Source organism: Lactobacillus agrestimuris (assembly GCF_943193025.1).
Lineage (GTDB): Bacteria > Bacillota > Bacilli > Lactobacillales > Lactobacillaceae > Lactobacillus > Lactobacillus agrestimuris.
On record NZ_CALPCQ010000003.1, the window covers coordinates 1 to 104322 of the forward strand.

Consider the following 104322-nt stretch of genomic DNA (forward strand, 5'->3'; position numbering starts at 1 on the left):
GGAACTCCTTTTTCTAATGTTTAAAGAAATAAATTTAAGGAATCATTCATCCTTACACAAACTATTTTACAGTCTCAAATTTACAATTCATCGTCTTTTTAATATGGTATTTATAGATTAAAAATAAAATACATCAAAATAATTATAAGAGAAATTTTAACTATTCAAGATAAATATCTTGATAAAATTTATTGTTAAATGGTTTAAATTTCCTTTTATCATTATCATAATATCCTCTAAAGTATACACAAGGTATATTTCCAGTATTAATATAATTATCTATATCTTTAGTTACAGCACGTTTTTTTAACTGATTATAATTAGCATATAAAGTAGATTGAGAAAAATCAAAAAAATTAAAACAGATTGGTCCATTATCACTATGAGTAACTCTTGCGTTGCCATAAAAAATATGTGGCAAATTTAGATTTACATTAATTGGTATCGTATCTAAATCAGCTACTTTGACAAATAATTCATTTAATTTCATTAAGTTTCCATCTATTTTAAGAAAAGCTCGATCATTAGGTATATCTTCATCTTTCCACAATTCAATTAATGAATAAAGAGCGCTACGATGTGAATTTTGCGTTTTTGAACCTTGTGTACTTTTTCCAATATTATTCGACTTAGTAGTTCTTTTGCTTTGATTCAATGATTTTTTTCCATTAACTAAATTTTGAGACTTAGCTTTACTAGGATATCTATCGACTATTATCATTCCACCCTTAATTACTGTGCTTTTACTTTCTTTAAAATCTTTTTTATTCTGATAATTTAATTCAGTAGAAGAAATCTGATTGCACCCATCAATATGTAATTCTGAATTACTTGATGGTTTAAAATAATATCTTTTGCCAGTCTTTTTCCAATTTGTACAAGTTAAAGGGATAGCACAATTTGGATCTAAACAGTGAAACTTATATTCAGAGTTTAAAGTTCCATTTTTTGATAATTTATTTGCTTCCTTTGCTTCAATTTCTTTCTTTAATTCTTCACTATAAGCTGATTCAACCATACATTTATCCCTTCACTTAAATATTTTTAGTTAAACTCTTCATATTAATTTTAACTTATTTAGTACTAATAAATTATATTATTAAAATTTATTTTACTTATTCAATATATAAAATATTAAGATTTTGTTTGCACACAAAAAAGCAGGTCTAAAGCCCGCTATTATAACCCTTATTCTACTTTATAAATTATTCTATGACACATATAGTGTTTAATGTGTCAAATTATGTTCCAAAAAATATTTTACACAAAAAAATTAACCTTTACTTATCTTCGTAAAACGTTGATAAATTAAGGTTAATCAATTTAAATGATTCTTATTAATGCTGACTAGAGGATTCGAACCTCCGACCTCATCATTACTAGTGACGTGCTCTGCCAACTGAGCTAAGTCAGCAACTTTTCAGTTGTCTCACCTGACAACGATATTAATAATACAGGATAAAAGGAATTAATGCAAGCTTTTTTTGAAAAAAGTTTGCAGAAAATAAAATTACCCTCTTTATCATTACTATATTGAGCTAAAGATATTATTGTAACTACAATAATTGGTATATATTTATTAAAATTTTAGACATTAGATGATCTATATGATTATCTTTTTTTATAGATTTATATTTTGATAATAAAAATTCCAGAACCTCAAGGGGTTCTTTTTTTCTGTCTTCGGAAAAATTGTTACAATAGCTATAGTTGATTTACATGAAGGAGTTGATTTTATGGCTGGACCACTAGACTATTTACGCTGGCGTGGGGACTTCAGTTTTAGTGAACAAGCTTTTAATAGTGTTGATGCATCCTTATTTGCTTCACTTGTCTACTTACCGGTTGATCCATCTGCAGAGGGACACACTTTGAAGGAAGTTGCCGAAAGGTTGCGTGATTTACCATCTTTTCAAAATCAAATGCATGATGAAACAGGTACTGAAATTTGGCTTCTGCCTGTCAGTCCTCGTCTTGGCAATGTTGAAATTCTTAATTGGACAACCAGAATGGAAAAAGAGCCCTACCCTCTTCAATTTTCTGCTGCAACTTTTAGGCTCGACGACCATACTATTTTAATTTCTTATCGCGGTACTGACAGTTCAATGATCGGTTGGAATGAAGACATGAATATGAACTATATGCCTGAAGTTTACGGTCAAAATGTTGCTGCACAATATCTAGAAAAAATAGCTCAGGAATATCCAGATGACAAGATTTTTATTGTTGGACATTCTAAGGGTGGTAATTTTGCCCAATATGCTTTAAGTGCTGTTGATGCCGATATTCAAGACAAAATTATTAAGGCGATTAGTTTTGATGGCCCTGGCTTTTATCACCAGGTTTACCACAGTCCTGGTTTCAAGCGTTCAATAAAGAAGATGAAAACATACCTACCTGAAGGATCTATTATTGGTACAATGCTAGATCACCCAGAACGTGTAGTTATTGTTAAAAGTGAAGTTCCAATGCAGCACCAACATGACCCTCGTAGATGGAGTGTAGCTCGAAACAGTTTTGTTTTGGCCGATGGTTTAACCGTCGGAGCTCGCATATTAAGACACTCATTGATTAACTTCAACCATTCAATTCCTGATGCTAAACGTGGTGAAACTTTTGCGGCATTATTTGATGCCTTTGAAAACTCTGACATTAATGATGTTAACCAACTATTCTCACATAAACTCGTTGGTACTTATCGCTTGGGCCGAATCTTAATGTCGCTTGATCCTGATCAAAGAAAAATTTTAACTAGTATGTTTACCGATATTTGGAATACTTACCGTAATAATCTTCCATTTGGTGATGGTGGAGAATTTAAACATTATCCTAAGAGTAATGATTCTAAACACTTCCCTATTTTCTTTGAATTTTATGATACTGACCAACCTGCTTCCAAGCTAGCAGCCGAATTATCACATCAACGTAAGCAAGAAAGGAAAAAACATAAGAAGAAGGATAAAAAGAGGCACAATCACAAGAAAAGACATTAATGTTTCATGTGTAACAAAAAGTAGTTTCTAAATAGAAACTACTTTTTTGTTGGATTTTATTTTTGATTAAATTTATAAATTTATTATTAATTAGTTTTTCTGTTCAACATTTCGAGAACAAATGAAACGATCAATACCAGGATAATCGCACCTAAGATCGATGGAACAATGGCCATTCCTGCCACTTGTGGTCCCCAAGCTCCAAGTAGAGCTTGTCCTAATGAGGATCCGATTAAACCTGCCAAAATATTTGCAATCCAGCCCATTGATTGACCGCGGCCAGTTATTGCACCTGCGATCAAACCAATAATACCACCGACAATTAATACCCATAACCAATGTAACATATTAGTCACCCTTTCTCTTTTTAGCATCGGTAAGATCTTTCTTTACCTTACCTTTTGTCCGTTGAGCTTTGCCTTGTGCTTCGCGCAACTTGTCGCCCGTAACTTTGCCCTCAACTTCCTTGAGCTTACCGACAACTTTGTCCTTAAGTCCTGTATCTTCTTTAACCATCTATATCACTCCTTTAGGTGAATTAATCTATATTCTTATATTACCAGTTAAATGACATTGTGTCACTCTAATTGCATAAAAAAAGATCCGGCTTAACAAAAAGTTAAGGAATTGGATCTTTTTATTTTTAATTCAATTCTGCTTTTGCAAGTTCAAAGTCACCTAAAGTTGCGGAACCATTATTTTCTACAGCTGGACGAACGATTAATTCATTCAAATCTGGAGTAGCAACATAATTATTATTAAATTCGTCGAAGAACTTACGAACCTTTACTAGATCATCTTCGTTTAAGACAGAACCACCAACAACCATTACATCTGGACGAGCAGCCATGTAAACATTGAATAAAAGTTGGGCAACATAGTATGAAACATAAGTGAATACTTTATTGTCGCGAGATAATTTTTCACCAGGGATTCCAGTTCTGCCTTCAAGCGAAGGACCAGCAGCCATCCCTTCCACACAATTATTACCGTGAAATGGACAATGACCTTCATAATCATCCCCAGGATATGGCTTAACAAGCATATGGCCCATTTCAGGGTGATTATTAAGCCCAAGCATTTGTCCTGCTTGAACAATTCCGGCACCAACACCAGTACCAATAGTTACATAGAAGTAGCTCTTAGTATCATCTTTACCGCGAGCAATATATTCACCGTAACAAGACGCATTAACATCAGTGGTCATCACTACAGGGATATTCAATTCTTTTTCAAAGAAGCCCTTAAAGTTAGTACCTGACCAACCTGGCTTTGGCGTATCTAAGATATAGCCGAAAGTACGAGAATTTGGATTAATATCAATTGGGCCAAAAGTACCAATTCCAAGTGCATCAACCGGATTTTCTTTGAAGAAGTCTACACTCTTTTGTAAAGTTTCATCAGCAGTGGTGGTTGGAATTCTACCAGTTGCAACTATTTCGCCAGTGTCAACATCTTGCACAGCAAGTACGAACTTAGTTCCACCAGCTTCAATACTACCTACATATTTCTTATCTGCCATTTTTTTCATCCTTTTCTTATTCTCATTTATATATATGCTGAAATAATTATAAGAAAAATCAAGCATTTCTGTAAAGGCTTTCAGCAAAGATATATATTTTTCCATCAAAAAAAGCCCAGATTTCTGAGCTTTTGGTTAACTTGGATCATGAGCATAATCTAAGTTTGAAAATCTATTATACGGTTTAGAAAACATCAATTTGACCGTTCCTCGGCTTCCTGAACGGTTTTTCTCAATGATGACTTCTACTTCCCCATTATCATTTTCTGCTTCAATTTCGCCGTTATCTGAGCCTTCCTCGCCATCTTCACTTTCGTCTCGATAATAATCATCACGATAAAGGAAAGATACGATATCGGCATCCTGTTCGATAGATCCAGATTCACGGATATCTGATAGAACTGGACGCTTATCTTGTCTTTGTTCAACAGAACGAGAAAGCTGGGAAAGAGCAATAACTGGAACATGAAGTTCCTTAGCTAATTTCTTTAATTGACGAGAAATAGCTGAAACTTCTTGTTGACGTGATTCACTACGTGGACCTTCAATTAGCTGCAAGTAGTCGATTACGATTAAACCAAGATTACCTTTTTCTTTGGCCAATCTTCTTGATTTCGCCCGAATTTCACTCATCTTAATACCAGGAGTATCGTCGATATAAATACTTGCACCAGCTAAAGAACCTGAAGCCATTACTAACTTCTTCCATTCTTCTTCATCAAGCTGACCAGTTCTCAGGTGCTGAGAGTTGATCAAGCCTTCTGAGGCAAGCATTCTCTGAACTAACTGTTCTCCACTCATTTCTAGAGAAAACATAGCAACGGTCTTATCTTCATGTAGACCAACATGTTGAGCCATGTTCAAGGCAAAGGAAGTTTTACCAACACCAGGACGAGCAGCAATAATAATCAATTCATCATCATGAAAACCAGTTGTCATCTTATCCAACTCTTGGAATCCAGTTGCAAGACCAGTAACCATATTTCCATCATCTGGAATATTGTTAATATCATTAACGGCATTATTAACGATCTCCTTAATGTCTCTGAAACCACCAGTATTATTTTCTGATGAAACATTCATGATCTCGCTTTCGGCATCATCAAGAATATCAGTCACATCATCGGAATCATCCATGGCATTATTAATGATCTTTTGACTAGCAGAGATCAGTCTTCTAAGTAACGCCTTACGGTGAACAATTTTTGCATAATAAGTAACGTGTTCAGCCGTTGGTGTAGCAAGAGCAAGCTGAGAAACATAGGCGATACCACCGATATCATCTATTTGATTTTTCTTAGTCAACTCATCTTGTAAAGTTAACGGATCAATTGCATCCCCGCGATCGGATAAATCAAGCATCGCCTGGAAAATCAATCGATTAGCCCGTTCATAGAAGTCGTCAGTCACTACAACTGCACTAATATCTGCAATTGCTTCTGGATCAATAAAAATAGCACCTAAAACCGCCTTTTCCGCTTCAGAATCATGCGGTATTTGTTGCGAAACAATATTATCCATTAATTAAAACCACTTTTGTAAATTAGTCTTGTTCAGTAACATGAACACGAATAGTACCTTCAACACCCTTGAATAATTTAACAGGAACGTTAGTGTAACCCAAAGACTTGATTGGTTCTGGAAGGTTTAACTTACGTTTGTCAATCTTGATGCCGTATTGCTTTTCCAAACCTTCAACAATCTTCTTACCAGAAATTGAACCAAATAATCTAGCATCAGTACCAGCCTTTGACTTGAAGTTAACAACAGTTTCATCCTTATCAAGAACTGCCTTAATCTTTTCTGCTTCTGCTTTTTCTGCTTCGTATGCAGCTTGTTCGTTAGCTTCAATACGCTTCAAGGTAGTCATATTTGCCTTATTTGCTGGCTTAGCCATATTGCGCTTGAATAAGAAGTTTTGAGCATAGCCATCTGGAACATTCTTAACTTCTCCACGCTTACCACGACCTCTAACATCTTGAGTAAAAATAACTTTCATTTCCTTATCTCCTATTCATTTTCTTCTTCATATTCATCAATAGCTTCAAGCAACTTTTGCTTGGCCTCATCAACAGTAACATCTTCTAATTGAGTTGCTGCATTTGATAAGTGACCACCGCCGCCCAATTTTTCCATAATTAATTGGACATTGATCTTACCCATTGAACGCGCTGAGATTCCAATTGTATTTTGATCTCTGCGCGTAATTGCAAAACTTGCACCAATATTTTCTAAATCTAGGGCCACATCTGCCGCCTGAGCCGTGATAATTGGATCAATTATCTTATCGTCAGGTCCACATAAAACCGCCATATGAGGTTTTACAAGCTTCAGAGTAGCTACCAAATGTGCCTTTTCAAGGAAACTATTGATATCTTCTTTAAGAAGCAAGCTTACGACTGTTGAATCTGCTCCGATAGACCGCAAGTAACTTGCCGCATCGAAAGTTCTTGTCCCTGTACGAAGGGAGAACTCTTTTGAATCGACAACAATTCCGGCCAGCATGGCAGTAGCTTCAAGATCAGTTAAAACTCTTTGGCCATTTGCTGGTTGTTGATATTCTATCATTTCTGTTACCAATTCACACGCTGATGATGCATATGGTTCAACATAAGTTAACATTGGGTTCTCTGGGAACTCTTCACCACGTCTATGGTGATCAATCACAATAATTCTATTTTTCAATCGATCATATAATTTCTTTGAGTAAGTGATTGAATACTTAGAGTGATCGACCATAACCAACAATGATTTATCAGTAACCTCATCTAGAGCCTTATCCGGATCAATGAAAATATCAGTGTCTTGTTTTTCTTCCTGCATTCTTGCAACAAGTCGGCCAACATCGTAGTTAGTATTTTTAACATCGAGGACAAAGTTAGCTTTTACTCCGTGGAGTCGAGCAATTTTCACTACTCCGATACCACTACCAACTGAGTCCATATCTGGACGCATATGACCAACTACAAGGACTCTATCAGCATCCTTGAATAATTCGCTAAGTGCTTGAGAAACCATTCTAGCTCTAACTCTAGTACGCTTCTCCATTGGATTAGACTTACCACCGTAAAAGCGGGCATCTTTACCAGGTTGACGTAAAACAACCTGATCTCCGCCTCGTCCAAGTGCAAGATCCAAGTTCGATTGGGCTTGATTAGCAATTTCAGTTAAAGAATCACTTCCGAAGGCAATCCCAATTGAAAGAGTCAATGGAGTATTATTTCGGCTGGTTTCTAACCTAATTTTATCTAAGACAGAGAACTTATCCTTTTCCATCTTATCAAGATCTTGCATATGAGCTAAAAGCAAAAAGTGATCTTCATCAATTCGCTTCAAGTATGAATTAAACTTCTTGGCATAATTACTTAAAGTATTTTGAACATATGAACTCATGCTGGTTAATTCTTGATCATGCATGACTTCGCTCAATTCATCGTAGTTATCGATAAATACTTGACCAATTGCCAATCGTTCTGCCTTATATTTTCTTTCAATCTTGGCGTATCTTGAAATATCAAGTAAATAAATTACTCCCAAGTTATCTTGAACAACCATTTCAAATTGATGGCCATCCCAATCGATAATATGATTTTCAACCGTTTTTGCTTCGATCGCTTCATCCAATAATCTATTCAAATCTGGATCAACCGACTTGATAGTATGCCCAATCAAATCATCACTTTTCAGATATAGTTGTAAATATGGATTTACCCACTGAATTTGATGGTCTGAATCATAGAGCAAAATTCCAAGTGGCATTTTAATCAAAGCTTCTTGCTCACTCCGCTTGATTCGATAAGATAAATTAACAGCAAAATTATTTGCATTATCTGCTAAAACATAGGTTCCATAAATGACGCAAGCAATAGTTAAAATAAAAATCAAAACTAAAGCTAGTCCAAGTAACGGACTCATAATCATCCCTATAATGGTACCTAATAATGACAACACTAAAATAATTGCCACGGAAGCCGTCAAGCGTGAATCTCTAATAAAAGATGGCAGCTCAAGCTTACGTAAAAAATCTTTCATAACAGAACCTTCCTATAGGTAATACTATTACTGTTTTTATTATACCTTATCAGACCTGCTAGATAAAAAATAGCGCAAAAAAATACCGTCACTCAATTTGAGTAACAGTATTTTTATTATCTCTTATTAACCAATTAGTCTTCAGCAACAAATGGTAACAAGCCCATAATACGAGCTCTCTTAATAGCATTTGCAACCTTACGTTGGTTCTTTGCGCTAGTGCCAGTGACACGACGTGGTAAAATCTTACCTCTTTCTGAGATAAAACGTTTCAACAGATCAACATCCTTGTAGTCAACGTATTCAATGTGGTTAGCTGCAATGTAGTCAACCTTGCGACGACGACGGCCGCCTCTTCTTTGTTGAGCCATATCCCTAGGTCCTTTCTTTATAATCTATTTTTAGAATGGTAAATCGTCATCTGAAATATCAATAGTATCTCCAGATCCAGCAAATGGATCTTGTGGAGCCTGTGATTGATCATTTGTGTTTGACGCACCATTATTTGGTTGGAAATTATTATTGGTATTATTTTGCATACCATTGTCATTTCCATAATTGTTATTTGGTGTGTAGCCACCATTTTGACCGCGGGCTTCACGATCTCTACGTGATTCGAGTAATGAGAAGTTATCTACAACAACTTCAGTTACATATACTCTTTTCCCGTCTTTATCATCGTAAGTTCTGGTTTGAATTCGGCCATCAATACCAACTAATGAACCCTTTGAAGTAAAGTTACTGAAGTTTTCAGCAGCCTTTCTCCAAATTACACAGCTGATGAAGTCTGCGCCTCTCTCACCTTGAGCATTTGTAAATTGACGGTCAACAGCAAGAGTAAACGTAGCAACCGAGATTCCACTCCCAGTAGTACGCAATTCAGGATCACGTGTTAATCGGCCAACAAGTACAACTCTATTAATCATACTTCGGTCCTTCCTTTCCTAAATTACATATCTCGACAATAAAAATTACTTGTCCAACTTAACAGTCATTGAACGCAAGATTGCGTTATCAATTCTGGACAAACGGCCAAATTCGTTAACTGCGTCAGCGTTTTCTGCAGTGAAAGTCATGATGTGGTAAGTACCTTCACGATACTTTTCGATTTCATATGCAAAATGACGCTTGCCCCAGTCTTTGGATTCAACCATAGTACCACCGTTGTCTGCGATAACCTTATCGTAGTTTTCAACGATTGCCTTCTTTGATTCTTCATCAATATCAGGCTTAATGATGTAAGTCAATTCGTACTTAGTGATTGCCATAAACTATTGCACCTCCTTCTGGACTATATGGTTCTTGCTAAAATCAAGAACAAGGAGTAATCAAATATTACTCACAGTTCACAATTTTAGCACATAAACAAAAAATTACCAAACAAAATTCACGTGATCCTCGAGGACTTTTACCCCTCATATATATATACGCAAAAAAGTTTGATAATTCTCTGAAAATTTTTATTTTTTTGATTATTCTTCTGAATCTGAACCATCATCTGAAGAACTATCAGTGATTTCTTGATCATCTTCAGTTGGTACAGTTGCAAGACTGGCTACTTTGCTATCGCCATCAACCTTGATTAAACGAACACCCAAAGTATTTCTACCGGTTTGAGAAACATCATCAATCTTGAAACGAATCATAATACCATCAGTAGTAATTACCATGATATCCTTCGTACCATCGACAACAGTAATTCCGGCAATTGGACCGTTCTTTTCTGTTACATTAGCGGTCTTGATACCTTTACCGCCACGACCCTTGATTGGATATTCACTAGCTGCGGTTCTCTTACCGTAACCCTTTTCTGAAATTACGAGAACTTCATCATCTGGTCTGATTACTTCTGAGCCAACAACATAATCATTGTCACGTAAGTTAATTCCGCGAACACCGGCTGCAGTTCTACCCATTGGACGAACATCACTTTCTTTGAAAGTTACTGCATAACCCAAGTGAGTACCGATTAAAATATTCTGATTACCATCGGTAGTTAAAACATTGTTAAGTTCGTCGCCATCTTTCAAGGTGAGAGCGATCAAACCACTATTTCTGATATTTTCGAATTCACTAACGTGCGTACGCTTAACAGTACCCATCTTAGTGATGAAGAATAAGTAGTTGTCATCTGCACCTTCAGGAATATTGATAACAGTTTGAATCTTTTCACCCTTATCAAGTTGGAGTAAGTTTACAATTGGAAGTCCCTTAGCAGTTCTACTGTATTCTGGAATCTCGTATGCCTTCTTAGAATATACCTTACCTAAGTTAGTGAAAAATAAAAGCATATCGTGAGTACTTGAGTAGATAAGATTTTCTGTGAAATCATCATCTTGAACTCCCATACCCTTAACACCTTTACCACCACGGTTTTGGGTCTTAAATTCAGTAATTGGCATTCTCTTGATGTACCCCCTATGAGTTAAGGTCAAAAGAACATTTTGCTTCTCAATTAAATCTTCATCTTCAATTGAAACAATTTCGCTGGCACCAATTTCTGTACGACGTTCATCCCCAAAGCGTTTTTGAATTTCAAGAAGTTCATCGTAGATAATTTGATCAATACGTTCATGCTTAGCAAGAATATCTCTGTAATCAGCAATCTTAACTTGAAGTTCTTGATATTCAGCCTCAACCTTATCACGTTCCAAACCAGTAAGACGAACTAAACGCATGTCCAAAATAGCTTGAGCCTGCTTATCGTCTAAACCAAAGCGGCTAATTAAAGATGCCTTAGCGATATCACTTGATTGACTAGAACGAATAATCTTAACGATTTCGTCAATATGATCAAGGGCAATTCTTAAACCTTCAAGAATATGAGCTCTGGCTTCAGCTTTTGCCAAATCAAACTTGGTACGACGAGTTACGACATCTTCTTGGTGATTTAAATAGTATTGAAGCATTTGCTTCAATGTTAAGAAGTGAGGCGCACCGTCAACAATAGCCACCATGTTCATACCAAAGTTAGCTTGCATTTGAGTTTCTTTGAATAAATTATTCAAAACCACACTCGCACTTGCATCTCGGCGAACATCAATGGTGATTCTCATACCAGTCTGGTCTGATTCATCACGAACACCGGTAATGCCGTCGATTACCTTTTCACGAGCTAGATCAGCAATCTTCTTAACAAGTTCAGCCTTGTTAACCATGTATGGAAGTTCAGTAACGATGATATGTTCACGACCGCTCTTTTCAGTTTCAATTTCGGTCTTAGCACGAACAACAATGTTACCCTTACCATTTTCATAAGCACGATAAATTCCACCACGTCCCATAATGATTCCGCCTGTTGGAAAATCTGGTCCTGGGATAGCCTTCATCAACTCTTTAGTTGTAACATCAGGATTCTTCATCAACATATGAAGACCGTTGATAACTTCACCTAAGTTATGTGGTGGAATATTGGTAGTCATACCAACAGCGATACCGTTTGTTCCGTTAACCAGCAAGTTAGGAATTCTAGCTGGTAAAACAGCCGGTTCATTTTCAGTATCATCATAGTTACGTTGCCAATCAACAGTATTTTTGTTGATATCACGTAACATTTCCATGGCAATTTTGCTCATTCTTGCCTCGGTATAACGCATTGCGGCTGGTTCATCCCCATCGACAGAACCAAAGTTACCGTGACCATCAACTAACATATAACGGTATGAGAAATCTTGAGCCATGTGAGCCATAGCAAGATAAATTGAGGAGTCACCGTGTGGGTGGAACTTACCCATAACCTCTCCAACAATTCTGGCTGATTTTTTATATGGCTTATCTGGAGAAACTCCCAACTCGCTCATTCCGTAAAGAATACGACGCTGTACTGGCTTTAAACCATCACGTACATCTGGAAGAGCACGTGCAACAATAACTGACATAGCATAGTCAAGGAATGAACTACGCATTGTGCTAGTTAAGTCAACGTTTCGGATTCTACGATCTTGTGTTTGATTATCGTTATCCATTTAATACCTCCTAGGCATCCAAGTTCTCTACGTATTTAGCGTTTTGTTCGATAAATTCACGTCTTGGGCTAACTTCATTACCCATCAATAATTCAAAGACTTCTTCTGCATCTTTAGCAAGTTCTGGACTTACTCGGTCAAGACGACGATTTTCTGGGTTCATAGTTGTTTCCCAAAGTTGTTCTGGGTCCATTTCACCAAGTCCCTTGTAACGTTGAACAACTGGCTTAGGGCTTGGTTGTAAACTACCTAAGTAATCATGAAGCTCTTCATCTGTATCAAGATACTTAACAACTTTACCTTGACGAACTTGATATAGAGGTGGCTTGGCAATATAAACATATCCCTTTTCAATCATTGGACGCATGTAGTTGTAGAAGAGCGTCAATAAAAGTGTACGGATGTGAGCACCATCGACATCGGCATCAGTCATGATAATAAGCTTGTGGTAACGTGCTTTTTCAACATCAAAGTCTGCACCAAATCCAGTACCCAAAGCAGTAAACAATGAACGGATTTCTTGGTTAGCCAAGATACGGTCCATTGAAGCCTTTTCAACGTTTAAGATCTTACCTCTGATTGGCAAAATAGCTTGGGTTAAACGAGAACGACCTTGCTTAGCAGAACCACCGGCTGAGTTACCTTCGACGATGAACAATTCAGAAATACTTGGATCATTACTGGTATTGTCGGCAAGCTTACCAGGTAAGTTGGCAATTTCAAGACCTGACTTCTTACGAGTTACTTCACGAGCACGCTTAGCAGCATTTCTTGCACGTTCAGCAAGTTGAGCCTTTTCAACAATCTTTCGACCAACACTTGGATTTTCAAGAAGGAAACGACTGAACGCTTCTGAGAAAGCACGGTCAACAGCAGTTCTAGCATCTGAGTTACCAAGCTTAGTCTTAGTCTGACCTTCAAATTGAGGGTTAGGGTGCTTAACAGAAACAACTGCGGTCATACCTTCACGAATATCTTCACCAGAAAGATTGTCATCTTTGTCTTTTAAGATCTTTTGCTTATGAGCATAATCATTAACTACACGGGTTAAAGCTGTCTTAAATCCAGATTCGTGCATCCCACCTTCATAAGTGTGAATGTTGTTAGCGAAAGTCATCATGGTTGTCTTATAACCATTTGTATATTGAAGAGCAACTTCAACGTTAATACCGTCGTAGTCACCTTCTACATAAATTGGAGTATCAAAGAGCACTTCTGTTCCGCGGTTTAAGAAAGATACATATTCTTTAATACCACCTTCGAAGTAGTAGACATCAGTTTCGGCAGTTTCTTTACGTTTATCAGTGAAAGTAAGCTTCAATCCCTTGTTTAAGAAAGCAAGTTCACGAATTCTATTCTTTAAAATTTTGTCATCAAAAACAATGGTATCAGTAAAGATATCTGGATCTGGATAGAAATGTACGGTTGTACCATGTTCAGTCAAAGGTACAGTTCCTACTTGGTGCATCTCTTCCGTTACTCGACCATGATCAAAGGAAATTGCATATTCTTTACCATCACGCATAACGGTAACATCAAGTTTAGTTGATAAAGCGTTAACTACTGAAGCACCAACACCGTGAAGACCTCCAGATACCTTGTATCCGCCACCGCCGAATTTACCACCAGCGTGAAGCACAGTGAAGACAGTCTCAAGAGCTGGACGACCAGTTTTTTCTTGGATATCAACTGGGATACCACGACCATCATCTTGAACCGTAACGCTACCATCTTCATTGACTGTAACTTCAATCTTAGTCGCAAAGCCAGCTAAACGTTCATCGATACTGTTATCAATAACTTCCCATACCAAGTGGTGTAATCCCTGGGAACTTGTTGATCCAATATACATACCTGGACGTTTACGAACGGCCTCTAATCCGCCTAATACTTGAATCTGACTGGCATTATATTTATCAGCTTCTTCTTCATATTTTTTTGCATTCTCAAGCTTTTCTTTATCAGCCATTTAATTCTCCTTTTTCAAACTAATCTCGCCGGATTGAATATGATAAATCTTCGGCTGTTTAATTATTTCCCAGGAAATTCCTTCCAAATCCGTGGTGGTAATAAAAGTTTGCGTCTTTCCATGAATATAATCTAAAAGCGCACTTTGACGATCATGATCTAATTCGCTCATCACGTCATCAAGTAAGAGTATCGGATATTCGTCCGTTAAATGATGTACTAATTGAATTTCTGCCAATTTTACACTCAAGGCAATTGAGCGTTGTTGCCCTTGAGAAGCAAACAAGTGAGCATTTTTTCCATCGAGCTTAAATTCAATATCATCTCGGTGAGGTCCAGACAGAGTAGTCGCTTTTCTTATTTCATTATCTTTAGTTTTCTGAAAATTGGCTCTCAGCTTTTCATAAATCTCTTCCCTGCTATCATCGGACTTTATTCCGGAAATCGATGGATGATAAGCTATTGTCAACTTTTCCCCAGCCAATGAAATGTGATCATACGCATCACTAGCTGCACTACTCAAAAATTTCAAAAATTCAAACCTACGAGAAATCACCTCAGCCGCAATTCCTGCTAACTGATCAGATAGCACATCTAAAAAGATATAGTCTTTAGTTTCCCCTTTAGCCAAGCGTTTCAAATATGTATTCCTTTGCAATAATACCTGTCGATATTTACTTGCATAAAATAAATATTCCTGACTAATTTGACCAAATTCTTGGTCCATGAAGCGTCGTCTTAAAGCCGGTGCTCCTTTTATAAGATCTAAATCTTCCGGTGAAAACAATATTGCATTTAATTGTCCCACATAAGTTGATAACTTTGATTGTTCAACTCGATTGATCCAAACTTTTTTACCCTTTTTAGTAATTAAAACCCGCAAATCTAAATCTAACTGACTTTTATGAATCTTACCCCACAAATTGGCATATTCTTGGTTAAAAGCAATTAATTCTCGATCGCTATTAGTTCTATGTGAACGAGTCAAAGCCAAAAAGTAGATCGATTCAAGTAAATTAGTTTTTCCTTGGGCATTTTTTCCAATAAAAATATTAATATTCGGATCAAACTGAGTATCAATCTCTTTCAAGTTACGGTAATTTTGTAAGACAAAGTGATCGAGATACATTAATATTAACGAAATTCATACCGCACGTTGTCGACTTCTAATTTGTCACCAACATGCAACTTCTTCCCACGACGATCTTCTTTTTGACCATTTAAGATCACCGGATTATCGCGTAAATACCATTTTGCTTGTCCACCAGACGAAATGATACTCTCTTCTTTCAAAAATTGACTTAGAGTTACATAGTCTCCATCGATTGTAAAAATCTTAATAATACTCACCTTCAATACTCTAACTATACCTAATAATTATATTCGTAATTCAGATAAAAAACAATCATATTTCGCATTCTAAGGCGTTTTGAGCGGATTTTGTTTAAATTAATCAGAACATAGCCATTAGGGTTTAAAATTATATGACGTCAATTTTAAGTACATAGAGAAAAATTGAATAAGAAAAAAGCCATCGACCGATGGCTTTTTGGTTCCTTTTAATTTTAAAATGTCCTAACTGGTGTAATTAATTGGACAAATTGAACATCATCCTTATTAGGAATAACAGTAAATGGACGAAGTGGCTGCGTGAACTTCATGATTACAGCATCCGTAATTGAAGCACGTAAAGCATCCCTCAAGTAATCTGGGTTAAATGAAATTGTCAAATTATCACCTTGAAGATTTTTAAAACTTACTTCTTCTTCAACGTTACCAATTTCTGCAGAGGTACCAGTTAAAGTTACAGTTTGTTTATCAGTATTTAAATCTAAGTTAACAACATTATTACGACCAGCGTGAGTTAATAAACTTGCACGATCAAGCGCACTTGAAAGTTCTGCTAAATCAATTTCAATTTCAGTTGTACTTTCAGTTGGAAGTAAACGATCAGTGTCTGGATAATTTCCATCTAAAAGTCGAGAGTAGAATGAAATATTGCCAATTTGGAATAAAGCTTGGTTATCTCCTGGACAAAGTTTAACTTCTGGATCAGCTTCACCAATAATTCTAGATAGTTCTTGCAAACTTTTACCTGGAATAATCAAGTCGGTTTCAGTTTGAGGTCCGTTTTCTAAAGATATAATTCTTTGAGATAAACGATGTGAGTCTGTGGCAACAGCCTTGATGCTTTCAGGACTAAAAGTAAAGTGAACCCCGCTCAACACGATTCTACTTTCTTGAGTTGAAACAGCGAATTGTGTTTCATTAATAATTTCACGCAAAACTTTACCAGCAATAACAAAAGAGGACTCGTCAGGAATTTCTGGTAAACGAGGATAATTATTTGCATCTAACCCATTAATTGTAAATTCACTATTTTCAGATGAAATTTTAGTTTGAAAACCTTCTTTTACTTCAAATGAAAAATCTTTACCTGGAAGTTTCTTTACAATTTCACTGAAAAAGCGGGCAGGTAAGACAATTGATCCAGTGGATTCAACTTGAAGATCTTCATTTACAGGTATCTTAATTTCAATAGAAATATCTGTATCACTACCTGTCATTACTAATTCATCATCTGAAAGTGTTAATTTGATTCCACTTAAAATAGGAATAGTGGCTCTTGAAGAAATTGCGCGCATTACATTATTTAGATTATCAATAAATAAATTGCGATTGATTGAAAATTTCATGTATACCCTCCTGATTTCATGTACGCTTTTTTATTATTTATTATATATTTATTTAGTTAGTAGTAGTAGACCCTGTGATTTATGTTGATAACTCAAGTAAATCTTAAAATAAAGGAATTTAGCAAGTTGAAAAGATGTGAATAAACTCAAAAGTTTTCCACAGTGGATAACTTTAATTAATGATCCAATAATTGCTTCAAATCATACACAGCCGTTTTAATATCTGAGTCGGTTTTTAATTGACGTTCGATTTTTTCATAGGCATGCATGACAGTTGTATGATCTTTACCACCAAATTCTTGACCAATTTTAGGTAAACTGGAATCTGTCAATTCTCTTGAAAGGTACATGGCTATTTGGCGAGGTATGACAATTTGCCTTACTCTCTTTTTACCTTTTAACTCCGCTGTTGAAGTTTGGAAATAATTTGCGACTACTTCTTGAATCTTAGAGATTTGCAATCCCCTATTCTTTTGGACTAATTTGAGATCCGTTAATGCTTCTCTAGCCAAATTGATATTGATATCTTCTTTTTCAATAGTTGCATGAGCCTGGACCTTAACTAGGGCCCCTTCTAGTTCACGGATATTTGTATCTACTTGGGAGGCAATGTAATCTAAAGTATTTTCTTCAATAACTAATCCATCTGCTTCTGCCTTTTTACGTAAAATTGCGATTCTGGTTTCCAAATCTGGAGGTGTAATTTCAACTTGGAGACCCCAAGTAAATCTAGATACCAATCGCTCAGATAGATCAGGTATTTCAGTTGGTAAGCGATCGCTAGTCATTACGATCTGCTTTTGATCATTATATAAAGTCTCAAAGGTATGGAAGAATTCTTCTTGAATACCTTCTTTTTTTGCAAAAAATTGAATATCATCAACTAAAAGCAGGTCACATTTGCGGTATTTTTCACGGAATTTGTCCTGCGTTTTATTTTTTATTGAATTGATAAAGTCATTTACAAAAGTCTCACTTTGGATGTAAACCACTTTTGCGTCGGGCTTTTCTGCTAGCATTTGATGACCAATAGCTTGCATTAAGTGAGTTTTACCTAATCCAACACCACCAAAAATAAATAAAGGATTATAAAAACTACCAGGGCTATCTGCAACTGCAAGTGCAGCACCGGCAGCTAGTTTGTTTCCTTCACCTTGAACGAAAGTATCAAAGGTGTAGTTATCATTTAAACGTAAATCTTTGGTAAATTCATTTTGAGTAGGTGTAGGTATATTTTTTTTAATTTCATGCTGAGGTTCAGGAGTCACAATTCGCTCGGGACCGTTGTCGCCTTCAATTTGAAAAGTTGGTAAAATTTCAATTCCGGCGTAACCATATGCTGATTGAATTAATTGAGAAGAAAGATTTTTTTCCCAATATCCCTTTGCAACGGGATTTTGGACTGCAATTGTTAATTCATGCGAATTTTTATCATATGATAATGGCTTTGTGTTCTTGAACCATGCATTATAGGCAACTTCGTTGAAACGTTCTCGCATTTCATCGTTGAAATGTTGCCAAAATTTGTCAATGTCGAACAAAATGCATTCCTCCTATAGTAAAAAGCATATTTATTTTAGCATTTAAATAAAAAGTTTTCCACAAGTGTAAAAAGTAAATCCTCAATCAACAGTGTGTGGATTACATTAATTCATATTTTTTTAATCATTGTGAAACAATGGAAAATCAAATAAATTTTAACAGGCATCTGTGGATAAAATACTAAGTATTATAAGGCTTTGAAGATAATTTTTGAAATAATATCCACAATCTGTGGATAGAGTTTTTGACAGCTTGTGACTTGTGGATAAAATTGCGAATAGCTATGTGCATTTTAATTTGTGGATAATTTTTATTTTCTTTTTTCCACAAAAAAATTAATAAAAAACCTTGTAAAGTCGCGGTAAATTTGAATTTTCCTCTTGGTTTTTTACATTAATCGTGCTATCCTTAATAAGAAATTGTGCAAGTTGGCACATAAAAATGGAGGTGCAGTTTAATGACAACTAAAAGAACTTACCAACCTAAGAAGCGTCACCGTTCACGTGTTCATGGTTTCATGAAGCGTATGAGTACAGCAAATGGCCGCAAGGTTTTAGCAAGACGCCGCGCAAAGGGTAGAAAAGTCTTATCTGCTTAAACCACTGAAATCCCAGTGGTTTTTTTAGTCTACTAGAGTGGAATGAAACGTTTTGAGAAAATCCTATCGTGTAAAATCTGAAAAAGATTTTCAATATGTATTTAAAAATGGTGATTCAGTTGCGAATCGAGCCTTTGTTATCTATAAAATAGAAAGAGCAGAAAATAAACACTTCAGAGTGGGAATTTCTGTCGGAAAAAAGGTCGGTCACACCGCAGTTGTTCGGAATCGACTCAAGCGTTACATTCGTGCGGTGATTACCGAGCGAAAACTAGATATCGATCCGCATATTGATTTTTTGGTAATCGCTAGACCATCAGCTCGTAATTTTGACATGACTAAGGTACGCAGAAATTTAGTTCATGCTCTGACCTTGGCTCACGTCATTGAAGAAATGCCAAACGAAAATGAGGAAAATTAGAGTGATAGACATTTTAAAAAAGAAAAATGTCAAACGTCTGATTGCAGTTCTTTCGATTGTGGCTATTGCATTTGTATTAACCGGATGTGCTAGTACAGCGACTGGACAGCAAGCACCTATTTCACATACTAGTGGAAATTGGTGGGATCGCTGGATCGTTTATTACGTTTCAGAATTCTTATTGTGGCTTGCCAAATTATTAGGTAATAATTACGGTTGGACAATTATTGTCTTTACTATTATTATTCGTATAATTCTTTTGCCTCTTAATGCTATTTCAATTAATAGTACAAGGAAGATGCAAGAAATTCAGCCACAAGTTAATGAATTACGTAAGAAATATCCTGGACGTGACACAGAATCAAGACAGTTATTGTCGCAAGAGACCAATAAGTTATATAAAGAAGCTGGTGTAAATCCATATACAGGATGTCTTCCAATGGTGATTCAACTTCCTGTTATGTATGCCTTGTATCAAGCAATTTGGCGTACACCACAACTTCAAAATGGACACTTCTTATGGATGGATTTAGGAAAGCCTGATCCATACTACATCATGCCTATTTTAGCGATGGTCTTCACTTTTATTGCCACATATATCAGTCAAATGTCTACCCCTAGATCAGCCCAAAATGGTATGACTAAGGTTATGACATATGGTATGTCTTTAATGGTAGGTGTAATGGCAATTGGATTCCAGTCAGCCATTACTCTTTACTGGGTTATTTCTAACCTCTTCCAGGCCGTTCAAACATTTATCTTGCAAAATCCGTTTAAATATAAACGTGAGCAAGAAGCTAAGGCCGAAGAAGAACGTGAGCGTAAACGTCGCTTAAGAAAAGCTTACAAGCGTATTGGACGTAAAAAATAGAATATTAATCTAAAATCATTTTTAGATAAAGTAGTCAAAGTGCTTTATCCATCATGATCTATTTGTCATGGTGGTATAATGCGCTTTTTTTATTGAGAAAAGGAAAAAGGTAATAATTATGGCTCAAACTTTAACTGAGTTCGATACAATTGCAGCAATTTCTACACCAATTGGTGAAGGTGGAATCTCAATTGTTAGAATGTCCGGTGAAGATGCAGTTGAAATTGCAAATAAAGTTTTTAAAGGTGCTAATTTATCTAAAGTACCAACTCATACTATTCATTACGGACACATTATTGATCCAAATTCAGAAAAAGTGATTGATGAAGCGATGGTGACAGTCCTTAGAGCGCCAAAGACTTTCACGCGTGAAGATATCGTTGAGGTAAACTGTCACGGTGGAATTGTTGTAACTAATGAAATCTTGCAACTACTACTAGCTAATGGAGCTCGAATGGCTGATCCTGGTGAGTTTACTCGTCGAGCATTTGTTAATGGACGAATTGACTTAACTCAAGCAGAAAGTGTTATGGATATTATCCGAGCTAAAACTGATAAGGCTCGTCAAGTAGCGATGGGGCAGCTTGCTGGAGGACTTCTTGAAAAAATCCGTACAATGCGCAAGGAGATTTTGGATACGCTTGCCAACGTTGAAGTAAATATTGATTATCCTGAATACGATACAGATCAAGTTACTGCTAAGCAAATGTCAGATACTTCTAGGGATGTAATCAAAAAAATCGATGAATTGCTTAAGACTTCTCAAGAAGGAACTATTCTTCGCAATGGTCTTGCGACTGCGATTGTTGGGCAGCCTAATGTTGGTAAATCATCACTTTTAAACTATTTAACTCAAAGTGATAAGGCAATCGTTACCGATATTGCAGGAACTACTAGAGATACGCTTGAAGAGTACGTTTCAGTTAATGGAGTACCACTAAAATTAATTGATACTGCTGGAATTCACCAAACTGAAGATAAAGTTGAAAAAATTGGGGTAGAGCGTTCTCAAAAGGCTTTAAAGCAAGCTGATTTGGTTTTACTTTTGATTGATGGTAGCAAAGATTTAAACGATGAAGATAAAGCTTTGATCAAGGAAACTGACAACAAGAAGCGAATCATCATTTTAAATAAGATGGACCTAGGACAAAAGTTATCAGCTAATGAAATTAAGGAACTTACTGGTAGTGAAGTTATCTCAACTTCAATTTTGAAGAATAAAAATCTTGATGCATTGGCTGATCTTATTAAGAAACTTTTCTTCTCCGGAATTGAAAATTCTAATGATCAAGTAATGGTAACTAACCAAAGACAGTCCGGTTTGCTTAATAAGGCTAAAAAAGAGCTTGAGGATGTAATTCAAGCCGTTGAGGATGATATTCCAGTTGATATTGTTCAAATTGATTTCACCGGGGCCTGGGAAACTCTAGGCGAAATTACTGGAGATAGCGCCCCAGATGAATTGGTTAATACTTTATTTAGTCAATTTTGTTTAGGTAAGTAATTTTTGGAGTGATTTTACAAATGAGAGAATATGATACAAATGAATATGATGTAATTGTTGTTGGGGCAGGTCATGCTGGCTCTGAGGCAGCGCTTGCTAGTGCAAGAATGGGTCTTAATACTTTAGTTGTCACAATTGGTCTTGATATGGTGGCTTTTATGCCATGTAATCCATCTGTTGGAGGTCCAGCTAAAGGAATTGTAGTTCGTGAAATTGATGCTTTAGGCGGACAAATGGGTAGAAATATTGATGCTACCTATATCCAAATGAGAATGCTTAATACTGGTAAAGGTCCTGCAGTACGTGCACTTCGTGCTCAAGCCGATAAGAATAAGTATCATGATGAAATGAAGCGTACGATTGAAGATACTCCTAATTTGACTTTACGCCAGGCAATAGTTGATGAGTTAATTGTTGAAGATGGTGTCTGCAAGGGTGTGGTCACTAATACTGGTGCAAGATATCATGCTAAAAGCGTTGTCCTCACTACAGGGACAGCCGCTCGCGGTCGTATTTTTATTGGGGAATTAAATTATTCAGCAGGTCCAAATAATACTATTCCTGCAGTTAAATTATCTGAAAATCTTGAGAAACTTGGTTTCAAGCTTCGTCGTTTCAAGACTGGTACTCCTCCACGTGTAAACAAGAACACAATTGACTTTTCTAAGACTGAGGAAGAACCAGGGGATGAAACTCCACGCCATTTTTCATATGAAACTAGTGATGCAGATTATTTGCGTGATCAAATTTCATGTTGGATGACTTACACTAATCCAGTCACTCATGACATCATTAATGAGAACCTTGAAAGATCTCCAATGTATTCTGGACAGATTGTCGGAGTAGGCCCTCGCTACTGTCCTTCAATTGAAACAAAGGTTGAAAGATTTGCGGATAAGGATCGTCATCAAATATTCCTTGAACCTGAAGGTAGAAATACTGATGAATATTATGTTGGTGATTTTTCAACCTCAATGCCTGAAGAAATTCAGCTAAAAATGCTCCATAGCGTTGCTGGACTTGAACATGCGGAAATGATGCGTCCTGGTTATGCGATCGAATATGATGTCATTGATCCATGGCAATTAACCCATACTTTGGAAACAAAGAATATTAAGAACTTGTTTGCGGCAGGTCAAATGAACGGAACTTCCGGTTACGAAGAAGCTGCGGGTCAAGGCCTGATTGCCGGAATCAATGCGGCTCTTCGCGCTCAAGGTAAGGAAGGTTTCACTTTGGGTAGAGATGAAGCTTACATTGGTGTCTTGATTGATGACCTGGTAACTAAGGGAACTGAAGAACCATATCGTTTGCTTACTTCACGTGCAGAATATCGTTTAATTTTGCGTCATGATAATGCCGATCTTCGGTTAACTCCATATGGTCATGAACTTGGCCTCATTTCAGACGAACGTTATCAAAAGTTTGAAGAGAAGAAGCGTGAAATTGAAGCTGCCAAGAAGAAGCTGGCTTCAATTACAATTCACCCAACTGATGAAGTACAAGAATATCTTGAAAACATCGGTGAAGATAAGTTGAGCGCAGGTCTTAAGGCTGATGTATTATTACGTCGTCCTCGTGTAAAGATTGATGATATTGAAAAGATTACTGGCGAAACTATTTCTGATGATCGCTATGTTAAAGAACAAGTTGAAATTAATATTAAATATGCAGGATATATAAAGAAAGAAAAAATCAGAATCGATCGTTTGCATCGTCAAGAGGCCAAAAAAATTCCAGCTGACATTGACTACAATGCGATTGAAGGTTTGGCTACTGAAGCCCGTCAAAAATTTGAAAAGATTCACCCAGAAACACTTGCTCAGGCCGAACGTATTTCTGGAGTAAATCCAGCCGACCTTGCAATTTTGAGTGTATATATTCAAAATGGTCGGTATTCAAAAGTAAAGAAATAAAAGTTATCCACAAAAATAAAAATAGCGTACTTGATTTGCAGTCGAGTACGCTATTTTTATATATAAGTATGCCGGCAGTAAGATAACAATAGATAAGCCAAAAATAATTAAATATTAAAATTTTGCTTATTAAGAAGAAAAAATAAAGTTTTATAAACTATATAAATTAAAAAATGAATGCAATAGAAATAAGATATTTTATATTCTTGATCATATATTCACATGTAAAAGCACCAACATATTAAGAATTGTAAAAATTATCTCGGCAAGTTTGTGAAATCACATTCTTTCAAAAGCGGTTACATGGTTGATATATCAGTAATGCATAACATTTGCAAATGTGAAAATGTGTGTTTTAATGGAACTATGAAGTGAAAACAAAGCGTTTTCAAAGTGAGTTTTGTTTAAGGAGATGCACAAAATGACAAAAATTAGTGGCGCAGATGCGATGTTTAAAGTTTTATATGATTGGCATATTGATCATATCTTTGGTTTCCCAGGTGGTTCCTTCGACTCAGGTATGAATGCTGTTCACAACTGGAGAAATAAGATTAAGTTTATTGAAGTTCGTCACGAAGAAGCTGGCGCACTTGCTGCATCAGCAGAATACAAATTAACTGGTAAATTAGGTGTATGTTTCGGTTCTGCTGGTCCTGGTGCTGCTCACTTATTTAATGGTTTATACGATGCAAAATTTGACAAGACACCAATGGTAGCAATCGTTGCTAACGTTCCAACTAACCGTGAAGATATTGACTTCTTCCAAGCTTTTGATGAAGACAAGTGGTTCTTAAACGCTAGTGTATGGTGCCGTCAACCTAAGACTGCTGAACTTATTCCAACAATTATGGATGAAGCAATTCGTCAAGCTTATGCAAGAAAAGGTCCTGCAATTATTATTCTTCCTAAGGACTTCGGTTGGCAAATGATCGAAGACAATTACAAGACAAGCTACAATGCACATGTTCCTGCAAATTACGCTGAACCTACAAAGGAATCAGTTGACGATGCTCTTAAGCTTATTAAGGAAGCTAAGAACCCAGTTGTTTACTTTGGTAACGGTGCAAGAGAAGCTGATGCTGGTGATGAATTGAAAGAATTTTCAGAAAAATTCAAGATGCCACTTCTTTCATCATACCTTGGTAAAGGTACTGTAGAAGATGACTTCCCAGCATATCTTGGAACTATTGGACGTATTGGACCTAAGGCTCCTAACGAAGTTCAAGCTTACGCTGACTTAGTTGTATGGGTAGGTAATAACTCACCATTCTCAGGTTTATGGTTCAAGAAGGATACTAAAGTTATCCAAATTGATGTTGATGAAGGTAAACTTGGTAAGCGCCACACTGTTGATGTTCCAATTCTTGCTGATGCTAAGAAGACTCTTCGTGCACTTATTGATGCTGGTGAAGATCGTCCAGAATCACCACTTTACAAGGCTGCTATTGCAGACCGTGAAAACTGGGATGCATGGCATGAAAGTTTTGTTGATTCAGACGAAATGCCAGTTCGCCCAGAACCAATCTTCGATGTAATTAACAAAGAAGCTCCAGATAATGCAGTCTTTGCAATTGATGTAGGTAACGTAAACGTTGACCAATGTCGTTTGCTTAAGTTGCATGATGATCAAAAGTGGACAACTTCAGGACTTCACGCAACTATGGGTTATGGTGCACCTGCTGCTCTTAGTGCAGCTGCAGCATATCCAGATCGTGAAGTATGGCAATTATCTGGTGATGGTGGTTTCGCAATGATGAGTCAAGAACTTCTTACAATGGCTCGTTACAACATGCATATTTTGAACATCGTCTTCACTAACGAAACTTTGGGTTACATCCAAGCTGAACAAGAAGATGAATCACACCAACCATTGTCAGGTGTTATCATTCCAGATAACAACTGGGCAACAGTTGCAGAAGGTATGAACGTTAAGGGTGTAGTTGTTCGTACTAAGAAGGAATTCGAAGAAGCAATCGATCAATTTAGAGCAATTGATGGACCAATGCTTATTGACATCAAGTACACTCGCGAAATGCCATACTCAACTGAATTGAACAGCCTTGACGATCCAGCATTCGTCAAGAAGTATCAAGCAGAAAGTTTGAAGCCATTTAGTTACTTTGCTGAAAAGTACGGTTTGGAAGCTGACGCTGCATCAGGTGCATCTCAACATGAAGAAAAAGTAGAGCCAGAACCAGCCCCAGATACTGTTTCAGGTGCTTCACAACACTAATCTGTTTGAAAATTAAATTTTAAGAAAAGCGAAACCATTTGGTTTCGCTTTTTTTGTATAGAACTCGTATAATATAGAGTAAGATTTATAAAATGGAGGAATTATAATATGCAACAATTTGGCGTAATTGGCTTATCTGTTATGGGTAAGAACTTAGCTTTAAATGTTAGAAACCATGGATTTTCAGTTTCAGGTTTCAGTATTGATAAGCCAGAAGTTGATGCCTTTGCTAAATACGAAGATGATAAATTAAAGCCATGCTACACTTGGGAAGAATTTGTTAACTCCCTTGAAAAACCTCGCAAGATCTTAATTCAAATTATGGCTGGTAAACCAGTTGATTTAACTATTGAAAAATTATTGCCAATGCTTGATAAGGGCGATATTTTAATCGACGGTGGTAACTCAAACTTCCATGATACTGAACGTCGTTTTAAGGAACTTGAAAAAAAGGGTATCCATTTCATCGGTATGGGTGTTTCCGGTGGTGAAGAAGGTGCCTTGAATGGTCCTGCACTTATGCCTGGTGGAGATGAAGAAGCTTATAAGGAAGTTGCTCCAATTCTTGAAGCAATTGCTGCTAAGACTCCTGAAGGTCGTCCATGTGTATCATACATTGGACCAAGTGCTAGTGGTCATTACGTAAAGATGGTTCACAACGGTATTGAATATGCAATTATGCAAGAATTTGCTGAAGTTTACGACATTTTACGTACTGTTGCTCACAAGAGTGACGATGAAATGTCAGAAATCTTTGACAAGTGGAACCATGGCCGCGTTAATGCATACCTTTCAGAAATTACTGCTAATGTTTTGAAGCAAAAAGATGATTTAACTTCAGATCACGTAATTGACCACATCTTAAATGTTGCTTCATACAAGGGTACAGGTAACTGGATGCTTGAAGATGGTGTTGCTCTTGGTGCGCCAATTAGTGTAATCGCTGAAGCTGTTATTGCACGTTTTATGTCAAAGGCTACAACTCGTGAAGGGCAAGCACCTTCATACAATGGAGATGTTCCAGCAGACTTGATCGACAACTTGGAAAAGTCACTTCAATTAACTCAAGCCGTTGCTTATGCTCAAGGATTCCAACAATTGACTATGGCTGCTAAGGCTTACAATTGGGGCCTTCGTTACCCAGCAATTGCTCAAAACTGGGAAGCAGGTTGTATCATTCGTTCAGCAATGCTTAAGGATATTGAAAAAGCTTATGAAGGCGGTAAGGAACTTGATGTATTATTCCAAGATCCATACTTCAAGAAGCTTATGAAAGAAAACTTACCTGCACTTCGCAGTGTTGTTGAAGTAGCAATGAAAGCTGGTATTCCAACTCCAACTTTGAGTGCATCAATCAACTATTTAGAATCAATCTTCAACCCTAACTTGCCAGCTAACCTTATTCAAGGCCAACGTGATTACTTTGGTGCTCACACTTACAAAAGAAATGACCGTAAAGGTACATTCCACACTGAATGGTATGAAGAAAAATAATTGTTTCATGTGTAACACGAAAAGAGAACTCGGAAGAGTCCTCTTTTTTTGCCCTATTTTTGAGGTAGAATAGATACTGTCACAATATTTGTAAAGAGGGATAAAAATGAGGCATGAGAAAACACTGACGCTTAAGCTACTCTTACAAGCTGTCATAGTAGGGCTATGCACAGGAATAGTTGTCGGTTTATTTAGGTTCGGGATAGAAAAAACGTCAGGATTTTGGTTACATCTATTTGAATTAGCACATCAAAATCCAGTTTGGTTTATTGCAATTGTAGTCGGTTTTATCTTAGTAGCTATAATTGCTGGTTACTTCGTAAAACAACAACCACACGTTGGAGGATCAGGTATTCCAGAAGTTAAGTTACAACTTCAAGGAAAATTATCACTCAAATGGTTTCCGATTCTCTGGAGAAAATTAATTGGTGGTATTTTGGTAATCAGTACGGGACTTTTCCTTGGACCAGAAGGACCATCTCTTCAACTTGGTTCAACCATTGGACAGGGAGTTGGTGAAGGATTTAAGCAGACTAAAACTAATTCAAGAGTTTTACTTGCGACAGGAGCTGCTAGTGGTCTTTCGGCAGCTTTTGGTGCACCACTTTCTGGAGCATTATTTGTCTTAGAAGAAGTTTTTCATAACTTCTCACCACGTGTGTGGCTTAATGCATTAGCCGGAGCAATTGCTGCTAACTTTGTAGTTTCTAACTTTTTTGGTTTACATCCGGCTTTAGCAATTCCATATAATAATGAATTTCCAATTCAATTATATTGGCATTTAATCTTACTGGGACTTGTACTTGGATTACTTGGACACCTATACAAGATTGGCCTTTTCAGTGTGAAAAAGGTCTACAAAAAGATTACAGTTTTGCCAAGATGGTTACACGGACTAATTCCATTAGCTATTTTAATTCCGATTGCTTACTTCTGGCCAATCATCACTGGACCAGGTAACCGCATGATTTTGTCACTTTCAAAGACAATCACTAATCAGGGTTGGCTCACAATAGGGATGCTGGCAGGTTTTTATGTACTCAGAATTGTTTTCTCAATTGTGTCATATGATTCAGGCCTTCCAAGTGGTATCTTTTTACCGATCTTAACTATGGGAGCTTTGATCGGTGCAACTTACGGAACATTCATGGTCCAAATGGGCTTGCTTCCACACAAGTTGGTAGTCAACTTAGTTATTTTCTCAATGGCCGGCTACTTCGCAGCAATTATCCGTGCGCCATTTACGGCAATTATTTTGATTACGGAAATGGTTGGCTCATTACTTCATTTGATGCCACTTGCTGTTGTAGCTTTCATTGCACTTTTAGTTGATGAAATGCTTGGCGGCCGTCCGATCTACGACAGTTTGGCCGATGCAATGCAAGGTAAAAATGGTGTTGAAAAAGCATCAGGTTTTGAAGATCAATTGACTATTCCAATATATGAAAGCAGCCACTTAGTTGATGAAAAAATTGCAGATGTTGCCTGGCCTAAGGACACTTTAGTTAAGTTGATTAGAAGAGGTAGTGAAGAGATTATCCCGAATGGTCAAACAAAGATCGCAGCTGGTGATATGTTGGTTTTGGCAGTTGATTCCAACCAACGAGGTCATGTGTATGATCAGATGAAAAAACTACAAGAAGTTGAATTAGATGGATAGAAAAAAAGCATCCGCGAGGGATGCTTTTTTATGTCTTATTTTTTTATAAATTTAGCAGAAGTTTCAGGTGCCCAAATTAGACAGACAATGAAACTAAAGAGTAGTACAATTGCACAAACTAACATAGCCAGTTCTGCTCCGCCGATGTTAGTTAAAATCGGTAATAAAAATGTTCCGGCTGCAGCACCAAAACGACTGATAGTGATGCAAGTACCTACTCCAGTTCCGCGTACTTTTATATCAAATAATTCAGTTGGATAAGGATAATCAAGGACAAGACCAGAAGATAAAATCACAGCAAAGATCGCAAAGATAATTAATTTAATGCGTGAATCAATTCCTAAAAAGACGACTAAACTTCCAATTAACAAACCAGAAATTAAGAAGTTGCTAACGAGGAAGGCTCGACGACTGATTTTGTTAAAGATAAAAATACCGAAGAGGACACCTAGCAGCATCCCACCATTATAGATGATCCCTGAAACCTTGGCGTCAGTAATATCCATTCCTGTTAGAAGAATTGGTAGGAAAATGCTGATACCAAAGAAAGCAAAGGCCTGGCAGGCATAGAAAATTCCACCTACTAAGGTATTGCGCAAATATTTTTTACTGAAAAGGATCTTCCAAGAAATCTCTTTGTTAACTTTATTTCGCTTCAAAAAGCCTTTAGGAATACCCCATTTATGGCCCATATGCTTACCAATGATTTTGTTGGCCTTCTTAACCTTTCCGTGACTGGCAAGCCAGCTAGGAGAAGCTGGAAGACGAAAGGTTGATCTGAAAATTGCGGCAACAATCGCTGGAACAGCTCCGGTTGCTAGGATAATTTGCCAGATATAACTATTAGAGTTGGGAATAAAGGTTCCGACCAGGTAAGAAGCAATGAAGCCGAGCGTCCAGTAGATCAATAAATGACTTTGGCGCTTGCTGTCCTCGCCCTTAGGGAGCCATTCAGTTAAGAGGGCATTCCCCACAGTATAATCAATGGCAATCATTAAACCGATTCCTACACGAATTAAGAAGGTGAGTAGGAAATTAGCAGTTAATAAGTGCAGTAATGAAAAAGCTGCTAAGACATACATGTTAATCATCAGCATCTTACGACGACCAATTTTATCAGAAATTCGACCGACGATGATACTTCCGGCTAACCCAATTAATGCTCCAGCCCCGATTAACCCGGTCCAGAAGTCACTAATTGTCAGATACTTAGCAGCACTTGATAGGGCACTACCGGAAATGCCGAGACTGTATCCGCAGGCGATCTGTCCGAGGACTACTGCGACAAAGACTCGCAGGTGAATTGGCATTAACGGTGCACGCTTATAATTCTTTTTATTATTTACTTGTTCGACGTTTAAATTGTTAGTTTTATCACTCATAAGAAGAGACAACGATGGTCTCTTTACAATACCTCCTGTTTGCTAGCAAAAAATTAGTTATATAAATACCCTAACAAAGATTTAGATTTGATGCAAAAACATCCCGTGTGGGAATATTTTTTCCAACTGCATTTGTGGCTTAATATAATAAAAAAGCTTAACTTTGCTACAAATATAGTAAAGTTAAGTTTTTTTCTATCAAATTAAATTTTTACTTTTTGTAAAAGGTCTCTTCTACCGCGTGAGCGATGGCAATTTTAACGTGTGCATAAGATAAACCACCTTGGATATAAAGACGGTATGGTGGACGCATAGGGCCGTCAGATGAAAGTTCAATGGTTGATCCTTCAGTAAAGCTTCCGGATGCCATAATAACGTCATCTTCATAACCTTCTTGGTGGTAAGGAATAGGGTCAACGAATGAGTTCATTGGTGAGTAGTGCTGGATCGCAGCACAGAATTTCACCATTGGATCGGGTTTGCCAAAGGTTACAGTTTGCACAATATCAGTACGTGGATCATTCCACTTAGGTGCAGTGTCCATACCCATTTCTTCACAAAGAGCTGCAGTAAAGATCATACCCTTTAAAGCTTCCCCAGTTGTATGGGCGGCCATGAAGAATCCTTGGTAGAAATCGCGTAAGTAACCCCAAGTTGGTCCTTCTTCTTTACCTGCACCTGGGACGTTAAGACGAGCTCCAGCACCTTCGATAAGGTCCTTTTTACCAGCTAAGAATGCACCACCCTTAACGATTCCGGCACCAGCATTTTTAAAGAGTGATCCAACAATCATATCTGCGCCATAGAAAGTTGGTTCTTCAGTTTCTGAAAATTCACCATAACAGTTATCAACGAAGATCTTAACGTCTGGACGAACTTCCTTAACGAACTTAAGCATCTTCTTGATCTTTTCCATAGTGAAACTTGCACGAACGGCATAACCAAGTGAACGTTGAATGGCAACAACTTTGATATTTTTGTCCATAATGTCTTTACGTGCCTTTTCGTAGTCTACTTCACCGTTATCAAGAAGTTCAGTAGTGGCAAAATTAATACCCCATTCCTTCATGTTTCCAGGCTTATTGCCAGCAAGACCGATAACTTCTTGAATAGTATCGTATGGGGTACCGGTCAAGTAGTAGAGGGTATCGCCAGGACGAAGCATACTGAAAAGTCCAACGGTAATTGCGTGAGTTGCGGAAGAAAATTGTGAACGAACAAGTGCGTCATCAGTTTTGAAGTAGTCAGCGTAGATTTTTTCAATCTTATCGCGTCCAGCATCGTCATAACCATATCCAGTTGATGGAACAAGGTCTTCTTCACCAACATGGTACTTTCTGAATAAATCAAGTACACGTTGTTGGTTGTATAAAACTTGTTCATCAATTTCTTCTAAGCGAGGTGCGATCATCTTGTCAACTTTATCGATCTTTTCACTTAATTCTTGTGGTAAATTTTCTTTCCAAGATAAAACCATAATATCTCCTTATCTAATTACTGAATTTTTTAAAACTTCGGCTTCTACTAAGATTGTACCGTCTTTTTGCTCAGATAAATAGACTCCTTGAATTTCTGGTACAAATCCAGGGAATTTTTCGATTGCGCCAGCCAAAACTTCGAAGTATTTTTGATCAATGTCTGACCATTTTTCACCAGGAGCAACGATAAAGACACCTGGTGGATATGGCAAAGCGCCTTCGGCTGCTATACGACCTTTGACATTTTTGAGTTCAACTAACTCACTTTGATTACGCATGAAGAGCAGATCTGCTTGAGCAGGGTCTATAGTGTAATTTTGCATGTCGTCTTTAGCGAATAATTCTTTTTGTAAAGTAAAGGTTTTGTTTTCTTTATAATAATCGTGCATTTCTTGGCAAAGCTGCTTTAAAGTGTAGCCTTTGTATCTGTCTGGATAAATCTTAGCAAGTTTAGGAAGTGCCTTAGTAAGTGGGGCATCTTCATTATAGAGCTTTTCAAATTCGAGAAAAGCGTCCATCAAAGCATCGAGATCTGCTTGTGTATCGCCAGGGGTGAGAAGGAAAAGCAACGAATTGAAGTCGGCTTTGGCACGGATGATGCGCTTTTCCATTAAGAATTCAGATACGACTGAACCAGGAATTCCGCTGGACTCATAACTAGCATTTTCAATATCAATTCCCCGGGAAATAACTGTAATCTTGAGCGGATCAAGCATGGCTTCTCCAGCTGCAATCTGAGTGAATCCGTGCCATTTATCATCTGGTTTGAAGTCCCAATATTTGCTATTAGTGGCAAGTTCATCGGTAGAAATTTCCGCAAAATTATCAGGGACAAATGGTCTGAATAATTTTGACTTTTTGAGCAGTTCTTTACGCCATTCAATTCCCCTGCGTAAGATACGATCCCACCATTTTTTATTTCCTTCACCGGCAGTTAAGTATGAATTAACGGTTAATGAAGCATAAAGTGGGTAGGAGTAACTTGAAGTTACGAATTTCAAGTAAGCGTTGTTGAAGTGCTTGTGATCAACATAGCGAGCTTGCCCTTTAATATGTGAATCCTTCTTTAGAATTTGTGAAGCCTGTCCCATACCCGCTTGTTGTTTATGAAGTGATTGGGTAACCAAAATTCCTGGATCATCAGGTCCTAAATCGATATTAAGCGGAGATAAGTGTTTCATGATTGGTACAAATTGTTCAAATCCGCCCCAAGCACAGTCGAAAAGAATGTAATCACAGAGCTTACCAATCTTATCAATTAACCATTTGGCATCGTAGAAAAGCCCATCATAAGTTTCAGATTGAATGATTGCCATTCTGAACGGACGTTTTGCCTTAGCTTTTTCAGGATCAACTTTAGCAATTTCCTTACGGATATTTTCTTCGCTCAAAGCTTCAGGATTCATTTCTCCAATTAATCCAAGAGGATTGCGGTCAGTTGGAATGTAAACTGGTTTAGCACCAGTCATGACAAGTGCACTATTATAAAGAGATTTGTGGTTGTTACGGTCAAATAAAACCAAATCGCCTTCGGTTAAAACAGCACTAGCGCAGATTGAGTTGGCACTAGTTGTTCCGTTGGTACAGAAGTAAACTTTGTCAGCATTATAAGTCTTAGCGGCTTTTTGTTCAGCAGTCAGAGGTGTTCCAGCATGAGTCATGGTGTCGCCAAGCTCTGCAACGGTATCGCTAGTATCAGCGTACATTAAATTTTTGCCGAAGAATTCATTGAAGACCTTTCCGGCCGGATGAAGGTCATAATATTGCCCATTATGGTGACCAGGAGTGGTGAAGCTGATTGGACGATCTTCAGCAAAGTTGAGCAGGTCGGTTAAAAAGCCTGGAACCATTTCATTAGTATATTTATTAGCTGATTTGATTATTTCATCAGTTTCTTCCTTGCTTGGAACATCACCTTCAATTTGAATAATTGGAATTTCCAAACCTGAGGAGTTGGCAAAATTTTGAGCATTTGTTAGGTCATCAGGATTGTTTTTATTTACAACAATAGCAGCAAGACCAGCTGCATCTGTCTTATCAGTAAGTGAAGCACTTTCCCAACCTTTGAGATTTTGCAGCTGTACTTGCCCGCTTGTGGCAATTTTCAGAAAATTCATTCATTATCCTCCTAAAACTATTGCAATTAGGAAATAAATCCTTATAATTTTTCACGTACGTTTTTTGTATATTAGTATGAAAATGACAGAGAAAATAATAATTAAGTACAAAATATAGATTATATCTACATTGGGGTTATATACAAGTGAAAATAATTAGTTTGTGGGCTTGCATCTGTATCCAATTAAAGCCGCCAAATAATTAACTTTTTGGTGATAAACTGAGAAATTAGATTTTTTGGGAGATTTAAATTGGATAAAGTAGACGTTTTAAGTGACTTAGAGCCTAATAAAAAACATTATATGAGTTGGCCAGTCATTGCCTTAATTGACTTTGTTACAATCATTAGTTTTGAGAATATTTTCTATCCTTTCCAAAACCAAGGATTGTCAGTTGTAGTTTCATGGATTTTCTTACTATTTACCTATGTCATTCCTTATGCACTTATTTCAAGTCAAATGAGTTTGACCTTTGATAATCAGGCCGGGGGACTTGCTTCATGGGTTCGTTATAGTAGCAACGATACATTAGGATACTGGACATCATGGATGTACTGGGTACAGAGTGTGCCTTACATCGTGGACGTTTCCAATTCAGTTATCGTATCCTTCAGTTGGATTATTTTCGGTGATAATTCATTAGACAAGAGAATGTCGACCTTCTGGTTTGGGATTTTGACCTTCGTGATTATTTTAGTATTCATTTTGCTAGAAAATCGCTTGAGAAACTCACTTGAAATTCTTTCACTTATCGGTGGTGGGGCAATGTTCATTATGTCCATGCTCTTTGTTTTACTTGCAGCTTGGGCAGTTATGCATGGTCACCATATCGCAACTCAACCATTCAACTGGGGTGCATTTAAGCCATCATTTAGCTTGAATTACTTCTCAACTACTGGTCTTTTGATCTTTGCCATGTCTGGTGCGGAACTTGCCGCTCCATACGTTGTGCAAATGCGTGATCCTAAGCATGAATTCCCTAAGGCAATGTGGATGCTTGCAATTATGACAGGTTTCCTTACCATTTTCGGTACCCTTGCTTTAGCAATGTTCTTTAACGCTCATCACATTCCACACGACTTCAAGATGAACGGTCCATACTATGCTTTCCAACTTCTTGGTGAAAGTTTAGGCGTAGGTAAAGTCTTGATGTACGTCTTTGCAGTTGTTCAGGCCCTCTTCATGATGGCTCAACTTGCAGTGCTTCTTGATGCATCAAGTCGTGTATTTGCCGGTGACGTTGCAGATAGATTCATGCCTAAATGGCTTACTAAGAAAAACAAGAACGGTCGTCCAGTACACAGTTACACCTTCACTGTTGGTTTGAGTTTATTCCTTCTTTTACTTACTGGAACTTTGCCAAACATCAACACAATCTATAACTGGCTTTTAAATATTAACGGTATTATTTCACCATATAAGACTTGTTGGGTATTCTTCGCCTTCGTTGCGATGAGACTTCACCAAGAAAAGTACCATTCAAATTATGTCTTTATTAAGAATAAGACTGGCGCTTTGATTGTCGGTGGTTGGTGTTTAGCCTTTACCTTTGTCTGTGCTACTTTAGGATTCATTCCTCAAAATGTAGAACTTGGAACTGCTGCATTTAGTCATCAATTACTCTTGAACATTATCACTGTAATTGTGCTCTTTGGTTTAGGATTTATCTTACCATGGATGCGTAAGCGCGAAGCTGCTCGTGAGAATATGGTTGTGGAAGATTAGATTAGGATAGAAAAATAAGGTTCATTATGAACCTTATTTTTTGTTTAAAAGCAAATCTTTAATGATAATAAGTAATACCGAAATTTACTTTATAAAGTATATTTATCGTACTTTTTGCAAAATTTTTAAACTTGATCAGGTAAAATATATTCAGAAAGGATTGGTATGAATGGCAAAACAACATTCACCACTTGAGTGTCTAAGTAATATTGCGCTATTTTCTGATTTGCCAGAAGACTTGCGTAAGAAATTAGTAACCATTTCAACTCACCAAGAATATTATCCAAAGGGTAGTTTAATCAGACAACCTGACGATGGTAAGGATGGAATTATTTTTCTAGATAAAGGTAGCGCTAAAGTTTATAACTTGAATGAGGCAGGAAAGGAAACAGTTCTGAATGTTTTAAACCAGGGCGATAGTGATGGCCAAAGCAGTCTCTTTAAAAAAGAAGATAATGAAAACTTTGTTCAGGCACTTGATGATACCTGGATTTGTTCAATGAATAGAGTTGATTTCCAGGATTTAGTCAAGAATACACCGGACCTGGCGTTGAATTTACTCAATAATTTCGGTGAAAAGTTGGTAACGATCGAGCGTAATTCAGTCAGAAGAAACTCGCTAGAAGCTAAAGATCGTATATTGGCTTATTTACAGGATTTGGCGAATAAAGAGGGATCTAATATAGTTAGCTTAAAACTTAAGAAAAAAGATATAGCGAGCTATTTAGGCGTTACTCCGGAGACATTTAGTAGAAAGCTTAAAGAACTTGAAAAAGATGGTGAGATTCGGGTTGATAAGCGCCAGATTGAAATTTTGAATTAAATAAAAAACCGCCTAGCAATGCTAGACGGTTTTTCTGTTTAATTAAGCGCCGCATCATCCCCGGCAATCTTAGTTTTGTTCAAAAGAAGAGAACTTCCAACAACTGAAACTGATGAGAAGGCCATTGCAAGGGCTGCAAATTCTGGACTAAGTGTAAGTCCAAGCTGCATGAATAGACCAGCCGCAATTGGAATACCAATCGTGTTGTAAATAAGGGCCCAGAAGAGGTTTAACTTAATCCGATTGAAAGTCTTCTTAGAAATATCCAAGGCTCTGACAACGCCGCGTAGATCATTTTGAACTAAAACAATTCCACCTGAATCAATCGCAATATCAGTTCCGCTACCCATGGCAATACCGACATCGGCAGTTGAAAGAGCAGGTGCATCGTTGATTCCGTCACCAACAAAGGCAACCTTATTTCCTGCATGTTGCAATTTTTCAATTTCTGCTGCCTTTTCGCTTGGTAAAACTCCAGCGATTACTTGGTCAATTCCAACTTGATCAGCGATTGCACGGGCAACTTTTTCATTATCACCGGTAAGCATAACAGTCTTTAACCCGCGAACTTTTAACTCGCTAATTGCTGCTTTTGAGCTTTCTTTTGGTACATCTTGAATAGCGATTAAGCCAATGATTTTACCATTTAGGCCAACATAGACAATGGTCTTTGCTTCGGCCTGAAGTTTACTTGCTTGATCAGATATTTCCTGGGAAATATTTACATCATCCAGAAGTCGATTGCTACCAACTAATGCTGTTTGACCATTGAATTTAGCCTTCACACCTTTGCCTTCAACGGCTTCGAAAGCTTCAACTTTTTTAATTTCAATCTTTTCAGCCTTAGCTCGTTTCACGATTGCTGAAGCAAGTGGGTGTTCAGATGCATCTTCAAGACTGGCTGCAACAGCTAAAACAGTTTTCTTGTCACCAACAATATCGGTAACTTTCGGTTTACCAACAGTAATAGTACCAGTCTTATCGAACACAACGGTGTTTAAGTCACTAACTTCTTGGAGGACTTCACCATTTTTGATTAAAACGCCCATCTTAGCGCTTCTGGCCGTTCCGACCATTAAAGCGGTTGGAGTTGCAAGCCCCAAAGCACATGGACAAGCAATGACGATTACACTTACAGCAAAGAGCATAGCTTCAACGGGACTTGCTCCTAAGAATGCATACCAGATAACAAAGGTGAGAACAGCAATGATAATTACTGCTGGAACGAAGATATTGGAAATCTTATCGGTTAAATTCTGAATTGGAGCATGGCTTGTTTGCGCCTTTTTTACTAAAGTTACAATTTGAGCCAACATGGTGTCGGAACCGACTTTTGTTGCCTTGAAGGTAATAGTACCGTTATTGTTAATAGTTGATCCAACAACACTGTCGCCAACTTTTTTAGTAACCGGCATACTTTCACCAGTAACCATTGACTCATCTAAAGTGGTAGTTCCTTCGGTAATTTCACCATCAACTGGAATTTTTTCACCAGGTTTTACACGGATCAGATCACCAACTTGAACTTGATCAAGTGGAATTTTCACAAACTTACCATCACGCATTACTTCAGCGTCTTTTGCTTGTAGGTTCATTAATTTTTCGAGTGCGTTTGAAGCATTATCATGCATTTTTTCTTCCATGGCATCTCCAAGTAAAACAAAGACTGTCACGAAAGCCGCACTTTCAAAATATACCGGACGGCCAGTAATCATAGCGAAAATGCTGTAAAAATAGGTAACAGAAGTACCAACTGCAACCAAAGTGTTCATGTTGGCGCTATGCTTCTTGAATGCTGCAATTGCACTTTGCCAATATGGCAGTGCAGAAATCGCCATAATAATTGTAGTTGTTACCAAGGCAATCCAATTATATCCCGGCATCATCCAGTGAAAAGGCATGGCTAGCATTTGAACTAGCATCGGAATCGCAAGAATGAAGGAGATCCAAAAACGTTTAATATTTGATAATTTCGTCATTTTACGATTACCTTTCCATGAAACATATCCATTCCGCAGGCAAAGTTGTAGGTGCCAGGCTTATCAGTTGGAATATTAACTACAACTTCATTTTGAGCGTCTAATTTTTGATCAATACCTAAATCTTTAAAAACAATTTCGTTCATACATCCCATATTGTTGCTGGGAATAAATTTTACTTGAGCTGGCTTACCTTGCTTGAAGGTAATCACATCAGGTTTATAGCCATGATTATCGGCGTTAACAACAACTTTTTTGCTTTGATTTTTAGAAAAAATACTCATTTTACAATAACCTTTCCATGAAACATATCCATTCCGCAAGCAAAGTTATAGGTGCCAGCTTTGTCAGTAGGAATTTTTACACTCGTGATCTTTTGCTTAGTTAAATCTTCATTAACTCCAAGTTGTTCGAACACAACATGGGATAAACAAGCGGTTGAATCTTGCATATCGAAGTTAACTTCGGCTGGGATTCCTTTTTTCAAAACAACGGTAGAAGGTGAATAGCCACCTTTAACCACAATAGTTGCGTTTTGAAGATCATTAACAACAGTGGAGTTTCCAACAGCTTCTTTGTGTTTGCCGAAAAACCACCAGATGATGAATCCGATTAATAAAAGTCCGATAATTATGGTTAAAATTTTTGCAATAGTCATTATTTTTCACCTCTTAACACATGTGTGGCTTACCTGGTAGGCAGTTGCAAGGAACCATATCAGGTGCATCTTTTTCCTTTTTAGAAATTTTTTCAGTCATTTTAGCCAAATCTCCTTTAGAAATAGGTGAGTCAGCGATTAATTTAAGAATGACTTCGCCTTTATGCATGTCGCACATTCGGCTAAGTAAATCTTGTGCGGCCTTATACATCATATCAGTTTGATTAACGGCCGCTGAATAGATGAAACGGCGACCGTCTTTTTCAGTGGTCAACCAGTTTTTTTCTACTAATCGACGGATTAAGGTCTTAATGGTTGATTCAGTCCAGTCTTTTTTTGCTTGTAAGTCAGTAATTATTTCAGATGAACTAGCATTGCCAAGTGTCCAGACAATGCGCATGACTTCCCATTCGCTATCTGAAATTGAGTTGATTGTTTTATCAGAAGTATTCATTTTTTTCCTCTTTTCGTTTACAATTGTAACTATAACTTATAAGTTTACATTTGTAAATTAAAATACCTTACTTTTTCAAAAAGTAAGGTATTTTTAGTAAATATTCATATGGAATTTTATCTAACCACTACATCGCCGTCATCACTGTGGGCGCGTAAGACATTTCTGCTTGATAGTTTCTCTTGGTATGAGCCGCCATCTCCGTTATCGCTACTCTTACCGCTAGTTGATGACTTACCGGTATCAATAGTTACATCACCATCATCGGAAGTAAGGTCAAAGCCGGTAGCATTGCTACTTTTAACATTAATATCACCATCACTTGAATTTAAGTTGAAACCGTTAATTGATCTTAATTGATTTACGGTGATATCACCATCATCTGAAGAAGCAAGACCTCTTGTAACATTTAATCTGTCAATATTAATGTCACCGTCATCACTATCTAAGTTTATGTATTTGGCAACAACAGTACCGTTAGTAATGATATCACCATCGTTAGCGGAAACAGTGATAGTAGAGATTGCTTTCTTAGGTAAATAAATTTTAATTTCGTCGGTACCATTAGTAATTTTGATACCATTCTTAGCTTTTTGAGTAATCTCTAATTTTCCATTCTTTACTTTTACTTCAGGTTTTAATTTTTTAGGGCCATTGTAAATAACCTTAGCCTGATCGCTAGCGTAAAGCTTCACGTCAGCATCATTTGCATTAACATTAAGGCTAGTAAAGTTCTTTTTGGAAAGTGTTTCGTTGATAGTTGGACCAGCATTGCCATTGTTATTGTTAAAACAACCAGTTAAACCAATAGCAACTGCTGCAAGTAAAACAGAAATTAAAAATTTATGCTTCATGATTTTTCCTCCAAATATAAACTGAATCATATACCTTAATTTTGAGACATCTTATAGTAATTGTCGAGTAATTAATATATAAAAACAGGTCTCAATATGTACTGAGACCTGTTTTTATGGTTATGGAAAAAATGCAACTTGTTTTCTCCATTGTCCATCAAAATTAATTATAGAAAAACGATACACACTTTTATTTTCCTCCAATTGCATTATGTTATAAAAAGCACCTATTCTTCCAAGCATGCTTATTAGACTAGTCAACTCCTCTATGGAGTTGACATATACTGTCGCAGTTCTATGCTCTATATCTATCTTATAAGAATGAATATGTTTATACTTTTTAAAGTATCGCAATATTTCTTCTAGTTCATTAAGCTTTCGTGTATTCATTTTTTAAAAAGCACAAGTTGGAAACTTGATTTTTCCTCCTAAAGATAACTAAATTTTTTATTTGGTAATATCATAGTAACTTTATAGTTTAATGTCAATAATTTTTAATAAATATGCCGATGGGTTGATGGATAAGGCGTAGACATAGTAAAAGCCGTAAAAGTTAGACACTTTTACGGCTCAGTACGCAATTGACCTGCTTTTCTTATAAATTAGTAATCAAGAAGAATCCGATAAAGATGAAGAATAAGATATACATCATCACAGAAATCTCTTTGTAACGCTTAGCAGCAATCATAGTGATTGGGTATGCGATCATACCAAGTGCTAAACCATCTGAAATTGAGTAAGTAAGAGGCATTCCTACAACGATTAAAAATGCAGGAAAGGCAATTTCAAACTTCTCCCAATTAATATACTTAAGGTTAGAAGCCATAAGCACACCAACAATGATTAAAGCTGGAGCTGTCACAGTTGTTGGAATAACGGCTAGAAGTGGACTGAAGATCATTGAGATCAAGAAGAAGATACCGACAAAGAATGCGGTAAGTCCAGTTCTACCACCCATAGCGATACCAGCACTTGATTCAACTGAAGTACCAAGTGGAGCAGTACCAAGGATTGCACCTTCGATCATAGCAGTTGAGTCAGCTGCAAAGGCGCGACCAATGCGTGGAATTTTACCATCCTTATCAACCATCCCTGCTTGTTGAGTCATACCGATTAAAGTACCAGCAGTATCAAAGAAAGTAACAAGAAGAAAAGTTAACACAACAATAAATAGTTGCGGAGTATTAATATCACTTAAGTGGAAAACTGCTTGACCAAAAGTTGGTGCAATTGAAGGTGGAGTTGAAATAATTGCGTGTGGAAGTGGAATTTGACCAATGATAATTCCGAAGATTGCGGTAATAATCATACCGATAAAGATTGAGCCAGGAACGTTCATTGACATCAAGATGACAGTAAGAACTAAACCGAATAAAGTAATCCAAACAGCAGGAGATGAAAACTTTCCAAGAGTAACAAGTGAAGAATCACTGTTAATGATCAATTTACCATTTTGTAAACCAATAAAAGCAATGAATAAACCGATACCCGCTGAAATTGCATATTTCAAATCCTGTGGAATTGCGTCAACAACTAATTCACGAAGGTGAAGAGCTGTGATCAAAACAAACAAAATTGAAGCTACAAGTACTGCAGCAAGAGCAGTTTGCCATTTGATATGCATAGCAACACAAACATTGTAAGCGAAGAATGCGCCACTACCAAGAGTTGGAGCCAAAGCTATTGGATAGTTGGCAACGAAAGCCATGATGAAACATCCGATTGCTGTCGCAATAGCTGTAACAGTAAAGGCTGCACCGGCAGGGATGCCAGCAGCGTGTAAAATATTAGGGTTAACAAAAAGAATGTATGATAATGAAACGAAAGTTGTTAAAGCAGCAACTAATTCGCGCTTAACATTAGTATGTGCATCCTCTAAATGAAAAATATTATTAAAAACCTGCATTGTTCCTCCAACATAAAAATCGTCAAAGAAAAAGGACAACTCTTACCAATACTATGGGTAAAAGATGTCCTTTTGATAATTTATGACGTCTGATACCTATAGTCCTGAATTTATGGCTCAGGGTAGATACTGTCGACCTTATTTCGACGATATATAGATATATAAATTAATTGTAAAGTATTATAGCAGAAATTTATCATATATGCAAATGAGCTTAGAAATTTCCTGGGAAATAATTGAATAAAAAGAAAAGAGATCACTTTTATGATCTCTCTTAAAGAATATTATTAGGATAAATTTATTTGATATTCAAAACAACAAAGTAAATGATGAACACTGCAAACAAAATCCACATCATTGGCGTGATTTTTTTGCCCTTCTTAGCAGCGATCATTGAAATTGGGTAAACTACAAGTCCCCAGCCAAGACCATCAGAGATGGAGTAAGTAAGTGGCATACCTAATGCAATAAGGAAACAAGGGATAGCAATTTCAAGATCAGTCCAGTGTACATGAGCCAAGTTTTCTGCCATTAATACTCCAACAATAATCAATGCTGGTGCAGTAACTTGAGTGGTGAAAATACTTAAGATTGGACTGAAAATGGTTGAAATAATGAAGAAAATTCCAACCCATACAGCGGTTAAACCAGTTTTACCACCAATAGCAATACCGGCACTCGATTCAACGAAGGCACCAACAGGTGATGTACCAAGAACCGAACCGACCAGCATACCACTAGAATCGGCAGCTAACGCTTCACCAGCACGTGGCATCTTATTGTTCTTCATGAAACCGGCTTGTTGAACCAATCCGATTAAAGTACCAGTAGTATCAAAGAAGGTAACCAATAAGAAGGTAAAGACGACGATCCACATTTGGAAGCTGTTAATGTCGCTGATGTGGAAGATTGCTTGACCAAAGGTTGGCGCAATACTTGGAATTGAAGAAACAACTGCAGTAGGCAAAGGAATTTGACCAATAGCAATTCCGAAAACAGCAGAAGCGATCATTCCGATAAAGATCGCACCAGGAACATTGGCGATCATTAAGAAAATTGTGATGATTAAACCAAAAATGGTAATCCAAACAGTAGGATTGTTCAAAGAACCGATTGTTACAAGAGTTGAATCACTGTTTTGAATCAGCTTACCACCTTGAAGACCAATGAAGGCGATGAACAATCCAATACCCGCAGAAATTGCGTATTTAATATCGGTTGGAATTGCATCAATGATTTTTTCGCGAATCTTAAAAACGGTTAAAATAATGAACAAAATTGAAGCTACAAATACTGCGGCAAGTGCAGTTTGCCAAGTAACCTTCATGCCAAGACAAACAGTATATGTGAAGAAGGCATTAAGTCCAAGCGTAGGAGCTGAGGCGATTGGATAGTTAGCAATTAAACCCATTACAATACAAGTAAAGGCAGATGATAAAGCGGTAACTGTGAAAAGTGCGCCCTTATCCATTCCACTGGCACCTAAGATGTTAGGGTTGACGAAAAGGATGTAGGACATACTTACAAATGTAGTTAATCCCGCTAAAAGTTCTGTTTTGAATGAAGTATTGTTTTCACTCAAATGAAAGAATTTGTTAATCGAATTCATTTAGTCCTCCAAGTTGATAGTTCGTTTTAATCTCCTAATTCAATTAAAACAGTTAAAAAATCTGCAAAATCAAAATTTAACCGAATATTTAATTAATATTATAAATGAAAAGCTAACTATTTCAATCATGCATTTAAAGAATGTTCTACTTTTTGTTAAAAAGTAAAAATACTTTTCTCAAAATTAGAAATAAAGTCGTAGAATCCGAATATATTTTAATTGCTATATTAATTCAGCTATATTAAATTACTTGTTTCTTATCACGAGATTTCCTAAAATTAGCAATGTAAGCGTTTAACCAAAAATGACTAACTGAAAGGGATTGTTATGACTGATAAAGAAATCTTAGAAGCTGTCAAAAAAATGCGCATGGAAATGAAGGCCAGCGATGATAAACGAGATGCAGGCCTCCCACACAATATTCCTGAAGTAAAAAGAATCGATAACCTTCAATATGGTGCAGATCCTAAATGGAATTTATTAAATATTTACTTACCAAAGAATGTAAAAGGTAAGTATCCAGTAATTATCAATATTCACGGTGGCGGTTGGGTTTACGGAACGAAAGAAACCTACCAATTCTATGGCATGGGGATGGCCAAGCGTGGATTTGCCTTCATTAATCCCAACTACAAATTAGGTCCAGAAGCTAAATTTCCAGAGGAACTTGATCAAGTAGATGAATATATTCACTGGGTGGCAGATCATGCGGATGAATACAATCTTGATAAGGATAATGTCTTCTTGATTGGAGATTCTGCTGGTGGTCAAATGGCTGAACAATACACCGCAATTTTGACCAACCCGGAATATCGGAAGAAATTTGGTTATACATTAACTGATCTTAAATTTAGAGCAGTTGCTCTTAACAGTCCAGCCACCTTTATCGCTGATCCGGGTATGCTTGCTGATGCTCCATCAGCATACTTTAGCCCAGAAGTGATGGCAGATCCGAAAAATCAGGACTTAATTAATGTAGAAAAATATATTACTAAGGACTTTTTACCAACTTTTATTTCTACAGCCAACCTTGATTTTATTCATGATTGTGCCGTTCGATTGGATGGCTATTTAAGAGCAAAGAACGTGGAAGTGATTCAGAAGTCCTGGGGCGATGAAAACCATCCTGAGCATCATGTTTTCCTGATTAATCAAAGAGATGAGTTGGCTGATCAGGCAAATGATGAAGAAGCAGAATTCTTTAGAAAGCATATGGTGAAGTAGATAGATAACAAAAAATCCAGCTAGGACATAAGGCCTAACTGGATTTTTCTGTTGAGAATTATTTCCTAGGAAATAATTCTTTTTTAGGAGCTTAATTCAACTAAAAATTCAGCACCCATAAGAAGATAAGGAAGACCACGAACAGGACCCACATCATCGGTGTGATTTCTTTGCCACGTTTTGCAGCAAGCATACAGATTGGATAAGTAATCATACCCCATGATAAACCATCAGAAATTGAGTAGGTAAGAGGCATTCCTAAAATAATTAAGAATGAAGGAACAGCAATTTCGAGTTTATTCCAGTGGATATGGGCAGTGTTTTGAGCCATCAATACTCCAACAATGATCAAAGCGGGTGCAGTAACTTGGCTAGTGAAGACACTAAGAAGTGGACTGAAGATCATTGAGACTAAGAAGAAAATAGCAACAAAGACTGCAGTAAGACCGGTTCTACCACCAACAGCAATACCGGCACTTGATTCAACGAAAGCACCAACAGGTGATGTACCAAAAACAGAACCAAACATCATGGCAGTTGAGTCAGCGGCCAAGGCTTTACCGACTCTAGGCATCTTGTTGTTCTTCATGAAACCGGCTTGTTGAGCAAGTCCAATTAAAGTACCAGCAGTATCAAAGAAGGTAACAAGAAGGAAAGTCAAGACAACAACCCACATTTGAACAGAATTGATGTCCTTAATATGGAAAATTGCTTGTCCAAATGTTGGTGCCAAACTTGGGGCGGTAGAAATGATCTTGTGTGGTAAGGCGATTTGACCAGTACAAATACCAAAAATTGCTGCAAGTACCATTCCGATAAAGATTGCACCAGGTACGCCCAGGATCATCAAAATCACAGTTACAAGCAAGCCAAAGATTGTTACCCAAACAAGTGGATCGTGTAGTGAACCAAGACCAACTAAAGTTGATTTGTTAGCAACGATTAATTTACCGTTTTGAAGACCTAAGAAGGCAATGAATAAACCGATACCAGATGAAATAGCAAACTTTAAGTCAGCTGGAATTGAATCAATGATCTTTTCACGCAACTTGAGGAGCGTAATTAAGATGAAGATGATTGATGCAACGAAAACGCTCGCTAAAGCTGTTTGCCAAGATACATGCATTCCAATACATACGGTGTAAGCAAAGAAAGCGTTAATTCCAAGTGCAGGTGCTTCACCAATTGGATAGTTTGCGACGATCCCCATAATAGCCGTACCAAGTGCGGCTGAAAGGGCGGTAGCAGTGAAGACCGCACCAGTATTCATACCACTTGCGCCTAAAACGCTAGGGTTAACAAATAAAATATAAGACATGCTTATGAAGGTAGTTAGACCAGCGATGAACTCAGTTCTAATACTGGTTTTGTATTCATTAAGCTTGAAATAAGATTTAATAAAATTCATTTTTTCTCCCAGATTTAATGTTCGTGTTTTTAATCTTACTCAACGACTTTATTACTTTAACATTCTTGTGAAATTTTGTAAACGCGAATTATATTAACAAAATAAGAAATGATAGTTATCAAATAATAAAATTTTATAGTTCAATTAGACAAAAAAGTATTGACTTCAAAGTAATGAAACCGCTAAAATGGTTTCATTCACTTACTTTTTTATATTAGGTTAGGGAGATAATAAAATGAATTACGTTTATATGTTTATTCCGGCGATTGCTTGGGGTATTTTACCACTTGCAGTTGCTAAGATTAACGGTAAACCGGTTAACCAAGTTTTTGGTACTACTGTAGGTACTTTAATTGTTGGCTTGATTGCTTTACCATTTATTCATACAAGTATCGATGCGAAGACCTTTTGGCTTTCAGCACTTGCTGGAGCGTTCTGGGTTATTGGGCAAATTGGTCAATATACTGGTTATGCTAAAATTGGTGTTTCTGAAACTATGCCAATCTCTACTGGTCTTCAATTGATCGGTACTTCAATTGTTGGGGTTGTGATTTTTAGTGAATGGGCAACTACTAGCGCTAAGGTTTGGGGATTTATCGGAATTGCACTTTTAATTATCGGTGCAATTTTAACTTCAGTATCTGATACTGGTGAAGAAAGTGGAGATAAGAAAAACCAAACTGGTACTATCATCATGCTTGTCTGCACTACTTTAGGATATATTGTTTATAACTCTATTCCTAAGGCAATGTCAGCTTCAGGAATTGCTATTTTCTTCCCAGAATCAGTTGGTATGGTTCTAGCAGTTCTTATCTATATGCTATTCACTAAGCAACTTGGCGAACTTAAGGCTAAGAGTAGCTGGCAAAGTTTACTAGCAGGTTTTATCTTCGCAATTGCTGCAATTGGCTACATCCTTTCAGTGCAAGATAATGGTGTTAATACTGCTTTCGTTATTTCACAGCTTTCAGTTGTGATTTCAACTTTGGGTGGGATGCTATTCTTACACGAAAAGAAGACCAAGAAGGGTTACATTTATACTATCGCTGGCCTAATCATTATTTTGATTGGTGCAATGTTAACCACCATTATGAAATAATTTAATTCAAAAAATAAACCGCTTTGAGAAAACTTCTCAAAGCGGTTTTTGTTAGGCTTCAATTTGAATATCAGTTGATTTATCCCAATCTTCTGGGAGTTTACCAATCTCTTTAAGTTTAGCAACGATTTGATCTAAGACGATTTCACGATCTTTTTCTGAAGTCATGAAATCAAGCTTATCACCATCGATTGATATCTTGGCAGAGTAGTCATACTTTTCATACCAAGGCTTGTAATAACGAAGAAGACGCTTATAGTAGTCTTCCAAAGTTGAGTCGTAGCTAAGCTGTTCGTAAGGACGGCCACGCTTTTGGATTCGCTTGATCATTGTGTCATATGATACATCAATATGAACAAGCAAGTCCGGACTTTTCTTAGGCATTCTTTCAAGTTCATTCATCATATTGTGAAGAAGTTCGTAGTAAGTATCAACTTCTTCTTTAGTTGCACGCCCAATATCGGCATTCATTTGGAAGAAGAGGGCATCCTCATAGATGGAACGGTCAAGTACATTATTGCCTTCGCTAAGCGCAGCCTTGATGCTGTGGAAACGGGTATTTAAGAAATATACTTGAAGTAAGAATGCATATTTTTCAGGATCAGCGTAAAAAAGTGGTAAAACAGGGTTGTCATCAACACTTTCGTAAAATGGCTTAGTTCCTAAATAGTTAGATAAAATTTTAGTTAAACTGGATTTACCGGCTCCAATTGGCCCGCTCAATACAATAACTGTCATCACGTTCCTTCTTTTTATTTAATCCATCTGTTTCTTATAAATTACCAATTTCGCGTAATTTATTATCAATTTCACTTAAAACTTCCTTTTTAGCATCTTCATTGATGATGAAGTCAAGCTTATCACCGTTAATTTCCATCTTAGGAGAAGCATGGTAGTTTTCATACCATGGTTCGTAGTAGCTAAGAAGTCTAGCGTAGTAGTCCTTCAAGCCAGGATCGGTTGAAAGCTGTTCGAATGAACGGCCACGCTTCTTGATTCGTGCAAGCATAGTATCAAGAGATACATGAATATAAATAAGTAAATCTGGCTTCTTGCTTGGATTGCCAGGAGTATCTTCCATCATATTATTAAGTAAGTTGTCGTAGATCTTGAATTCTGTAGGATCAGCAACTTTACTGTCAGCATTCATCTTGAAAAAGAGTGCATCTTCGTAGATAGAACGGTCAGAAACACTATTTTTTTCACGGATTGCTGTGTTAATTTGTGCCAAACGGTGGTTAAGCAAGTAGGTATTAAGTAAGAAGGTATAACGCTTCATATCCTTATAGTAAAGAGGAAGGACGGGGTTAGTATCAACACCTTCATAAAAAGCTTGAGTCCCTAAGTGCTCTGCTAAAATGCTAGTTAAACTGGATTTACCGGCTCCAATTGGCCCACTTAATACAATAACTTTGATCACATTCTTTCTTCGTTATCCAACACCATATGTTGATATTTTTCTCGACATTTAAATATTGTAATACGAGATATGGGGGCTAAACAAGGGTAAATTTAGTTTGCTCTTAGCGAGAAAAGTCAAGCTATTTTATCATTCTTCAAAGATTAAGTATGAAGGTTAGCGAATAATACAATATGCAGTAGTGTTTAGCTGAGCTTGAAATTCATTTGTAAACGAAAAGACCAACAAGTCGAAATTGACTTATTGGCCTTTTTTAATAATTTAAATTTGATCTATAAAATAAAATTGCGTTTAATTCTTGTACTTATCATCAAGTTCTTGAGCTGCAGCTTCATCACAAATCACAGTAACATCAGGGTGTTTTTGCAAAATAGTTGCAGGAACTTCTTCACTAATTTCACCTTCAAGCATTTCCTTGATTGCATGAGCCTTCTTTTCACCGAAAGCCATTAAAACAATCTTCTTAGCAGACATAATATTAGCAATTCCCATGCAGATTGCACTCTTAGGAACTTCATCAATGTTGTCGAAGAAGCGTGAGTTAGCCTTAATTGTGTTTTCAGTTAATTTAACTTCATGAGTTGTAGAAGTGAATGGTGTGCCCGGTTCATTGAAAGCGATGTGACCGTTGCGACCAATTCCTAATAATTGAATATCAATTGGGTTGTCCTTGATAATTTGATCATATTCTTTACAGAATGATTTCACATCTTCAGTCATACCATCAGGAACGTAAGTCTTCTTGAATGGCTTTTTGTCGAAGAGATGCTTTTGCATGAAGTAGTGGTAACTTTGAGGATTGTCAGGCTTTAAGCCAACATATTCATCAAGATTGATACTGATAAGATCGGAACAGTTAAGATCACTTTCTACCCAATTTTGGTAGAGAGTTTCTGGAGTTGATCCAGTTGCAAGGCCTAAGACCTTGGCACCATTTTTAATTCCTTTTTCAAAAATTTCGAAGGCTTTTGCGCCGCCTTGAATTTTGTTTTCAGTAACGATAACTTTCATAATTAAATCCTCCTCATTTACTGGTCTAGTCCATTATAAAATGGTATATGCCATTTTGTCAAATAAAAAATCAAAAACTTAGCAAATACTGTGAAACATCAGACCCTAATTTTATTAGATTTACATACAATATGTAGAATCACTTAAAGTCGAGCATCAACATATTGTGGAAAACTCTGTGGATTGTGTGTAACTTCTCTGAAGCTTACTGCATAAGGAAAAGCCGTCTCTCCAAATTTGGAAAGGCGACTTTTTTCATCAAAGATATTCAGTTTCCATTTTACACCCGATGTTGTGGATGAGAAAGAATATACTTTTATTCACTTCTTAAAGCAATTGCGGCATCCTTTTTAGCAGCCATCTTAGCAGGAAGGTGTCCACCGATCATAGTTAAAATTGTAGAAATTAAAATTAAGATTAAGGCCGCAACTGGGCTAAGTTGAGCGACGTTAGCTAAATCAGTAATATTGTAGATAATACTGTTGATTGGGAAGGTTAAGAGGTAGGCAATTACGACACCGAGGACACCTGATAAAACTCCCAAAATAAATGTTTCTGCGTCAAATACACGAGTAATATCTTTTTTACGTGCACCTAAAGCCTTAAGTACCCCAATTTCCTTGGTTCTTTCAAGTACTGAAGTGTAAGTTAAAATACCAATCATAATCATTGAAGTGATCAATGAGATGGCCGCAAAGGCTACAAGAACAGTGGTAATTCCATTAAGAAGTCCACCAGTCATAGTTGTAACGGCACTAGACATATCAGTGTAAATAATTTGGTTCTTTTTGGCTTTACCCTTATTCCACTTGTCTAAGTAGTCTAAAACCTTGTTTTTAGAGTCAAAGTTATTTGGATAGATCATAATCGAACTAGGGATGCTTGAACCACCTAAGCTTTGAAGGAATTGCTTCTTTTCACTTGCATTCATCTTCTGACCAGTCATTACATTGTCGTTAGTCTTCTTCTGAGCTTTAACAATGTCAGAGTCGAGGTTTTGATTAATTGCTTCTTGTGAAAGCTTATCGCTGTAAGCAATTCCAGTTGAAAGAAGAGCCATTGAATTTTCATTCTTTGGACGAATTACAGCAGCCAATCTTAACTTGGTACCAGAGTTGTACATGTTAGTGTTTGCCTTGCTTGGAATAAACATCCCTGTAGGTAGCTTCTGGTAGTAATCATTATTAGATACTAAACTGAATTCCTTACCAATTAATTGATCAAACTTAAACTTCTTACCATCATTAACCTTAAAGCCAAGATTCTTCAAAGAATTAATGTTAACTGTATTTTTATTATCAGTCACTAAAACTAAATCAGTTGACTTACTTGGCCAAGCACCTGAAAGAAGTTGGTAGTTTTGTTTCAAAAAGTTTCCTTTATTTTTATCAAGTGTAGTGGGGAAGACGCTTGAACCAACACCGATTGATGACATTGCTTGGGATCTCATTGCAGCCATATTTCCAGATGCATTTGGATCAGAGTTTGAAAATTGAATTTTTTCAACTTTATTTCCATCTTTAGAAAGTAAATTTAAGTTAACTGCTCTTTGGTAAGCAATGTTATTAGCATAGTCAGAGTTGATCTTCTTAACATAGTCAACATAAGCTTCAGTGATTTTATTGTTGTGAGTTGATTCTTGTGATTCATCTGGCTTAGCAGTAATATAACCTCTATTTTTTACATTTTTATCCGACTCTTTTCGAGTAGTAGCCGAGGTCATATCAGTTGCAGTTGGAGCAATTACCACTGGATACTTAGCAAGAGCTTTACTCATAGTTGAGTCAATCTGTTTTTGGAAACCATTTGAAAGAGAGAGCACAACTGCGATTGAGATAATTCCGATACTGGAAGCAAAAGCAGTTAAGGCAGTTCTAGCCTTTTTGGTCATGATGTTAGTGAAACTAAGTTTAATGGCGTTCCAATATGACATCTTAGTTCGCTTCAACTTGAACTTGTCTTGTTCTTGCTCAGCTTCGAAAGGATCAGAATCATGTAAGATTTTTCCATCTTGGAAGTTAACAATTCTAGTTGCATATTCCTTGGCAAGTTCTGGGTTGTGAGTAACCATGATAACCAAACGGTTTTTGGATAATTCTTTGATCAAGTCCATAATTTGGACAGAAGTTTCTGTATCCAAGGCGCCAGTAGGTTCGTCACAGAGTAAAATATCTGGGTCATTTGCGATCGCACGAGCGATTGCTACACGTTGCATTTGACCACCGGATAATTGGTTAGGCTGCTTATTAATATGGTCTTTAAGACCAACTTCTGTTAAAGCCTTGATGGCTTTTTCATGGCGTTCTTTACTTGGAACACCAGATAGAGTCATTCCTAATTCAACGTTTGCAATAATTGATAGATGAGAAATTAAGTTGTAATTTTGAAAGACAAAACCAACTGAGTTGTTTCGATAAGCATCCCAATCAGTTTCCTTAAAGTTCTTAGTTGATTTTCCGTTGATGATCAGATCACCTTTATCATAGCGATCTAGTCCACCAATGACATTCAACATTGTAGTTTTACCAGAACCACTAGGTCCTAGAATTGTGACAAATTCTTTATCACGAAAAGAAATAGAGACATCATCTAAAGCATGAGTGACCGTATCGCCAACGTGATAAGATTTGAATAAATGTTCAAGTTGAAGCATAGATATATCCTTTCTTAATTTTTAAAATGTTATTAAAAGTATATCATTTAGCCATAAAGATATATAAGACAACTCCTTCAACTTAGACGATTTTTAATGATTACATCATTCTGAAGTGTTCAATTCCAAGACCGATCATTATTGCTTGGAAAACACAGAAGGCGACAATCAGACCGATGATTATGAAATGACGCTTTTTATGCAAGATGAAGACTCCAGCAAATTCACGGATGATTGCATTAGGAAGGAAGTAGAATCTAGTATAACTACCGATACCGTTGGCATTTAATGCTGCTTCTTTAGCAAACAGGCCAGCACGGAAAATGTGGTAATTATTACTAAAGAAGGAAGCTCTGAAGGCATCACTACCAAAATCGGAGGCAGCAACTTCTTTGGAAAAGAACATATTTTGATAGGTATTCTTAGAGCGGTCTTCTAAGAGAATATATTTTTCATCAATTCCGCGAGAAATTGCATAATCAGCCATTGCGCGAGCTTCAGAGACTTTTTCATCGCCTCCTTGACCACCAGACATAATAAATTTTGGCATGTGCTTACCCTTATCAACTTGTTTTTCCGCGAATTGGATTGCTCGATTAATGCGGCTGGCAAGAAGTGGAGAAACTTTTTCACCATTAATTAGTCCTGCACCCAAAACGATTAAGTAGTCGCGATTGTAGTGGCGAGGAACGAATTGGTATAAGAATAAATTGAGTAAGTAATTATACATAACCAAGCCTAAATAAGTAGCGATAACTGGAGCAGCAGTTAAGAGGGCATCGAGCCAGGATGGTAAATACTTAGCAGGTCCTAGGATTGAAACGATCCAGACGATTGTTAACCCGATTCCTAAAAGTAAAGTTAGGAGGTTAGGCAAGGTGTGGCTTTCATATTTCCAAACAAAATAAGCGTTCCAAAAGCAGAATAACCAGGCGAAAGTCACAACTAAGAAGATGATGAAGATAAATAGTAAAATTAGGATACTATATGCCGCTTGCAAGGCTTTTAAGTGCGTTGAGAAGACCGCTATAGTTAGCCAAACGGCAAAAATAAGTAAGTTAATTGTGAATAAAATACCGTTGATTAAGCGTCGTGGTTCGATTAACCAAGAGATTAGAAATGCTAGTAATGAAAGTGCTAGAAAAAGTGATAAATAAGCAAATTCACAATTTTGCTCAAAAAAGTGTAAAAATTCGGTCATGTTTTTTCTTCCCTTATGTATTTTTCGTCATTTCTATTATAATTAAAATAATATAATTTTAGGGAAAAGGATGTTGATTAATGCATAAAATCCTTCATTACTTAGGGAATTTTGCGGGAATAATTATTGCATTTGTACTATATGGAGTACTGCAAGAATTTTATTTTTACCCAAGAATAATTGCTAGAAGATTTCACATGCCGTATCAAGGTTTCGTTACAGCACTTATAACGGTGTTAGTTATGGCGCTTATCTTTTGGATATATAAAAAGCAGTTGCAAGAAGTGAATTACTGGCACTTTAACCAGGAACCGCACTGGAATTTGAGGCGGATCTTGATTGCGATATTAGGCTTCTTCTTGATTACTTTTCTTGGTGCAGCAATGCTTAGTATTGTTAGTTCCAAGGGGCAGGCTATTTCTACTAACCAAAAAGGATTAGATTTAATTTCTAAGCAAAGTGGAGATCTATTTAAAATTATGGTTTGCTTTGTTGCGCCATTTTGTGAGGAAGTGATTTTTAGAGGGATGTTTTTCAACACCTTCTTTACTAAGAACACTACTTTCAATAAGTGGGCCGGAATTTTAACCAGTGGATTTGTTTTCGCGTATGTGCATGATCCAATGCTCAGCAAATTTATTCTTGTTTACTGGGTGTTAGGCTGCGTTTTAGCGTGGGTCTACATGATGACGAAAGATTTACGGTATTCAATGATTACTCACATGTGCTATAACTCAATTGGATTTATTAGTATGATGATGTTGATCTAATAAGTTACAAGTGAAAAAATAGCTGGTAAAAAAGCGTTATGACTGAATTGTCATAACGCTTTTAGTTTAAGCGAGTCTGTTATCCTCGCTTTCTTTTTTAATAAAGTGATTCAAGATAAATGGAGAAATTACAGTTGTAATAATGATTACCAAAATTAAACTTGAATAAATATCTTCAGGGAAAAGGTGATGGGTAATTCCGATCTGAGCAACGATCAAGGCAACTTCACCACGTGAAACCATTCCGGCTCCAACAATATTTCCTTCATTCTTAGTGAAGCCGAAAAGTTCACTAGAATATTTACCAGCCCAGAACTTGGATAAAACAGCCAAAACAGTAATGGCAATGATGAACCAGATATCTTTGATAAAGCTAGCGAAGGTCATTGAAAGACCAATATCAGCGAAGAAGACAGGGATAAAGACCGAATATCCTAATGCTGAAATGGCTGAATTAACTTCTTTAAATTGTGGAGTCTGTCTAATTGCAAGACCGCCGAAGAAAGCACCAACAACAGCACTAAGTCCAACAAAATCAGCGGCCCAAGCCATTGAGATCGCTAAAACTAATGAAGCAATTGCGACGGAGTAGTTAACATCCATCTTTTCGGCGGCCTTCATGAAGTATGGTGCTACCCACTTGTAAATGAGCCATACAACAATGAAGTATGAAGCTTCAATTAATAAGTTTAAGAAGAAATTATTGGTTAAGCCCTGTTTACCGCCTTCGTGACTGAAAGTAGTGAACAAGCTCAAAACTACAACAGCCAAGATATCATCAACTACGGCTGCACCTAAAATTGCTGTTCCTGCTCGACTATGCAGTTTACCAGCCTCCTGTAAAACTACAACAGAGATTGATACACTAGTTGCCGCAAAGACAATTCCGATGAACAAGGCCTCAAGGAATTTCATACCAAAGGCCATTGAAGCAAGTCCGATGAATAATACTGGTAAAATCACTCCAATACTTGCAACTGTGAAGCTTAATTTAAAGTACTTCTTAAGTAAGTCTAGATCACTTTCTAGTCCTGCTAAAAACATTAGGAGGATTACACCGAACTCTGAAAAGATTGAGATAATATCATTCGGTTTAATCCAATTCAAAATTGCAGGACCCAAGACAATTCCTGACAGAAGTTGTCCAATTACTGCTGGCATATTAAATCTAGCAAACAGCTGCCCTAATAAAACTGTTGCGATTAAAATTAAAATTAATTCACCAAGAAATTCCATTTAATTCCTCCCTTACTTGAGTAAAGAAAAAGCCTTCAAGTGCTTATTGACCCAAATAAGCTAATCTTGAAAGCTTTTAATAATTTATTTAAAAACCCAACCACTAAAAGATATTTAATTAATCCAATTTTAATGGTTTTATTTCAGGGATGCAAGTTACTTGCGAGGAATCCCTGTTTGTTCTGGATTCTTAGGTTCAGTCTTAGCAAGTAAGGCCAAACAAATTGTAATTAAGTCGACAACTTCTTGTAAGACGGCACCAGCCATTGGAGGAATGATACCAGTTGCGGCCACAATTTCTAAGATAATAACAATTGTGATAGCTGTTAAAACATCGATGTTAGCAACCTTCATAGTGTGCTTACCAATGGCAACGGCATCGTTAATCTTGCTTAAATCGTTAACCATGATTACGGCATCAGCACTTTCACTGGCAGCAGTAGCACCTTTAGCACCCATAGCAATACCGACATCAGCTGCAGTTAAACTTGGTGCATCATTAACACCGTCACCAGTCATAACGACAGGACGAAGGTCAGCAGGAACTGACTTGATAGCCTCGATCTTTTCTTTAGGAAGAAGATCAGCTTTAACAGTGGTTACGCCTGCTTCTTTACCAATGGCATCGGCAACACTTTGACGGTCACCAGTAAGCATCATAATTTGCTTAGCACCTTGACGACGAAGACGGGCAATTGTTTCTGGAGTTTCAGGACGAATTTGGTCCTTTAAAGTAATGTAACCAGCAAACTTGCCATCAACTGAAATATAAATTGCAGTTGAGTCAACGTTGATTTTTTCATGATTTGGTGCAACGAAGTCCAATTTACCAACCATAACGTGCTTACCATCAACATCACCTTCAACACCTTGAGCAGTAGTTTCCTTTAAGTTAATAACTTCATGGATTTGATCCTTTGAAGTGCTCTTAACTAATGAAACAGCCATGATGTGTGAAGATTGTTGTTCAGCACTTGCGGCCAAACTTTGAATTTCTTCTTTAGTAAAGCCTTCTGTTGGAACAACTTCGCCAATTTCAAGTTTGTTTTCAGTTAAAGTACCAGTCTTATCGAAAGCAAAAGTTTTAGCACGAGATAATTTTTCAAGTGTTGGACCAGACTTTACGATAATGTGGTGACGAGACATTGAACTCATACCTGATACCAAAGCAACAGGGGCGGCTATCAAAAGTGGACATGGAGAAGCAACAACCATAACTTCTGCGAAACGTTGGAAGTTCCAGCCACCCATTGCCATAGCAATAATACCTATTACCAGGGAAATAATTGTAAATGGAACAGCGTAACGATCGGCCATTTGCACGAACTTAGCAGGTTGAGCTTCAGCAGACTTAACCAAAGCAACGATTGACTGGTATTCTGAATCTTTAGCAAGCTTAGTTATTTCAACTTCAACAGCAGTATCACCGTTAATTGAACCTGACATTAAATCATCGCCAGGCTTTTTATTTACAGGTACAGATTCACCAGTAAGTGATGATTGGTCAAAGCTTGATGCACCATCAACGATTTTACCGTCAACAGGTACTTGTTCACCGGGCTTAACAACTATGTGATCACCAATTTTAAGATCGTCAACATTAACTTCAACTAATTTACCATCAACTAACTTGTTAGCCTTACGTGGATTGTTATTAAGTAATGATCTAAGTTCCTTATCAGCTTGGCTAGTTGCGTAATCTTCAAGTGATTCACCACCTGTGAACATTACTAAGATCATCCAAGCTGCCCAGTAATCCCCGATAGCCATAGTTGAAATAATAGCGATGATAGCTAAAACATCGACACCCCAACGGCCACCTTTAATGTCATCGATCATTTCAATTGCCATTGTGATGGCTTCATAAATACCGAAAATATCGATTAACACACCTGCTATTGGCCAAGCGGCAGTATGAAAACTCCCAATTGTCCATGGACCGATTGATGGTTTATGACAGATGAAATCAAGGATAACGCCGATAATTCCGAGAATTAGGACGACGAATAACTTCCAGTTACGTTTAAACATTTTTAGTCCTCCACTAAATATAGAATCTAAATACTATACAATTTTATCATTTTTTATCATTTATGAAGTAATTGTAAATCTTAATACTATACAATTTTATCACTTACGAGGCAATTGTAAATCTTACCAATATTCCCTAGATATTATCTATTTTAACTAAAATAAAAAAGTGCCTATATCTAAATAGATATAAGCGCAAATTTAATGTTGCAAGTAATTATTTTTCTTTTATTTTCCGAACTTGATAATTGGATTCAAACGTATGAGTTACATAGTTGAAGGCCTTAATCCATTCACGTCGTGTTAATAAGCCTTGAAAGACACCGTTATCATCAACTACTGGTAAAAAGGCATTATCAATTAATAGATGCAGTTGCGTTTCTAAGGTAGTATCAACGAAATTTATTTTATCAAAATCTGTCTGCATTACGTCTTTTACCTTTAGTTCATTTAATGGATCAATTGAGATGGTATCGGTTGTTAGCATTTTATCAGTGATCATTGCTAAGCTAAGTAGCCCAACAACGCGACGTTTTTTATCTAGCACGGGAATTTTTGAATATTTTACTTTAGTTAAAATTAAAAATGCATGGTAGAGCGGATTGTCGTCTTGAACGAAAGCAATCCGACTTGCTGGAACCAAAAAGGAACCAGACTTTTCTTCAATTAACTTTTGGATAGCCGGTGAAAACATAATATAATTCCTTTCCTTAATTCTATTTTATTTCAAAAAAACAAATAATGGAAAAGGAAAAGGCCCGCAAGATTTTGCGAGCCTTATAAGTTTCATCTACTTTGGAGGAGTAAGAATGAATGAAATAAAAAAGTGGGAGTATGTAGCAAGCATCTACCGCCTTGCTACGGTTTATATAATACGTGTTAATTGTGAATTAAAAGTGTAAAAAATCTTATGAATTAGTAAAGAAATTTCTGAGATTTTTTAAAGATACTTATTTTTTATAAGAAAAGCCCACGTATTAACGTGAGCCGAAAGGGATAGATATGAAATTGGCATAGTGCCAATTGAATTTTTATTTTCATTATTTACTTGGAGGAGTATGAATGAAAAACAAAAAAGTTGAGTGTAACAAGTGAAATCTTGGAACATAACTTGTTACATATATTATTCTAGCTCTAATTTGTGAATAAAATATGACAAATTTGTTTCAATTGTAGCTTTATATATTTTATTTTGCAGGAATCAATACATGACAACTGCCTAGACTGTTCTTATAATGAATAAGTAATTCTAATTGAAAGGAGTATTTTATTTGAAAAAGATAGGAAAAACTATTGTTAAGTTAATGATAATACTCCTGGTTATTGCAGGAATTGGAACAGGAGCCTATTTTGGTTATCAATTTTATCAAAATATTCAATTTGAGCGTTCACGGCCAAAAGTTACCCTAGCCAAAGATGGTACTAATACAAACGCCGCTTGGCAATTGACTAAAAAGTATCAGAAAAATCTCCAGCATAATTATCCATTTATCCAAAAAGTCTCACATTATGTAACACCGCGAACTTGGGACGGATATGATTTCACTGTACCTGGTCTTGTTGCTACTAAGAGTTATGACTTCAAGGCTAAGAAGTGGGATACTGCAGATTCGATGACGCCGCAAGGATTAACAGTCGCAGGGACGTATATCTTAATTACGGCCTATGATGGTGCTCATGAGCATAACTCAGTTGTGTATGTTCTTAATAAAAGGACCGGTAAATATATTAAAACAATTCAAATTGCAGGAAGACCGCATCTAGGCGGAATTGCCTATGATCCCAAAGCTAAAAACATTTGGATAACTGGTTCAATGGGTCAATCTTCAGCACTAATGTCATTTACAATGAGTGCTTTGAAGAAGTACCGTTTAGGAAGCCGAATCCCAATTGAATATAATAATAAAATCTCGATTCCAACTATGGAACGAGCATCAGCAGTCACTTACTATGATGACCAATTATTTGTCGGCCTCTTTAACATGTATGGCAAAGGCAGAATTGCTGCATATACGATTTCTCGAAGCGGGAAAAATAAAAATTCAATCACTAATAATGAAATTAAATCTGTGACTGGTAATGTTTCTTGGTCTGATCCAGCAGGTGAAGCTTCAATGGATAAACAGATTCAAGGAATTGCTATATATAATGATAAGATTTTTCTGAGTCAATCATATGGAAGCGGAAATTCTAGACTATATGTGTTCCCAGTTACTGCAATTAATTCACTTGATGAAAAGAATGCCTCGCTTGTGATTGAGATGCCACCATATTTGGAACAAATTACTGCTTATAAAGGTCAGCTTTTATGTCTATTTGAATCGGGTTCCAAGATCTACGCTAAACGCAATATTGTGGTTATGGATCGGATTCTATCGATGAATATCAATGCCTTATTTGGAAATTAGAAAGGAAATTAAATGAATCAAAATCCACGTACCAAGGTCCATTTTTGGATTAAATTTTCAGGTTGGTTCTGTCTTTTGCCAGCAACCACTTGCTTATACTTATTTCAAAATTTACAGGGAACGTATATGTCTTACTTGTATTTAATTGAATTAATAATTACGATTGTCTTTGGAGTGTTTTTACTGACGACAGCCAAGTCCACTCGTTGGGAAACCCCCAATAATATTTTAAGGGCAACAATTTTTGCATTTATCTTTGTTGGACTAATTGAATTTATTCCGCTGTTTATCGCATATCGATCTTGTAAGCGGTTGAACAGTTAGAGATGATGTAGAAATTATTTAAATTTGGTAAAATAATCAGTGAACGCCAATTATCTGTAGTAAGATAAGGCATAAATAATGTTGTTACTGAGGGAGAAAAATGGAAAACACAAAAAAAGTTGACTCTCGAGGCAAAAAAATTGGGATGTTTGTCTTGAAGACGATTATTTATTTTGCAATTCTCATGGCCCTAATTTATTTATATGAATACAGTGGTCTTAACTCTGTCCACTTTATTTATAATGAATTCTAAGGCGGTGTTAATAAATGATCGAAAATGTAATTAAGAAAATCGATGAGATCGCAGTAAGTGAACCTGATCGTGAAGTCTATGACTATCTTGGTGAGACTAACACTTATGGCGATTTAAAGAAACGTTCAGATGAGTGGGCACATAAGATAGCTAGCCTTGATATTCCTGAAAAGGACCCAATCATGATTTGGGGTGGTCAAAACTTCGAAATGGTTGCAAGTTTTTTAGGTTGTGTTAAAGCAGGTCATGCTTACATTCCTATTGCTAGTTACTCAAACGCTGAACGTTTGACCATGATTAAAGAAGTATCAGAAGCTAAGGTTGTTCTTGCAATTGATGAATTGCCTGATGTTGATTTAACTGATATTCAAGTTGTAAAGCCAGAAGATGTTGAAGCTGGTGTTTTTGCGACTGATGAAAGTAAATTCGTCAGTGGTGATGATAACTTTTACATTATCTTTACCTCCGGGACTACCGGTAAGCCAAAGGGTGTACAAATTAGTCACGATAACTTACTTAGCTTTGTAAATTGGGAATTATCGGACTTTAATTTACCAGAACATCCAAGCTTCTTGGCACAAGCCCCATATTCATTCGACTTATCAGTGATGAGCTTGTATCCAGCATTGACTGCTGCAGGTAAACTCGTGGTATTACCACATGATGTAACGCAAAACTTTGCGCAATTATTCAGCACTTTGCCTAAGCTCCAATTCAATGTTTGGGTTTCTACTCCATCATTTGCACAAATGTGCTTCTTGGATAAGACATTTGATGGTGAACACCACCCAGATATGACACACTTTTTATTCTGTGGAGAAGAGCTTCCACATACTGAAGCTGCAAACTTACGTAAGAAGTTTCCAAAAGCACATATTTTCAATACTTATGGTCCAACTGAAACTACTGTTGCAGTTACCCAAGTTGAAATTACTGATGAAATTTTAGAAAAATATGATCGCTTACCAATCGGTCGTGTTAAAGAAGATACTAAGATCACAATTGATACTTCAAAGGGTGATAAGCCAGGTGAAGGTGAAATTATTATTAGTGGTCCGAGTGTTTCAAAGGGTTACATGAATAATCCTGAAAAGACTGAAGCAGCTTTCTTTAAAGAAGCTGGTGATGAATATGCAAGTTACCGTTCAGGAGATGCAGGTTTCTTTGACGGCGACATGCTTTTCTACCGCGGAAGAATTGACTTTCAAATTAAATTTAATGGTTACCGAATCGAACTTGAAGAAATCAATTTTTACTTAAGTAAAAATGATTTAGTTCGTTACGGTGTTGCTGCACCTAAGTACAGTAAAGATCATACTGTTAAACAGATTGTGGCTGAAATTGAACTTAAAGATGGCGTTTCACGTAAGTATTCTGAAGCAGAATTGACTAAGATGATTCGTGAAGATTTAGCTAAGAATGTGATGCCATATATGATTCCTCAACGTTTCGTTTACAAGGATTCGTTGCCAATTTCACAAAACGGTAAAGTTGATATTAAGGCCGTTATTAAGGAGGTTAATAAGTAGTGAATTTTAACTTCATTAACCTACAGCCTTATTCCAATCCGCAATACTTCATTTACTTGATGATTGCGCTTATTCCGATGATTCTTGGTTTGTATTTCGGCAAACGACTAAAGATTTATGAAGCAATCTTTTCTTTAGTTTTCTTATTCTTGATTTTTGACGGTAGTCACTGGCAACAAGGAGTTAACCTGATTCTGTACTTAGTATTTGAATTACTGTTAACATTTGCTTACCAGCGCTATCGAACAAGAAAGGGCAGTCCTAACAAGACCTGGATCTTCTGCTTGGCTGTAATCTTGGCAATCTTGCCATTAACTGCAGTAAAGATTTTGACGGTTATGCCTGTGGGATCAGTTCCATTTGTTGTTGGGTTCCTCGGAATTTCATATATTACTTTCAAGAATGTTCAAGTAATTATGGAAATTCGTGATGGAGCTATTAAGAAGATTGAGCCAGGAACTTACATTAGATTCTTGCTCTTCTTCCCAACCATTTCATCTGGTCCTATTGATCGTTACCGTCGTTTCAAGAAGGACTTCGATAAGGCACCAAGTCGTGATCAATATATTACTGATCTTCAATACGCTGTTCGCTATTTATTCCAAGGATTCTTATACAAGTTTATCTTGGGCTGGTTCTTTGGAACTTACTGGTTACCAAAAATTAGCCAACAAGCATTATTGATTGGTAATGCTAACGGTGGTCTTAAGTTATCATGGTGGGTTGTAGCTTACATGTACTGCTACACTATGTACTTATTCTTTGACTTTGCTGGTTATTCACTTTTTGCTGTGTCAATTTCTTACTTTATGGGAATTCACACTCCAATGAACTTTAACAAGCCATTTATTTCAAAGAACATCAAAGATTTCTGGAATCGTTGGCACATGACCTTGTCATTCTGGTTCCGTGATTACATTTACATGCGATTTACTTTCTTCGCAATGAAGAAGAAATTGTTTAAGAATAGAATTAGATTATCTCAAGTAGCATATCTACTTTTATTCTTGATCATGGGATTCTGGCATGGTCTTACTTGGTACTATATTGCTTATGGTTTGTACCAAGCACTTGCCATCATCATTAACGATTATTGGTTAAGATTTAAGCGTAAGCATAAGGATAAGATCCCATCTAATAAATTTACAAAATGGTTTGCAATTTTTATAACTTTCCAAGTTGTATGTTTTGGTATGTTGATCTTCTCTGGGTTCCTTAGCCAATTATGGTTTGGATGGCAATAAGGTATAAAATGAAAAAAATAGTTTTAGTTTGAGAGGTTTTTAAAAATGGATACAAAGACAGAAGTTTTAGATATTTTAAATGAATTAACTGGCGAAGATTTATCAGAAAACATGGACACTAACATCTTTGAAGATGGTTTACTTGACTCAATGGCAAGTGTTCAAATGCTTTTAAGCTTACAAGAAAAATTTGGTATTGATGTACCAGTTTCAGAATTTGATCGTTCAGAATGGGATACTCCAAACAAGATTATTGCAAAGGTGGAAAGCTTAGAAAATGAATAATAAACGCCGACTGTGGCAAATTTTTGGCCCAGTTCTTTGCGCTTTTATTTTATTGGTAGCAGTATTTTTGTTTCCTTGGGAACGTACTTTTTCAAAGGATACCATTTATGAAGCGGCTAATTCACAAACAAACACTGTCTTTAAGGGTGTAAAGCTTAAGCAAGAAGCCTTTAAGGGTGAATATGTACCATTTTATGGTTCAAGTGAATTGTCAAGAATGGATCCTCTTCACCCAAGTATTATTGCGGACAAATATAACCGTAATTATCGACCATTTCTTCTTGGTGGGCCAGGTAGTCAAAGTTTGGCTCAATTTATCGGGATGCAAGGTACTAGCAAGGAGCTTAAGAACAAGAAGGCTGTAGTTATCATTTCGCCACAATGGTTTACCAAACAAGGGCAAGATCCACAGGCTTTCGATCTCTACTATTCACCACTTCAAACTGCTATGTTCTTGCTTAAGGCTAAGAATAGCGTGGCAGATCGTTATGCAGCTAAGCGTATCTTAGATATGCCATCTGTTAAGAGTGGTGTAATTAAAGATGGTCTTAAGAAGGTTGCTAATGGAGAAAAGTTATCAGGTTGGGATCGTTTCTTACTTGAAAATAAAGTAAGAGTTTTAACCAATGAAGATAATTTCTTCAGTACTTTCCAAGTTCGTGATCGTATTGAAAAGATCAAGAAGAGAGAGAAGCTTCTTCCTGATGACTATTCAGTTAAAGCGTTGAAGAAAGTTGCAGATGAACAAGCTGAAATTCATACTAATTCAAATAATTTAGGAATCGACAATACTTTCTATCGTAATCGTTTACCTAAGAAGGTATTGAAGAAACTCAAGGGCAGTCAAAAGAACTTTGATTACACTAAGTCACCTGAATATGCGGACTTTGAATTAATGTTGACCCAGTTTGCTAAGCAACACACTAACGTACTATTTGTGATTCCACCAATTAACGCTAAGTGGATGAAGTATACTGGTTTATCATCAAAGATGTATCAGGAATCTGTTGCTAAGATGGAAAGACAACTTACTAGTCAAGGTTTTGAAAATATCCTTGATTTATCAAAGGATGGTGCTCAAAAGTACTTCATGCAAGATACTATCCACCTTGGCTGGAACGGTTGGCTTGCAATGGATCAAGCTGTAAGACCATTTATGGAATTGCCAAATCGTCCTTACAACTATGATTTAGATAATTACTATTTCTCAAAGAAATGGCAAAATAAGACTGGTGTAAAGTCAATCAACTTAGCTAATAAAAATTATTTAAAAGACAAGTAGTGCGACATGCTATTGACCGATTGAAGATCAAGGGCTCTGTGCTTGTGGTTAAGCATGGTAAGCCATGGTTAAAGTATGCAACGGCCAATAAGGCTGACACTAGTTATTTGATTAACTCTGTTCAAAAATCAATGACTGCTGCGATGGTTATGCGAGAAGTTCAAAAGGGGAAGATCAAGCTGGATGATCCTCTTAGCAAGTATCTACCAGATATTCCTGGATCAACTGATGTCAAAATTAGTAATTTGCTTAATATGACTTCTGGTCTCAACCTTGATAAGGGCGAAAAATTAGGTACAGAGAACTTTATCTCTGATGAAGATAATCTGAAGGCCGATATGTCTAAGACGGTCTACAATCCTAATATGCTTAATAAGTGGCATTATTCATCTGTTAACTACGTTTATTTATGTGGCATTCTTTCAAAGGTTGAAAAGAAGAGCTATGAAGAACTTTTCAGACAGACATATATTGAGCCGCTAAAGCTAGAGCATACGGAATTTCTGTGGGCAAATCGTAACAAGCTTGAAGATAGCAATTGGGTTCCTGGTTATGTCAAGTTGAGCAATGGTAAATATGCCTCAGTTTCTTATGAAAAGGCTGTTGCCGATGCTCATGATGAACTTGGTGCTGGATCAATTGTAATGTCGAATCAGGATTTAGCTGATACTATTGATTACATTTTGCGTGGTAGTTTATTGACTAAAGAGAGTCGAAAAATTTTATTTAAGGGTAAGGCTCCTAAGTACTATAATGGTGGTTTTTATAATCTTAAAAATTATAAAGTCGCTAATGGTGCTGGTGAAGGTTATTATACTTTCTTGAGAACTACCCATGGTGGTAAGGAAATGATTATAATTCAAAGTAATCATACCGCACCAAAAAGATTCTTTAAGACTAGAAATAAAGTAAATCAAATAATGTCATTAATGCTTAATATTGAAATGGCAGAAAGAATAGGTTTATAATCTATTCTTTTTTAATAGCTAAATGCAAGTAAAACTATTGTGTTTTAGCCATTGCAATGCTAATATAAACACTGTACCATCACTAGAAAGTTATTCATTTTCTCCGGTAGCGAAAATGTTATCTTCTATATGTGGTCAGTTTGATGGTATACACTGTGTGAGCCTAGTTCCGTTGTCGGAATTAGGCTTTTTTGATACTGAAAATTTGGTATAATGCTTTATGTATTGTGCTTAAATGGATATAACAAAAGATTATTTTGTTAATTGGAGGATAAAGTATGAACAGAAAAGAATTGAAGCAGGCTTCTAAGGATCAACTTAAAGGCAATTGGGTATGGGCAGTTTTATTGTCATTTGTCGCATGGTTAATTACATACCTAGTAAGTGATCTTATGTATTTTATTAATAATCATAACGACCGTGTATATAACTACTTTAAGTTTAGTCAAGGCCAACTTACTGCTGCCCAAGTTACAGATCCTGGAACATTTTCAAGTATTTTGAATTTTGTTTCTGCAATTGTTGCTATTATGATTGCTTGGGGTCTTGCTTACACTATTTTGACTTTTAGAGATACTGGCAATAAGGTTAATGTCTTTTCAGGAATTTTTAGTGCATTTACTGGTAATAAGTTCACTTCATCATTCCTAACATCACTTTTGACAATGATTTTTACTTTCTTGTGGTCTTTATTATTCTTTATTCCTGGTATCGTTAAAGCATATGCATATTCAATGACTCCCTATATTATGAAGGATATGTACGATGCAGGTCACAAGATGACTGCTACTGAAGCTATTACTGAAAGCCGTAAACTTATGAATGGTCATAAGACTGACTTGTTTGTCCTTGATCTTAGCTTCATTGGTTGGTGCCTTCTTGGTTTCATTACTTTAGGAATTGGTTTCCTTTGGATTACTCCATACATTAATCAAACTAAAGCAAACTTCTATCGTAAACTTGCTGGTGACAAATTTAAGCAAGCCCCTGCTAAAACTGAAGAATAATTAAGAAAGGCTAAATTTCCTAGGATAGAGGAGAATTTAGTATGAAAATAGTACCGTTTTTTGTATAATGCTTATTAATACGAAAGGCGGTATTTTTATATGGAAAAGAAGAAGGAAAAACCGAAGCCTCCGGCTAAGACTTATACAGATTTAGAAGTACGTGGAGAAAAAAGTGAAAAACTGCCTCCACGCGATGCGAAAGACGGGTGGAAATAATGGTTGAACTTACTTTTACCCCTCTAGCAAAAGACAAATATGAAGGCCTGACTGGTTCACAACGATACTTTGTGGATCAAGGTCTAGATGATTTAAAACGAGATAATAACGATTTCGTTCGCCATGTTGTAAACACCGAACTTGGGATGACGATCACCTTTGAGCGGACTAATAGCATGATTTTGGTTACTGATATTCTACATGATTCATATCAAAATACGCAGAATTATCAAGATGCTCAAAAGCGCATGAACGATTGGAATAATTAATTGGCAGCCGAAGGGCTGTCTTTTTTATGGAAAATTTTGCGCCAACTACTTTTTATTTTGACCGAATTTGAATTTTAAAATCTTTGCCTCTTACTCTTAGATGATGAGATAATTAATTTATCTTGGGGGGATTAGATTATATGAAAGAAAAAATAGCGGATATTTGGATTCGAATAGAACTAATTCTTGTTTTGATTAGTACATCTATCATTTTATTAAGTACTTTAGGAACCAAAACGAGTTCACAGTATATAATTATAATTTTTATTGTCTTCTTCATCGTTTTAATGGCAGTGATTTTTAACTTTTTACGTCATCGTGGACGGAAGCTGATGGTGGTCAGTCGCTGGTTAGATATTGTTACTATTCCGCTTATTTTAAGTGGAATTTGGGCAATTGTAGTCACTTTTGCTATGGAAAATAAGAACACACAATGGTTAGTGGCCATAGTAAGCTATGTAATTTTGTTTGTTATGTTCTTGCCAATTGTTAAAGTTGATTTTGGAAGAGTTACAAATACCATCGGTCGAATTATTGTGGCAGTGATTTTGATGGAATCCTTTTTGACGACCGAAAGTGTATCGTTCAAAAGCAGCAGTAACTTCTGGTTTACCGTATTTAATACAGGGACAATTTCAGCGTCAATCTGTTTTATATTAGGAATGTTGATAGCTAGGGAATGGGGCTTTGATCTGAATCCTAACCTTGAATGGTTGAAGAGCCCTAACTTTTCTTATCTTAGCCTGGGTATTCTGTTTGTAGTGCAAGCTTGGTATATCTTTTGGAATGCATATGGTATTGATAGTGATAACCTATTAACAACTATATTTGGTATTGAGCTTCATAAGTTTACTTTTTCGTGGCCAGCACTTCTTAGACCTATTGAGGCAGGAATACTTGAAGAAACATTTAGATATCTGCTGATAATTTCATTAATTGTTGGATTGAAAAAATTTAAATTTCGTTTACAGCTGACTGTGGTGATTAGTTCATTAATCTTTGGTGCGATGCATATTGGCAATGTTGGTGAGCAAAAGCTAAACGCAACAATTGGTCAAATTTGTTTTGCGGCTGCTTCAGGACTAATATTTGGAATAATTTATTTGTATACTGGTAAATTATGGCTATCAATGATTACACATTTTGCTCTAGACTTTTTAGCATTTTCTCAGCCTGGAGGATTAGATCCAATAGTTTGGAATGGGAGTGTAGGCGATTGGCTAAATTTGTCTGTTTCAATCATAATTCCAGTTGTTTTAGCTACTTGGATGATGACAGGAAGACGAAAACTAGTAATGGAAGAAAATATTGAGCGTTTGTTAGCGCGGAGAAATTAATATGAAAGAAAAAAGTAGATCATTTACGCTATATTGGCGAGATGGTCTACTTTTTCTTTTTATAAAAAATAAAAGGCGAATCGCCTTTTACTATTAAATATTCCAATGACTTTGAATACTATTTTGAATATATTCATCCAAGTATTTAGAAGAATCGTCGCCTTTATTCTTCAAAGCTTCTCTAACTTCCTTTGAAGTAAGGCGCTTTTTAATGTAATAAAGTAAAGCATCATTAGCTAATTCATTGAAGTCATCTTCAGTTGCTTCTAAATATTTATTTACTAATTGATCAACATCATCATTTAATTCTATTTTTCTTTTTGACATAATTTCACCCTCGTTTAACCATTCTAATTATATCATTTAAAGGTATAATGAGGCTAAAACATAGTTCATATGGAGATAAAATTATGCTTGATCAAATTGTAAAGACACTCTCGTGGATAAGAGAAAAATCATTTTTTATAGTAGTGCAAAGAACATTTGTGATGCTGATGCCAATTGCAACCATTGGGGCATTTTTTCAAGTTCTAAAAAATGGAATCTTTTCACCGGATAGTTTAATCTATAATATTTTTAACTTTGATAGTGTAATGTCGGATCAATTCTGGAATATCGGCAATGCTGTAAGTACTGGAATGGTGAGAGTCACACTAGGGATGTTCGGAATCTATGTGGCATATTTTGCGGCAGTACAAACTGCACGCTTATACCGTAAGGATGCCACAATGGCTGGAGTAGCCGCTGTAATTGTAATCACGTTTTGTGCCTTCTTAAGTGGTGCAGATAGTGAAAAAGAAATCCAAGCATTAATTTACTCCCGAGTTTTGAATATTAATGGAATACTTTTCGCAATTATTATCGGTTATTTTGTTGGACAAATTTTTCACTTCTTTGGCAAAGATCATGTCCATATCAAAAATGAAAATTACAATACAATTCGTCATCGGGCATGGAATACCTTTATTCCAACCTTAATTTCGATTGTTGGCGGTTTGATTTTGGGGCTAGTAATTTATTATTTCAAGATTAAATTGATGGATTCCTTATATCTAAAAGGCTTAATTTCCAGTCTCCATAATTCAAATGATTTGAAAGTAATTGTACCTGTAACGATACTTGCGACCTTATTATGGTGGGCAGGAATCGGTTATCCGTTACAATCGATGATAACGACCTCAAATAGTGCAGCCGCAATGGCTAATATGAATGCTGCTTTACGTCATGGAAGTGCGAGTGTTCCTTATAAGTATTTGGGAAGTTCACTTGTGCAGGCTTACGGCTGGATGGGTAACGCTTGTATTGCGCTAAGTTTAATTGTGGTGATTTTATTGTTCACACATGAAAAGGACCTTGAAAAAATCGCAAAAATGAACATCTTTCAGGTTGCCTTTGGGTCTACTCAAGGTCTAACAATTGGGCTACCAATAATTCTTAACCCGTTATATTTATTACCAGTAGTTTTTATTCCAGCTATCAATGAATTAATTGCTGCAGCAGCAATTTCAATGAAGATAATTGTACCGAGTGTTTATCCGGTTCTTCGCGGAACACCTGGAATTTTGATTTCGTTTTTTGGATCTAACGGTAATTGGTCCTGCTTCATCTTTACTATATTATTGTTTATTTTAGATATTTTGATCTTGCTTCCAGCAATAGTTATTGGTCAAAGAATCAATTTGGAGTTGATAAAACATGGCAAATAAACAAAAAATGATTTTTAATAAAAAGAACATTAAATGGCTGATAATTTTATTTGCAATTTTGTTTGCCTTATCGATTCCGGCCTTTTCTTGGATGAAGAAGACCAATCATGATCGTGAACAAAGACATAAAGCAATCTTGTCACCAGTAGTTATGGTGCCGGGGTCTAGCGCAACTGTAGATAGATTTAACCCTTTAATTAAAAAGTTGAACAAAAATAATTCACATCCTCATAGTGTGTTAAAAGTTAAAGTTTCTCGCAGTGGAAAACTTTCCTATTCAGGTTCCATCAATCGTGGCGATAATGAGCCAATTATTGTAGTTGGCTTTGAGAATAACAGTGATGGTTATACCAATATTAAGCGTCAAGCAGGCTGGTTAAATACGGCCTTCAATCAACTTTCAGAAACTTATAAATTCAATAATTTCAAAGCCTTTGGTCATTCAAACGGTGGTCTTATCTGGACTTATTGGCTTGAACATTACTACTCCGATTATTCTTCTGAAATTAAGATGACACGGCTGATGACCCTGGCTTCACCATTTAACTTTAGTGAAGATAATATTAATCGAAAGACGCAAATGTTAAATGAATTTATTAAGTATAAGAAGCGTTTGCCTAAGAATTTGCGAGTTTATTCACTGACTGGTGGCAGAAGCTATGAATCTGATGGGATTGTTCCCGAAGCTAGTGTTGCTGCTGCTAAATATGTTTTCCAGAACCAAGTTAAGAGTTTCATGGAAATAACTGTTACTGGTGATAAGGCAGGACATTCAGATTTACCAGAAAATAACCAAGTAGTAAAGCTGATGAAGCAGTATTTGTTTAAGGCTGTTAAGCAAACTCCAGCGCCAGCCTTGAGCAAAGATAAGGATCGAAATAAGCAAGTCAATAAATAAATTATTTATTAAAAAAGTAAATTTAAGAAGCGTGGAAGCCTTTTCCATGCTTTTTTGTTTTGATCATGGTATAACAGAAATAGGCAGATTAACCGGACAGCTATATCTGTGGATAAAATTTGATTGATTCAATAAATTGTACCAAGATATTGGTTATCTTTAGAAAATCTTTATAATTTGTGAAGTTAATAAAACGTTGATATATAAGGATTTTTTGAAATGTTTTTATTAAATTCACAAAAAATAAAAGAAATTGTGGAAAACTTTCAAAAAAGTCTTGCACTCTGTGGATAACCTGCTATAATTGTAAATGTAATCGAGTTAGCACTCAATAAACTAGAGTGCTAACTTAGAAAAAAGTAAGGGAGTGTTGCAATATGGCAAACTTTAACAATGATTTTGATAGTTTATTTAACGAATTGAACAGTTCATTCTTCAATGATGGATTTGGATCTGGAAATACCCCATCTGGTACTTCATACTACTACAGCAGTAACGGATCTACTCCACAAACTGTTCAACAAGCTCCTACACAAAAGAAAGAAAAGCCAATCGGCATCGATTTGGTAGAACAAGCTAAGGACAATAAATACGACCCAGTTATTGGTCGTGATGAACAAATTGACAATGTCATCGAAATTTTATCAAGACGTAAGAAGAATAACCCAGTTTTAATTGGACCTGCTGGTGTTGGTAAGACTTCTATTGTAGAAGGCTTAGCACAAAGAATTGCAGAAGGTAACGTTCCAGCAAAGATGCAAGATATGCACATCATTTCTATTAATATTAACGATATGGTTGCAGGTTCAAGTCTTCGTGGTAGCTTCGAAGAGAAGTTAAAAGACGTAATTGACCAAGCAAAGAAGAATCCTAACATTGTTTTATTCATTGATGAATTACACAACATTGTAGGTGCAGGTTCAACTGACTCAGAAACAAACAACGGAGATGCTGCTAACATCTTGAAGCCAGCTCTTGCAAGTGGTGAAATTAAATTAATTGGTGCTACTACTACAAGTGAATTCCAAAGAATTGAAAAGGATCCAGCACTTGCTCGTAGATTCCAATCAGTTCAAGTTCCAGAACCAACAACTGATGTTGCTATTAAGATTTTGGAAGGACTTAAGAAGAAGTACGAAGAATATCACCACGTAAGATACACTGACGATGCTATTAAGCTCGCTGTTGAATTATCAGAAAGATACATTCAAGGTCGTTACTTACCAGATAAGGCTATTGACTTAATGGATGAAGCTGGTGCTAAGAAGGCTTTACTTGCTGAACCAGCTGATGAAAAGAGCCTTGAAACTAGAATTCAAGCCTTAGAAGCTAAGAAGCAAGAAGCTGCTAAGAATGAAGACTTTGATAAAGCTGGCGAAATTAAGAAACAATTAGATAAGCTTCACGCAGACCTTAAGAAGGCAGATAAAGCTGACACCCCAGTGGTAACTGAAAAGGATATTTACAAGATTATCGAACAAAAGACTAATATCCCAATGAGTGAACTTCACGCTGACGAAGCTAAGAAGAACTTAGACCTTGCTAAGAAGTTAAAGGAAGCTGTTATTGACCAAGACAAGGCAATCGATGTAATTACTGATGCTATTGCTCGTAAACAAGTCTTCAAGGACAGCGATAGACCAACAGGTTCATTCCTTCTTACTGGACCTACTGGTGTTGGTAAGACTGAACTTGCTAAGCAAATTGCTATTAACCTCTTTGGTAACAAGGATCACTTCATTCGTTTGGATATGTCTGAATACCAAGACGAAATGGCAGTTAACAAGTTAATCGGTTCTGCACCTGGTTATGTTGGCTATGGTGAAGGTGGTCAATTAACTGAAAAAGTTCGTCACCAACCATACAGCTTGATTTTGTTTGACGAAATCGAAAAGGCTAACCCACAAGTGTTTAATGCACTTCTTCAAATTCTTGATGATGGTCGTTTGACTGATGCTCAAGGTAGAACTGTTTCCTTCAAGGATACAATTTTAATCATGACTTCAAACGCAGGATTCTCAGACAAGTTACTTGAAAATGGTAAAGTTGATCAAGACAAGTTAATCTCAGCTCTTGAACACTACTTCAGACCTGAATTCTTGAACCGTTTGGACGCAATCGTACCATTCAACTCATTAAGTGAAGATGACATGGGTAAGATCATTGATATCTACCTTAAGAGAATGGAAAGCGTCTTAGCTAAGAAGGGTGTAGAAGTTGTAGTATCAGATGATGCTAAGAAAGTTTTAGCAAACAAGGGTTACGACAAGAAGTTCGGTGCTCGTCCACTTAGAAGAGTTGTTGAACAAGATCTTGAAACTCCAATTGCTAAACTTATCATGAGCGAACCTGATACTAAGAAGGTTGAATTTACCGCTGATAAGGATCACTTATACATGAACGGTGAATCAATCTTAGATTTAACTGAACCAGTAGAAGTTGCTGATGGCGAAGTTGAAGTTCCAAAAGAAGATAAGTAATTAGATTAATACGAAAGTTAAAAATACAGTAAAGCGAGTAGCTCGAAAAGAGCTATTCGCTTTTTTTGTTGTTAAAAATTTACTAAAAATAAAAAAATTTACTAATTGACCTTTTATGTTGCTATATCTTACAATAAGAAAAATACACTATTTTTAGGAGTGATTTAATGGATGAGAAAGAAACCCCAAAATTAAAGCGGGAGCTGAAAAGTCGTCATGTGACAATGATTGCTATCGGTGGAGCAATCGGAACAGGATTATTCTTAGGATCTGGTTCAGCGATTAAGGCTGCGGGACCAGCAATTATCTTATCTTATTTGGTCGTAGGGATTATTACTTTCTTTATGATGAGAGCACTCGGTGAGCTGATCTTAGCTGATAAGAGTCACCGTTCATTTTTAGATGCAATTAAGAAATATCTTGGACCAAGAGTAGAATTTGTGACTGGCTGGCTTTACTGGGCGTGTTGGCTTAGTTTAGCAATGGCTGATTTAACTGCAACAGGAATCTACTTGCGCTATTGGTTCCCAAATTTACCACAATGGGTTGGACCATTAATAATTATTGTTTTATTGATGTTAATCAATATGGTTAATGTTGGACTTTTTGGTGAGCTGGAATCATGGTTCTCAATGATTAAAGTTATCGCCATTGTTGCATTGGTTTTAACTGGTGTAATTTTGTTGCTATTTCATTCAAAAGTTGATGGAAATACTGTTTCATTAACTAACTTGGTAAGTCATGGAGGCTTTTTCCCTAAGGGAATCTGGGGCTTCTTCATGTCATTCCAAATGGTAGTCTTCGCCTTTGTCGGGATTGAAATCGTTGGATTAACTGCTGGTGAAACTGCTAATCCAGAAAAAGATATTCCTAAGGCAATCAATACTTTGCCAATCAGAATTGGACTTTTTTATATCGGTTCAATGCTTGCGATCATGTCTATTTATCCATGGGATCATGTGAAGGCAAGTTCAAGTCCATTCGTACAGGTCTTTAGTGCAATTGGAGTTTTAGGAGCTGCTGGAATTTTGAACTTTGTAGTTTTAACAGCTGCTATTTCTGCAACCAATAGTTGTATCTTTTCAACTAGTCGTTCGCTTTATTCACTTGCTCGTAATGGTCATGCACCTAAGTTCTTGAGTAAGTTGACTAAGAAGGCTATTCCTAATAATGCCTTGATTTTCTCATCTTTAATCTTATTAATTGTTGTCATTCTTAATTATATTATGCCAGCAAGTATCTTTGAACTGGTTTCAACAGTGTCGACAATTAACTTTATTATTGTTTGGCTAATGATTATGTGTGCTCATCTTGTATATCGGAGAAAAAATAAGGAAGTTAAGTCAGACTTTCAAATGCCGGGATTCCCATTTACTAGTTATCTCACCATTATCTTCTATCTTGGAATTTTGGTAATTTTATTATTTATTCCGGCTACTAAGATCCCAGTTATTATTTCATTAATTTTTGCAGGAATTTTGTACTTACTTTTCGGCTTGATTGATAAGGCTAAAGCAAATAAAGAAAATTCTTAGAAAAATATGAAAATATTTAATTTATCAGGTATAATGGGATAAGTTAAACACAATTTGCAAATAGTTACTATTTGTCAAAAAGGGGAGAGTGAGAAATGAGTAAGAAGCATAAAGCGCCTGAGCTTAAGCGTTCGATGACTGCTGGCCAAATGGAAATGATTTCTCTTGGTGGAGCAATCGGGGTTGGACTCTTTATGGGATCAGCTTCGACGATTAAGTGGACTGGCCCTTCAGTATTACTTGCTTATATTTTCGTTGGATTAATTTTATATATTGTTATGAGAGCTTTGGGAGAGATGCTATACGTCGATCCAGGGACAGGATCATTTGCAGATTATGCATCTAACCATGTTCACCCAATTGCTGGTTACTTAGCTGAATGGGCTAATGTCTTTCAATACGTTGTTGTAGGTATTTCTGAAGTTGTGGCAACAACTGAGTACTTACGCTTTTGGTGGCCGAACACCTCGGACTGGATTGCAGGGGTAATTATTATTGCCTTCTTATTAGTTGCTAACTTAGTTAGTGCTAAGGCCTATGCAACACTAGAGTTCTGGTTCTCAATGGTCAAGGTAGTTACAATTATCTTGATGATCATTTTGGGATTCTTAGTAATTTTGTTTGGTTTCGGTAATGGCGGTCATCCAATCGGCTTTTCTAACTTGTGGAAAAACGGAGGATTTTTTACCGGCGGACTTAAAGGATTCTTATTCTCGATGGCAATCATCGTTGGATCTTATCAAGGAATTGAGTTAATTGGGATTTCCGCTGGGGAAGTTGCTAACCCACAAGAAGCAGTGGTTAAGAGTGTTAAGTCAGTTTTATGGCGAATCTTAATCTTCTATGTAGGTGCAATTTTCGTTATCGTTACGATCTATCCATGGAATAAGTTAGGTAGCATAGGCTCACCATTCGTTACTACTTTTGCTAAAGTTGGTATTACTGCGGCTGCATCTGTGATTAACTTTGTTGTTTTAACGGCGGCTCTTTCAGGTGCTAATTCTGGTATTTATTCATCAAGTAGAATGCTCTATAAACTTGCTCATGAAGGTGAAGCACCTAAGACCTTCAAGTATGTATCTAAGCACATTGTTCCAAGTCATGCTATCTGGGGAATTACTGGAGGAATCTTTATTGGTTTTATGATCAATGTGATTTTGCAATACTTAAATAATTCCTTGTCTAATATCTTTGTCATTGTGTATAGTTCATCTGTTCTTCCAGGGATGGTTGCATGGTTTGTGATCTTGTTAGCAGAACTTCGCTTTAGAAAAAACAATTCAGACTTGATGAAGAAACATCCATTTAAATTGCCACTATACCCATATTCGAACTACTTTGCATTGATTATGCTAACCATCATTGTAATTTTCATGTTTATTAATCCTGAGACAAGAGTTTCAGTAATTGTTGGTGCAGCAGTATTGATTATTGCGGCATTGACGTATGTGATTAAATATCGAAATAAATAAATTAAACATCGCAGGTATTGGCTTGCGATGTTTTTGTTTGGACCAGAAAAATATTAAAATATAGAGAAATAGAATGGAAAACTTTGAAGAAGTGTCGAGTTCATACTTTGACACACTTTTAATGCAGATTATTTTGTAATAGTATATTATCTAATAAATAAGCTATAAATTTAATCATGTTTAATAGAGGGATAGGATGAATGGAATCAAATAACTATTACTTAGCCTTGGGCGATGAAGTAGATCTTGATAATAAACAAAAGGTTACTAAGTCTGCAATTAAACTTTTAATTGTAGATATTGTTTTGCAAATCTGTTATCTGGGTTATCCGCTTATTGCAAAACTCTTCACCAGTCAGATTATTAGATTACTTATTATTTTTGGCTTTACAGTTTTTTTCGGTATATTTGCTAACTATTTTGCTTTAACCAATAAAGTATTTAATAAGCGTTTAAAGCAAGGAAAAGTAATTGGACTCACAATTGTTTTCTTTTTCCTTCTTGCGATTATAGTACTTATGGATTTTATTTATAAGAGTAAGATGCTTCATATGTCAGCTTTCAAGGTTATTGGGATTATCATCGTCGCTTTAAACGCAGCTATTTGTGAAGAGTATCTTTTCAGAGGAATTTTGTTTAATGATATTTTGCTCGCTTTGCATAAAAATAAATACGGTATTTTCTGGGCAGCAAGTATCTCATCACTTTTCTTTTCAATGATTCATTTGTTCAATTTGACTCATCAACCATTAATTTCTACTATTGGACAAATGATCTTTGCGTTCAATTTAGGACTGATGCTATGTTACTTGCGGTTAATTTCTAATGCAATGATTTGGGGGATTTTACTACACTTTTGGCAAGATATGAGTCCACAAATTGCGACTAGTAATTTTGGTAATTCACATGTTTTAGATGTAATTATAGTAAATGGACCAGTTATAATTTTTATGTTAGTGACAATCTTTGCTTTTAACAGGAGATATTTAAATCTAAGAAAATAATTAAGCAACGTGGGAAAAACCTACGTTGTTTTTGTATACACCCAAGTTAACCCAGCTTAAAATTATTTTTATGTACAATCACGGTTAATTTATTTATAATGTTATGTGAACAAAAAGTAAGTAAAGGAGAGATTGAAATGACTAAACCAATTATTGGAATTTCCGGTTCCGAAATTATCGATGATGGCGGTATTTTCCCTGGTTACCACCGCAGTTACGTAAACGAAGATTATGTTGACTCAGTTGTTCAAAACGGCGGAGTACCATTTATTATTCCATTTACTGAAGATGATGAAGTAATTAAAATGCAACTCGAACACGTGAATGGTTTGATCTTGTCAGGCGGTCATGATGTTGATCCTCATCTCTATGGTGAAGAACCTGAACAAAAGATTGGTGCAACTTGGCCAGCACGTGACCATTTCGATATGCGTCTGCTTAAATTAGCTGAAGAAAAAGGTATTCCGGTACTTGGTATCTGTCGCGGGATGCAAATCATTAATGTTGCACATGGCGGTAAGTTATATCAAGATCTTTCTTACAGATCAGAACATACATTGAAGCATATGCAAGGTCATACTCCAAGCCTTCCAACTCATGGAATGAAGGTTGTTGAAGGTAGTAAGCTTGCTGAAGTATTGGGTAAGACAGAATTTCTTGTTAACTCTTTCCACCACCAAATTGTGAAGGCAGTTGCGCCTGATTTAATTGAAGTTGCAACTGCTCCAGATGGTGTGCCAGAAGGAATTGAAAACAAGGAAGGTACTGTTCTGGGGGTACAATGGCATCCAGAAATGCTTCATCGTAATAAGAATGTCGACTTTATGAATAATCTCTTTAAGTGGGTTATTGATGAAGCTAATAATTAGATAGGAAACAAGAATGAATAATAAAGAAAGCGACAAATTAGGTTTTTGGTCGATCGTGCTTCTTGCAATTAACGCTATCATTGGATCAGGAATCTTTTTAACTCCAGGTAGTGTTGTTCAACAAGCAGGTTCAAAAGCCTTAATTGTATATTTCATTGCAGCGATTTTTGCGGCAGTTTTAGCCATTTCATTTGCTGCAGCAGCAAAATATGTAACTAAATCCGGTGCGGCTTATGCATATTCAAAGGCCGCATTTGGTGATAAAGTTGGATTCTATATGGGAATCGTCCGTTACTTCTCTGCTAGTGTTGCATGGGGAGTAATGGCAGTCGGCGTTATCAGATCAACTATTTCTATTTTTGGTGGAAACTCTGAAAGCTTTTGGGCTGTAACTATCGGTTTTATTATCTTGATGGCTGTAATTACGATCATTAACCTTTTTGGTCAAAAAGTGTTGAAATGGGTGATGAACTTAGCCACAGTTGGTAAGCTTGCTGCTTTAGTTTTGATTATTATAGCCGGAGTTGTGCTTTTGATCACCACTGGTGCATCTAGCAACTTAAATGATGTCGATAAGATCGCAGTTAATGGTCAAAAGATCGTTCCAACTTTAACCACTACTGGTTTTGTTATGGCGATTGTTTCAGCCTTTTATGCCTTTACTGGATTTGAATCAGTTGCTTCAGGTTCAGAAGATATGAAAAATCCTGAAAAGAACTTGCCTCGTGCAATTCCACTTGCAATTTTGGTTATTGCCCTTGTATATATTGGTGTTGTAGCAGTTGCCATGATGCTTAATCCTAAGGCATTGATTACTACTAAGCAAGTTGTGGCAATTTCTGCAATTTTCCAAAATGAAATCTTGCGTGACATTATCTTAGTTGGTGCCCTTGTTTCAATGTTTGGGATCAACGTTGCATCCAGCTTTAACGCTCCAAGAATTCTTGAAGCAATGGCTCGTGAAAATCAATTGTCAGAATCTCTTACTAAGAGAACTAAAAATAATTTCCCAATTAGAACTTTCTTCATCTCAGTAATTTTGGCAGTTTTGATTCCGATGGCATTTAGATACAATATGGTTAACCTGATTACCTTGAGTGCAATGGTTCGTTTCTTAGGATTCATTGTTGTACCACTTGCTGTCATTCAATTCTATCGCGGTAAGAGTAAAGAAGAAGTTTTACCAGCTAATAAGAATATTTGGACTGATATTGTTATTCCAGTTCTTTCTGTAGCGATTGTTGTCTTCTTACTTGTGGAATATAACTGGAAGGCACAATTTGGAATTATGAATGCGCAAGGTCAATTTGTTGGACTTAACTGGTATGCGATTGCCATGATGATCTTTGGATTTGTAATTTTGCCAGCAGTGATGGCTTGGATTTCTAGAAGAGAACGTAAGAATAATTAAAAATTAATAATTCATCAGGAGGGATGCAAATCCCTCTTTTTTATTGAAAAATAGTTCAGATTAGTATAGATAAATTTGCAAAATGATATTTTAAGGTAATAATGAGACTAATAAAACTACAAAAATCTCAAGAAAAAAAGGCGATCCATCCGGATTGCCTTTTCAATTAGTCAACAAATTTTACTGCTGTACCATACGCTACGATTGATTGCATATCACCAGCAATTGAACCTGAATCAAAACGCATCATTACAATTGCGTCTGCTCCAAGATCGGCAGCCTCATCACGTAAACGTGCCAAAGCCTCACGGCGAGAATTACGAAGCATCTTAGTGTAACCTTTGATTTCGCCACCAACAAGGCTCTTAAGTCCAGCACCGAGGTCACTTACGGCGTTACGTGATTGAGTTGTTACACCGAAAACTTCACCAAGAATTTCATAATTTTTACCAGGAATATTTTCAGTTGTAGTTATTAACATATCTGTCATTTCTTTATCCTCACATTCAATTTTTCATAATTTTACTTAATTTCTAAGTTAAAGACAAGAAAAAAAGAAGCCGACTGGGGCTTCTTTAGAATTTTTATAAAATTTGCATATGATCTTCTTCACACTTCTTAAGCATGTCTTCAGGCCAAATACTTGCTTGAACTTCACCAATATGTGCCTTACCAAGTAAAAGCATACATAGACGTGATTGACCAATACCACCACCGATTGAGTATGGAAGTTCACCGTTTAAGATCATCTTGTGGAATGGCAAACTAGCACGGTCTTCGCAACCAGCCTTCTTGAGCTGTTCACGCATGCTTTCTTCGCTAACACGGATACCCATTGAAGAGATTTCAAGTTTTCTTTGAAGTGGTTCATACCAGAATATAAGGTCGCCGTTCAATCCCCAGTCATCGTAGTCAGGTGCACGGCCATCGTGTGGCTTACCGCTACGCTTCAACTTGTCACCGATCTTCATAATGAAGACGGCCTTTTCTTCTTGAGCAATCTTATCTTCACGTTCTTCTGGAGAAAGGTCAGGCCAACGATCTTCAAGTTCTTGAGTTGTAATGAATGAAACATGGTCGGCGAGACGATAAGTTGAACTTGGATAGCGAGCAGCAACTTCTTTTTCAGTTTCTTTAATTGCCTTGAAAATTTGGTTAACAGTTACTTCCAAAGTATCCAAGTTTCTTTCAGATTTAGAAATAACCTTTTCCCAGTCCCATTGATCAACGTAGATTGAGTGGAAGTTATCAAGATCTTCATCACGGCGAATGGCGTTCATGTTAGTGTAAAGTCCTTGGTGCATACCAAAACCGTACTTCTTAAGGGCAAGACGTTTCCACTTAGCAAGTGAGTGAACAACTTCAATTGTGTCACCAGGAATTGCTTTCATATCAAACGCAACTGGTCTTTCAACACCATTCAAGTTGTCGTTTAAACCAGTATCTTTTTCAACGAACATGGGAGCTGACATTCTTTGAATTCCCAAGCCTTCAGCGAGGCGGTCTTGGAAAGTTTCTCTAATTAAAACAATTGCAGCTTCAGTATCTCTAATAGTTAAAGTAGGGTGGTAGTCTTTTGGTAAAATTAAATCCATAATTAAAATTCTCCTTAAAAATATTTGGAGGAAAGAAAAAGCCCTTCGTCTCCCAGTAATGTAAGGGACGAAAGGCTTTTTCCGCGGTACCACCCAAATTGTCTATTGCTAGACCAACTCAATAGAATACAATCATATTCTACCGGCGAGATAACGTACCGGGGACGGCTAGGCTTACTTTAAGAATTGTTAGTTCGGCCTGCATGCTCGAAAGTGTTTTTCAATAAATCAGGGGCTACTAGCTTCTCACTATCGCTAATTCACTGAAAGTCTTAATTTATTTACTCGTCTTTCTCATCGCTTTTTAATTTGTTGCTTATTATTTTAGTAAATAAAAAATAAAAAAGCAAGTACTTTTTTCGTACTTGCTTTAAAAATTATCGGGAAGACAGGATTCGAACCTGCGACCCCCTGGTCCCAAACCAGGTGCTCTACCAAACTGAGCCACTTCCCGTGATTATGATGCGCCCTGAAGGATTTGAACCTTCAACCTTCTGATTCGTAGTCAGACACTCTATCCAGTTGCGCTAAGGGCGCATATCAATCAACCACAATAGTATAGCACATAAGCCAGTATAAATGCTAGAAAAAATTAAAAATAAAGACCCATCTCTGTCTACCCTACAGAAATGAGCCTATATTATTTTATCGAAAAATTATAATTTAGACTATATATGTTTATAACTTTTAAAGATTATGTAATTAATAGTAACATTTTTAACTGGAGCTTCTTCGTAACTGACAATATCAACGATATGACAAATTATGCATTCTATGTTAGCTAGTATATCTAGGAAATGTTCGGTTTCCGAATTCGTTGATAGTGAAAGTCTTTAACCATGAGGATAAATTTTTGGGTTAAGAAATAAAATCGAACTATAAATAAAGATAAAAATAAAATAATTCGTATTTTTAGTTGACTGTTAACCTGCAAATTGCTAGAATAGCACACGTGATAAATAATTAAGAAAAATTTTTAAGCTTATTAAAGCTATTTCGTGAGGAGAATTTGAAATGACAGCAGTTGCAGTTGTAGGTAGCCAATGGGGAGACGAAGGAAAGGGTAAAATTACTGACTTCTTAAGTAAAGATGCTACTATGGCAGTTCGCTCTAATGGTGGTAACAACGCAGGACATACAATTGAAATTGATGGAAAAGACTTCAAAATGCGTCTTATTCCATCAGGAATCTTCGCAGCTTCCAAGGGTGCAGTAATCGGCAACGGTGTAGTTATCAACCCAGAAGTAATGTTTGAAGAACTTGATAACCTTGAAAAAAATGGTATCGACATCAGTAAGCTTAGAATTTCAAACCGTGCTCACATCATCATGCCATACCACATCAAGCAAGATGAATACCAAGAAGAAGCAAAAGGTGCTAACAAGATTGGTACTACTAAGAATGGTATTGGACCAACTTACATGGATAAAGCTTCAAGAGTTGGTATCCGCGTTTGTGATCTTTTAGAAAAAGATACTTTCGAAGAAAAACTTCGTGCAAACTTAAAGGAAAAGAACGAATTATTTACTAAGGTTTACGGTAAACCTGCACTTAAGTTTGAAGATATTTTTGACAAGTACTATGAATACGGTCAAAAGATGAAGAAGTACGTTACTGATACTTCTGTTCTTGTAAATGATGCCCTTGATAACGATGAAAAGGTGCTCTTCGAAGGTGCACAAGGTATCATGCTTGATATCGATGAAGGAACTTACCCATATGTAACCTCATCAAACACTATCTCAGGTGGTATTGCTTCAGGTATTGCTATTGGTGCTAACCGCTTGAACACTGTCATTGGCGTCTGCAAAGCTTACACTACTCGTGTTGGTGAAGGCCCATTTCCAACTGAACTTCTTGATGAAACTGGTGATAGAATTCGTGAAACTGCTCATGAATATGGTACTGTTACCGGTCGTCCACGTCGTGTGGGTTGGTTTGACTCAGTTGCTCTTCGTCACGCTAAGCGAGCAGCTGGAATTAACGGCTTGAGCTTGAATCTACTTGATATTTTCTCAGGTTTTGACACAGTTAAGATTGCGACTGCTTATGAATTGGATGGTAAAAAGATTGATTATTACCCAGCTAGTTTAAAGGAACTTTACCGTTGCAAGCCCGTATATGAAGAACTTCCAGCATGGGATGAAGATATTACTCAAGTTAAAAAGTATGAAGACTTACCAGAAAATGCTAAGAAGTTCTTAGCTAAAATTGAAGAAGTCACAGGTTTACCATTAGTAACTGTTTCTGTTGGTCCTGACCGTGAACAAACTATCGTTTTGAGAAATCCTTGGGAAATGTAATTATGTTAGAACGTTATACTCGCCCAGAAATGGGCAAAATTTGGTCCTTACAAAATAAATACCAGGCATGGCTTGATGTAGAAGTTGCTGCTACTAATGCTTGGGCAGAACTTGGCGAAGTGCCAAAAGAAGATGCCGAAAAGATTGCTAAAAATGCATCATTTACTGTTGAACGTGTTTCAGAACTTGAAGCTATCACTCACCATGATGTGGTTGCTTTCACCCGTACTGTTTCTGAAAGTTTAGGCGATGAAAAGAAGTGGGTTCACTTCGGACTTACTTCTACTGATGTAGTTGATACTGCACAAGGTTATATCTTGAAGCAGGCTGATGAAATTATTCGTAAAGATTTAGCAGCTTTGAAAGAAACCATTGCTGAAAAGGCTAAGAAGTACAAGTACACTGTTGAAATGGGTCGTACTCACGGCGTTCAAGCAGAACCTACTACTTTTGGTTTGAAGCTTGCTCGTTGGTACGCTGAAATTAACCGTGACATTGAAAGATTTGAACACGCAGCGGCAGGTGTTGAATCAGGTAAGATTTCAGGTGCGGTTGGTACTTTTGCTAATGTCCCACTTGAAGTTGAAGCAAGTGTAATGAAGCAACTTGGTCTTAACCAGCAACCAATTACGAGTCAAGTTTTACCACGCGATCTGCACGCCGAATATATTGCTACAATCGCATTAATCGCAACAAGTATTGAAAACTGGGCAACTGAAATTCGTGGCCTTCAAAGAAGTGAAATTCATGAAGTTGAAGAACATTTCCGTAAAGGTCAAAAGGGTTCTTCTGCAATGCCTCACAAGCACAATCCAATTGGTTCAGAAAATCTTTGTGGTATGGCGCGTGTACTTCGCGGTCAAATTGTGACCGCATATGAAGATGTAAGTTTATGGCATGAGCGTGATATTTCTCACTCAAGTGCTGAACGTGTGATTTTACCGGATTCGACTATTGGGATTGATTACATGCTTAATCGTTTCAACCGCATCTTGACTAACCTCGATGTGTTCCCAGAAACCATGCTTAAGAACATGGACCGTACATACGGCTTGATCTATTCACAAAGATTGCTTCTTAAGTTGATCGATGAAGCCGGTCTTTCTCGTGAAAAAGCTTATGATATGGTACAAAAATACGCTAACAAGGCTTGGGATGAACAAACTTCATTTAGAAAGTTGATTGAAAACAGTGAAGTTATGGACTACCTTTCTGAAGATGATTTGAATGATGCTTTTGATTATCATTACCATTTGCGTCATGTGGATGAAATCTTTAAGAATTGTGGCTTAGATTAATAAGATAAGAAAGATCCTGATAGGGATCTTTTTTTGTTATAGTTAATGATAATAATTGGATGGAAGTGAAATAAGTATGAAGATTGGAGAAGCACTGAAAAAGCAGCGAAATCGTTTGGGTTTAACGCAAGATGAGATGATTCAAGGAATAATTACTAAAGGTCATTATTCTAAAATCGAACGCGGATTGGAAGGTATTTCCGCAGATAGTTTATTTGAAATATTGTTTGCCCATAATATTGATGTGGATGCCTTTATACAGAATTACTTCCTAAAAATTTTATGATAAGTAAACACCTTATATTTTTATTGGAGTTCAAAGAATGATAGACATAATGATCGAAATATCAATCAAATTCATAAAAATCAGTTAAGCGCTATTGAAATCTTTCATTAAGTAAAAATAACTTTTAAAAAAAAATATTATAAAAAGTATTTGTATGGAGTATTTTTAGTGGTAATAACATTCACTGATTTTTGATATTTTGTATAACATGAGTAAAAAATTAATAAATTATAAAAAATATATTGACTTATTTAACTTTAAATAATAAAATTAAATAAAAATAAAAGTAAGGAGGGGATAATATGTCTTTAGAAAAGATTATTGATGAAGCAACTTCAAAAATGGAAGATGCTCAAGTTATGCTTGTAGGACCAATGCAAGGATGGAATCACGGTTAGTGATGTCTTAAGCTTAGGAGAGAAAATGTATTTAAAAGAATTTATTAATGCGATTTTATCAATTCAAGATATTAACAAAAAATTAGATTCAACTTTTCTCGAACGGCTTACTATATCACAGAGTTTATTAGAAGGGATTTCTACAGAGAACAGATCTTCTGGAAGTCCCTTCTTTTTAAATGATTTAGGTGTTAGATATATAGTAAGTGCAAGAGAATATACGGAATGGAATATTAAAAAGTTAAACTTAGAACTTCCTACTTCTGATGAACTGAGATCGGATATGATCAATGCAGATATAAAATTACTTCCATACATTATGGATGCATGTGCGCTAATTACAGGAGATATTGATACAATATTTGATGTAGTATGCAAGCGAAAGAATGAAATCTTAAATTTTGGATCTTATACAGCAGAAATTTATAGTGGTACAGTGTGTGCCAGCAAAGGATCAAAATTGTCATATGATTTCTTTTTACAGGCAATTAGCAGAGCAAATTCTGAAAAAGATATAAATCATGTAATAACCGGCTATCATCGATTAATAATTACTAAATTGAAAAGATTTACTGAATTTTCAGATGCACAAAGATTATTGAATATTCTGTTAACAGAGCAAATTCCTAAATCTAAAGATAAAGAGATGTACATGGCTTTATATGATAATATGTTGGGATTAGCAATTGTTATGGAACAAAGTGATTTTTCTTGGATATCTGCTAAAACTATGTTAATTAATGCAACCGATCGCATACAGAATTATTTGACTTTTTGTACCGATGATACAATGAGAAGTCAAGCTGAAAGATATAAGGGACAAGTCGCTATTAATCTTGTTCAATTAGAAATTCAGAAAAATAACCTTAAATCTACTAACACTATTGCAATAAAAAATTTAAATCATGTTAAAAAATATTCTAAAGGATATATTGCTGAAGCATATAGTACATTAGCCTATACACAATTTTTGTTAAAAGATTATAAAAATGCTGTAATTACTTCTAAGCAGTCAGTTAACGAACACATAAAAATTGGAAATTATGATGGTGTTAAAGCATCTAGGGAAATGTTAATTGGAAATTATATGAAACTTGGAATGAAAAAAGAGGCTGCTAAAGAGGCTCAATTAATTTTAGACAAATCATTTAAATTAGAATCATAAGAGAGGTATTAATGACAGAATATCTATCTATTAAAAATTTAAGAAAAGTATATAACGATAATGGTAAAGAATTTGTCGCTCTTGATGACATATCATTCGATATTAAACAGGGAGAAATAGTTGCATTGCTAGGTCCAAATGGTGCAGGGAAAACAACTATTGTATCGATTATCGGAGGTTACTTATTACCAACATCAGGTTCAGTTATTGTTGATGGTCAAGACATTATTAAAAGTCGTTCTCGTGATAATATCGGGGTTTCATTTGGTGGAGATTTAGGCTTTTATGGTCGAGCAACAGCAAAACAGAATCTGTCCTTTTTTGCCGATTTGGCAAAGATTCCATATCGTAAACAAAAAAAGGAGATTGAACGAGTCCTTGATTTAGTTAACTTAACTTCTGACATGAATAAAAAAGTACAATTCTTTTCAAAAGGGATGAAACAAAGAATGCATATTGCACGTGCATTGTTAGGTAATCCAAAACTAATATTATTGGACGAACCAACTGATGGCCTAGATGTTGAAATTGCGACAAATATTCGAAAAGTTGTTAAAAATTTAGCTCAAAATAATATTAGTATTTTGCTAACTAGTCATATGATGTCAGAAGTTGAGGCATTAGCAAATCAAATAATTTTACTTGGTGCAGGTAAAATTCATGCTAAAGGAACTGTTGAGGAAATTATTGAAATGTCCAATGTTAAACGAATAGATCGTCCAGCGACTTTAGAAGAGTCATATCTAGCCTTGGCACCAAAATTACGGAGATAATTAATGAGATTTTTAAGATTATTTTGGTTCCAATTTAAACTATATGTATCAAATCAATATTTTTTCTGGCTGACTATCACAAGTACTGTAAGTATTTTTATCTTACAGTACACGATCGCATATGCTAATCATGGTTTAAATGATCCGATGGTATGGATACGGAGCGCAGTTTTTGGATTATGGGCGTCTTGTACTACTGCAGCAGGAAGTATTGGTTATCAAAGATTTCAAGGAACTTTGCCATACATTATAAATACTCGATATGATGAACGTGGATCTTTAGTAGCATTGTTATTACCGGCATCAAGCTATGGGCTTTTAGCTTTTCCGCTCGCATTTGGTTTAGCGAAAGTGTTCTCGGTTTCAATTGGAAAAATTGATTTTAAGTTTATACTAATGGTCATTTTACTTTGGGTAGCTGCAGCCACAATGGATATTTTGATTGCTGCCTTTTTTACTCTAACGCCTAATGCACTGGTTTATGAAGCACTGATTAATATTCCAATCTTGTTGTTAGCAGGGGTATTTGGTAATGAAAAATTTTCGCTACCGTTAATGAACATCTCACAGTATTTTCTACCGTTAACAATGCCGATTAAGGTATTACTTTATCCGAATACTTCAATTAACATTCTTGCATATGTTGTTAGCTTAATATTATGGATTTTATTAATTCTGATTGCGGTGACAAGGATTAATGATTTAGCTAGAAAGAAAGGAAGTTTAAAGATAATCTGATGGCGACACAATTTTCTTCACTTTCATTTTTGGCTAATTGGAAAACTAGATTTGTGTATTTTTTACTTTTACCAATTATTAATTTGTTACTATTAGTTTTAATAGATTTACAATACACTAATCGATTTAATTGGTACGTGGCTGCAGCTTCTGTAGTAATTGATAGTGCTGCTTTGTCGGTACAGTCGATGTCACAATTGTTAATTACAGATGCAAATTTAGGCATAGATATTGAATTAATTGCTAAAAGGCCATATAGCTTTTATTATTGGAAAACTAAAACATTAACTTCGCTGATTGCAGGAATACTTTTAGGTATTATTAATTTAATATTATTACTTGCGGTGGGATTACCTTTTGATCTATTTTTAAGATGTTTATTAATGTTACCACTGGCGTGTATATATGGATGTGTACTAGGATTTACTAGTTGGGGAATGTCATGGCAGATGAAAAATCCGTACTATTTTTCAAATTGGTTAATTTCTATTATTACAATTGTATCCGGAGTGCTGGTACTTGTTTCTGATTATCCTGAATGGTTAAAAGTGATTAGCTATATATTTCCATTTTATGAGTTGGTTAATTTTATAAAATTAAAGAGCAGTAATTTAGAACTCAGTTTTCTAATAACACTAGGCTGGCTAATAATTGGTATTATTTGTTATGTAGGTCAAATAAAATCAGTTTTGAATAAAAAGATCCACCAATATTAATAAGATAAGAAAAAACTAGGCAATTTACCTAGTTTTTTGTTTAGTGATAAAAATAATTTTTACATTCCTCCACGATTATGAAGAACGCGATGAATATCTTGATTCTTTTCAAGTGACATAATAATGTCATTTTCATCTTTACGATTTTTTATTACACCATCTACATTAATCAGAATATGGTCAGATGAAACATCTAAGATCTTCATACTAATTTGTTCAACTTCGTTTTCTTCTAAATCTTTCTTTACATCTTGAAGAATATTTGGCGTGTTATTGGCATCAATATTCGCATTAAAACGAACATGTAAAATGATGAAATTAATAAAGGAATCGTCGTGGAAAAGAATTTGAATTAAGAAAAGTAAAACTGTACAGATGATACCAATAAAGTACATTCCGGCACCAATTGCCATACCAATAGCGGCAGTTGCCCAAACACCGGCGGCTGTAGTTAATCCAGAGACTTGTTCCTTACGAACTAAAATTGTACCAGCACCAATAAAGGAAATACCAGTAACGATTTGAGCAGCAATTCTTGATGGATCAAGTGCGACATTATGTAGGTTTAAAATATCAAAGAAACCATATTTGGAAACTAACATAAATAAAGCAGCAGCTACAGCAACTACCATGTGGGTACGCATCCCAGCACTTTTACGTTGCGTAGCTCTTTCATAACCGATTGCACCACCACAAAGGGCTGCAATTAAAAGACGACAGAACCAATCTATTTCAGTTGAAAATGAAGTAAATACAGACATAAATTCTCCTTTTTTATACTGTGTTTTATTGTAGACCTTTTTTTAATATTAATATAGGAGTTTTAGAGTCTTTTAGCTATTAAAAAAAACTTTATCATTTTAGATAACAGTGTTATCATAATAATAAAGGTAACACTGTTATCGGAGGAAAATGAAAATGAAAACGGAAGATAAAATAATTCAACAAACTATTGCAGTAATAGATGATGAGGGTTATAAAACTTTATCATTGAGAAAATTAACCAAGTCATTAAATTTAACTACTGGAGCTTTTTACAAACATTTTTTAAGTAAAGAAGATCTATTTCAACAAACTGCTCAACAATTATCTAAAGATTTTATTCAATCAGTAAATTTGAATGATACAGATTCGGCAGAGACGCAACTTTTACAAATTGCAGATAAGTTTTGTAGAGAAATTAAACTTCATCCGCAAAGAATGGATTTTTTATTTTTTAATCCAGCAATTAATTTTGTTTATTCGAATCAAGGAACTTCGCAGTTTCAATTTTTAGAAAAAGTTAAGTCACTTATTAAAGAAATAGATCCATCTCGTGAGCAAGAACTATTTCTTCAGATATGGTCATTTATTCAAGGTTATGCTTATTTAATAAATAATAATGTTACTAACTATGATGCTAATTTAGTAAAAAGAACATTAAAAGAATTTGTGGGAAGAGGTAATTCGAATGAGTAACTATTTAATTGTTTATTGTCATCCATATGATAAAAGTTTTAACCATGCAATTTTAGAAACTATAGTAAATAACCTAAACCGTCATCATCAAAAATTTAAAATAATTGACTTATATAAAGAAAATTTTGATCCTGTATATAGCGCACAGGAATTAAAGTTATATCATGCTGGTGAAACAGTAGATCCTCAAGTTACGAGATATTTAACGCTCTTTCGTCAAGCCACAGGAGTAATTTTTGTTACGCCGCTTTGGTGGAATTCTATTCCTGGGATGTTAAAAGGGTTTATTGATAAAGTAATGAAAGAGGGGAAGGGCTTATCTCATACGGTTACAAAAACTGGTATTTATGGTGAATTGACCAATATTAAACATACTTATGTCTTTACGACTTCTACTTCTCCTACATTTTATGTGCGTCTATTTTTAGGTAATGGGATAAAGAAAATATTTATTGATAAAACGCTAAAACAATTAGGAATGAAGGATAGGCATTGGTATAATTTCGGAGGTATTAGTAATTCTAAATTAGTGCGTCGAGAAAAGTATTTATCTAAAATTAAGCAGATGAATTTTAAGTAAAGATGGCACTCTTACAGTTGGGCTTGTAACTAAAAATCTACAACATGTTGCTCCTCTTTTAGAACAAAACGGGATTAAGCATGGAAAAAATACCTTTCAAATTGTGTTTACTGATAAAATTTCATATGGTTTACTTAATCAGATAATTGAGTATGTTATTGATGATAAAAAAGAGATAACGACTTTTTTGGATAGGCGATTAGAGTAAAGTAGGAGGATTTTATAATGAAAGCTGTCGTAATTCATGAAGCAGGTGGTCCTGAAAAATTAATTTATGAAGAAGTACCTACACCAACTATCAAACCAGGATGGTCTTTAGTTAAAATAAAGGGATTTGGAATTAATCATTCAGAAATTTTTACTCGTAAAGGTTTGTCACCAACAGTAAAATTTCCTCGAATTTTAGGAATTGAATGTGTAGGAGTAATTGCAGAAACTACTGATTCTCAGCGACTACCAGTAGGACAAAAGGTAATCTCTATCATGGGAGAAATGGGACGAGATTTTGATGGTTCTTATGCAGAGTATGCACTATTACCAAATAAGCAAATCTATCCAATAAATACGACTTTAGATTGGGCTAGTTTAGCTGCGGTACCTGAGACATACTACACGGCTTTTGGTTCTTTACTTAATTTAAGAATAAAACCTGATGATAGTATTCTTGTGCGTGGTGGCACTAGTGGAGTAGGAATTGCGTTTACCAAATTAATTAAGGCACAATATCCACAAATTAAAGTTGCTGGAACATCACGTAGTCTAGCTAAAGCCGAAGAGATGAAAAAGGTTGGCTATGAAGAAGTTGTAGTAGATAAAGATGGAGAACTCCAAACTCCTAAAAAGTTTGATAAAATTCTAGAATTAATTGGCCCTAAAACTGTTAAAGATAGTTTTAAACATACTAATGAAGGCGGAATAGTTTGTTCAACTGGAGAACTTGGAAATGAATGGTATCTAAATCAATTCGATCCAATTATGGATATAGCACCAAATGGCTATTTAACAAGTTTTTACTCTGATAATGTTGATCAAAGTAAAATTGATGCAATGCTTGCTTATATAGAAAAATATCATGTTGATGTAAAACCGGAAAAAGTCTTTGATCTTGCTCATGTAACTGATGCTCATCGTTATTTAGAAGGTAAAAATAGTTTTGGCAAAGTAGTGGTAGTGGAAGATTAAGAAAGCGTTCTGAAAAGTTGTATTGAACTGTAAAAATTAGACACTTTTACGACTTTATTATGTTTAATGTAGAAAAAGACCTAACTCCGATGAAATACCGGAATCAGGCCTTTTTCATTTCTAATAATCTTCATCTTCGCGCATAGTAGCTGGCCAACCATCAATTGGTTCACGCTTATCTAAATCACGAAGTTTTTTCAATTCTTTCTGATTTAATTCAAAATCAAAAATATCAATATTCGCTTTAATATGCGCAGGATTAGTTGAACGTGGAATTGTCACAATATCATTTTGAACCAAGTAGCGCAAAATCACTTGATATGGCGACTTACCATACTTTTGACCTATTTCTTGCAAAATAGGATTGCTCATCAGATTCTGTCTTCCGCTACCTAACGGACTGTAACTTTCATGTACTATATTTTCTTTCTCAAAAAATTCATGCATCTTCCATTGTTGTAAAAGCAAATGAGTTTCAATTTGGTCAACCATTGGACGAACATCAGAATTATTAATTAAATCAATAGTTTGACGACTATTGAAATTACTGATTCCAATCGCACGTGTCTTGCCAGCCTTGTATGCTTCTTCAAGGGCATGCCAAGTATCTAAATCATGTCCCATTGGCCAGTGAATTAAGATTAAGTCAAAATAATCTAAACCACTTCTTTGTAAAGACTCATCAATTCCGGCCTTAGTTGCTTCATATCCATCAGTCATCGTCTTGGTAGTAATAAAAACCTCATCACGATCAATATGACTAGCGCGCACCGCTTCACCGACTTGCTTTTCATTACGATAATATTGGGCAGTATCAATTAAGCGATATCCATCTTCAAAAGCCGATAAAACTGCATCTTTTGTTTGAGAAGGGCTAATTTCATAGGTGCCAAAACCAAAAATTGGAATTTCAACACCATTGTTTAATTTTAAATTTTTCATGTTTTACCTCGATGATTTTTTACTTGTATAGAAACCACTCAATCAAATACAATGTACTAAATCTATTCAAATATTATCATTATTTGGAGTTAACTCCAAACTTTTGCAGGGAAATGTATGTTTTTAATAAATCGTATTGAATTAAAGATAAATATTTGTAAATTGAAAAAGCATCTATTCTAGCATTAAACTAGATAGATACTTTTCGTAACCAGTAAGATTCAAAATTGTTTTGATTGCATATTGCTGTTCTTGATCATTAGAAAACTTAGCTTCAAAATATCTGCCCATTAATTTTTGCATGAGTAATTTGCTTGAAGCTGGTAGTTTGTTTAAGAAATCAGTTGCAAGTTTGAATTCATTTTCTTGTTTATTATAATAGCAGATCGCCGCAAACCTAACAGCTATGTTAGCCAGCAACTGTAAGCTATATTCATCTTGATAATTATTCTTACCATATTTATTAAAAATCGAATCAATTATTCCAACTAGATCATGGAAATTATATAAGATCATTGACATTGATAGAATCCATAAAGAATCTTGATCCCATTTTCCAGTTTTAAAAATATGATATTTTAACTTCCTGGCCGTTTTATTGGAGTAGGGGAAACTGTGATCATTCAATTCAGTCAATAGTAGCTCAATGACTTGCTTGACTCGGAGATTAGTAAATTGTTCATCTTTTAGAATTTGCTTAAGTGTATCAACATCGTTAGTAAAAAAAGCAATTTCAATTTGTTCTTGATACCAACGGTTCTTCGGTTCAATATCACCGAAACCATCTAAAAATTCCAATAGTGGGACATGATTTTTAGCCAAAAGTGCTAATAAATAATGTAAACGAATCTTATTATCATTGCTTTCTATTCGAGAGTAAAAAGAGCGATCCATTATGCCTTTTGACATTTGAGTTTGATCTAAACCTAATGATAATCGAATTTGTTTTAATTTATCGCCCATTCGCATAGATGCAATCCTTTCACATATCTATCATAGTCACATTCAGATAGAAGGTTATTAATCATACTTATAGTCTCTGTATCATTTTTAAATTTTGCCCAGTACCATTTTGCCAGCAATTTTTGAAAAAATATTTCAGATCCTTCAGGTAAATCAGAAATCTTCTGCATCAATTTAAGACTATCTTCTTGTTCACCTTCATTAACTAAATGGATTAAATAAGTTAATTCAAAATTGGCAAGAGCTGACAATAAACGCCCGTCTCGCAAATCGAATTGATCATATTTTTCAAAAATCGGACCGGTTAATAGCTTAAGCTCCGAAGGTTGAAATATTGGAATGGCGATGGTCAACTCCCATAAACTTTTTTCATTCCAAGAATTGATCATCAAAATATTCTTTTTTATTTCATGCTTTAACTTTTTTGGGACTCCTTCAATCGTATCTTGCAAAATAGCTGTCATTAATTGTGCTTCTAATTTTAGTTTGTAGTCATTAGTTGACTTCTCTAATTTTCGTATCAGATCTATATTGCGTTCACTAAAGGCCAAAATTAACTGTTCCTGAATTTTTTGATGAGTTGATTTAATCGTAGTAAAGCCTTCAAAAAAATCATAAAGAGAAACTTGATGGACGTTTAAAATTTGTAATAAATCATCGACATTCATGTCATGTTGTCCGTGCTCAACTCTTGAATAAAATGAACCAGTTACTATGCCTGCAGCCATTTCTTTTTGGGTTAAGCCAAGTAAAGTTCGTGTCTTTTTTAATTGTTCACCAAATTCCATTTTTCTACACCCCATATCAGATTTCATGTTTATATTATTTGTATATTTGCACGAAAGCTTAAAAAATTCGTAAACGAATATAAAAAGTCACCAGTTTTATAACTGATGACTTTTTACTAGATTTGATGAAATATGGTATACATGTATAAATTAATCAATCGTATCTTGGATTAAAGCAATGTATTTATCCTTCTTTAAAATATCAATAATTTCATTCACAGTTTTTTGATCACGATTAAATAATGCTTCGTAGTAAGTAGCCAATATGTTGCTAAAACCAATTTCTGGAGTTACAGGAAGCTGACGTAAAAAGGCAATGGCCTTGACAGCATACATCTTATCCGCCTGAGCATGATAACAACAATTAAGATAATTTACAGCAATCCAAGATACAAATTGAAGGGTAAAGGGATCAGTAGCAGGATGTTTTGTAAATGCCTTAAACGCAGATTGAACTAATTGATCCGCTTCCTCAATTGACAATAAAATTATGGCCTGACTAAGGAAGTAATACGATGTTCGATCCCAGTCGTCATTAATAATTAATTTTTTTAACTTTTGCTGTAATTCTGACGAAATTCGTTCATTTGAATGAGTTACCCATGCAAAAGCTAATTCCAGACGAAATTTTAACCAATCCGGTAAATCTTCTTCTTGCTTTAAACGTTCTTCAATTTCTTTTAACTTGGTAAGATTCTTAGTATTTTTGGCGAAGGTTATTTCTGATTCAATTTCATAATAAGAATTGAAAATATTTTTGTCTTGATTGGTTAAATGACTAAAAAAACTAACCACATCAAAATGATGAGCAGTTAAGATTTTGATAAGTAAGTTAGTATCAATTCCATGCATCCCACGTTCGACTTTTGAATAAAATGATTGTGAGACAATCCCAGCAGCCATTTCTTTTTGATCCATTCCAGCATGTAAACGATATGATTTTAGTGCTTGTCCAATAGTCATTATTACAGCCTCCACTTTTTTAATATCATTATTATAGTGGAACAAAAAACAATCTGCTATGCTTAGCAGATTGTTTTTATCACTAATTATTGATCTTTTTGATAAAAATATCGTTTATTTGCAAAATTGCACTTTTTAGGAGGTTTTTTATTTGCTAACTTTATTGAGCCAATTGATTAACAAACTAGCCACTTGTTTTTGCTGATTGGCATTGGAGATAGTTGCTTGACCATCGCCTTTTTGGTGACCATAAGAACCAAAGCCGCCATGATTACCACCTTTAATAGTTTGATAGCTAGTATTTTTAGGCAGATATTTTTTATTAGCTTGGTATTGATGCCAATTTAGGACTTTATCATGACTAGCAGTAATAGAAAGCACATCTAAATTCGTTTTATCTAAGCGTCCTTTTTCATCCGCATAAGCACCAAGTAGGAAAATACCACGCAGATATTTATTATGACTACCATGGCCATAACGACTAGCCATTGCTCCACCTAAAGAGTGCCCACCAACAACATAATTTTTATTTTTGCCAGCTAATTTATCGGCTACATTAACATTGAAGAAGGCCATGTTTAACGGAAAATGAACAATTTTAACGGTATAGCCAGCACTGGCAACTTGTTTGGCCCAGATTGAATATGAATCTGGTTCAACTAACGCACCAGTATAAAAAATGACCGTCATCTTATTATGTCGTGCTTTAAAAACTGTCGCATTATTAGTCTGGTTAGCAGTTTGGGCGACTTTTTGAGCAGTAGAGGAGGGATGATAGGTTGAAAAATGAACCCATCCAGCAGCTACAATTAATAAAATGGCAATAACACTAATAATGGCGATAATAATTTTTTGGGCTTTTTTCATTTTTATTACTTTAGATTCTGTTCCTTTTCATTGTGTAAATTTTTAACTTTTTTGGCATCAATATCAAAACTGATATTTGCTTGATTATTTTGAGCTAATTTTTCACCAAGAAAATTTAGATTAATTAGGTTTTCTGAAAGTTCCTGACCGATTGGCGTTAAAGAATAGACTACTTTAGGTGGTACTGTCCCATAACTTCTTTTAGTAACAATGCCATCTTGTTCTAATTGAGTGAGTTGTTCGGTTAATACTTTTTTAGAAATCTTGGTATGGTTAACATCATTTTCATATTTAAGTAATTCTAGGTAACGATATTTTTTAAGTCCTAGTGCGCAAATGATGGATACTTTCCATTTTCCTGCAATTACTTTTAAGAGATAATTAGTTCCCATATGAAAATTATGATCAGTCAATGTCTTCACCACTTTAATTTCTACTTTTTAGTTACTATTATACTTCAAAGTAACTACTTACTTTTAGTAAGTAAAACAACTAGAATAACTATATAAAGTATAAAATATTTTTGATAGTTTAAATTTTTTATTAATAAAAATAGATAGAGTTAAGGAGGAATTGTCATGAAAGTATTGGTAATTTTAGGTAGTACGCAACGTCCTGGTAGTTCAACTACTTTAGCTGAGGCTTTTAGTAAAGGTGCAAAAGAAGCAGGCCATGAAGTCACAATCTATGATGCGGCAAAGAATCCAATTACTCCGTTAGAAGTAGATATTAATAAGCATGTGATGCCTGGGGATGAAAATACTCAACATTACTTACATTTATTGCAAGAAGCAGATGCAGTAGTTTTTGCTACACCACTTTATTATTTTGGTATGAGTGCACAAATGAAAGCCGCCGTTGATCGTTTTTATGAAGATAAGGATGGACTAAAGGGTGATAAATATGGTGTCTTATTAGCAACAGGATGGGGAGATAGTTTTCGCTTTGATAATTTAGTCGGACACTATCATGCATTGCTTCATTTTATGAAATGGATTGATGCTGGTTATATTACTGCTCAATGGTCTGATAATGTTGATTTATTAAAACAGCATGATTATATTGAACAGGCCTATAAAATTGGTCGCCATTTGGGTGAACCGATTAGAGTAGAGTAAAAACTGATATGAACCTCGAAATTCGGGCAAGAATTTCGAGGTTTTTTATTGTATTTAATTTATGTGCGATAACCAAAATAGTATGATCCTTTTTAATCTTCTCAATTTGATTCATAACTTCTAACTCTGACTCAGAATCTAAATTAGACGTAACTTCATCAAATAAAATTATTTTTGCATTTGGTAATAAAGCCCGAACTATATTAATTTTCTATTTTTGACTACCAGATAAATTTTTACCATTTTCTAAAATATTATATTCTAGATCATTCGGTAAGTGTATCAAATTAAGTAATTCTAGGTAACGATATTTTTTAATTTCAAGTGCGCAGATAATTGAAATTTTCCATTTGCCTGCAATTACCTTTAGAAGGTAATTAGATATGAAAGTTGTAATTAGTCACTTATTCCCACCACTTTAATTTATACTTTTGTCTACTATTATACTTTAAAGTGCCTACTTACTTTAAGCAAGAAATCTAATTACAATAATTACAATAAGTATGTATACTTTAATAAAATAATTTTATATTGATTGGTAAATAATATTAGGAGGCGACAATAATGAAGTATCTCAAAAAAGACTTAGGCAGTCATGGAGCTTATGCCAAATATTATCTTCAAGAACGTAGTGAAGAAATAGATCCTCAACGTAAATTTCCAACTATGATTATTTGTCCCGGTGGAGCCTTTATGATGACTTCTTTTCGTGAAGATGAAGCAGTCGCATTACGCTTTTTGGATGAAGGCTTTAATGTGGTGGTAGTCCATTATGCTACTGATGGTGCAGATAATTATCTGGGCAAAAGTAGTGATCAGCTTCCCAAAAAACCAGTAAGCTTATTTCCAAATTCTCTAGTAGAATTGGCTCAAGCAGTTAGCTATCTCAAAGAACATGCGACTGATTGGGGTGTTAATGAAAATTATATTTGTGTCGGTGGTTTTTCGGCGGGAGCTAATATTGCGGCACAGTTAGGTGTGTATTGGCAAGAAGAATGGTTAGAAAAGTTAGTTGGTAAGCCTAAAGAATTGTATCGCCCAACACATTTAATGTTAGGTTATGGCGCATATGATTTATCAGATAAAGGTAATTCACGTTATACTAAAATGCCAGAGATTATGAGTTATGCTCGTCATGCTTTATTCGGAACAGTTGATCCGGCAGAAGAACAATTGGATAAAGTAAATCCTATAAAACATATTAGTACTTTTACACCACCGACATTTTTATGGCAAACTGCAAAGGACGAAGTTGTTAATGTGCAGGGGACGATTGATTTTGAGCAAGCTCTTTTTAATAAAAATGTTCCGTTTGAAGCTCATATTTTTAATGAGGGTGGTCATGGTCTCTCGTTGGCCGACTTAAGAACAGGTAATAGTCAAAAACAGGTTAATTTTCAAGTAAGTAAATGGTTTGATCTTTTTATTGAGTGGTTAGCTCCCCATAAAAGTCAAAGGGCTACTTTCTTTTCAGCAGATTAATTATGAGGTGATTTTATGGTAAAAATAGATCTTGATTTTGTAAAAAATTTAACGCTTGAAGAGCGTGCAGAACTAGTTACAGGAAAGGATTTCTGGTTTACTGCTAGTGTTCCCAGAGTTAAATCAATGATGATGACTGATGGACCATCAGGTTTAAGAAAGCAGGCCGATGGTGCTGATGCGTTAGGAATCAATGCTAGTGTTGATGCAGTTTGTTTCCCAAGTTCAGCTTTAACAGCAAGTTCTTTTGATGAAAAGATGCTGTTTAAGTTAGGAGAAAATCTGGGAATAGCAGCAAGTGCAGAAAATGTTGGTGTGTTATTAGGACCGGGAGTAAATATTAAACGTAGTCCTTTGGCAGGGCGTAACTTTGAATACTTTTCTGAAGATCCCTTGTTAGCTGGAAAAATGGGGGTTGCCTATGTAAAAGGGGTTCAAAGTAAAGGTGTTGGAGTGAGCGTAAAGCACTTTGCGGCAAATAATCGTGAAGATCAACGTTTTACTTCATCTTCAAATATTGATGAACGTACTTTACGTGAAATATATCTTTCTCAATTTGAAAGAATCGTTACTGAGGCCCAACCAGCTACAATCATGTGCTCATATAATCGTTTAAATGGGGTACTTAATTCACAAAATCAACATCTTTTAACTGATATTCTTCGCAATGAATGGGGCTTTGATGGCTTTGTAATGTCTGATTGGGGTGCAGTCGCTGATCATGTAGCGGCATTAAAAGCAGGATTAGATTTAGAAATGCCTGGTAAAGGACAAATTTCAGTTGATGAAATTGTGACTGCAGTTAAGGAAGGCCAATTAGATGAAGCTACTTTAAATCGTTCTGTGTTACGAATATTAAAGATCGTTGAAAAATGGGGTAAAAATCATGCTAGTGAAGCAGAGTATGATAAAGATCAACAACATGAATTTGCTCGTAAATTAGCAGATGAAAGTATTATTCTTTTAAAAAATGAAAATCAACAACTCCCACTTAATACTGAAAAATCGATTGCTATTATTGGTGAATTAGCACAAAAGCCACGCTATGAAGGTGGCGGTAGTTCCCATGTTAATGCTCACCACCTAGTTACGCCACTTGAAGCTGCACCTGAAAATGCGGAATATGCTTCTGGCTATGACTTAACTACAAATGAACCTGATAATGAACTAGAAAGAAAGGCTATTGATTTAGCAAAACAAAAAGATCAAGTGATTTTCTTTGCTGGTTTTCCAGAAGAAATGGAAACAGAAGGTTTTGATAAGAAGTCAATTGCTTTACCAGAAAATCAAAATCATCTTTTAGCCGAAATTGTTAAAGTTAATCCAAATGTAGTGGTGGTATTAGAAAACGGCTCAGTAGTTGAAATGCCTTGGGCTGATCAAGTACCTGCAATTGTAGAAACTTATTTAGCTGGTGAAGCAGTTGGTGAAGCTACTTGGGATATCTTAACTGGTAAAGTTAATCCGTCAGGAAAATTATCCGAAACTTTCCCAATTAAATTGGCAGATAATCCAACTTATTTGACTTTTAACGCTAGCAAAAAAGAAGAAAATTATCATGAAGGAATTTTTGTAGGCTATCGTTACTATGATTCTAAAGGCGTTCCAGTACGTTTCCCATTCGGTCATGGATTAAGTTATACGGAATTTGAATATAGCAATTTACAAATTTCTGAAAAAGAAAATAGAGTTGAAGTAAGTTTTAAGATTAAAAATATTGGTCAAAGAACAGGTAAAGAAGTAGCTCAGCTCTATGTTGGCAATAAAACTAGTTTTATCGAAAAGCCAAAGAAGGAATTAAGAGCCTTTACTAAAGTGAACCTTGAACCAGGAGAAAGTAAACAAGTAACACTTTCCTTAACTCGGCGAGATTTTGCTTGGTATAACGCTGAAAAGGCAAGTTGGCAAATTGATAATGGAAGCTATGAAATTTTTGTCGGTTCTTCTGCTTCTGACATTAGACTTCAGAATGAATTTACTTTAACAATTGGTACAACTCCGGCAGTTAAAATTAACCGCGATACTTATATTAATGAAGTTGTTAATAGTGAAGATCCAGTTGTAAAAAAGGCATTGCAAACATCTGGTTTAGGTAGTGAACTAGAAAAGATGTTAAGCCCAGAGAATGAAGCCATTTTTGCTAATATGCCATTACGTGCACTAGGAATGGTAAATATTCCTGAAAAAATGGTAAAAGATTTTATTGCAGAAGTTAATTAAGGAGAAAGACTTAATGAAAGTATTAGTAATTTTAGGTAGTACACAACGTCCAGGTACTTCAACTACTTTAGCTGAGGCTTTTATTAAAGGCGCACAAGAAGCAGGGCATGACGTTACAGTTTATGATGCCGCAAAGAATCCAATTACTCCAATGCATGTTGATGCTAATAATCGTGCAATTCCAGGAGATAAAAATACTCAATATTATCTTCGTTTATTAGAAGAAACTGATGCAGTAGTCTTTGCTACACCACTTTATTACTTTGGTATGAGCGCCCAAATGAAGGCAGCTGTTGATCGCTTTTATGAAGATGATTATGGCCTAATGGGCAACAAGTATGGAGTTTTACTTGCAACTGCTTGGGGTGATAGTTTCCGATTTGATAATTTAGTTGGTCATTATCATGCGATTCTTCATTATATGAAGTGGGTTGATGCGGGCTACATTACAGCTCAATGGTCTGATAATGTGGATTTGTTAAAACGTCATGACTATATTGAACAAGCATATAAGCTTGGACGTCATTTAGGTGAACCAATTAGATAAGATGGGAAAATAGAAAATGAAAAGCCAAAAATTTGGTGATAAGATATATCTTCGTTTAGATAAGGGCGATTTTGAAATACCATACTTATTTGTACTAAGTACTTTTTCATTGTCTTTTATCTCATAAAGAGGAATAATATAAATTAGTTGAACTTTTATTCATTTGTGAGGTTAAATAATGAAACATTATAAGAGATTATCAATCTATCTATTTACTATTCTATTTGGTTTAGCAATTTTTACTTTTAAGACTAGTTCTGTCAAAGCTGATGATACTGTTAAACTATACTTGAATCACAATACCTATGTATACAACAATAAAGGGAAGCGTGTATACGGAAAAGGTAGTTATATCAAAAAAAATACGATAATTACGGCTCCAGGTAATCTTAAGAAGACTAATGCTATAAAGCGTTATTATGTAATGAAAATCGTTAATCTGCCACCTGAAAATTCAAGTAATAGACAAATTATACTTTATTGGCTTCCATATAAAATAATAAAAGGGCAAGAATACTATAAGATTAATAAAAATAAATATATTAAATGTATTAATGTTAAAGCAATTAATACCGAACAAAATGAACTCATTACTAACCAAGCAACAGTAGTTGTTCAAGATCCAAAGAAAATAAATCAATCACATATCTATGCTTTAAAAGAAGGGCCTAATGACAGAGCAATTAATGCTTTCACATTGCCTAAATACAAAAAACTAGTTGTAGATAATAATGTTGGATTTTCTAATACATATGCGGAAACATACCATATTAAAGGAACCAAATATTATATCTATGCTGGCGACATTGTAAAAAGACCTAGACATCAAGTCTTAACACATCCAATAAAGACACAAATTGATGGAAAAACAATATTATATTAATGAAAAAAGTCTGATAAGCCTCAAAAAGGTGTAGTGAGCCGTAAAAGTTAGACACTTTTACGGCTTTTACTATGTCTAAATTAAATAAAGAACAAAGACTTGAAGT

93 protein-coding genes, 3 tRNA genes, 1 riboswitch and 2 other annotated features are annotated in these 104322 nt (G+C 35.8%); of the genes, 48 read left to right on the forward strand and 48 right to left on the reverse strand.

The genetic code is table 11. The features are described 5' to 3' along the window. Positions 1–160 precede the first annotated feature (160 nt). Positions 161–1018, reverse strand: a complete 858-nt coding sequence (locus NFR82_RS01205; protein WP_251716331.1) for a hypothetical protein — start codon at positions 1016–1018, stop codon at positions 161–163. Positions 1019–1341: 323 nt separating this feature from the next. Beyond that, positions 1342–1414, reverse strand: a tRNA-Thr gene (locus tag NFR82_RS01210). Between the two features lie 322 nt (positions 1415–1736). Between NFR82_RS01210 and NFR82_RS01215 the strand changes: the two genes are divergently transcribed. Then, positions 1737–2993, forward strand: coding sequence for a DUF2974 domain-containing protein (locus tag NFR82_RS01215; protein ID WP_251716332.1), 1257 nt, complete (start codon positions 1737–1739; stop codon positions 2991–2993). Positions 2994–3079: 86 nt separating this feature from the next. On the opposite strand, the gene NFR82_RS01220 is transcribed toward NFR82_RS01215, so the two are convergent. From NFR82_RS01220 to dnaA, 15 genes are all read right to left on the reverse strand, one after another. Further along, a complete protein-coding gene (locus NFR82_RS01220) occupies positions 3080–3340 on the reverse strand; it encodes a GlsB/YeaQ/YmgE family stress response membrane protein (RefSeq protein WP_251716333.1) in 261 nt (86 codons plus the stop codon). A gap of 1 nt (position 3341) precedes the next feature. Next, positions 3342–3509, reverse strand: coding sequence for a CsbD family protein (locus NFR82_RS01225; RefSeq protein ID WP_251716334.1), 168 nt, complete (start codon positions 3507–3509; stop codon positions 3342–3344). Positions 3510–3636: 127 nt separating this feature from the next. Further along, entirely contained in the window at positions 3637–4515 is an 879-nt protein-coding gene (locus NFR82_RS01230) for an ROK family protein (RefSeq protein WP_251716335.1), read from the reverse strand. Between the two features lie 135 nt (positions 4516–4650). Beyond that, positions 4651–6036: a replicative DNA helicase gene (gene dnaB / locus NFR82_RS01235; protein ID WP_251716336.1), complete on the reverse strand. Its 1386-nt coding sequence runs from the start codon at positions 6034–6036 to the stop codon at positions 4651–4653. Between the two features lie 22 nt (positions 6037–6058). Further along, positions 6059–6514 carry a 50S ribosomal protein L9 gene (rplI, locus tag NFR82_RS01240; RefSeq protein ID WP_251716337.1) on the reverse strand — a complete coding sequence of 152 codons (456 nt, stop codon included), beginning with the start codon at positions 6512–6514 and terminating at the stop codon, positions 6059–6061. An 11-nt stretch (positions 6515–6525) separates the two neighbouring features. After that, the gene (locus NFR82_RS01245; protein WP_251716338.1) at positions 6526–8547 is read right to left on the reverse strand and encodes a DHH family phosphoesterase; all 2022 of its coding nucleotides are present in this window, start codon (positions 8545–8547) and stop codon (positions 6526–6528) included. 134 nt (positions 8548–8681) lie between these two features. Next, on the reverse strand, positions 8682–8918 hold the full coding sequence (gene rpsR / locus NFR82_RS01250; protein ID WP_004039880.1) for a 30S ribosomal protein S18: 237 nt from the start codon (positions 8916–8918) through the stop codon (positions 8682–8684). 30 nt (positions 8919–8948) lie between these two features. Beyond that, entirely contained in the window at positions 8949–9473 is a 525-nt protein-coding gene (gene ssb, locus NFR82_RS01255; protein ID WP_251716339.1) for a single-stranded DNA-binding protein, read from the reverse strand. Positions 9474–9518: 45 nt separating this feature from the next. Next, positions 9519–9815, reverse strand: a complete 297-nt coding sequence (gene rpsF, locus NFR82_RS01260; protein ID WP_251716340.1) for a 30S ribosomal protein S6 — start codon at positions 9813–9815, stop codon at positions 9519–9521. Between the two features lie 204 nt (positions 9816–10019). Continuing rightward, positions 10020–12512 (reverse strand): DNA gyrase subunit A, encoded by a 2493-nt coding sequence (gene gyrA / locus NFR82_RS01265; RefSeq protein ID WP_251716341.1) that lies wholly within the window; start codon positions 12510–12512, stop codon positions 10020–10022. Positions 12513–12522: 10 nt separating this feature from the next. Beyond that, positions 12523–14481: a DNA topoisomerase (ATP-hydrolyzing) subunit B gene (gene gyrB / locus NFR82_RS01270; protein ID WP_251716342.1), complete on the reverse strand. Its 1959-nt coding sequence runs from the start codon at positions 14479–14481 to the stop codon at positions 12523–12525. Then, positions 14482–15609 carry a DNA replication/repair protein RecF gene (recF, locus tag NFR82_RS01275; RefSeq protein ID WP_251716343.1) on the reverse strand — a complete coding sequence of 376 codons (1128 nt, stop codon included), beginning with the start codon at positions 15607–15609 and terminating at the stop codon, positions 14482–14484. Positions 15610–15614: 5 nt separating this feature from the next. Further along, a complete protein-coding gene (yaaA, locus tag NFR82_RS01280; RefSeq protein ID WP_251716344.1) occupies positions 15615–15830 on the reverse strand; it encodes a S4 domain-containing protein YaaA in 216 nt (71 codons plus the stop codon). 215 nt (positions 15831–16045) lie between these two features. Then, a complete protein-coding gene (gene dnaN / locus NFR82_RS01285; protein ID WP_251716345.1) occupies positions 16046–17176 on the reverse strand; it encodes a DNA polymerase III subunit beta in 1131 nt (376 codons plus the stop codon). Between the two features lie 176 nt (positions 17177–17352). Then, on the reverse strand, positions 17353–18717 hold the full coding sequence (dnaA, locus tag NFR82_RS01290) for a chromosomal replication initiator protein DnaA (RefSeq protein WP_251716346.1): 1365 nt from the start codon (positions 18715–18717) through the stop codon (positions 17353–17355). Positions 18718–19175: 458 nt separating this feature from the next. Here dnaA and rpmH point away from each other — a divergent pair, with 458 nt between their 5' ends. The 8 genes from rpmH to NFR82_RS01330 all read left to right on the forward strand — a co-directional run bounded on the left by rpmH (position 19176) and on the right by NFR82_RS01330 (position 29415). Continuing rightward, positions 19176–19316 carry a 50S ribosomal protein L34 gene (gene rpmH, locus NFR82_RS01295; protein WP_008472873.1) on the forward strand — a complete coding sequence of 47 codons (141 nt, stop codon included), beginning with the start codon at positions 19176–19178 and terminating at the stop codon, positions 19314–19316. A gap of 52 nt (positions 19317–19368) precedes the next feature. Then, positions 19369–19737 (forward strand): ribonuclease P protein component, encoded by a 369-nt coding sequence (gene rnpA, locus NFR82_RS01300; RefSeq protein WP_251716347.1) that lies wholly within the window; start codon positions 19369–19371, stop codon positions 19735–19737. Between the two features lies 1 nt (position 19738). Next, complete coding sequence (locus NFR82_RS01305) at positions 19739–20608, forward strand: membrane protein insertase YidC (RefSeq protein WP_251716348.1); 870 nt, start codon at positions 19739–19741, stop codon at positions 20606–20608. 118 nt (positions 20609–20726) lie between these two features. Continuing rightward, positions 20727–22112 carry a tRNA uridine-5-carboxymethylaminomethyl(34) synthesis GTPase MnmE gene (gene mnmE / locus NFR82_RS01310; protein ID WP_251716349.1) on the forward strand — a complete coding sequence of 462 codons (1386 nt, stop codon included), beginning with the start codon at positions 20727–20729 and terminating at the stop codon, positions 22110–22112. A 20-nt stretch (positions 22113–22132) separates the two neighbouring features. Next, positions 22133–24028, forward strand: coding sequence for a tRNA uridine-5-carboxymethylaminomethyl(34) synthesis enzyme MnmG (gene mnmG / locus NFR82_RS01315; protein ID WP_251716350.1), 1896 nt, complete (start codon positions 22133–22135; stop codon positions 24026–24028). Positions 24029–24449: 421 nt separating this feature from the next. After that, a complete protein-coding gene (spxB, locus tag NFR82_RS01320) occupies positions 24450–26261 on the forward strand; it encodes a pyruvate oxidase (protein ID WP_251716351.1) in 1812 nt (603 codons plus the stop codon). 108 nt (positions 26262–26369) lie between these two features. Further along, positions 26370–27755, forward strand: a complete 1386-nt coding sequence (gene gndA / locus NFR82_RS01325; protein ID WP_251716352.1) for an NADP-dependent phosphogluconate dehydrogenase — start codon at positions 26370–26372, stop codon at positions 27753–27755. 106 nt (positions 27756–27861) lie between these two features. Continuing rightward, positions 27862–29415, forward strand: coding sequence for a ClC family H(+)/Cl(-) exchange transporter (locus NFR82_RS01330; RefSeq protein ID WP_251716353.1), 1554 nt, complete (start codon positions 27862–27864; stop codon positions 29413–29415). 35 nt (positions 29416–29450) lie between these two features. Here the strand turns inward: NFR82_RS01330 and NFR82_RS01335 are convergent, their stop codons facing one another. From NFR82_RS01335 to NFR82_RS01345, 3 genes are all read right to left on the reverse strand, one after another. Further along, a complete protein-coding gene (locus tag NFR82_RS01335; RefSeq protein ID WP_251716421.1) occupies positions 29451–30797 on the reverse strand; it encodes an MFS transporter in 1347 nt (448 codons plus the stop codon). A 211-nt stretch (positions 30798–31008) separates the two neighbouring features. Next, positions 31009–32274, reverse strand: a complete 1266-nt coding sequence (locus NFR82_RS01340; RefSeq protein WP_251716354.1) for a methionine gamma-lyase family protein — start codon at positions 32272–32274, stop codon at positions 31009–31011. Between the two features lie 9 nt (positions 32275–32283). Then, the gene (locus NFR82_RS01345) at positions 32284–34392 is read right to left on the reverse strand and encodes a putative ornithine decarboxylase (RefSeq protein WP_251716355.1); all 2109 of its coding nucleotides are present in this window, start codon (positions 34390–34392) and stop codon (positions 32284–32286) included. A 252-nt stretch (positions 34393–34644) separates the two neighbouring features. Between NFR82_RS01345 and NFR82_RS01350 the strand changes: the two genes are divergently transcribed. Beyond that, a complete protein-coding gene (locus tag NFR82_RS01350) occupies positions 34645–36117 on the forward strand; it encodes an APC family permease (RefSeq protein WP_251716356.1) in 1473 nt (490 codons plus the stop codon). Positions 36118–36286: 169 nt separating this feature from the next. Beyond that, positions 36287–36940 carry a Crp/Fnr family transcriptional regulator gene (locus NFR82_RS01355; protein ID WP_251716357.1) on the forward strand — a complete coding sequence of 218 codons (654 nt, stop codon included), beginning with the start codon at positions 36287–36289 and terminating at the stop codon, positions 36938–36940. A 38-nt stretch (positions 36941–36978) separates the two neighbouring features. Here the strand turns inward: NFR82_RS01355 and NFR82_RS01360 are convergent, their stop codons facing one another. The 7 genes from NFR82_RS01360 to NFR82_RS01390 all read right to left on the reverse strand — a co-directional run bounded on the left by NFR82_RS01360 (position 36979) and on the right by NFR82_RS01390 (position 44400). Beyond that, positions 36979–38919: a copper-translocating P-type ATPase gene (locus tag NFR82_RS01360; RefSeq protein ID WP_251716358.1), complete on the reverse strand. Its 1941-nt coding sequence runs from the start codon at positions 38917–38919 to the stop codon at positions 36979–36981. Next, a complete protein-coding gene (locus NFR82_RS01365; protein ID WP_251716359.1) occupies positions 38916–39203 on the reverse strand; it encodes a cupredoxin domain-containing protein in 288 nt (95 codons plus the stop codon). The genes NFR82_RS01360 and NFR82_RS01365 overlap by 4 nt, the downstream gene beginning before the upstream one ends. Further along, the gene (locus NFR82_RS01370; protein WP_251716360.1) at positions 39200–39577 is read right to left on the reverse strand and encodes a cupredoxin domain-containing protein; all 378 of its coding nucleotides are present in this window, start codon (positions 39575–39577) and stop codon (positions 39200–39202) included. Before NFR82_RS01370 ends, NFR82_RS01365 begins: the two co-directional genes overlap by 4 nt. Before the next feature lie 13 nt (positions 39578–39590). Then, complete coding sequence (locus NFR82_RS01375) at positions 39591–40031, reverse strand: CopY/TcrY family copper transport repressor (protein ID WP_251716361.1); 441 nt, start codon at positions 40029–40031, stop codon at positions 39591–39593. A gap of 116 nt (positions 40032–40147) precedes the next feature. Then, positions 40148–40885 carry a DUF4097 family beta strand repeat-containing protein gene (locus NFR82_RS01380; protein ID WP_251716362.1) on the reverse strand — a complete coding sequence of 246 codons (738 nt, stop codon included), beginning with the start codon at positions 40883–40885 and terminating at the stop codon, positions 40148–40150. A 595-nt stretch (positions 40886–41480) separates the two neighbouring features. Beyond that, on the reverse strand, positions 41481–42791 hold the full coding sequence (locus NFR82_RS01385) for an NCS2 family permease (protein ID WP_251716363.1): 1311 nt from the start codon (positions 42789–42791) through the stop codon (positions 41481–41483). 79 nt (positions 42792–42870) lie between these two features. Then, positions 42871–42968: riboswitch (purine riboswitch) on the reverse strand. Positions 42969–43089: 121 nt separating this feature from the next. Further along, complete coding sequence (locus NFR82_RS01390; protein ID WP_251716364.1) at positions 43090–44400, reverse strand: NCS2 family permease; 1311 nt, start codon at positions 44398–44400, stop codon at positions 43090–43092. A 327-nt stretch (positions 44401–44727) separates the two neighbouring features. Here NFR82_RS01390 and NFR82_RS01395 point away from each other — a divergent pair, with 327 nt between their 5' ends. Beyond that, the gene (locus NFR82_RS01395) at positions 44728–45624 is read left to right on the forward strand and encodes an alpha/beta hydrolase (RefSeq protein ID WP_251716365.1); all 897 of its coding nucleotides are present in this window, start codon (positions 44728–44730) and stop codon (positions 45622–45624) included. A 100-nt stretch (positions 45625–45724) separates the two neighbouring features. Here the strand turns inward: NFR82_RS01395 and NFR82_RS01400 are convergent, their stop codons facing one another. Then, positions 45725–47032: an NCS2 family permease gene (locus tag NFR82_RS01400; protein WP_251716366.1), complete on the reverse strand. Its 1308-nt coding sequence runs from the start codon at positions 47030–47032 to the stop codon at positions 45725–45727. A 235-nt stretch (positions 47033–47267) separates the two neighbouring features. Here NFR82_RS01400 and NFR82_RS01405 point away from each other — a divergent pair, with 235 nt between their 5' ends. Then, positions 47268–48131 (forward strand): GRP family sugar transporter, encoded by an 864-nt coding sequence (locus NFR82_RS01405; RefSeq protein WP_251716367.1) that lies wholly within the window; start codon positions 47268–47270, stop codon positions 48129–48131. A gap of 51 nt (positions 48132–48182) precedes the next feature. On the opposite strand, the gene NFR82_RS01410 is transcribed toward NFR82_RS01405, so the two are convergent. The 5 genes from NFR82_RS01410 to NFR82_RS01430 form a co-directional block, all read right to left on the reverse strand. Continuing rightward, positions 48183–48869 carry a deoxynucleoside kinase gene (locus NFR82_RS01410; RefSeq protein WP_251716368.1) on the reverse strand — a complete coding sequence of 229 codons (687 nt, stop codon included), beginning with the start codon at positions 48867–48869 and terminating at the stop codon, positions 48183–48185. A gap of 34 nt (positions 48870–48903) precedes the next feature. Further along, complete coding sequence (locus tag NFR82_RS01415) at positions 48904–49551, reverse strand: deoxynucleoside kinase (protein ID WP_251716369.1); 648 nt, start codon at positions 49549–49551, stop codon at positions 48904–48906. A gap of 291 nt (positions 49552–49842) precedes the next feature. After that, positions 49843–50562, reverse strand: a complete 720-nt coding sequence (gene nagB, locus NFR82_RS01420; protein WP_251716370.1) for a glucosamine-6-phosphate deaminase — start codon at positions 50560–50562, stop codon at positions 49843–49845. A 316-nt stretch (positions 50563–50878) separates the two neighbouring features. Beyond that, complete coding sequence (locus NFR82_RS01425) at positions 50879–53215, reverse strand: ABC transporter ATP-binding protein/permease (RefSeq protein ID WP_251716371.1); 2337 nt, start codon at positions 53213–53215, stop codon at positions 50879–50881. 100 nt (positions 53216–53315) lie between these two features. Beyond that, positions 53316–54416 carry a YdcF family protein gene (locus tag NFR82_RS01430; RefSeq protein ID WP_251716372.1) on the reverse strand — a complete coding sequence of 367 codons (1101 nt, stop codon included), beginning with the start codon at positions 54414–54416 and terminating at the stop codon, positions 53316–53318. An 80-nt stretch (positions 54417–54496) separates the two neighbouring features. Between NFR82_RS01430 and NFR82_RS01435 the strand changes: the two genes are divergently transcribed. Continuing rightward, positions 54497–55186 carry a type II CAAX endopeptidase family protein gene (locus NFR82_RS01435; protein ID WP_251716373.1) on the forward strand — a complete coding sequence of 230 codons (690 nt, stop codon included), beginning with the start codon at positions 54497–54499 and terminating at the stop codon, positions 55184–55186. A 66-nt stretch (positions 55187–55252) separates the two neighbouring features. Here the strand turns inward: NFR82_RS01435 and NFR82_RS01440 are convergent, their stop codons facing one another. The 3 genes from NFR82_RS01440 to cbpB all read right to left on the reverse strand — a co-directional run bounded on the left by NFR82_RS01440 (position 55253) and on the right by cbpB (position 59147). Continuing rightward, the gene (locus NFR82_RS01440; protein ID WP_251716374.1) at positions 55253–56422 is read right to left on the reverse strand and encodes a cation:proton antiporter; all 1170 of its coding nucleotides are present in this window, start codon (positions 56420–56422) and stop codon (positions 55253–55255) included. A gap of 41 nt (positions 56423–56463) precedes the next feature. After that, positions 56464–56524 (reverse strand) — a sequence feature (sodium ion sensor (DUF1646 type); this cis-regulatory element may regulate processes involved in with the transportation of sodium ions). A gap of 54 nt (positions 56525–56578) precedes the next feature. Continuing rightward, entirely contained in the window at positions 56579–58453 is a 1875-nt protein-coding gene (locus NFR82_RS01445; RefSeq protein ID WP_251716375.1) for a heavy metal translocating P-type ATPase, read from the reverse strand. Between the two features lie 217 nt (positions 58454–58670). Continuing rightward, entirely contained in the window at positions 58671–59147 is a 477-nt protein-coding gene (cbpB, locus tag NFR82_RS01450; protein ID WP_251716376.1) for a cyclic-di-AMP-binding protein CbpB, read from the reverse strand. Between the two features lie 577 nt (positions 59148–59724). On the opposite strand from cbpB, the gene NFR82_RS01455 reads away from it, so the two are divergent. The 11 genes from NFR82_RS01455 to NFR82_RS01505 all read left to right on the forward strand — a co-directional run bounded on the left by NFR82_RS01455 (position 59725) and on the right by NFR82_RS01505 (position 69575). Then, on the forward strand, positions 59725–60861 hold the full coding sequence (locus tag NFR82_RS01455; RefSeq protein WP_251716377.1) for a YncE family protein: 1137 nt from the start codon (positions 59725–59727) through the stop codon (positions 60859–60861). 12 nt (positions 60862–60873) lie between these two features. After that, positions 60874–61185: a hypothetical protein gene (locus NFR82_RS01460; RefSeq protein ID WP_251716378.1), complete on the forward strand. Its 312-nt coding sequence runs from the start codon at positions 60874–60876 to the stop codon at positions 61183–61185. Positions 61186–61285: 100 nt separating this feature from the next. Further along, entirely contained in the window at positions 61286–61438 is a 153-nt protein-coding gene (locus NFR82_RS01465) for a teichoic acid D-Ala incorporation-associated protein DltX (protein ID WP_251716379.1), read from the forward strand. Positions 61439–61452: 14 nt separating this feature from the next. After that, the gene (dltA, locus tag NFR82_RS01470; RefSeq protein WP_251716380.1) at positions 61453–62967 is read left to right on the forward strand and encodes a D-alanine--poly(phosphoribitol) ligase subunit DltA; all 1515 of its coding nucleotides are present in this window, start codon (positions 61453–61455) and stop codon (positions 62965–62967) included. Beyond that, positions 62967–64211 carry a D-alanyl-lipoteichoic acid biosynthesis protein DltB gene (dltB, locus tag NFR82_RS01475; protein ID WP_251716381.1) on the forward strand — a complete coding sequence of 415 codons (1245 nt, stop codon included), beginning with the start codon at positions 62967–62969 and terminating at the stop codon, positions 64209–64211. Before dltA ends, dltB begins: the two co-directional genes overlap by 1 nt. A 45-nt stretch (positions 64212–64256) precedes the next feature. Next, on the forward strand, positions 64257–64496 hold the full coding sequence (gene dltC / locus NFR82_RS01480) for a D-alanine--poly(phosphoribitol) ligase subunit DltC (protein ID WP_251716382.1): 240 nt from the start codon (positions 64257–64259) through the stop codon (positions 64494–64496). Beyond that, positions 64489–65778 carry a D-alanyl-lipoteichoic acid biosynthesis protein DltD gene (gene dltD, locus NFR82_RS01485; protein ID WP_251716383.1) on the forward strand — a complete coding sequence of 430 codons (1290 nt, stop codon included), beginning with the start codon at positions 64489–64491 and terminating at the stop codon, positions 65776–65778. The genes dltC and dltD overlap by 8 nt, the downstream gene beginning before the upstream one ends. Further along, on the forward strand, positions 65778–66746 hold the full coding sequence (locus NFR82_RS01490; protein WP_251716384.1) for a serine hydrolase domain-containing protein: 969 nt from the start codon (positions 65778–65780) through the stop codon (positions 66744–66746). Before dltD ends, NFR82_RS01490 begins: the two co-directional genes overlap by 1 nt. A gap of 278 nt (positions 66747–67024) precedes the next feature. Next, a complete protein-coding gene (locus NFR82_RS01495) occupies positions 67025–67753 on the forward strand; it encodes a DUF975 family protein (protein ID WP_251716385.1) in 729 nt (242 codons plus the stop codon). Between the two features lie 215 nt (positions 67754–67968). Continuing rightward, positions 67969–68238 (forward strand): hypothetical protein, encoded by a 270-nt coding sequence (locus NFR82_RS01500; RefSeq protein ID WP_251716386.1) that lies wholly within the window; start codon positions 67969–67971, stop codon positions 68236–68238. Between the two features lie 140 nt (positions 68239–68378). Further along, complete coding sequence (locus NFR82_RS01505; RefSeq protein WP_251716387.1) at positions 68379–69575, forward strand: CPBP family intramembrane glutamic endopeptidase; 1197 nt, start codon at positions 68379–68381, stop codon at positions 69573–69575. 93 nt (positions 69576–69668) lie between these two features. Here the strand turns inward: NFR82_RS01505 and NFR82_RS01510 are convergent, their stop codons facing one another. Beyond that, positions 69669–69902 carry a hypothetical protein gene (locus tag NFR82_RS01510; RefSeq protein WP_251716388.1) on the reverse strand — a complete coding sequence of 78 codons (234 nt, stop codon included), beginning with the start codon at positions 69900–69902 and terminating at the stop codon, positions 69669–69671. Between the two features lie 83 nt (positions 69903–69985). Between NFR82_RS01510 and NFR82_RS01515 the strand changes: the two genes are divergently transcribed. The 8 genes from NFR82_RS01515 (at position 69986) to NFR82_RS01550 (ending at position 80950) form a co-directional block, all read left to right on the forward strand. Then, positions 69986–71281 (forward strand): PTS transporter subunit EIIC, encoded by a 1296-nt coding sequence (locus NFR82_RS01515; RefSeq protein WP_251716389.1) that lies wholly within the window; start codon positions 69986–69988, stop codon positions 71279–71281. After that, positions 71271–72179 (forward strand): alpha/beta hydrolase, encoded by a 909-nt coding sequence (locus tag NFR82_RS01520; protein ID WP_251716390.1) that lies wholly within the window; start codon positions 71271–71273, stop codon positions 72177–72179. The genes NFR82_RS01515 and NFR82_RS01520 overlap by 11 nt, the downstream gene beginning before the upstream one ends. A 377-nt stretch (positions 72180–72556) precedes the next feature. Further along, on the forward strand, positions 72557–74659 hold the full coding sequence (locus tag NFR82_RS01525) for an ATP-dependent Clp protease ATP-binding subunit (protein WP_251716391.1): 2103 nt from the start codon (positions 72557–72559) through the stop codon (positions 74657–74659). Positions 74660–74826: 167 nt separating this feature from the next. Then, positions 74827–76194 carry an amino acid permease gene (locus tag NFR82_RS01530; RefSeq protein ID WP_251716392.1) on the forward strand — a complete coding sequence of 456 codons (1368 nt, stop codon included), beginning with the start codon at positions 74827–74829 and terminating at the stop codon, positions 76192–76194. Positions 76195–76289: 95 nt separating this feature from the next. Then, positions 76290–77666, forward strand: a complete 1377-nt coding sequence (locus tag NFR82_RS01535) for an amino acid permease (protein WP_251716393.1) — start codon at positions 76290–76292, stop codon at positions 77664–77666. 200 nt (positions 77667–77866) lie between these two features. Beyond that, a complete protein-coding gene (locus tag NFR82_RS01540; RefSeq protein ID WP_251716394.1) occupies positions 77867–78670 on the forward strand; it encodes a CPBP family intramembrane glutamic endopeptidase in 804 nt (267 codons plus the stop codon). 137 nt (positions 78671–78807) lie between these two features. Beyond that, positions 78808–79539, forward strand: a complete 732-nt coding sequence (locus tag NFR82_RS01545; RefSeq protein WP_251716395.1) for a gamma-glutamyl-gamma-aminobutyrate hydrolase family protein — start codon at positions 78808–78810, stop codon at positions 79537–79539. 13 nt (positions 79540–79552) lie between these two features. Further along, a complete protein-coding gene (locus NFR82_RS01550) occupies positions 79553–80950 on the forward strand; it encodes an APC family permease (RefSeq protein ID WP_251716396.1) in 1398 nt (465 codons plus the stop codon). A 166-nt stretch (positions 80951–81116) separates the two neighbouring features. Here NFR82_RS01550 and NFR82_RS01555 read toward each other — a convergent pair whose 3' ends face one another. The 4 genes from NFR82_RS01555 to NFR82_RS01570 form a co-directional block, all read right to left on the reverse strand. Next, positions 81117–81440: a heavy metal-binding domain-containing protein gene (locus NFR82_RS01555; RefSeq protein ID WP_251716397.1), complete on the reverse strand. Its 324-nt coding sequence runs from the start codon at positions 81438–81440 to the stop codon at positions 81117–81119. A 94-nt stretch (positions 81441–81534) separates the two neighbouring features. After that, complete coding sequence (asnA, locus tag NFR82_RS01560) at positions 81535–82545, reverse strand: aspartate--ammonia ligase (RefSeq protein ID WP_251716398.1); 1011 nt, start codon at positions 82543–82545, stop codon at positions 81535–81537. 60 nt (positions 82546–82605) lie between these two features. Beyond that, positions 82606–82852 (reverse strand) — a binding site (T-box leader). A 73-nt stretch (positions 82853–82925) separates the two neighbouring features. Further along, a tRNA-Pro gene (locus tag NFR82_RS01565) sits at positions 82926–82999 on the reverse strand. A gap of 9 nt (positions 83000–83008) precedes the next feature. Beyond that, positions 83009–83082, reverse strand: a tRNA-Arg gene (locus NFR82_RS01570). A 477-nt stretch (positions 83083–83559) separates the two neighbouring features. Here NFR82_RS01570 and NFR82_RS01575 point away from each other — a divergent pair. The 7 genes from NFR82_RS01575 to NFR82_RS01605 all read left to right on the forward strand — a co-directional run bounded on the left by NFR82_RS01575 (position 83560) and on the right by NFR82_RS01605 (position 90223). Continuing rightward, on the forward strand, positions 83560–84849 hold the full coding sequence (locus NFR82_RS01575; RefSeq protein WP_251716399.1) for an adenylosuccinate synthase: 1290 nt from the start codon (positions 83560–83562) through the stop codon (positions 84847–84849). A gap of 2 nt (positions 84850–84851) precedes the next feature. Beyond that, positions 84852–86147 (forward strand): adenylosuccinate lyase, encoded by a 1296-nt coding sequence (gene purB, locus NFR82_RS01580; RefSeq protein ID WP_251716400.1) that lies wholly within the window; start codon positions 84852–84854, stop codon positions 86145–86147. 76 nt (positions 86148–86223) lie between these two features. Then, positions 86224–86433 carry a helix-turn-helix domain-containing protein gene (locus NFR82_RS01585; protein WP_251716401.1) on the forward strand — a complete coding sequence of 70 codons (210 nt, stop codon included), beginning with the start codon at positions 86224–86226 and terminating at the stop codon, positions 86431–86433. Between the two features lie 423 nt (positions 86434–86856). After that, positions 86857–87996, forward strand: a complete 1140-nt coding sequence (locus NFR82_RS01590; protein WP_251716402.1) for a hypothetical protein — start codon at positions 86857–86859, stop codon at positions 87994–87996. An 11-nt stretch (positions 87997–88007) separates the two neighbouring features. Then, positions 88008–88769 (forward strand): ABC transporter ATP-binding protein, encoded by a 762-nt coding sequence (locus NFR82_RS01595; protein ID WP_251716403.1) that lies wholly within the window; start codon positions 88008–88010, stop codon positions 88767–88769. 3 nt (positions 88770–88772) lie between these two features. Further along, entirely contained in the window at positions 88773–89507 is a 735-nt protein-coding gene (locus tag NFR82_RS01600; RefSeq protein ID WP_251716404.1) for a multidrug ABC transporter permease, read from the forward strand. Next, positions 89507–90223 (forward strand): ABC transporter permease, encoded by a 717-nt coding sequence (locus tag NFR82_RS01605; RefSeq protein ID WP_251716405.1) that lies wholly within the window; start codon positions 89507–89509, stop codon positions 90221–90223. Before NFR82_RS01600 ends, NFR82_RS01605 begins: the two co-directional genes overlap by 1 nt. 59 nt (positions 90224–90282) lie before the next feature. Here NFR82_RS01605 and NFR82_RS01610 read toward each other — a convergent pair whose 3' ends face one another. Continuing rightward, entirely contained in the window at positions 90283–90984 is a 702-nt protein-coding gene (locus NFR82_RS01610) for an MgtC/SapB family protein (RefSeq protein ID WP_251716406.1), read from the reverse strand. Between the two features lie 157 nt (positions 90985–91141). Here NFR82_RS01610 and NFR82_RS01615 point away from each other — a divergent pair, with 157 nt between their 5' ends. The 3 genes from NFR82_RS01615 to NFR82_RS01625 all read left to right on the forward strand — a co-directional run bounded on the left by NFR82_RS01615 (position 91142) and on the right by NFR82_RS01625 (position 93443). After that, positions 91142–91681, forward strand: coding sequence for a TetR/AcrR family transcriptional regulator (locus NFR82_RS01615; protein ID WP_251716407.1), 540 nt, complete (start codon positions 91142–91144; stop codon positions 91679–91681). Further along, entirely contained in the window at positions 91674–92261 is a 588-nt protein-coding gene (locus tag NFR82_RS01620) for an NAD(P)H-dependent oxidoreductase (protein ID WP_251716408.1), read from the forward strand. The genes NFR82_RS01615 and NFR82_RS01620 overlap by 8 nt, the downstream gene beginning before the upstream one ends. Before the next feature lie 225 nt (positions 92262–92486). Beyond that, on the forward strand, positions 92487–93443 hold the full coding sequence (locus NFR82_RS01625) for a zinc-binding alcohol dehydrogenase family protein (RefSeq protein WP_251716409.1): 957 nt from the start codon (positions 92487–92489) through the stop codon (positions 93441–93443). A gap of 120 nt (positions 93444–93563) precedes the next feature. On the opposite strand, the gene NFR82_RS01630 is transcribed toward NFR82_RS01625, so the two are convergent. From NFR82_RS01630 to NFR82_RS01655, 6 genes are all read right to left on the reverse strand, one after another. Beyond that, positions 93564–94385, reverse strand: coding sequence for an aldo/keto reductase (locus NFR82_RS01630; RefSeq protein WP_251716410.1), 822 nt, complete (start codon positions 94383–94385; stop codon positions 93564–93566). Positions 94386–94559: 174 nt separating this feature from the next. Then, a complete protein-coding gene (locus tag NFR82_RS01635; RefSeq protein WP_251716411.1) occupies positions 94560–95348 on the reverse strand; it encodes a helix-turn-helix domain-containing protein in 789 nt (262 codons plus the stop codon). Beyond that, complete coding sequence (locus NFR82_RS01640; RefSeq protein ID WP_251716412.1) at positions 95333–96136, reverse strand: helix-turn-helix domain-containing protein; 804 nt, start codon at positions 96134–96136, stop codon at positions 95333–95335. The genes NFR82_RS01635 and NFR82_RS01640 overlap by 16 nt, the downstream gene beginning before the upstream one ends. A gap of 150 nt (positions 96137–96286) precedes the next feature. Next, positions 96287–97099: a helix-turn-helix domain-containing protein gene (locus tag NFR82_RS01645; RefSeq protein WP_251716413.1), complete on the reverse strand. Its 813-nt coding sequence runs from the start codon at positions 97097–97099 to the stop codon at positions 96287–96289. A 147-nt stretch (positions 97100–97246) separates the two neighbouring features. Next, positions 97247–97966, reverse strand: a complete 720-nt coding sequence (locus NFR82_RS01650) for an alpha/beta hydrolase (protein WP_251716414.1) — start codon at positions 97964–97966, stop codon at positions 97247–97249. 5 nt (positions 97967–97971) lie between these two features. Then, positions 97972–98379, reverse strand: a complete 408-nt coding sequence (locus NFR82_RS01655) for a winged helix-turn-helix transcriptional regulator (protein WP_251716415.1) — start codon at positions 98377–98379, stop codon at positions 97972–97974. A 165-nt stretch (positions 98380–98544) separates the two neighbouring features. Here NFR82_RS01655 and NFR82_RS01660 point away from each other — a divergent pair, with 165 nt between their 5' ends. The 5 genes from NFR82_RS01660 (at position 98545) to NFR82_RS01680 (ending at position 104216) form a co-directional block, all read left to right on the forward strand. Beyond that, positions 98545–99084 carry a flavodoxin family protein gene (locus NFR82_RS01660; RefSeq protein WP_251716416.1) on the forward strand — a complete coding sequence of 180 codons (540 nt, stop codon included), beginning with the start codon at positions 98545–98547 and terminating at the stop codon, positions 99082–99084. Between the two features lie 564 nt (positions 99085–99648). Beyond that, entirely contained in the window at positions 99649–100566 is a 918-nt protein-coding gene (locus tag NFR82_RS01665) for an alpha/beta hydrolase (RefSeq protein WP_251716417.1), read from the forward strand. Positions 100567–100581: 15 nt separating this feature from the next. Then, positions 100582–102786: a glycoside hydrolase family 3 C-terminal domain-containing protein gene (locus NFR82_RS01670; protein WP_251716418.1), complete on the forward strand. Its 2205-nt coding sequence runs from the start codon at positions 100582–100584 to the stop codon at positions 102784–102786. A 13-nt stretch (positions 102787–102799) separates the two neighbouring features. Continuing rightward, a complete protein-coding gene (locus tag NFR82_RS01675) occupies positions 102800–103333 on the forward strand; it encodes a flavodoxin family protein (protein WP_251716419.1) in 534 nt (177 codons plus the stop codon). Positions 103334–103511: 178 nt separating this feature from the next. After that, positions 103512–104216, forward strand: a complete 705-nt coding sequence (locus NFR82_RS01680; RefSeq protein ID WP_251716420.1) for an SLAP domain-containing protein — start codon at positions 103512–103514, stop codon at positions 104214–104216. The last annotated feature ends 106 nt before the right edge of the window (positions 104217–104322 follow it).

Excerpts from the sequence above, each read along its gene's own strand:
- NFR82_RS01495 (WP_251716385.1), top strand. The coding sequence starts at position 67,025 with ATGAACAGAAAAGAATTGAAGCAGGCTTCTAAGGATCAACTTAAAGGC.
- NFR82_RS01530 (WP_251716392.1), top strand. The coding sequence starts at position 74,827 with ATGGATGAGAAAGAAACCCCAAAATTAAAGCGGGAGCTGAAAAGTCGT.
- purB (WP_251716400.1), top strand. The coding sequence starts at position 84,852 with ATGTTAGAACGTTATACTCGCCCAGAAATGGGCAAAATTTGGTCCTTA.
- NFR82_RS01645 (WP_251716413.1), bottom strand. The coding sequence starts at position 97,099 with ATGACTATTGGACAAGCACTAAAATCATATCGTTTACATGCTGGAATG.
- NFR82_RS01440 (WP_251716374.1), bottom strand. The coding sequence starts at position 56,422 with ATGGAATTTCTTGGTGAATTAATTTTAATTTTAATCGCAACAGTTTTA.
- NFR82_RS01520 (WP_251716390.1), top strand. The coding sequence starts at position 71,271 with ATGGCAAATAAACAAAAAATGATTTTTAATAAAAAGAACATTAAATGG.
- rpmH (WP_008472873.1), top strand. The coding sequence starts at position 19,176 with ATGACAACTAAAAGAACTTACCAACCTAAGAAGCGTCACCGTTCACGT.
- NFR82_RS01505 (WP_251716387.1), top strand. The coding sequence starts at position 68,379 with ATGAAAGAAAAAATAGCGGATATTTGGATTCGAATAGAACTAATTCTT.
- dnaB (WP_251716336.1), bottom strand. The coding sequence starts at position 6,036 with ATGGATAATATTGTTTCGCAACAAATACCGCATGATTCTGAAGCGGAA.
- NFR82_RS01340 (WP_251716354.1), bottom strand. The coding sequence starts at position 32,274 with ATGGTTTTATCTTGGAAAGAAAATTTACCACAAGAATTAAGTGAAAAG.
- NFR82_RS01600 (WP_251716404.1), top strand. The coding sequence starts at position 88,773 with ATGAGATTTTTAAGATTATTTTGGTTCCAATTTAAACTATATGTATCA.
- cbpB (WP_251716376.1), bottom strand. The coding sequence starts at position 59,147 with ATGTTTTCACCGGCTATCCAAAAGTTAATTGAAGAAAAGTCTGGTTCC.
- NFR82_RS01675 (WP_251716419.1), top strand. The coding sequence starts at position 102,800 with ATGAAAGTATTAGTAATTTTAGGTAGTACACAACGTCCAGGTACTTCA.
- dnaN (WP_251716345.1), bottom strand. The coding sequence starts at position 17,176 with ATGAAATTTTCAATCAATCGCAATTTATTTATTGATAATCTAAATAAT.
- rplI (WP_251716337.1), bottom strand. The coding sequence starts at position 6,514 with ATGAAAGTTATTTTTACTCAAGATGTTAGAGGTCGTGGTAAGCGTGGA.
- NFR82_RS01640 (WP_251716412.1), bottom strand. The coding sequence starts at position 96,136 with ATGGAATTTGGTGAACAATTAAAAAAGACACGAACTTTACTTGGCTTA.
- NFR82_RS01515 (WP_251716389.1), top strand. The coding sequence starts at position 69,986 with ATGCTTGATCAAATTGTAAAGACACTCTCGTGGATAAGAGAAAAATCA.
- NFR82_RS01535 (WP_251716393.1), top strand. The coding sequence starts at position 76,290 with ATGAGTAAGAAGCATAAAGCGCCTGAGCTTAAGCGTTCGATGACTGCT.
- NFR82_RS01650 (WP_251716414.1), bottom strand. The coding sequence starts at position 97,966 with ATGAAAAAAGCCCAAAAAATTATTATCGCCATTATTAGTGTTATTGCC.
- NFR82_RS01660 (WP_251716416.1), top strand. The coding sequence starts at position 98,545 with ATGAAAGTATTGGTAATTTTAGGTAGTACGCAACGTCCTGGTAGTTCA.
- NFR82_RS01385 (WP_251716363.1), bottom strand. The coding sequence starts at position 42,791 with ATGCAGGTTTTTAATAATATTTTTCATTTAGAGGATGCACATACTAAT.
- NFR82_RS01395 (WP_251716365.1), top strand. The coding sequence starts at position 44,728 with ATGACTGATAAAGAAATCTTAGAAGCTGTCAAAAAAATGCGCATGGAA.
- NFR82_RS01375 (WP_251716361.1), bottom strand. The coding sequence starts at position 40,031 with ATGAATACTTCTGATAAAACAATCAACTCAATTTCAGATAGCGAATGG.
- NFR82_RS01245 (WP_251716338.1), bottom strand. The coding sequence starts at position 8,547 with ATGAAAGATTTTTTACGTAAGCTTGAGCTGCCATCTTTTATTAGAGAT.
- NFR82_RS01205 (WP_251716331.1), bottom strand. The coding sequence starts at position 1,018 with ATGGTTGAATCAGCTTATAGTGAAGAATTAAAGAAAGAAATTGAAGCA.
- spxB (WP_251716351.1), top strand. The coding sequence starts at position 24,450 with ATGACAAAAATTAGTGGCGCAGATGCGATGTTTAAAGTTTTATATGAT.
- NFR82_RS01370 (WP_251716360.1), bottom strand. The coding sequence starts at position 39,577 with ATGACTATTGCAAAAATTTTAACCATAATTATCGGACTTTTATTAATC.
- NFR82_RS01460 (WP_251716378.1), top strand. The coding sequence starts at position 60,874 with ATGAATCAAAATCCACGTACCAAGGTCCATTTTTGGATTAAATTTTCA.
- NFR82_RS01430 (WP_251716372.1), bottom strand. The coding sequence starts at position 54,416 with ATGACCGAATTTTTACACTTTTTTGAGCAAAATTGTGAATTTGCTTAT.
- NFR82_RS01605 (WP_251716405.1), top strand. The coding sequence starts at position 89,507 with ATGGCGACACAATTTTCTTCACTTTCATTTTTGGCTAATTGGAAAACT.
- NFR82_RS01550 (WP_251716396.1), top strand. The coding sequence starts at position 79,553 with ATGAATAATAAAGAAAGCGACAAATTAGGTTTTTGGTCGATCGTGCTT.
- NFR82_RS01400 (WP_251716366.1), bottom strand. The coding sequence starts at position 47,032 with ATGAATTTTATTAAATCTTATTTCAAGCTTAATGAATACAAAACCAGT.
- NFR82_RS01610 (WP_251716406.1), bottom strand. The coding sequence starts at position 90,984 with ATGTCTGTATTTACTTCATTTTCAACTGAAATAGATTGGTTCTGTCGT.
- NFR82_RS01445 (WP_251716375.1), bottom strand. The coding sequence starts at position 58,453 with ATGTTTAAACGTAACTGGAAGTTATTCGTCGTCCTAATTCTCGGAATT.
- NFR82_RS01595 (WP_251716403.1), top strand. The coding sequence starts at position 88,008 with ATGACAGAATATCTATCTATTAAAAATTTAAGAAAAGTATATAACGAT.
- NFR82_RS01630 (WP_251716410.1), bottom strand. The coding sequence starts at position 94,385 with ATGAAAAATTTAAAATTAAACAATGGTGTTGAAATTCCAATTTTTGGT.
- NFR82_RS01435 (WP_251716373.1), top strand. The coding sequence starts at position 54,497 with ATGCATAAAATCCTTCATTACTTAGGGAATTTTGCGGGAATAATTATT.
- NFR82_RS01405 (WP_251716367.1), top strand. The coding sequence starts at position 47,268 with ATGAATTACGTTTATATGTTTATTCCGGCGATTGCTTGGGGTATTTTA.
- NFR82_RS01615 (WP_251716407.1), top strand. The coding sequence starts at position 91,142 with ATGAAAACGGAAGATAAAATAATTCAACAAACTATTGCAGTAATAGAT.
- NFR82_RS01510 (WP_251716388.1), bottom strand. The coding sequence starts at position 69,902 with ATGTCAAAAAGAAAAATAGAATTAAATGATGATGTTGATCAATTAGTA.
- gyrA (WP_251716341.1), bottom strand. The coding sequence starts at position 12,512 with ATGGATAACGATAATCAAACACAAGATCGTAGAATCCGAAACGTTGAC.
- NFR82_RS01390 (WP_251716364.1), bottom strand. The coding sequence starts at position 44,400 with ATGAATTCGATTAACAAATTCTTTCATTTGAGTGAAAACAATACTTCA.
- NFR82_RS01590 (WP_251716402.1), top strand. The coding sequence starts at position 86,857 with ATGTATTTAAAAGAATTTATTAATGCGATTTTATCAATTCAAGATATT.
- recF (WP_251716343.1), bottom strand. The coding sequence starts at position 15,609 with ATGTATCTCGATCACTTTGTCTTACAAAATTACCGTAACTTGAAAGAG.
- nagB (WP_251716370.1), bottom strand. The coding sequence starts at position 50,562 with ATGAAAGTTATCGTTACTGAAAACAAAATTCAAGGCGGCGCAAAAGCC.
- NFR82_RS01540 (WP_251716394.1), top strand. The coding sequence starts at position 77,867 with ATGGAATCAAATAACTATTACTTAGCCTTGGGCGATGAAGTAGATCTT.
- NFR82_RS01425 (WP_251716371.1), bottom strand. The coding sequence starts at position 53,215 with ATGCTTCAACTTGAACATTTATTCAAATCTTATCACGTTGGCGATACG.
- NFR82_RS01225 (WP_251716334.1), bottom strand. The coding sequence starts at position 3,509 with ATGGTTAAAGAAGATACAGGACTTAAGGACAAAGTTGTCGGTAAGCTC.
- NFR82_RS01230 (WP_251716335.1), bottom strand. The coding sequence starts at position 4,515 with ATGGCAGATAAGAAATATGTAGGTAGTATTGAAGCTGGTGGAACTAAG.
- NFR82_RS01620 (WP_251716408.1), top strand. The coding sequence starts at position 91,674 with ATGAGTAACTATTTAATTGTTTATTGTCATCCATATGATAAAAGTTTT.
- NFR82_RS01625 (WP_251716409.1), top strand. The coding sequence starts at position 92,487 with ATGAAAGCTGTCGTAATTCATGAAGCAGGTGGTCCTGAAAAATTAATT.
- NFR82_RS01380 (WP_251716362.1), bottom strand. The coding sequence starts at position 40,885 with ATGAAGCATAAATTTTTAATTTCTGTTTTACTTGCAGCAGTTGCTATT.
- NFR82_RS01500 (WP_251716386.1), top strand. The coding sequence starts at position 67,969 with ATGGTTGAACTTACTTTTACCCCTCTAGCAAAAGACAAATATGAAGGC.
- NFR82_RS01355 (WP_251716357.1), top strand. The coding sequence starts at position 36,287 with ATGGCAAAACAACATTCACCACTTGAGTGTCTAAGTAATATTGCGCTA.
- NFR82_RS01410 (WP_251716368.1), bottom strand. The coding sequence starts at position 48,869 with ATGACAGTTATTGTATTGAGCGGGCCAATTGGAGCCGGTAAATCCAGT.
- dltC (WP_251716382.1), top strand. The coding sequence starts at position 64,257 with ATGGATACAAAGACAGAAGTTTTAGATATTTTAAATGAATTAACTGGC.
- NFR82_RS01635 (WP_251716411.1), bottom strand. The coding sequence starts at position 95,348 with ATGGGCGATAAATTAAAACAAATTCGATTATCATTAGGTTTAGATCAA.
- NFR82_RS01345 (WP_251716355.1), bottom strand. The coding sequence starts at position 34,392 with ATGAATTTTCTGAAAATTGCCACAAGCGGGCAAGTACAGCTGCAAAAT.
- NFR82_RS01215 (WP_251716332.1), top strand. The coding sequence starts at position 1,737 with ATGGCTGGACCACTAGACTATTTACGCTGGCGTGGGGACTTCAGTTTT.
- dltD (WP_251716383.1), top strand. The coding sequence starts at position 64,489 with ATGAATAATAAACGCCGACTGTGGCAAATTTTTGGCCCAGTTCTTTGC.
- gyrB (WP_251716342.1), bottom strand. The coding sequence starts at position 14,481 with ATGGCTGATAAAGAAAAGCTTGAGAATGCAAAAAAATATGAAGAAGAA.
- NFR82_RS01220 (WP_251716333.1), bottom strand. The coding sequence starts at position 3,340 with ATGTTACATTGGTTATGGGTATTAATTGTCGGTGGTATTATTGGTTTG.
- dltA (WP_251716380.1), top strand. The coding sequence starts at position 61,453 with ATGATCGAAAATGTAATTAAGAAAATCGATGAGATCGCAGTAAGTGAA.
- asnA (WP_251716398.1), bottom strand. The coding sequence starts at position 82,545 with ATGGATTTAATTTTACCAAAAGACTACCACCCTACTTTAACTATTAGA.
- NFR82_RS01575 (WP_251716399.1), top strand. The coding sequence starts at position 83,560 with ATGACAGCAGTTGCAGTTGTAGGTAGCCAATGGGGAGACGAAGGAAAG.
- NFR82_RS01365 (WP_251716359.1), bottom strand. The coding sequence starts at position 39,203 with ATGAGTATTTTTTCTAAAAATCAAAGCAAAAAAGTTGTTGTTAACGCC.
- rpsF (WP_251716340.1), bottom strand. The coding sequence starts at position 9,815 with ATGGCAATCACTAAGTACGAATTGACTTACATCATTAAGCCTGATATT.
- NFR82_RS01665 (WP_251716417.1), top strand. The coding sequence starts at position 99,649 with ATGAAGTATCTCAAAAAAGACTTAGGCAGTCATGGAGCTTATGCCAAA.
- NFR82_RS01585 (WP_251716401.1), top strand. The coding sequence starts at position 86,224 with ATGAAGATTGGAGAAGCACTGAAAAAGCAGCGAAATCGTTTGGGTTTA.
- NFR82_RS01360 (WP_251716358.1), bottom strand. The coding sequence starts at position 38,919 with ATGACGAAATTATCAAATATTAAACGTTTTTGGATCTCCTTCATTCTT.
- rpsR (WP_004039880.1), bottom strand. The coding sequence starts at position 8,918 with ATGGCTCAACAAAGAAGAGGCGGCCGTCGTCGTCGCAAGGTTGACTAC.
- gndA (WP_251716352.1), top strand. The coding sequence starts at position 26,370 with ATGCAACAATTTGGCGTAATTGGCTTATCTGTTATGGGTAAGAACTTA.
- NFR82_RS01330 (WP_251716353.1), top strand. The coding sequence starts at position 27,862 with ATGAGGCATGAGAAAACACTGACGCTTAAGCTACTCTTACAAGCTGTC.
- NFR82_RS01555 (WP_251716397.1), bottom strand. The coding sequence starts at position 81,440 with ATGACAGATATGTTAATAACTACAACTGAAAATATTCCTGGTAAAAAT.
- NFR82_RS01335 (WP_251716421.1), bottom strand. The coding sequence starts at position 30,797 with ATGAGTGATAAAACTAACAATTTAAACGTCGAACAAGTAAATAATAAA.
- ssb (WP_251716339.1), bottom strand. The coding sequence starts at position 9,473 with ATGATTAATAGAGTTGTACTTGTTGGCCGATTAACACGTGATCCTGAA.
- NFR82_RS01680 (WP_251716420.1), top strand. The coding sequence starts at position 103,512 with ATGAAACATTATAAGAGATTATCAATCTATCTATTTACTATTCTATTT.
- NFR82_RS01525 (WP_251716391.1), top strand. The coding sequence starts at position 72,557 with ATGGCAAACTTTAACAATGATTTTGATAGTTTATTTAACGAATTGAAC.
- mnmG (WP_251716350.1), top strand. The coding sequence starts at position 22,133 with ATGAGAGAATATGATACAAATGAATATGATGTAATTGTTGTTGGGGCA.
- NFR82_RS01670 (WP_251716418.1), top strand. The coding sequence starts at position 100,582 with ATGGTAAAAATAGATCTTGATTTTGTAAAAAATTTAACGCTTGAAGAG.
- NFR82_RS01545 (WP_251716395.1), top strand. The coding sequence starts at position 78,808 with ATGACTAAACCAATTATTGGAATTTCCGGTTCCGAAATTATCGATGAT.
- NFR82_RS01465 (WP_251716379.1), top strand. The coding sequence starts at position 61,286 with ATGGAAAACACAAAAAAAGTTGACTCTCGAGGCAAAAAAATTGGGATG.
- mnmE (WP_251716349.1), top strand. The coding sequence starts at position 20,727 with ATGGCTCAAACTTTAACTGAGTTCGATACAATTGCAGCAATTTCTACA.